This is a genomic window from Adlercreutzia shanghongiae, assembly GCF_035830635.1.
Taxonomy (GTDB): domain Bacteria; phylum Actinomycetota; class Coriobacteriia; order Coriobacteriales; family Eggerthellaceae; genus Adlercreutzia; species Adlercreutzia shanghongiae.
Genome location: NZ_JAYMFI010000009.1, coordinates 57,672 through 172,596, shown reverse-complemented (window position 1 = coordinate 172,596; position 114,925 = coordinate 57,672). Strand labels below are relative to the sequence as shown.

The window sequence follows — 114,925 nt, the reverse complement described above, 5'->3', positions numbered from 1 at the left end:
CCCCGCTCATCTCTGGAAAGAGGCCTCTCCCCTGCCAGCGGCTCGTCGGAATCGGCATGGCTGCCCGAGATGGACGAGTAGGAGAACAAGCCCGCACGGGCGAAATTGCGCGGCACGGCCACGGGAGCCGGCAGCGCCTCGTAGCGGGTGACGGCGAACGGGGGCACCGTCACGGAAAGATCGGACTCGCTCGAGTCCGCCTCCCTCGACGTCTCGCCGGCCGCCGCCGATACAGCATCGACGGCACCGCCATCGCAAGCGCCTTCTTCATCAGGGACAGCGGCCCCGGCGAAAACCTCGTCCTCCTCGGCCGCAAGGAAGCGGAACCGCACCTCGGCCGAGGCGGAGCCGCCGTAATCGATGCGGTCAATGCTGAAGCCTCCGTTTGCCTCCCAGGGCACGGCCCGGTAGATATCCTCGAACACGCCCGTGCCCTCGTAGCCCTTGTCGAGGTTGCGGCGCAGCTGCAGGGCCACGAAGAGCGACCGACTGGCTCGGGTGAGCGCGACATAGAGAAGACGCCGCGCCTCGGCGAGCGCCTGGTCCTCGGCATACCCGGAAAGAACCGCATAGCGCTCCCCCGGCTCCAAGGCGGCAAAATCGGCAGCGCCCGCCAAAGCGCCAGACCCGCCGTCCAGGTCATCCGCGAGCTTCGCCGCCGTGCGGTCGTAGGTGCCCTTGACCTTCTCGAACTCGTCGCCAAGAAAGCTCGCCGCCGCATAGGTGGCACGTCCGATGTTCTCTACCACCAAACGGCCCGTATCCTCCCGCCCGTCTTTCAGGTCGGCCACGGCCACGTGGGGAAACTCCAGGCCCTTGGAGGCGTGCACCGTCATGATGCGCACGAAATCGCCCTCGGCGGTGGCAAGGGCCCCCGGTGCCTCTTTGGCTGTGGCGAGATGGGCGTCAAAGGCGGATGACAACGAGGCGATGCCCTGGCAACGGCGCTGCATCTCCCGCACCAAGTGCAACGATTTGGCGAGGTTGCCGCCTGCCGCCAGGCCCTCGACGCCCTCGGCCTCCAAACGGTCGAGCAGGCCCGACGCGACGAAGAGCTCCTCCAGGGCCGCGCCGGCAAAGCCCGCCCGCGCCCGCCGGGCGAAGACCGCCAAAGCCGAGCGCGCCTCGAGCAGCAGGCGCGTATCCAGCTCGCCCAGACCAAGGCGTGCGACGTCCTCGCCCAGCGTCGGGCTCGCGAAGCCGCTACTCAAAGCCTGCGTCGCCATGGTCCCGTCGTCGGCACGACGCGAGGCCAATGCAAGCAGCACGTCATCGGAAAGAGCGAACAGCGGGCTTGCCAGCACCTGGAAGAGCGCCTTATCGTCCCGTCCGTTCACCGCAAAGCGCAGCAGTGCCGAGACGAGCGCCGGCTCGGGCATCTGCGAGAACACCGAGCCTCCCGTGATCATGGACGCGAGCCCCCGCTCGCGCAGCGCGGCCGCGTACAAATGGGCATTGGCCATGCGGCCCAGCAGCAGCACCATGTCGGCCGCCCGCGCGCCGGCCTCGGCCAGCTCGGCGAAATGCTCGGCCACGGCCTGGGCCGACACGTCCAGGGCATCGCCCGCGTCCACGCCCTTCCAGGGGCGCTGCACCACGTTCACGCGAATGCGGGGACGCGCCGCGAACAAGGGGTCGGCCAGATCGTTCACGGCACCGTGGGCCTCAAGCCTCAGAAAGTCGTCGCCAAAGACCTCCCCATCGGAGAAGATGCGCTCGACGAAGGCCAGGATGTCGCCGTGGCTGCGGAAATTCCAATCGAGGGACTCGCAGGCTTTTTCGCCGCAGTGCGCTATCAGGTCACGCCGGTACTCCTCGAACACGTTCACATCGGCTCCGCGGAACCGATAAATGCTCTGCTGGGCATCGCCCACGGTGCAGACGTTGGAGAACCCGGGCTGGGCGATGGCGCCGATGATATCCACCTGCATGCGGTCGGTATCCTGGAACTCGTCCACCATGATGATCTTGAATGTGCGCCGCAGCCGCTCGGCAATGGCCGGATGCTCGCGCAGGGCTCGGGCGCACACGGCGAGCAGGTCGTTGTTGTCCAGGCGGCTCGCGCCCTTGATGGCGGAAAACGCCGCATCCACCTTCTTCGCCAGCGACACCACGGCCAAAAGCCATGAGGTCGCAGCGCCGGCGCGCACCTCACGCTCCACCTCGATCATGGCCTTTTGCCACTCGTCGAAGTCCGGCTTGTCCTTGCCCGTCGCAGCGCCCGTGGTCAAAGGAAAGCCGTAGAACACCCGGCAGAAGGCCTCCGTGTCGAAATCGACATCGGCAAACGAACCGCCGCCTTCCGCCGCGAGCCATTCGTCGGCGCAAGCGCAGGCCTCCTTGAGCTTCTCGATGAAGGCAAGCTTCGTCTTCCCGGGTTTGGCCCAGGCCTCGCTCGCGACGAGCATGGCATCGGCGGCGGCGCAGGCGCGGCGCAGCAGCGCGCCGGGGTCAAAGCCCGCACAGGCAGCGTCGAGCCCCTCGAACCGATCGGGCATGGCGTACACGCGGGCGAGGATGGCCTGGGCCTGCTCCATCAATCCGCCCGACTGCCCGTCGCCGCCCAGACGCTCGTTCAGTAGAATTTTTCCGAGCAAAGGATCGCCCGCCACCTCGGCCTCGGCGATGACCTGCTCGATGGCCTGGGCGAGCAGCTCGTCGCGCTCGGCTCCCTCGACCACCTCGAAGGCGGGGTCGATGCCTATTTCCAGCGCGTGCTCGCGCAGGATGCGCGAGGCCATGCCGTGGATGGTGGACACCCAGGCACCATCGACCTTCAGGGCCTCGTCGTAGAGGCCCTCGGCCAGAAGCAGGGATTTGATGCGTCCCTTCAGCTCGCCGGCGGCCTTCTTGGTGAACGTGATGGCCAGCACCTCGTCCACCGAGCGCAGGTGGGGCTTAGAGCCATCGCCGGGAGCGAGGGCGTAGGCGACGCGCTGGGTGAGCGTGAAGGTTTTACCAGAGCCGGCACCGGCCGACACCATGAGCGGGGCATCGAGGGTGGTGACGACCGAGCGCTGGGATTTCGTGCAGCGTTCAAGGTTCACGAGAGCCTCCTTTCGCAATCGAGAGCCGGGCAGAAGCGGCAAGCCGCGCTCGATCGCGGGCTCGGAGCAATCTCTCCGCGCAAAAGCCCGGCAAGCCGCGCCGCTGCCAGCTCCTCGACCGCGTCCAAATAGGCCTCGAAGTTCAAGGGGACCCTCGATGACGCACCGAGCAGCCCTCCGTCGTCGTAGGTGGCATCGGCCGCTCCGACCAGGGACCCTGCGCGGCGCTTGGCCGAGTAGCTGAGATAGAGCGCTCCGGCGCAGTGCAGGTCGGTAAGCCGTCGGCGCAAAGCCTGGGCGTAGACATCGGCCTGAATGCGCCCGGGCAGAGGCACCTCCTCGTCGCCCTCCCTCATGGCGGCGGCGTAATCGCTACCCACCGAGCCTTTGTAGTCGATGATGGCGAAGCGCCCGTCTTCCGCATCCACATCTACGCGGTCGGCCCGCCCGTTCAGGCGGAACCCGGCGTAATCGATGCCGTCTTCCGGCGCAACGGCCACCTCGTGACCGTGCACCCGGTAGGCCGGCGCCATCGTCGCCAAGCGCCGAAGCGTCGTGTGCAGCTGGCCGCGCAGGCGCTCGACTTCCACCTTCTCGCTCTTCGAGCGCGCCACGAGGCGCCCCGAGCCCGGCCGCTCCCGGCGCTGCTCGGCCAAACACTCGTCGAACACGGCATCGAGGCGGCCCTCGCACGCGGCGAGATTGCCCTCATCGACGCGCGCTACGCCCTCGGCGGCCAGCCCGTCGTAGAGCCGCGCCAGCACACGGTGGACGAAACCGCCCTTCTCTGCCGGCCCGAACTGTTCGTCGGGGGCCTCGGGGCGCAATCGGTTCTTCAAGAACCAGCCGTAGGGGCAGCTGAGATAGCTCTCGATGGCCGAGGCGGACAGCACCGCGACGGGTCCGTCGGGCCCTGGCGCCTTTTTCAGGAAGTCGGCAAGATTGAGCTGGCGCAGGCATCCGCGCGCAACGCCGGGCACCTCCTCTTTTCCGCACAGTGCAGCGAAGCTCTGGCCGATTCCGCCCACGAGCGCCTCTTCCCCGCCCCGCCGGGCGCAGCGCGAGAGGGCAACGGGCAGCCCGAACGCAGCATCGTCGAACTCGCTGTATCCCGCATCCGCGCCCTTGCCGGCAAGGGCGCTTTGCGGCGGATGGCTTTGGGTGAGCGCGTCGGAGAACTCGCTGAGGAGAAAGGCCGGGTAAGTCTCCTCCCCCTTCTCATCGCGCTGGGAAATCCCGAGGGTGAAGCGCGCCTTGGCCGCCCCCATGGCCGCCGCGAACCGGCGGCGCTCCCGCTCGAACTCGTCGGCCGGCCGCGCGTACCCCAGCTTCTCCGTCAGGCCGTCGAGCGCCGTCCTGTCCGCCTTGGCGGGGAAGGCATCCTGGGAGCAATCGGCAACGATGACCTCGTCATAGCTTCGAGGCACGAGCGAATCGAGGCGGTCGAGTGAGGCGAATTCCACCGTGGCGCTGCCTTCAGCGGCGGCGAGCACCTGCACGGGCACCGACGCGCTCGCGAGCAGCGAGGCGATATCGCACCCCCCGGCGCCGGTGCGGACACAGGCCGCAAGGAGGCCCTGCGCCTTTGCCAAGGCCGCCGCCTCGCGGGCCTTCTCGGCGAAGGTGAGGGCATCGGCGCCCTTCACCCACTTCGCGAGAACGTCCAGGGCGCGCAGGGCATCCTCTGCCGCCCGTATATCTTCGGCGCCCGCGCAGGCCTCGGCGATGCGCTGAAACTCGCTGAACGTCGGCGAGAGGAAGCGCAGCTTCTCGGCGATGGCCGCCCCCTCGAAGGTTCGGTCCTCGCGAATCTCGCGGTTGAGCCGTTGGGCGTCGCGCCCCGGCACTCCGGAGAGGCGGTTGTAGGCGAAGTCGGTCGCAGCGGCGACGCCGTGGGGCCCGTCAATATCCGCGACGGCGGCCAGAGCGCAACCGGTAAGGGTCTCTTCGAAGGGACGCGAGCAGCGAAGGGCGGACGAGACCCCCGCGGCGGACAAGGGCCCGGCCAGAGATTCGAAGAGCCGATCGGGCGCAGGGGACACGACGAGCAGAGTGGTCTCGCCAGCGCTCACCGCCTCTGTTATCTCGTCAAGCAGCAAGCCTGCCAAGGCCGTGGGGCCCGCCGGCATCACCAGCGCCGGCTCCACTCCTTCCGCCAGAGTCGGCAGCACGAACGCATCCGGCTTCGGCGAGCAGCCCAGGGCCCGCAGAAGCCGATCGAGTCCCGCCCCCGCCTCGATGGCGTCAACGACGCTCACGCACGGCGAGGGAACCTCGCCCGACGCGACGGCATCCGACAGAAGGGCCGCGGCCTGCTCCGGCTCCACCAGCCCCGCGCCGCGCAAGCGTTCGCAGTACTGTGCGGCCAAGGCGAGCACGCCCCGCTCGCGGGCCGTGAACGACGTCTCGTCGAGAGCCTGCCCCTCAAGCAGGCAGCCGACGTTCGAGACAAAACGGGCGATCAGCGCCACCGTGCCCGGCGAGTCGGAAAGGCGCGCTTCTGCGGCGAATTCGCGCAAGAGCGCGGCAACGAGCACCTTGCGCTCGTCGGCCGACACCAAAGCGCGCCCATCGCCCCAAAGCTCCCAGAGCTCGGCCACGAAATCGGCGGGCGAGAGACGGCGCACGCCGAAGGACGCGGCCGGGGCCGCCTCAAGGGCGGCGGCCTTGGCGCACGCGTTGGCGCGCTCGATGGTTCGGTACAGCTCGACGGGAACCGCAGACGACAAGGCATCCTCCTAGAATTCGAAAATCGCTTCCGCCTATTTTAGCGCGAAACATTTCTGCCGCTGTCCTTATCGTGTCCCACAGGGACGTTTTTGCCGCAGCTTTGCCACGGGATGCACCCTAGTAATTCCCCGCAATCTCCTGGGCCATGCGGACGATGCCGCGGCGGGCCTCGATGCGCTCGCGTTTGAAGTGCCACTGCCCGGCGTCGAAGGCGGCGCCCAGGCCGATGGCGGCCAGTCGGTACCACGTGCGGGCACGGCGGAAATCCTGCTCGCAGCCGCGTCCGAGCTCGAAGGCGCGGGCCAGGCGCAGCGCCGCATTGCCCGTGGAGGCGCGGTCCTCGTCGAGGGAGGCGCCCTCCAGCTCGTAGCCTCGACGGTACAACCCGAAAGCGCGGCCGAGCGACGACTCGCACCCGCGCCCGGCGGCCACCATATCGCCCAAACGCCAGCAGCACTCGCCGTGGCCATGGTAGGCGCCGTAGGAGAAGTGCAGGTAGGCGCGCGCATCGCAGGGCGTCTGGGCCGTGTGCAGGGCGCGTCCCCCCAAAAGCCCGTCCCAGTACTCCCCTTCGCACAGATCGCCCTCGTATATGACGCCGAGGCGGCAATGGGCGGCCACGTTGCCCCGGGCCGCCGCGTGGAGAAGGAGGATCTCCGCCGCCCGGTAGCAGTCGATGCGCCGGCGGTGCGCTTCCTCACCGGGGGCGCCCAGCGCCTCGCTGAAGTAGATGTCCGCAAGCTCCAGAGCGCGCCAGCCGCCGCAATCGGCACCTGTGGGATACGAGGCGACGAAGATGCGGCCCGCGCCGTCTGCGGCCGGCTCGCTCACCCAGATGCGCGGCAAGCGCTCTTCGGCGGCGGCCCCCTTGCGATCCACCGCGAACACGGCACTCGCCTCGCAGCGGCGCCTCCAGCCATCGCCGCGCAGCACCCGGGGCGTGAAGCTCGTCTCGGCGCCCCCGTGGGCGCGCCGCGCGCTGGGGGCGCCAAACAGGAAGTTGGCCGTGCGCTGGGCCAGGCTCACGGCCTCGGTGCGGCAAGGGGCGACCGGCACGTCGGTGACCAAGGCGACAGCGGTGCTAGTCATTGAGATACACCCCCATGACCAGACGCGTCCAGGAGCCGATCTGCTCGCGGGAGCTGAGGCGGCCCTCGACGGACTTGCCGCCATCGATGAGGCGGGCGACGAACTCGTTGCACTCGCACGAGACGTAGCCGATGCGGCGGTCGGCCCCGTCGCGCACCTCCACCGCCCAGGCGTCGTGGGGATTGCGCGCGTCGCGCACAAGCGACAGGCGCTCCCCCTTCCCATAGCCCTCCGAGATGGCCGCCATATCGGGCACGTGGCGCGTTCCCGCCACCGTGCTATCCTCCACGACGCAGATTGATTTTGCTGCAGTTGCCATGACTTCCTCCGTTCCTGTTTCGATGGTCGACCATGATACGGGGGAAGCGACGCGTTCGTGTACCGAATAAGGGACACTTAGGCATGCTGTCCGAAACTCGGAATTATGAGTAAGTTAGCCATGGTTGCCATTTTCGTGCAACACTGTTAGACTGCGCTAACTCAATGCCCACGCTTCCCCGAGAGACGAGGAAACGCCATGAAGGACAAAAAGTCGAAGAAAATCGCTGCCGATCGCAAGTCCGCCGAGGCCAAGCGCAAGAGCAAGCGCAGTGGCTGCAAGGGCGTCAAGCACGCGAAGGACTGCAAGGGCTGCAAGAAATCGAAGGCCGCCCTTCAGTTGAACTGCTGCACCTGCTGCAAGAAGCACTGCCCGCTATCGACGCCCAAGTGCGGCAAGGGCCGCCGCCTCGCCGCCGCCCTCAGGATGCGGGAGGAAAAGCCTCGCGGAAATCGCTCCTGAAATCCCACCGCGTCCGTTGCCCAGAAGCGGCTGCAATCATCCTCCAGGAAATAGCGTAAAGCAAGTTTACCGCCTGCTTAAGAGATAAGAGCAATCGTTTGTTGATACCCCTCAACAATGAGGTTCCTCAATGTCTCTCGCTGAAGGGGTCGTTCAATGGTATCCGCCATTACAGAAGGCGGCAGGAAGCGCCGCATCTGGGCGATATAGGCCTCGGAGACAGCGTATTCGGCCGCTCTCTCAGCACCATCGGCCAGCAATTCCACAGGCGCTCTCCCAACAGCGTAATCCTCTACCTTTTTCAGAACGAGATCAGCCGCAAGGGCAATGTCGACTCCGGGACGCTGCATGATCCAAGGAATATCCCAGAGATCGCGATAACGCGGTGCCTTCACCTGCTGGGCGAACGAAACGAGCTTGTCCGCAAGAATTTCGTTAAGAGACTGGCAGCCCACGAGCAAGCTCCCATACACTCCCTGGATTTCAGAATAGTTCTCAACGACAACTCTGTTCTCACGGGTATAAGAAGGCACTTGGGCAATTTCGATCTTGATTTTCTGCGAGGGCAAATCGGGCCGCTCAGGAGCCGTATCCACGACCACCTGCCACCTCTTCATAGTGCCACCGCCGTCAAATTGCTTGACCTTTTTCGGGTCCTTGACGCGCACATCGACGCCAAACCTCTTCGCGAGATTGCGGCCTACGATATCCTTGAAGCCGCTCAGATCGGTTGCTGTGAGGTCGAGCCGCGTGTTGAAATCAAGGTCTTCGCTATAACGCACGCCGCCATAGCAGAGGCGCAGGCACGTGCCGCCCTGAAAATTGAGCTTGCAGAGCCAATCTGATTGCGCGAGCGCCCGGAGGATGTCGTAGTGAATAAGCTCCTTCTCCACGACAGGAAGAAGGCCCTCCACCTTGTTACGCGCAGCCATCTTACGAGAAAATTCGAGAAAATCACTCATCGTCTTCCACCTCTTCCCAATCTATGAGATCTAAAGACCTCCCAGAGCGAAGAAGCCCACGCACGGTATGGTCTTTCGTCGCCAGACGTAATCCATGGCCCGGATAGTCGACCGTATGATCAAGCAGATATGCCCAGTCCCGGGATGTGTGCACGAATTCGATCACGCCAAATGGCGTATTGAACTCACCCTCCTTGCCCGTCGTGACGACCGTCAGCCGACCGACGGGAATCTGAGAAATTACGCTCCACAGGGAGGCCGCGCTCTCCATGCCGATGAAGTTCATCTCGCCGGGGCGAAGCGCTACGGCGAGCTCCTCGATGGCGGGGATATCAGAGGCCCCCGCAGAGGCGTACCAGTACAGGTCGCGCGCGATATGCCACAATGACCCGGCCTTCACCAGACGGGAAATCGTGCTGCGTAGCTTCGTGCCGCCTTCAGCAAACACAAGAGCTAGATCAGTCGTGCGAAAAGCCCTCTTCCCGTTCGCATGCATACTTAGCGCTTTGTCGGCCTCGTAAAGTTTCATTGCTTCCTTACTCTACTATTATGATGCTATTTTACATCATAACAGTAGAGTTATAAGAGAAGAACTACTCATCATAGTCACTCAGAACATCCACTTCTGTGACCCCATCGACAACCTCTTGACGTCCCGCCTCCTGCTTCTCCTTCGCTTCCCGAGCCTCGTCGAAGAGCGCCTTCATGGTGGGGTTCTTGCGGGTGAGCTTCTTCACGGTAAGGTCCTCGGCCTTGTCGTTGGCCAGTCTCAGCTGGTTCTCGCTGCCGATGAGGTTGTCCTTGATCTTCTGCAGGTGATCGATGGATTTGTCGATCTCCTCGATGGCCTTGCGGAACTTGTCGGATGCAATGCGGTAGTTGCGGCCGAACTTGTCCTTGAAGTCGGCCAGCTGGTCCTCGAAATTGGTCACGTCGATGTTCTGCTGGCGCACGAGGGCGAGCTCGCGACGGGCCTCCATGGAAGAGAGCGCCGCGTTGCGCAGAAGGGTGATAAGCGGGATGAAGAACTGCGGGCGAATGACGTACATCTTCTCGTAGCGGTAGGACACGTCGGTGATGCCGGCACTGTACAGTTCGTTCTCGGGCTCGAGCAGCGACACGAGCACGGCGTACTCGCAGCCCTTCTTCGTGCGGTCGGCATCGAGCTTCTTGAAGTGGGACTCGTTGGTCTTCTTGTGGGTGGAGTCGTCCGCTTCGTTCTTCATCTCGAACATGATGGAGACGATCTCGTTGCCCTCATCGTCGAAGTCGCGGAAGACGAAGTCGCCCTTGGTGCCCTCCACTACCTCATTGTCCTTCTCGAAGTAGGCGCGCGGGAAGGCCGTGGGGCGCAGGCGGTTGAACTCGATCTCGCAGTGCTGCTCCAGCGACTCGCCGAGCATCTTCGTGGAGAGGCGCGCCTTCATGTCCTGGATGCGCTCGATCTCGCGCTCGCGGTCGGCGATGAGCTCGTCTTTCATCTTCAGCCTCTCGGCGAGCTCCACCTTATGCTCCGCCTCGGCCCGGGAGAGCGCCTCGCGCTCACGGGCTACCTGCGCACGCAGATCGTCGCGTTCGCGCTCCACCGCCACCTGGGCATCTTTAGCCGCGGCGTTGGCCTGCTGCACCGCCAGCTGGGTCTCCATCGACGCCTGGGCGCGCTGGCTCTCCAGCTTCTGGGCCAGCTCGTCGCGCTCGCGCTCTACGGCGCGCAAACGCTCGGCCTCGGCGGCCACGGCATCGCTCACGGCCAGCTTGCGAGCCGCCTCCGCCTCGCCGTCCTTGGAGGCCAGCTGGGCGCGCAACCCCTCCACCTGCTTCTCCAGCTCCGCCTTCTCGTTCTGCGCCGCAAGCTGGAAGTCCTTTGCCTGGGCCTTGAAGCGCTCAGTCTGGGCGGCCAGCCGCCCGTCGCGCTCGGCGATCTGCGCGCGCAGGGTCTCTTCGGCCTTCGACACGGCCAAGGCCACGTCCTGCTCGCGGGACTTCTCGGCCAGGGAGACGCGGGCGTCCACCTCGCGCTGGAACTCCTGGTCGCGCACTTGGCTCAGAATGGCGGCGTAGCCGCTCTCGTCCACCGTGAAGGCCTCGCCGCAATGGGGGCACCGAATCTCGCTCATATGCGCGTCCTCTCTCTTCTTAAAGCCATCTTACACCTTCGACGGCGCCTAGCGCTCCGTTTGCTCGAGGACGGCCAAGGCCCCCATGATGTTGCTGCGCGAGAGGGTGCCGACAAAGCGGCCGTCACGCACCACGGGCATCTTCTTGATGCGCCGCTCCGAGAGCATGCGGAAGGCCACCTCGGCGCTCTCGTCGGCATCCACGCTGACCACGCGCTTGGTGGCCAAATCCAGCGCGAGCGTATCCAGCATGGCGGACAGGCGCTGCTTTACGCTCTCGGTCTGCAGAAGCACCAGGTAGGAATCGCCCTCAAGACGGCTCAGGTCGTTGCGAGAGAGCCGCTTCAATATGTCACCGTCGGACAAAAAGCCGAGCACGGCGCCTTCCACATCCACAATGGGAAGGCCGCTCGTCTCGCGGCGCTGCATGAGGTCGATGGCCTCGCGCACCGTAGACGCGGGCGCGAGCGTATCGGGCTCGGCGTTCATCACGTCGGTCACATACCACGGGCGGTCGATGCCGGGAATCTCGTCGGAGGGCTCAAGGGCCGCAGAGCGCGGCTCCGGCTTGCGGTCGCGCACGAAGACGATGATGCCCACGGCGATGACGGCGATGAGCCCCAGCACTCCGAAAAACGCCGCATGGCAGCCGGCCGCGGCCTGCTCGGCCCCACTGACACCGCCCGCCCCCAGAAGCGCCGGCACCGCCGTGAGACTGACCACGAAGGCCGTGCCCAAAGAGGCGCCGATCTGCTCGAAGGCGGAGACGATGGCGTTGCCGTGGGGAATCTCGTCGTTGGGCAGCGCGTTGAAGCCCCAAGTGTTCAAGGGCGTAATGAGGCATTGCACGCCCAGACAGGCGATGGTATACACCAGGCAGATGACGAGCACCGGCGTAGAGGGCGAGAACGTCGCATAACCCGCGCCGCCCACGAGCAGCACGATGGCACCCGTAACGGCTACGCCCCGCACGCCGCGGGCGTCGAAGATCCGCCCCGCGAGCAGGCCGCAAAAGGCGCCCAGAGCCGCGCCGGGGAACATGATGAGGCCCGACATGGTGGCCGTATCCCCCAAAGCGTTCTGCAGGTACATGGGCACGATGACACCCGAGCCGATGAGCACCGCCTCCAACACGATAATGATGAGCGACGCGATGCGGAACTGGCGGTTCTTGAGCACGCTCACCTTCAGAACCGGCACCTTAAGGCGCATCTGGCGCCGGGCGAACAGCGCGAGCACCGCGGCGCCGGCAACCATAAGCGCCACCGATAGCGCCGGCAGCGCCGAGGAGGTGAAGGTGGAGAGGCCGTAGAGCATGGCCACCATACCGAGAGCGAGCAGCACCACCGAAAGCCCATCGAAAGAGGTGCGGGCGAAGCCCTCGAAGTTGCGCATCATGAAAAAGCCCATGACGAGAATGGCCGCGGCCAGAATCACCACCGTCACGAAAAGCGCGCGCCAGCCGATGGAGTCGACGAGCATGCCGGAAAGCGAGGGGCCCACGGCCGGGGCAAAGGACACGATCAGTCCGATGATGCCCATGGCGGACCCGCGGCGCTCCTTGGGAAACACAAGCAGAACCAGCGCGAACACCGAGGGCATGACCACGCCGGTGGCGCAGGCCTGGCAGATGCGCCCGGCCATGAGGAAGGCGAAGCTGGGCGCTGCGGCGCACAAAGTCGAGCCCACGGCGAACAGGCCCATGCCGCCGAGGAAGATGCGCCGGGTGGCGAAGCGGCCGAGGAAGTAGGCGTTCAGGGGAATGATGACCGCCTCTACCAGCGAATAGCCGCTCGTGAGCCACTGCACTGTGGTAGCGCCCACGTTCAGGTGGTCCATGATAGTGGGCAGCGCCGGCGTGAGCAGCGTCTGGTTCAGCACCACCAGAAACGCGCCGATCACCAGCACCGTCACCATCTGCATCTGCTGTTTCGTCAGGCCCATGAGACCTATTCCTCCTTGAAGCACTTCCTCGATTCGTACGGTTCTCTGGTTATAGGCGAAAGCGCCGAGCCCGTCAACCGGCGGGATAGAGCACATCCACAGAGCGGATGCGGGAGAAGGGAACGCGCTCGCGCACGATCCACAGGTCGCGGTAGATGAGGTCGACCTGGCCCACGGCGCCCACGAGGGTGCGGTAGCCGTCTCTCTCGTAGAAGACGCAGCGCACCACGTCTCCGCGGACAAGGCCGGCGATGGCCTCGTCCAGCGCCCGGGCCTCGTCGTCGGCCAGGGGCACCCGCGGCTCGGCCACCCGCTCCGCATCGCGCACGAGCTCGTAGTAGCCCCGCAGGGCCGCGAAGGGCATGAACTGCCGCGCTCGGTCGGGATGCGGGCGGCCGACGTGCTCGGGAACGGGTCGGTCTGTCCCCCGGGTCGTCCCTGAGAGAGACCCAGGGACGCTCCCGCCCACTTCCTCCCAGACAAGGCCCTCGAAGGCATCTCCCCTAGCCATGATGCCCCCCGACCATCTCGTTGCGCTCGCGCCCGAGGGCGTGCTCCTTCAGGCTCACGCCCTTGATGAGCGCGTTTTTCCCGAACTTCTCCTTCACGGCGAGCACGGCCTCCTGGCGGCGGCGCTCCCGCTCGGCGGCGGCCACATCGGTGAACAGGTCCACCGAGGCCAGATCCTCGTCCACGAGGTTTCCGAAGCCGATGCTTATCTTGCGCATGGTGCGCGCCGGATCCACGGTCTCGCGGTACAGGGCCTCCAAGTACCCGTAGAGCTTCGCGAAGGAATTCGTGCGCTCGGGAATCTTGCGTGATCCGCCGCCGTGGGGGTGCGAGCCGCCGATGCGCCGCGTGCCGTGGCCCCCTTCGAAGGCCTCCCCCGCCTCTTCGCGCTCGTCTTGGCTGCGCGCGTAGCTCACGTGCAGTGAGATATGGTCGGTCACCAGGCGCTTTCCCACTAAATCGAGCACCAAGTCGTCGGTCATCTCGCGCATGACCATGAGGGTGTCGTCGAAGTTGTAGCCGCACGGCAAGATCTGCCCGTTCATGAGCGAGGTGGTCTCCGGCTCGTAGGCCTTGATCTCGGCGATGGTGCAGGGTTCCACGCCCCAGGCGTGGTCGATGAGGTACTCCGCGTTCACGCCGAACTCGTCGTAGAGCACATCCGGGTCCATCTCGGTCACGCCGGCCAAATCGAACACGCGGTACTTCGCCAAACGCCGCGCGATGCCCGGGCCGATGTTCCAAATATCGGTGATGGGCCGATGACGCCAGATCTGCTCGCGGAAGGAGCGCTCGCTAAGCTCCCCCACGCCATCAGGCGCGTGCTTGGCCGAGATGTCCAGCGCCACCTTGGCAAGGAACAGGTTCGGGCCGATGCCCACCGTGGCCGGAATGCCCGTCTCGGCCTTCACGGCGGCCCGCAGGGTGTCGGCGAACTCGCGGGCCGTCAGGTCGTAGAGCTCCAGATAGGGCGTCGCGTCGATGAAGCACTCGTCGATGGAGTACGGGTGAATATCCTCCGGCGACACATAGCGCAGGTAGGTGGCGTAGATCTCCGCCGAAGCCTCCATGTACTTCTTCATGCGCGGCTTGGCGGTGATGAACTCCATCCCGGAGGGAATCTCGTAAAGCCGACAGCGGTTGCGCACGCCGGCCGCCTTCATGGCCGGGCTCACCGCCAAGCAGATGGTCATCTCCGAGCGCGTGGGATCGGCCACCACGAGCATAGCCTCCATAGGATCGAGCCCGCGCGCCACGCACTCCACCGAGGCATAGAAGCTCTTCAGATCAATGCAGACATATGTGCGCTCACATTCCATGCCCCAAAGTATAACATGGAACAAAAGTTCGCGTCATTATGGACGGTTGGCGGACGGCGGCGCCCTTGCGGCGATCCCTGAGGCGACGGGCGATTTAAACCGAGAACAGCTCGGGCTCTTTGGGCTTCTCGGCTTCTTTCTTGATGGCCAAAGATGCCGCCTTCACCATGAGACTGCTCACCTTGCGGGAGCCGTCGGGGCACTCGGCAGCACAGCGCATGCAGGCGATGCAGTGCTCTCTGTCCGCCTTGAGCGTTTCGCCGTCGATAGCAGCGGTCGGACAATCCGCAGCGCAGCGGCCGCAGCGCGAGCAGGAGCCCGCGTAGGCCGGCACAAGCGGAATCGCCTTAGCCTTCAGATAAGGTCGATTGCCCGGGATAGCCGGCGCCTCCACAACGCGCCCCTCATCGAGAGCCCGGCGAATAACCGCAGCCAATTCGGCAAGGCGCTCGTCATCGGCTTTGTTGGGGCGCCCCGCTGCGAACTGGTGCATGATGGAATGCTCGGCTATTGCGGCAATACCCGCCACCACGTTGAAGCCCGCCTCGCGCGCGCCATCGGCCATCTCGAGCAGAGCGTCATCGAAAGCGCGATTGCCGTAGACGTTCATAACCACGCAGGGTACGCCATTGCCCGCAACGGCAGCGAGACGCTCCATAGCTACCGCCGGCACACGACCGGCAAAGCAAGGCGCCGCAATCAACGCGACATCACCCTCGCCCATCACCACATCGGAATAATCACGGGTCGAATCCGTCAAATCGACGAGGGACTTCGAATCGCCGAGTACATCGGCAACCATCTCGGCGGCCTTTGCCGTTCCCCCGGTCGGACTGAACGCGATTACCTGACAACGCATGGGCATTCCCTTCTCTCTTCAGCTTGGCCCCAGCAAGCCGCAACCTCGCTTTTCCTTCATCCTAAAACATCGATAACGGCAAAGCGGCGATGAGGTATTGCGCAATCTGCACTCGGCATTCCCGCGATACGCAACCGAGGCAAGAGGCCGTTTCGGCCTCAATCGCTTTTGCTCTTCTATAATAGCGAAAGCGTGTATGAGAGGGGAAATCATCTATGCTTGACTATTCCAGAGAGTTCATCGTGCTGGCCGAGAGGCTCAACTACGCATCGGCGGCCGAGCATCTTCATATGTCGACCTCGGCGCTCAGTCGCCATATCGCCGACCTCGAGCAAGAGCTCGGGTTTCCCCTCTTCAATCGCGCGCCCCTTTCCCTCACCCCCGCGGGCCAGTACTATCTAGAATCCATCGACGACCTTATTGGCAATCTGGACAGAATCATCGCGCGAGGCAAGGAAATCGCCTCGCAGGACGGGCGCCCCTTCACGATCTACATGCTTCCCTGCCGCACAGCGTTCTCGGACATCGTGTACAAGGCAGCTGCGGAGCTGCGGCGCCGCAATCCGGAGCTCGCCACCGCGATCTGCGTCGACGACAGGTTCCTGACCACCGAAGAAGCGCTCCTGCAGCACAAAGCGGATATCGGCATCGTTTACGACGGCTCAATCACCAGCAACGAAGCCATTGCCACCGTTCAGTACACCCAAGCTCCGCTCAGCGCCTGGGTATGCCGGGCAAATCCCCTCGCCCAACTTGAGAGCCTCTCCCTTGAGGACCTTGCGCCCTACGCGCATCCCCGTTCGACGAATCGCCAATCGCAAACGGCCACGGACTCCATTGCGAAGCTGTTCCAGAGCCATGGCATCGATTTGCAGATGCACTTCAGAAATATCGTGACGCGGGCCGACTTTTTCCTTGCCCTGAGGCCCGACGAGTTCGTTGTCGAGTTCGAGGAAGACGCCGACCCCTTGAGGCTCAACCCCGATCTGGTGCAGCTCCACTTCGATCCTCCGCTCATGCGACCCATTTTCCTCGCCTACTTAAAGGGGAACAGCGACCCGGCCATTCGGCAGTTCGTCGATTGCTGCCTCGCGTTTGCGCAAGAGGGCGACCAGCGATAGAGCCCTCAGAAAACCGAAAGCCGCCGTTGCATTTCCCGCAACGGCGGGTGCGCGATTTCCGTACCCAGCCCGTCGCAAACCGGCGAGTCGCTGGCACCTCCTCGCTCCTATAGTGTTTCCTGCAGGCACCCATGTCCTGCGAAAGGAGAATCGAAGGAGGACACCCTAATGAAGATTATCAACCGTCGCGCATTCGTCGGAACCATGGGCGTTGCCGGAGCATCGGCGCTCGTGGGCTGCTCTCCGAAGGCAGAGCCGTCCGACCTGTCCGCCACCGGAGAGCAGGCCGCCGAGGCTGAAGCCGCTGCCGAATGGGCCGAGACCGCCAAGAACCCCGAGGTCGCGCCCCTCGTCTCAGAGGCGCCGATCATCTATTCCGACGCCGAGGTTGAGGAGATTCTGAACAATCCCGCCGTAGTCACCACCGAGTGGGTGAACGAGGATGGCTCCACCGTCTCCGCGGCCCATCAGATGGTGCGCAACGTCATCAATCGCAACGGCGTCGGCACCGGCTCCCTCATCAACAAGGACCATCAGCTCGACCTGTGGCCCTTCCTGTTCTCAGAGGAAGAGGCTCTGCTCTACAGCCAGTTCCCCTACTTCCGCTACTTCTCGGCCGACGAGCTCACCGACGTCTCCGGCAAGTCCGCCGACGAGTGCCTGGCGCTTTGCAACGCCATGGCCGACCGCGGCCTGCTGCGCCGCGTGTACGAAGACGGCAAGCCCACGTTCCTCTCCCTCGGCAGCGAGTACGGCTACTACGAGGCTTATGTACAGAACTTCACTCCCGAGTACATAGAGCTGAAAGACCTGAACAAATCCGACGACATGATTTTTGGCTTCGTCGACTCCGAGACCTCCATGTACCGCACGCTTCCCGTCGATCTGGACGTGTGCATCGACGGCGAGTACACGCAGTGGGACGACTGGCGCGACATCTTCAAGCGCCACGACACCTTCTCCGTCTCCCCCTGCATGTGCCGTGTGAGCACCCTCATCCGCGAGGGCAAGGCGAAGACCACCCAGGAGGCCATGGAGCTGTTCAACGCCGAGATGCGCGACTGCGGGCATCCCATGGAGACCTGCATCTGCACCGGCAAGAACGCCGAGTGGCAGATCGAGATCGGCGCGGGACGCGAAATCACGGCCGAGGAGGCCATCGCCATCTTGGAGAACTCCGTGAAGGAGGGCATGATCATCGAGACCGTCTACACCAAAGACGCCGAGAACATCTGCTCCTGCCATGCCGACTGCTGCCTGAACGTCGGCGGCATCCGCGCCCTCAACGGCGGCCCGGCCGTGACGAAGAACTACTCGAACTTCACCCTCATGCACAAGAAGGACGAGTGCATCAAGTGCGGCATGTGCGAGAAGCAGTGCCCCATGTACGCCATCACCATGGACGACGAGGGCTACCCCATCGTCGACAGCGCCTGCGTGCGCTGCGGCCAGTGCGCCACCGTGTGCCCCCAGGGCGTGCGCGGCCTGAAGCTGAAGCCCGAAGAGGATCTGCCCTACATCCCGCAGACCCTGGAAGAGGATTACGAGCTGAAGGCGCGCGTCCGCATCTCCAAGGGATACCTGTACGACATCACCAGCCAGGACGAGATGAAGGAAATCGCCGACGCCGTCGCCCAGGCCTAAGCAACCGACCCCTTATGCGCCCCGCCTCCCCTCCCAGCGGGGCGCCCTTTTTACCGAATGGAGGTATTCCATGCACGAGATGGCCCTTTGCACCGAGGTCGTGAAATCGGTACTCGCCACGGCCGAGGAGGCCGACGCCGTTGCCGTCAACGAGGTCAGCATGGTCATCGGCGAGATGCGGGACATCATCACTGACATGTTCGACAGCTTCTTCCACTACCTGGCCCGCGGCACCATCGCCGAGAACGCGCGCGTGTCGTTCATCACGAAGCCACTTCTGGTGCAATGCAACGACTGCGGACGCATCTGGCCCGTCGATGTGGCCAACGGCCAGAAGACGAGTTGCCCGGAGTGCGCCGCCATGAACTACGAGGTGGTATCCGGCATGGAGTTTCTCATCGAATCCATCGACGTGACCACCCGCGCAGAATCCGAAGATGCCGAGGTGGCCGCCTAGGCAGCGGATTGAGAGGAGGGCGCAATCGTCGCCGGCGGCATCACCGTCAAGCGCCTCTAGCCCCTCCATCCCTCTCCTTATTGAGCGAGGCCCTCCTCTAGCTTGAGGAGGGCCTCGCAGGCTTTACCGATAGGTTCGCTGCGCCGGGCTTACACGATGCCCTGGGCCATCATGGCGGTGGCGACCTTCTCGAAGCCGGCGATGTTGGCGCCCATGACGTAGTTGCCCGCGTGTCCGTAGCGCTTGGCGGCGTCGTCGATGGCGTGGTAGATGCTCACCATGATGCCGTTGAGCTTCGCGTCAACCTCTTCGAAGGTCCAGGAGAGGCGCTCGGAGTTCTGGGACATCTCGAGACCGGAGGTGGCCACGCCGCCGGCATTGGCGGCCTTGCCGGGGAAGAACACGACCCCGTTGTTCTGCAGGTACTCGGTGGCCTCCAGCGTGGTGGGCATATTGGCGCCCTCGGCGAGGATCTGGCAGCCGTTAGCGACGAGGTTCTGGACGTCCTCCAGGTGCACCTCGTTTTGGGTGGCGCAGGGCAGCGCGATGTCACAGGGGATCTGCCACACGCCGCGGCCCTCGTGGTACTCGACGCCCTCGCGGCGGGCGGCGTATTCGGTGAGGCGGGCGCGCTCCACTTCCTTGACCTGCTTGAGCAGCTCCACATCGATGCCGGCAGGATCGTGCACCCAACCGGTGGAGTCGGACACGGTAACCACCTTGGCACCGAGCTGCTGGGCCTTCTGCGTGGCGTAGATGGCCACGTTGCCGGAGCCGGAGATGCACACCGTCTTGCCCTCGAAGCTGCCGCCGGTGCACTTCAGGTGCTCCTCGACCAGGTAGACCAGGCCGTAGCCGGTGGCCTCGGTACGGGCGAGCGAGCCGCCGAAAGTGAGGCCCTTGCCGGTGAGCACGCCCTCGAAGACGTTCTTGATCTTCTTGTACTGGCCGAACATGTAGCCGATCTCGCGGGCGCCGGTGCCGATGTCGCCGGCCGGCACGTCGGTGTCAGCGCCGATGTGGCGGAACAGCTCGGTCATGAAGGACTGGCAGAAGCGCATGACCTCCATGTCGGACTTGCCCTTCGGGTCGAAGTCGCAGCCGCCCTTGCCGCCGCCCATGGGCAGCGTGGTGAGGCTGTTCTTGAAGATCTGCTCGAAGCCGAGGAACTTGATGATGCCGAGGTTCACCGACGGATGCAGGCGCAGGCCGCCCTTGTAGGGCCCGATGGCGCTGTTGAACTGCACGCGGAAGCCGCGGTTGACCTGAACCTTGCCGCTATCATCGACCCACGGCACGCGGAACATGATGACGCGCTCGGGCTCGACGATGCGCTCGAGAAGCGCCGCCTGCTCGTACTCGGGATGGGCCTCGATGACCGGCTCCAGGGACTGGAGCACCTCGGTGACGGCCTGGATGAACTCGGGCTGCTCGGCGTTCTTCGCCTTCACCTCTTCGATGACGTTGGCAACGTAGCTCATGGGAACCTCCTGTATGCGGTAAGGGTTCGCGACGGCGCAGCGCGCCTCCGCCTTTAGGGCGCATTATAGGACGGAGATTTTTCAAACGATGACTAATTAACTGAGCCGAAACAAAGCCCGAAACACAGGGCGCTCGCCGGCGGCCAACGGCAGCTAGAGCGAGGCGTACACCTTGGAGGAGGGAACGTTCAGGGCGGTGAGCAGCACCACGCCCACCTGCTCGCGCTCCGGCGCGTACATGATATGGGCGGCACCCTCCCCTTCTCCCTTGCCGGGCTCGGACTGGTCGTCGTCGGTGACGATGACCACGTTGAAGCCCTCCACCGAGGCGAGGCACGACAGGCGCGGAACCAGGCAGACAAGCGACTCGGCGCCGGCATCCTCCATCTCCTCGCGCAGGGCCAGAAGCTGGCGGGTCGAAGCGTAGTAGTCCACAGCCACCACCCCGATGCGGCGATTGCCCGCCATGAGGATGCGCGGCTTCTCGTAGCGAGAGAGGTCGTCGAGGTTCAGCGTGAGCACGCCGGCGCCCTTCTCCTCGTAGAACGAGCGCACATCCGATGCGTACACGGGCCGCTCGCGCATGGAGAGCGGCAGCTTCGAGAGCTCACCGGCGACCATCTCGCCGAGGCTCTCGGGGCGCGCGGACTCGCCGCCGTCCACCGAGGGGAGCTTGGTGGGCCGCAGGGCGTCCAGCACATCGTAGGTGCCGTCGAAGACGATGGCCGAGTAGCCGGACATCTGCCCGAAGGCGTCGTCCACGACCGTGGCGGCCATGTTGAAGGAGCGGCCGGTTTCGAAATAGCGCAAAAGGACGCTGCCGCCGAGAACGACGAGCAGGGCGAATACGAGCAGGGCAACTTTTTCGCGAGTGCGCTTCTTCATACCCCAGATTATACCGAAGCCCTGCCGCAGCTTATGCGGCAGGGCTTCGGTTCCATATCTGTGACGATTGCTTAAAGGGAGCTACGATTGGCGCGCCGCGAGCTTGCGGTCGAGCTCCAGCATGCGCTTGACGAAGTGGCCGGTATAGGAGCCCTCCGCCTCTGCCACTTGCTCGGGGGTTCCCTGGGCGATGATGGTGCCGCCGCGCTCGCCGCCCTCGGGGCCGAGGTCGATGATGTGGTCGGCGCACTTGATGACATCCAGGTTGTGCTCGATGACGAGCACGGTGTTGCCCGCATCCACCAGGCGCTGCAGCACCTCGAGCAGCTGGCGCACGTCCTCGAAGTGCAGGCCCGTGGTGGGCTCGTCCAGGATGTAGAAGGTCTTGCCGGACTGCCGCTTCTGCAGCTCGCTGGCGAGCTTCACGCGCTGGGCCTCGCCGCCCGAGAGCGTTGTGGCGGGCTGCCCCAGGCGGATGTAGCCGAGGCCCACGTCGAAGAGCGTCTGCAGCTTGCGACGGATGCCCGGGATGTTCTCGAAAAACGCCAGCGCGTCCTCCACGGTCATGTCGAGCACTTCCGAGATGTTCTTGCCGCGATAGGTCACCTGCAGCGTCTCGCGGTTGTAGCGCTCGCCGTTGCACACCTCACAGGGCACGTACACGTCGGGCAAAAAGTGCATCTCAATCTTGATCTGGCCGTCGCCCTTGCAGGCCTCGCAGCGGCCGCCGCTCACGTTGAACGAGAAGCGCCCCGGCGCGTAGCCGCGGGCCTTGGCCTCCTGCGTGCTGGCGAACAGCGCGCGGATGTCGTCCCACAGGCCGATGTAGGTGGCCGGGTTGGAGCGGGGCGTGCGGCCGATGGGGCTCTGGTCGATGTTGATGACCTTGTCCAGTTTCTCCAGGCCCGTGATCTTGCGGTAGGGCCCGGTGCGGCGGTGCGCGTGGTTCAGGCGGTTGGCCAGAGCCGGGGCCAGCGTGTCGGTGATAAGCGAGCTCTTGCCCGAGCCGGACACGCCCGTGATAACCGTGAGCGTGCCGATGGGCACCTCCAGCGTGACGTTCTGCAGGTTGTTCTCGGTGGCACCGGTCATCTTCAGGCTGCCGCGCTTGGGGTGGCGACGCTCCGCGGGCACCGCGATGCGGCGACGACCCGAAAGGTAGTCGGCCGTGATAGAGCCTTCCGTGGCCATGACCTCGGCCGGCGTGCCCGCGGCGATAACCTGGCCGCCGTGCTCGCCGGCGCCCGGACCCATGTCCACCACGAAGTCGGCGGCGCGAATGGTGTCCTCGTCGTGCTCGACCACGACCACCGTGTTCCCCAGATCGCGCAGGCGCTCCAACGTGGCGATGAGGCGCTCGTTGTCGCGCTGGTGCAGGCCGATGGAGGGCTCGTCCAGAATGTAGAGCACGCCCATGAGGCCGGCGCCGATCTGGGTGGCCAGGCGGATGCGCTGGGCCTCGCCGCCCGAGAGCGTCGCCGTGGCGCGCTCCAGCGTGAGGTAGTCCAGGCCCACATCCACCAGAAAGCGCAGGCGCTCGCGAATCTCCTTCACGATGGGGATGGCGATGACGGCGGCCTGGCCCTTGAAGTCGAGAGATTCGAAGAACGCGAGGGACTCGGATGCCGCCATCTCCGTCACGTCGTGGATGGACTTGCCGTTCACCGTGACGGCGAGGATCTCCGGCTTCAGGCGCTTGCCGCCGCAGGTCTCGCAGGGCACCGTGGCAAAATAGGCCGCCAGCTTCTCGCGCTGGGCATCGGACTGGGCCTCCTGGTAGCGGCGCTTCACCGCGGCCAGCACGCCCTCCCACTCGATGTACCAGTAGGTATCGCGCCCGTCCACGGTGCGGTAGTCCACGCGCACCTTCTCTTTGCCCAGGCCGCCCATGATGGCCTTCTGGGCCTTCTTCGGCATATCCTCCCAAGGGGTGTCGGCGTCGGTGCCCACATGGGCGGCCACGGCGCGCAGCACCTGGGGATAGTAGTTTCCGCTCTTGAACGGCGCGATGACGCCCTCGTTCAAGGTGAGCGAGGGGTCGGGCACCACGAGCGAGGGGTCCACCTCGTCGCGGCTGCCGATGCCCAGGCAATCGGGGCAGGCGCCGTAGGGGGCGTTGAAGGAGAAGTCGCGCGGCTGAAGCTCGTCCATGGAGTGGCCGTGCTCGGGGCAGGCCAAGGCCAGCGAGAAGAGGTGCTCCCCCTCCCCCAAACCGCCCGTGGCCCCCGATGAGGTGCCGCCGGCTTGCCCAAGCGGCAAGCCACCAGGCCCGAGCACCTGCACGAGCACGCGTCCGCTCGCCAGCTTGCAGGCAAGCTCCACGGCCTCGGCGATGCGGCTCGTGGCCGAATCCTTCAGCGCGACGCGGTCCACCACCACGTCGATGAAGTGCTTGATCTTCTTGTTCAGCGTGATGGGCTCGCCGGTCAGCTTCACGATCTCGCCGTCGATGCGCACGCGGGAGAAGCCCTCTTTCTGCAGATCGGCGAACAGCTTCGTGAACTCGCCCTTGCGGCCCGCCACCACCGGCGCCATCATGATGGCCTTCGTGTCCTCACCCCGGACCCCGTCGCCCAGGCGCAGAATCTCGTCGGTCACCTGGTCGGTGGTCTGCTTCTTGATCTCGCGGCCGCACTCCGGGCAGTGCGGGATGCCCACGCGGGCGAATAGAAGACGCAGGTAGTCGTAAATCTCAGTGGTGGTGCCCACCGTGGAGCGCGGGTTCTTCGACGTGGTCTTCTGGTCGATGGACACCGCCGGCGACAGGCCGTCGATGGAGTCCACGTCGGGCTTGGACATCTGACCCAAGAACATGCGCGCGTAGCTGGAGAGGCTCTCCACATAGCGGCGCTGGCCCTCGGCGTACATGGTGTCGAAGGCGAGGCTGGACTTGCCCGAGCCGGACAGGCCCGTGATCACGACCAGCTCGTCGCGGGGAATGGTCAGGTCGACGTCCTTGAGGTTGTGCTCGCGGGCGCCCTTGATGACAATCTCGTTGGCCATAGGGTGTGAATCCTTCGCAGACGTGAAGCAACGGGCGCCTTTGCGGCTGCCCGTCGCTGGTTTCTTGTTTCGCCTGGGTATTCTACCGATTCGCCGACCGGGGCGCTAGACTTTTAGGGAACTTCTGTTCGCGTTCACGGAGTCCCCATAGATGAGCGCTGAGGTAATGTGAGCACGCCCTTAGGAGAGCAGGGGCGCAGGGGCCTCTTCCAGCGCCGTCTCCGGCGCCGGTGCGCTCGCGCCCTGACGGGCTGCGGCACTTCCCGCCTTCGTCGCCTTCACGGGCGCCTCCTTCTTCATCTTGTGGAAGCGGGACAGCGTGAGGCGCGCGTCTTTCTTCTTCTCGCTGGGCGCCCGCAGGCAGGTCGCCACGAACGCGCTCGCGGCCATGAGCACCGCGGCCATGACCAAAAAGACCACGACATAGGAGAAGGTCCTCAGCAGCCAGCCGCTCAGGACGCCCGTCAGCGCCGAGCCGGCGTAGGCCACGAGGTTCACCGAGGCGAGGATGGCCGAAACGCGCAGGACGCTCACGCGCAGAAGCAGCAGGCGCAGCGACACCGATACGGCCACGCCCATGGCGAGGCTGAAAAGGGCGCAGTCGGCCATGAACAAAAGCTCGTTGCCTGCGAGGATGGAAAGCGCCATGAGGGCCGTGGCAACCGTTACGGCAACCATGGACACGGCCAGCGTGGCCTTGGGCTCGAAGCGCTGGACGAGCGGACCGCCGAGCATCGAGGGGGCCATGATGGCCGCCAAGATGAGGGAGCCGGCCATAGGCGAGGTCTCGCCGAAGCACTGGTAGGCGATAGGGGCGGCGAAGGACTGGTAGAAGTTGCTCACGAGCCACGTTCCCAGATAGCACACGCACACCACCGCGAACAGGCGGCGATTGTCGGAGGGGATGTAGATGCGCACGCGCATGACGGCGCGCAGCGACAGCGTCTGGTCGAGGGGCTCGTGCACCACGGGCATGAGAAACAGGCACACGGCGAGGATGGCGATCATGACGCCGTAGATGACGGTGAGGTTGGGCACGATGTCGTAGAGCACGCCCACGCCCACCGAGCCGACCATGATGCCCACCATAGAGCCGCAGCTGGCCACCGTGGAGCCCCAGCTCAAGTGCCGATCTCCCACGCAGTCGATGACAAGGGCCGAAACAGCGCTCATGCCGAACCCGGCGGAGAGGCCCTGGACGAAGCGGGCGGCGAGCACGGATGCGCCGCTGTCGGCCATCATGAACATGATGCAGCCGAGGATGGCGAGCATGAGCGTGAGGCTCGTTACGGGAGTGCGCCCGAAGGCATCGGAGACGCGTCCGGCAAAAAGGAGCGTGAGCGCCACGCCGGTGAGATAGGTGAACATCGTGTTCGAGATATCCGCCGTAGTGAGCCCGATGGCGACCTGGTAGTCCGCATACAGCGGAATCGGTACCGCCGTTGCAGCGAAAATGGCCATGAACGCGATGGTGGCCAGAGCGAAACCGCGCAGTGACTGCCCGTTGGTGAGCTCCTCTTTGTGCATCCTTTCCTCCGCTTGAACGAGAGTTGCCAGCCGCGTCTTCCGGAAACGGAAATCCCGAAAGAGTGCGAGCAGTATGAACCCCGCTCAAAGGGAATTCAAGAGGTTACGGGAAGTTTTCCATTCGGCGACAAAACGGCTCCGCAAGCCGCTCGGGCCGCAGGCAGAGATCGCCACCCGCCGGCCCGAAGCTGCCGCCGGTGCCGCAACGAGAAAGGAACCCTCTCTCTCTCTCTCACGAGGGCTCCTGAAGGGGATTCCGCTTCAAGCCGGAACAGCTACATGATGACGTGGCTGGCGGACTGCATGAGGTAGGGAATGTAGGCGAGCACGACGAGCGCCGCCCAAAACAGCATCTTCGCTTTCTTGCGGCTCATGACTCCTCCCTTCCGCGCGGCCCGTCTCTTCGACGTCCCCTCTGAATCTTCATGATGATTCTTTCACAGAAAAGAGCGAGAAGTCCCCGCAAGTGGCATTGGTTGAAGCCGCGAAATCATCTCGATTCCCGAGCGCAACGCCCCCGTTCACCACCTGTAACACACCAGCGCCCGGCGCCCTTTCCGCCCCACTCCCGCCTCTCGCTAGGGGCTGACGTCATCCGCCCTTCTCAAGCGCGGGGGTGGGCCAGCCCGTGAATCTTCTTCAAGCGGTCCGGGGAGACATGGGTGTAGATCTGCGTGGTGGAGAGACTCGCGTGCCCCAGCATGTCCTGGACGCTGCGCAGGTCGGCGCCGCCCTCCAGAAGGTCGGTGGCAAACGAATGGCGCAGGGCATGGGGCGAGAGCGACTCGTCGAGGCCGGCGGCGGCCAGCGCCCGCTTGAACATCTTGCGGATGCCGTCGGGCTTCATCTGGTTGCCCCGGTTGCTCACGAAGAAGTAGTCGCTCTGCTTGTCGCCGAGCAGCTCCGGGCGCGCCTCGTCCAAATAGCGGCGCATGGCGAGAGCCCCCTGGCGGCTCAGGGGAACGATGCGCTCCTTGGCGCGCTTGCCGAACACCTTCACCTCGCGCTCGGGAAAGTTCACCCACGCGACGAGCAGGCCCGAGGCCTCGGACACGCGGGCGCCGCAGGAGAACAGAAACTCCAGCAGGGCCGCATCGCGCATCTCGGCCGGCGTCTGCTCGCGCGGGTTTCCCTCGGCGTCGGTCGGCCCGTAGACCGCCAAAAGCCGCCTCGTGTCGTCCACCGCCACCGTCTTGGGAAGGCGCCGGTCGGCTTTGGGGGCCTGCAGGACGCTGGCCGGGTCGTTGCTCGTGAGCCCCGTCTTGTTAGCCCAGCGGAAAAACGAGCGCAGCGACGACATGTGGCGCTTGATGGTGGTGCGGGCGTAGCGGGCCCGGTCGAGCTCCGCCAGGTAGCGGCGCAGCTGGCGATAGGTTGCCTTAAGCGGGCTCACCCCGGCCCGCTTGGCCCAGCGCAGGTAGGCCGCAAGGTCGTCCCGGTAGGCACGCACGGTATGGGCCGACGCGCCGCGCTCTACGACAAGGTGCCCGCAGAACCGCTCGACGGCCTCGCCGCCGGGCAGCTCCCGCAGTTCGTCCTCGGCGCCCGCGCGCCCCTCGCCCGTCATGGGAGAAGGCCCGCCTCGGCGAGGGCCGCGCGGTATTCCGCCAGCGCCGCGTTAGCACGGTCGGCGTAGGCCTGGTAGCGGGCGCGCTTGTTGCGCACCGGCGGGTCGAGCGGCGCCATGAGTCCGAAGTTCACGTGCATGGGCTGGTAGTCCTCGGTGGCCGGGTCCGTGGCATAGGCCAGAAGGGCCCCGTAGACCGTCTCCGTCGGAAGGGGCGGCAGCGCGATGCCCTTAAGGTCGGCCGCAACGGCCAAAGCCCCGTGAAGGCCGCTGCGAATGGCCTCGCAGTAGCCCTCGGTGCCGGCCAGCTGGCCCACCACGTAAACGGGCACGCCGACCTCCTCAGCCTGGGGCGTGGCAAGTCGGTTGCCGGCGTCGAGCAGCTGCGGGGCGTCGATGAACGTGTTGCGGTGCATGACGCCGTAGCGGGCGAACTCGGCCTCTTCGAGACCGGGGATCATGCGGAACACGCGGCGCTGCTCGGGGAAGGTGAGGTTTGTCTGGAACCCCACGAGGTTGTAGCTGGCGCCATGGGCGTCTTCGGCGCGCAGCTGCAGCGCCGCCCAGGGGCGACGGCCCGTGCGCGGGTCGGTGAGGCCCACCGGCTTCAACGTGCCGAAGCGCGGCGCGTCGCGGCCGGCCCGGGCGATCTCCTCGATGGGCTGGCAGGCCTGGAACAGCTCGCGGGTCTCGAAGTCCTTGGCGATGACGCGCTCGGCTCCCAGCAGCGCCTCGATAAAGGCCTCGTACTCTTCCTTGGCAAACGGGGCGTTCAGATAGTCGCCGCCGGACGCGGCATCCTCGTAGCGGCTCTGGCGGAACACTTTCTCGTAGTCGATGGAGTCCGCCATCACCACGGGTGCCGCTGCGTCGTAGAAGGCCAGGGCATCGCGCCCCGTCAGGGCCATAAGCGATGACGAGAGCGCGTCGGAGGTGAGCGGGCCGCTCGCCAGCACGATGGCGTCGGACCCGTCGGCCAGGCTCGCAACGTCCGTCGCTTCGCGGCGCTCCAGCGCGATCAGGGGATGGGCCTGGATCTGGGCCGTCACATCCCGGGCGAACCGCACCCGGTCCACCGCCAGCGCCCCGCCGGCGGCCACCGAATGGCGCTTCGCCGCCTCGATGAGCGGAGAGCCCAGCACCGAGAGCTCCTCCTTCAGAAGTCCCGCCGCGCTGTCCGGCTTGGTGCTCTTGAGCGAGTTGGAGCAGACGAGTTCGGCCGCGTCCCCGGTATGGTGCACGGCGGTCGGATGGTCCGGTCGCATCTCTATCAGGCGCACGGCGATGCCCCGCGCCGCGAGGTCCAGCGCCGCCTCGCTGCCCGCAAGTCCTGCGCCCACTATGGTTACGGTATTGTTCATAGCTCAAAAGAATACCAAACAACGGCAGCGACACGCCCGTCAATTCCGCCTTGGAGCCCCAAGCCGCGCCCGCGGCGCCCATTACGGCACCCACGGCCTACACCGCCATCCTCAGCGTTGGGCACGGGCCATAGCGTCCATCGGGGTACTGGGCAATGAGCCCGTCGCGCTGAGCTTGGGCAAGCCACACCATGAGCCAGGTGAAAGCATCGCGCTGCGGACCGTGAACCTCGGCCAGCTGGCGCAGCGCCTCCATCCCCAAAGGCTCGGCCCGAAGCGCCGCGAGCATCGCCTCCTCGCCCCGGCAGGGCTCGTCCGTCTCGCCGTCCGCAGAATCAGGGGCGACCTCTTCTGTCTTCAGGCACCCGAAGGCGGAGAAGAGAGCATCGGCGAAGGCGTCGTCGTCCACGATGGGAACGGCGCCCTGGTACAGCAGGCGGTTGGCGCCACGGGAAGCGGCCGATGTGATAGCCCCGGGCACCACCCATACCTCGCGCCCGGCCAACAGCGCCTCGTCCGCCGTCGAGAACGTGCCCGAAGGGAGCCCGGCCTCGGCGATCAGAATCGCGCGGGCCAGTCCGGCGATGAGCCGATTTCGGGCGCGGAACGTGTAGGGCTTGGGCGGGAAGTCCCAGTCGTGCTCGGACACCACGGCCCCGCCGGCGTTCACGATGCGCTGGAACAGCCCCGCATTCTCCGCCGGGTACACCTGGTTGCAGCCTCCCCCGAGAAAGGCAACCGTGGGCGCACCGACGGCCAGCGCGGCCTCGTGGGCCACCGCGTCGCACCCGCGCGCCCCGCCGGAGATGATGGTCACGCCCCGCTCGGCGGCCAAGGTGGCGAAGCGCTTGGCGCAGCCCCTCCCGTAGGGCGTCGCGCGGCGCGCCCCCACCACGGCCAGCCCCTCTTTCAAGGCCCCCACGTTCCCCACGCCGTACAGACGCTCGGGCGGCTGGGGAATGCTCGCCAACGCCTCGGGAAACACATCGTCTACGGACTCGATCACGAAGCGCTCCCCTTCAAGTACCATCTCTCTCACGGGCATCGTCTACCTTCCTCCTATTCCATCGCGCACGCGGAAGTTGACCGCTTCCGCAAGATGCGCGCTCGATATGCTTTCAGATTCCGCCAAATCGGCCACGGTGCGCGCCACGGACACCGTGCGCGAGATGGCCCTGCCGCTCATGGCGTGCAGCTCGGCCTGGGCCACCATGAACCCGCGCGCCTCGTCGGAGAGCGCGGCGGCCCAGTCCTGCTGCTCCTGCTCGCTTTGGCGCGCCCGCCGCCAGTCCGCGAAGGCGCGGGCGGCCAGCACTCCCTCGCGCAGCTTCGCCGAGCCCGTGCCGCAACGGTTCCCCAGCACTTCCGAGGGCTTGATGCGCCGTACGTCCAGATGCAGGTCGATGCGGTCGATGAGCGGGCCGCCGATGCGGTTCTGGTAGGTGCGAATCTGCGGCACGGTGCAGGTGCACTCGTGCTCCTCGTCGCCGTAATAGCCGCAAGGGCAAGGGTTGGTGGCCGCCACGAGCATGAACCGCGCCGGGAAGCTCACGTTGCCGTCGGCGCGCGTAAGCGTCACTGCCCCGCTCTCAAGCGGCTGGCGGATGCCCTGCAGCACCGAGCTTTTGAACTCGGCCAGCTCGTCCAAGAACAAAACGCCCCGATGGGCCAAGGAAATCTCTCCCGGCCTAATAGGGCTTCCTCCCCCGACGAGCCCCGCGAGCGTCGCGCTGTGGTGCGGATGGCGGAAGGGGCGCCGCCCGGCAATGAGGGGCTCTATGGGCTCGGCCGCCACCGAGTGCACCACCGCCGCCTCCAGCATCTCGTCGGGCCCGAGGGACGGCATGATGGTGGGCATGCGCGAGGCGAGCATGGTCTTGCCCGACCCCGGCGGCCCCATCATGAGCAGCCCATGTCCGCCCGCAGCGGCAATCTGGAACGCGCGCTTGGCTATCTCATGGCCCGACACCTCCGCGAAATCCAGCCCATCTTCCGGAAGGCTCAAAGCCGAGCGCCCGGCATGGGCCGGCAGCACCGCCGCCGCGCCGCCCTCGACGCCCGCACGCTCAAGAGAGTCCATGGCAAGAAGGCGCACGTCGTCTAAGGGTACCGGGTCGCTGTCCGCAGCGCAGACGAAGTCGAGCCCGAGCCGGCGCGCGCAGATGGCGCAGGCGAGCGCTCCGGTCACCGGGCGCACTCGCCCGTCCAGGGACAGCTCCCCCACATAGAGCGTATCGCGCACCCAGGCCGGGTCAATCTGCCCCGTTGCCGCCAGGATGCCGAGCGCGATGGGAAGATCGAAGCCCGAGCCCGTCTTGCGCAGATGGCTCGGCGCCAAGTTCACGACGATCTTCTCCCCGGGCATGGAAAACCCCGCCGCCCTCACCGCGGCGCGCACCCGTTCCTTGGCCTCTTGGATGGCCGCGTCCGGCATGCCGACGATGGCCATGCCGGGAAGACCGCCGGACACGACCACCTCAACCCGCACGGGCACCACGTCCACCCCGCGAACCGCCGCGCCCATGACGGCGCACTGTCCCCGTCCCATGGCCTAGCAGCCTGCCGAGTAGGCGCCCAGATGGTGGCGGAGAAAGGCTCGGTCGCCGCTGAGCACGGTAATCGCGATGACATCGAAGCGCACAACGGCCTCGCCGAAGAAATGGTCCTGGATATAAGCCAGGGCAATGCGCTCGTACTTCTCGCGTTTGGCGCGGGTCACCGCCTCGCTGGGCAGTCCCTTGTCGGTGTTGCGCCGCGTCTTCACTTCCACGAATATAAGCGCCTCGTCGTCGACGGCGATGATATCCGCCTCCCCGGCGAAGCACGTCCAATTGCGCTCGAGAATCGTGTAGCCGTTGCGCTTGAGAAAACGCGCGGCGGCATCCTCGCCGCGGGCGCCCAGCGCGCGGTTGCGCACGCCCTTGGCGTTTGCATCGGGCGTCTTTCGCTTGGCAGGGGCCTTGCGCCTCACCTTGCGCGTCGTCTTCGGCTTCTTCTCTGATTTAACCGGGCGTTCAAGCACGCCCGCCTCGGCAGTTGCGGCCATCGAAGGGTCTCCTTCCTCTCGGACAAGAAGACTCTACGAGCGCAAAACCGCAGAAATGACGGCGGGGCTTCCCGTATCGCACCGCCCGCACCTCGCGCAAGCGTCGCGGGAAACGCCCAAAAAAGCCTCCCGCAAGCCGCACCCGCGTCCTCGCGAGGCGCCGGAGCGGCCCTCCCCCGCGAAAGCCCTGACCGGATTGGAATACGTTAGAACAAGCTCTCCTGAACGGCAAAGGAGCAGAAGCTGCGACGGTGGATGGGCGTGAGCCCCCGCTCGCGGATGGCCGCCATGTGCCCCTCGGAGCCGTAGCCCTTGTTCGACTCGAACCCGTAGCCGGGGAACTGCTCGGCGTACTGCTCCATCACATGGTCGCGGGCCACCTTGGCCACCAGCGACGCCGCCGCGATGGAGGCGCACTTCCCGTCGCCTTTCACCACGTTCGCCTCGCGCGGATCCAAATGCAGCGGATTGCCGTCCAAAAGCACCACGTCGGGCACGATTCCCCCGGCCTCCACCGCGGCGATGGCGGCTGCGAAAGCGCCGCGCAGGGCCGCCGTCATGCCCACGCGATCGATTTCCGCCGGCTCCACGTACTGCACCGTCCACGCCCGCGCCCGACGGCGAATCTCGTCGGCGATGGCCTCGCGGTCCTCCGGCTTCACCTGCTTGGAATCGTTCAGGCCCGAAATGGGATCGTCGGCATCCAGCACCACGCCGCCCACGGCCAGAGGTCCCGCCAAGGGACCGCGCCCCACCTCGTCGAGCCCGATGACCACCGACCCGCCCCGCTCGGCAGCAAGCTCGCGCTCGAAGGCGTACATGCCCGCGAGGCGAGCGGCCTCGGCCTGCTCGGCCTCGATGCGCCGGCGCGCCACTTCCACCGCCGAGCGCACGCCCTTGCGCGTGTCGGCCACCAGCGAGCGCTCCAACACGGCGAACGCGGTCGCATCGGCCTCTTGCAGCTTGCGCCGAATCTCGGGGACAGTGAGATCGATCACCCAAAGCTCCTCTCACCTCAGCGCCCGCTGCGCGGCGCCTCGCCATGCAGCGGACATGAAAAAGGGCCCCCGAAGGAGCCCTTGCACGTACGAAACGTAAGGCCTAGCGGAAAGCCTTCTCCTTGATCTTGGCGGCCTTGCCCACCTTGTTGCGCAGGTAGTACAGCTTGGCGCGGCGCACATCACCCTTGCGGGTGACCTCGATCTTCTCGATCTTCGGGGAATGCACCGGGAAGGTACGCTCCACGCCCACGGAGAAGCTGATCTTGCGCACGGTGAAGGTCTCGCGGACCGACTCGCCCTGACGGCGAATGACGTCGCCCTGGAACACCTGGATACGCTCGCGGTTGCCCTCGGTGATGCGGTAGTGGACCTTCACGTTGTCGCCCACGTGGAACTCGGGGAGGTCCTGCTTGATCTGCTGCTGCTCAATAGCGCGAATGATATCCATTGCCTTTTCCTACTCTATACTTCTAAATGGTCTTGCATCATTTCTAGTTTGGACGCGATTTGACAGTATATCGCCCCCCTATCCCCTGCGCAAGGGGAATTTTCGCGCCATTTCGGGAAAGTCCACGAACGGCACACGTGCGCGGCAGGGTGCTGCGGCCGGCTGCTCGGAAGGCGGGCGCTACTTCGCGGTGTCCTCCACCACCACGAACTCTTCTTCGCCCTCGCTCTCCTGGGCCACGAGCATCTGCTCGAACATGGAGGCCGTGGCGGTGAAATCGCTCGGAAGCACCACGGTGGACTGGCGGCCGTTGCGGGCGAACTCGCTCATCATGTCGGTCCACTGGGTGAAGATGAACAGCTGGTTGGCCTCGGCCGCCGACACGCCGGAGCTCTTGATGACCGCGAGCGACTCGGAGATGCCATCGGCGATGGCCTTGCGCTGGGCGGCGATGCCGCGGCCGGCCTGCTCCATGGCCTCGGCGCGGGCGCGGGCCTCGGTGACCACCTTGATGCGCTCGGCCTCCGCGAGCGACTGGGCCGCCTCCTTCTCGCGCTGGGCGGAGTTGATGCGGTTCATGGACATCTCCACGTCGGCCGGCAAGTCAATCGAGGTGATCAGCGTGCTCACCACGTCGTAGCCGTAGGCCACCATGAGCCCGGACACCGTCTGGTTCACATCCGACGCGATGGCGTCCTTCTTGTCGAACACCTCGTCGAGCGTGTACTGAGGCACCGAGGAGCGCAGCGCGTCGATGAGGTAGGAGCGCATCTGGGCCGTGGGGTTGGCCAGCATATAATAGCTGCGCCACACTCCCGAGGGCTGGCCCTGGGCGGCGGGCTGGGCGCTCACGCGGTACTGCGCGGCGATGGCCATGGTGACGGTCACGTTGTCGCGGGTCTTCGCGTCAATGCCGAACTGCTCCTGGCGCGTGCGCATGTCCACCTTGGCGGCCACGGTCTCGAAGAACGGGATCTTCACATTCAGGCCCGCACCCACCGTGCGGTTGAACTTCCCGAGTCGCTCGATGATGTAGACGTTCTGCTGCGGCACGATGAACAGCGCCTGGGGCAGGCAAAGCACCAGCAGCACCACGATGATGGCAAATCCGATCATGGGGTTCCTTTCGTCGAAGGTGACAGGGCGCCGTCCTGCAGCGCCCCCGATCGCTTATGGCTCCCATAGTACTACAATGGAGCGAGCACACACCGAAGTCCAAGGAGCACCCATGATAGAACCCGCGCGCGCCGCCCTCATCCTCATCGACATGCAGAACGGCTTCATCGACGCCGCTTCGCCTTTGTGCATCGCCGGGGCCGCGGCCAGCGTGCCCGCCTGCGCCTGCGCCCTTGGGGCGGCCCGCGCCCACGGCATGGCCGTCTTCCACGTGCGCCGCCAGTACGCTGCCGACGGAAGCGACGTAGAAGCAGTGCGCTGGGAGGCGTGGGCCGAAGGCGGCCGCCCGCTTTCTGCCGTTGACCCCAAAAGTTTGGAATGTCCGTCCGAGCTGGCCCCGCTCACTGGAGAGCCCATCGTGATGAAGCCGAGCTGGTCGGCATTCTTCGGAACCGAGCTTGCGATGATGCTGCGCGCCAAGGGCATCGACACCCTGGTGCTCGCCGGCACCACCACACCCAACTGCGTGCGCTCGACGGCCTACGACGGGCTTGCCCGCGGCTTCAACGTCGCCGTGCTGCGCGACGCCACCTCATCGCGCACGCCGGAGGCCCAGCAAGCGAACCTCGCCGACATGGCCTGCGCCGGTATCCAGCTGCTGAACGCCGCCGATCTGGCCGCCGACGGCCTTCTGCATATCCGCGACACCGAGGCCGAGGTGGCCCGCGCCGTAAAGCTGGAGCGCCGGGCGGCGAGGCGGCAGGCGCCCCAGGGCGCCCTCTCCCCCACGGCCCACTGCGACGCCCTCGCCACCCCGCGGCTCGACGCCATCGAGACCGTCTCCACTGGCTGGATCAACAAGTACATCCTGCACTACACCACGCCCGACGGCCGTCCCTACGAATACGAGGGAACCTCCCGCAAGGAGCCCGAGGCCTACGAGGCCCAGCTGCGCCGGCTCGGCGCCGGACAGCGTCCCGTCACCGACGCCGTGGGCATGGTGCCCGTGCTGCCCGACGGCTCGGTGCTGCTCATCCGCGAGTTCCGCTACCCGCTGAACTCCTGGTGCATCTCGTTTCCCGCGGGGCTCATCGATGCCGGCGAGACCATCCGCGAGGCCGTGGCCCGCGAGCTTGAGGAAGAGACCGGCTACCGCCTGCGCGAGGATCTGGGAGACACCGCCGTGCGCGTGCTGCCCCAGACCGGTTTCTCATCCACGGGCATGTCAGAAGAAAGCGTGCAGGTGGTCTACGCCTTTGTGGAGCCTGGCGGTGCGGCCCGCCCCGAAGACGCCGAGCACATCTGCCCCTTCGTCCTGCGCCGCAGCGAGATTCGCCATTTCCTCGACACCAACGAGACCCCCATCGGCACCCGCTGCCAACTCATCCTCGAGGCCATGGCCCTGTAGCGAATCCCAGAGGTTTGTATCATATTTTTTACATCGCACTGCAAGAAAACCGAGGTCGACAACGTCGACCTTGCTGAAATGTATCAAATTTTTGACAAACAGCGCGAAAGCTACCCGAACAGCGCCGTGGAGAAGTAGCGCTCGCCGGTGTCGGGGGCGAGGGTTACGACCGTCTTGCCTGGGCCCAGCTTGCGAGCGAGGCGCAGGGCGCACGCCACGTTGGTGCCCGAGGAGATGCCGGCGAACAGCCCCTCCTCGCGCGCGAGGCGGCGGGCGCACTCCAGCGCCTCGTCGTCGGTCACCACGACGATCTCGTCGATGAGCGAGGTGTCCATGATGGCGGGCAGAATGCCGTCGCCGATGCCCATCTGCACATGGGTGCCGATGGCGCCGCCCGAAAGCAGCGCCGCGTGCTCGGGCTCGGCAGCCCAAACCTGCACATCGGGAAAGACCCGTCGCAGCTCGCCGCCGATGCCGGTGATGGTACCGCCCGTGCCGAAGCCGGAGCAGAAACCGTCCACGGAAAGACCGGCCGCCTCCACATCTGCGAGAATCTCGGACGCCGTCCCCTCGCGATGGGCCGCCAAGTTGTCGCGGTTCACGAACTGCTGGGGCACGAACACGCGCGAATCCTCGGCAGCCATCTGCTGAGCGAGCGCGATGCATTCCTCGATGCAGGCGCCGATGTCCCCCTCGTCGTGCACGAGCAGCACTTCGGCCCCGTAGTGCTCCATGATGCGTCGACGCTCCACCGAGCACGAATCCGGCATGATGATGCGTGCCGCATAGCCCTTTACGGCCGCCACGAGCGCGAGTCCCACGCCCTGATTGCCGCTCGTAGGCTCGACGATAATGGAATCAGGCGCAAGCTCGCCGCGCTTTTCGGCACCCTCTATCATGCGCAGCGCCGTGCGCGTCTTCACCGAGCCGCCCACGTTCACGCCCTCGAACTTTACGAGCACCTGGGCATCGTCGGGCCCGGTCATATGCCGCAAGCGAATAAGCGGCGTTGAGCCCACCGCCTCAAGAATGTTCTCGCAGATCATCGCATCCCCTCACCTTTGGGGTCATCATTTCTCGAAGCGCATTCTAACAAAGAAAAATCGCCGCCCCACTGGGACGGCGACTTCGGTTCAAAATGGCGGGATGTACGAGACTCGAACTCGCGACCTCCGACGTGACAGGCCGGCGCTCTAACCAACTGAGCTAACACCCCGAATGGTGTGCTTCTGAAAAATGGCGGGATGTACGAGACTCGAACTCGCGACCTCCGACGTGACAGGCCGGCGCTCTAACCAACTGAGCTAACACCCCGAATGGTGTGCTTCTGAAAAATGGCGGGATGTACGAGACTCGAACTCGCGACCTCCGACGTGACAGGCCGGCGCTCTAACCAACTGAGCTAACACCCCGTGTTTCAGCAGCCCGTATAGTTTAGCAGAATCGCCCTCGCGCACAAGCCCTTTTTTCGAGAATTTCCCCGACGGGCGCTCGACGGCGAACCGAGCGCCCGAAAGGCCTCTTCCCAACAGGGCCATCGGCGCCGCGGGACGACTCCGCCCAAGGCTCAAGCTCCCCTACTGCGCCTCGCGAGCGGAGCCCTCGAAGGTAAAGCGGCCCATCTTGGTGCCGCCGAGCAGATGCACATGCAGGTGATTCACCGTGGCGGCAGAATCGGGACCCGTGTTTACGACCGTGCGGTAGCCGGACTCGGCAACGCCCTTCAGACGAGCCACCTCGGGCACCACCGACATGATATGGCCGATAACCTCGGCGGGCACGCCCGCGGCCAGGTTGTCGTAGTGGGTCTTCGGCACAATGAGGGTGTGCACCGGCGCCTCGGGCTCGATATCGTCGAAGGCGTAGCAGATGTCGTCTTCGTACACCTTGGCGGAGGGGATGTCGCCCTCGATGATCTTGCAGAACAAACAATCGCTCATACAGAGTCCTTTCGCTCGCTTACGGTCGCTATGATAGCGCTTTTAAGCCTCCCTCTGTTCCACGCGCATGAAACTTGTCGGACGCAAGGTGGCGAGGGCGCAACCGGCTGCCACGGTGGCGGCGACAAGCTCGCGGGCGAAAGCGTCGGCGCGCAGGCTGCCCGTGGGCTTGGCCTCCAGGGTGAAGCGCACGGTGGCGCCATCGTGCTCCACAGGGCCGACAAGGAAGTCGGCGACGGCAAGCGTCTTCTCCTTCTTCTTGCGCACCACGGTGATCTCCTCGGGCACAACCACCGAGGCGGGCGCCTCGGAAAGCACCACCTCATAGGTGCTCACCGGACAAGCTACGGAAGCTGCCGGGTCTTTGTGCTCGATGTAGCGAGCCTCCACCGGAAACAGGTCGGCGGGACTCGCCTCCTGCAGGGCCGCAAGGGCCTTGGGCGCGGCCACGTAGTCAGTGAGGAACAGGTCGAAGAACTCGGCCGTGCCACCGACGCCTACGGGAAGCGCCGCCCCGAAGGCGATGCGCATATGGGGCGAGAAGCCCTGGCTCACGGCATAGGGAAGCCCGGCGCGGCGCACCGCGCGCTCGAGGGCGCGGGCGAGCTCCAGATGCGAGAGCATGGCAAGACGCCCGGTCTCGCGGAAGGTGACGCGCAGACGGAACAGTCGCGGATCGGCCATTAGAGCATCGCCTCCTCTTCGACGTTTGCCTCTGACCCTAAAATCACACGGTATGGGTTCTTCGCAGGCTCGCCGCCCTCTTTGGCCTCGCGCAGCTTTTGCAGCCCGATATCCATGCCCAGGGTAGGACACGCTCCGCAGGCCGAGCAGTTCTCGAAGGTGCAGTCGGGCGTGGTGATACCGGAGGCGGCGCGCTCGCGCTCGCGGGCGAGGAACTTCGGCGACACCGCGGCGGTGATGTGGGCCCAGGGCAGCACGTAATCGGTGCCGTACTCGGCCCGGGCGATTTCCGCAGGCGAGATGCCCAGCGCCTCGGCAGCTCCCGCCCAGGCCCCCTCGTCGAACAGCTCCGTCCAGGCATCGAAGCGCGCACCACGGCGCCAGGCCTCTTCCACCCAGTCGGCCACCTCGCGCCCGCCGCGGCTCATAACCGCCTCAACGAACGACGTCTTCGGGTCGTGGTAGTGCACATCCACTGCCTTGTACTTCACCGAGCGACGCAGAAGTCCCACGCGGCGCAGGGTTTCCTCGGGCGAGATCTGCCCGTCCCACTGGAAGGGCGTCTGAGCCTTGGGCACGAACACCGCACACGATACCGACATGCGGATAGACCCGCGCTGATCGGCCGGCACGGCGGCTTTGGCGCGGTCGTAGGCGCGCTGGGCCAAGCTCGCGATGCCTTTGATGTCGTCGTCGGTCTCAGTGGGAAGGCCCACCATGAAGTACAGCTTGCAGCGTCGCCAACCGGCCGCGAAGGCCGCGTCGATGGCAGAGAACAAATCGTCTTCCGTGACGTTCTTGTTGATGACGTCGCGCAGACGCTGGGTGCCGGCCTCGGGCGCGAACGTGAGGCCGCCCTTCTTCTGGCCCGCCACCAGCTCGGCCATCTCCACACCGAAGGAGTCCAGGCGCTGGGAGGGCACCGAGATGCGCACGCCCAAGCCCGCGCAGTCGGCGTTCACGCGCGTGAGAATCTCGGCAATCTGCGAGTGGTCCGTGGACGAAAGAGAAGTGAGGCTCACCTCGTCGTAGCCGGTAGCAGCCAGTCCCTCGCGCACCGCGGCGACAATGTTGTCGGCCGACCGCTCGCGCACGGGGCGGTACATCATGCCCGCCTGGCAGAAGCGGCACCCCCGGGCGCAGCCGCGCAGAATCTCGACGTTCAGGCGGTCGTGCACCACTTCGGTGTAGGGCACGATCATGGGCTCGAGGGCGTCGCTCTCGGCAAACCCCTCGAACACGCGCTTGTGCACCATGGCGGGCACGTCTTCGAACAAAGGCTCCGCCCAGCTGCCGGCCTTCTGGGCCTCGGACTCGTCGCGCCAGCGGTACAGACTCGGCACGTAGGCGCCGCCCACCTCCCGCGCAATCTCGCGCAGAATCTCGGCGCGCGAGGCGCCCGACGCCCGCAGATCGCCGACGAGCGCCACGGTCTCGGGCAGCTGCTCCTCCCCTTCTCCGACCAAGATCACGTCGAAGAAGGGCGCGTAGGGCTCGGGGTTGTAGGCGCAGGGGCCGCCGCCGAGCACGATGGGGTCGTCCTCGGCGCGGTCGGCCGTGCGCAACGGAATGCCGGCCAGATCCAGCGTCTCCAGCACGTTGGTGGCCGCCAGCTCGTGGGGCAGCGTGATGCCCACCACGTCGAAGTCGGCCACGGGACGGCAGCTTTCCAGCGAGAACAGCGGCACGCCCTCCTCGCGCATGAGGTCGGCCATGTCCACGGCGGGCAGAAAAGCGCGCTCGGCGCCCATGCCCTCAGCGGCGTTCACCGCGTTCACGAGGATGCGCACGGCCTGGTTGGCCTGGCCGAGCTCGTAGGTGTCGGGGTAAATCATGCAGAAGGCGGTATCGCCCTCGGCCACCGGCGCCGCGCAGCCCCACTCGTGGTTCAGGTAGCGGGCCGGGCGCTCCACGCGCGCAAGCAGGGGCTCGACGCGCGGCCACAAATCGCGCCTAGCCACGAGCGCCCCCGCTCTTGCCCTTGCCGCGCACGGCCCTGAAGGCGGAAAGCCCCGCGCCCTTGGCCGCCTCGAGCACCTTCTGCCCTGCCGGGGTGGACGCCGCCTTGGAGGTGGCCTCCACAGCCTCGTCGCGGGCCTTCTGCACCACGCTTGCCACGCCGACGATGTCGCCGCCGGCCTCGAAGTACTCGATGGCCGCCCGGCCCATGGCCTCGGTGCCGACAAAGCCCACAGCGCCCTTGATGGCCCAGCCGAGCACCGGCACCACGCCGGCGGCCGAGCGGGCGATGTTACGGAACAGGAACGCCCCGCCCACCACGGCGGCTAGCTCCTTGATGCGCTCGGCCGACAGCGGCTGGCCGTAGGCGGCGGCGATCTGCAGGAGCATCTTCGCCTGGTTGAGCGTCATGATGGGCATGTCGGCGCCGGGGATGAACACCACCACGCCGATGCCTGCGTTCTGGATGGAGGTGGCGCGCACCGCGTCCAGCGACAGCGGACGGCGCACGAAAGGAAACGCCAGCGCGAAGGCGAGGCGCTTGTCCTTGCAGGCGGCGATGATCCACTCCCCCATGCGACGGTCCATGGTGGCCGCAGCGTCCCCGTCAAGCGCGATGGGCTCGGCCGAGGCGGGCTCGGTCTCCATCGGCAGCGCGCACTCGATGCCCTCGATGGCCTCCGCGGCATTTTCGGCAGCCTCCGCAGCCGCCTCGCTCGGCGCGTCGTTGGCCGTGGTGCCGGCGGTGATGCGGCGCGCGAGGGCGCGGGCGGCATCGCCCAAAGGCGCAGGGTCGGTCATGTCCGGCGCCACGATATCGCCCTCGGGAATGGCGCAACCGGCTTTCTCGGCGGCCTCGGCCACGGCATGGGGCAACGTGGTGGCCACCATGACGGGAATGCCGGCGTTGCGGAAGTGCGCCGCCTGCTCGCCGATGCGGGGCGAATCCCCCGCCACGATGACGGCCATATCGTCGGCACCGTAGGGATCGGCGAGCAGGTTCTCGTCCAGATACCCGATAGTCACCCGGGTTTTGGCGCCGGCGCTCGCAAAGGCGCTGCGCACGTGGCCCACCACGTCCCCGGGGGCCGTCTCGTCGATGTAGACCGATACGGCCAACGGCGTGTTGCGCGCCTCGTCGATATCGGTGGCCGCTTTCAAAAGGGCCGGGATGTCGATGGGGAGATTCATGATGCCTTCCTTCCGTGAGAGGGGGTGCGAGCAAAGCTCGACTGCGTGGAAGCATGGGAGTACACCGAGCCGATAAGCCCGATGAGCGCGAAGTTCACGACCATGAACGACGAGCCGTAGCTGACGAAGGGCAAGGGAATGCCCGTGATGGGCATCAGCCCGCAGTCCATGCCGATGTTCTCGAGAATCTGGAACAGCCACATGCCGACGACGCCCATGACGATGAGCATGCCGAAGAGGTTGTCGGCCCGCCGGGCAATACCGAGGCACACGACGATGAGCGCCGCGTACAGCCCGATGAGCGCCATGACGCCCACAAATCCGAACTCCTCGGCCAGCACGCAGAAGATGAAGTCGGTGGGAGCCTCGGGCAGAAAGCCGTGGGTCGACTGGGTGGCGTTCAAAAGCCCCTTGCCGAACAGGCCGCCGCTGCCGATGGCGATCTTGGCCTGGGCGAGGTTGTAGCCGTCGCCGGAAAGATCGGCCTCAGGGTTCAAAAACACGAGCAAGCGGCTGCGCTGGTAGTTCTTCAGAAGGCGGTACTCCCAGGTGCCGTCGGCCAGCTGGTACTTCAAAAGCTCGTCCACGGCGAACACGGCCGCAATGGCCGCGATGCCGGCGATGAGCGTGATGAGCAGGTAGCGCGCCTTGGCGCCGCCCATGATGAGCACCACCGCCGAGATGGCCAGATACACCAGGCCCGTGCCCAAGTCGGGCTGGGTCATAATGGCCGCGAAGGGCACGAGCAGAAGCCCGAGTACCTTGCAGTACTCGCGCCAGTCGTCCAGTGTTCCCTGGTAGCGGGCTACCAGACTCGCCGCGTACAGAATGACCGTCACCTTCGCGAACTCGCCGGGCTGCACCTGCATGCCGATCTTGATCCAGGATTTCGCGCCCATGCCGGCATCGGTTCCGAGGCCGGGGACGTGGGGCAGCAAGATAAGCACCACGTTGATGATGAGCAGCGCCGTGGACAAGTTCGCGAAGCGGCGGTAGTCGAAGGCCCACAGCGCCACCATGGCCACCAGTCCCACGGCCACGCCCTGGAGCTGGCGGGTGAAGTTGTAGTCGGCGTCGCCCTGCACCGCCGACCAGCACACGAGAAGCCCGTAGCTGACGAGCAGCGCGATGACGAGCAGAAACGCCCAGGGGATGCGCGAGAGCACCGAGGGGGCGCTCGGGCGCGCCGAGGCATGGGAGGGACGTCCCTGGCTGCGATGGACCGACTGTATCTGAGGAAGCTGCTGGGCCATGCTAGTCCTCGCGCCCGCCGGAGTCGTTGGCGATGGGAACGGACTCGCCGGGGGAGCCAGCCACGCGCTCGATCTTCACGTTGGAGACGCCGGCCGCGGAATCCATGAGCGCGCCCATGACCTCGGCCACCACAGGGGCCGCCACGTCCGAGCCGCCGCCGCCCTGCTCGATGACGCAGGCCACAACGTACTTCGGGTCGTTGTAGGGGGCATAGGCCACAAACCAGGCCGTATCGTTTTGGTCCTGCTTCTCGCCGGTGCCCGATTTGCCCGCCGCATCGATGTGCAGCTCCTCGAACAGCGGCGCCACGGAATGGGACTCCTGCACCATGCCGTGCAGGGCGTCGCGCACGTAGCTGAGGTGGCTCTCGCTCACCTCAGGGGTACGCTCCACCTCGGGCTGGTAAGTGACCACCGTCTCCCCCTCGCCGTTGCGCACCTCTTTCAGCACATGGGGGCGCATGATGCGGCCCGTGGCCACGCCGGCATAGGCGCAGGCGATCTGCAGGGGCGTGACGAGCACGTCGCCCTGGCCGATGATCATGTTGGTGTAGTCGCCGCCGCGAAAGGACGCCTCGGCGGGGCGGTTGCGGAACACTTCCTGCTTCCAGGCCGGCGTGGGGATGACGCCCACGGCCTCGCCGCCCAAATCGATGCCAGTCTTCTCGCCGAAGCCGAACTGTCCGATGTACTCCTGCAGGGCCGTCTCGGAAATCTCGCCGGTGCCGTTGGGGCCGTGGTCGTAGAAGGCCTTGCCGATCTCATAGAAGACGGTGTCGCAGGAATTCACGATGCCGCCGTGCAGATCGAGCGTGCCGTGGCCGTCGCGCTTCCAGCAGCGCTGCACGTCTCCGGTGCCGAAGCCGTCCCACCTGCCCGTGCAGTCCCACTTGCTCCCCTCGGTGGCAAAGCCGTATTCCAGGCCCGCCAGCGACGTGAACGCCTTGAAGGTGGAGGCCGCCATGAACTGGCCGGAGACCACGTTGTTGTTAAGCGGCGCATAGGCTTCATCTTCGCCGTACTTCTTCCACAGCGCGTCGGGAATGGCGCCGGTGAAGTTCGCCAGATCGAAGGTGGGAAAGCTCGCCATGACGAGCACTGCGCCGTCGGTCACATCGAGCGCCACCACGGCGCCCTTCGACCCCTTGCCCGTGCCGATGACGCCGCCCGAGGGCGCGATGAGCTTCGCGAGCGCCTTATCGGCCACATACTGGGCCTTGGCGTCTATAGTGAGGTACAGATCGTTGCCCTTGGAGTCTTTGATGTCGCTCATGACCGAGATGCGGCGGCCGCTGGCGTCCACCATCACCTGGCTCTCGCCGTGCTCGCCGGAAAGGTACGCGTCGTAGGTGGCCTCGACGCCGGCGCTGCCGATCATGTCGATGCCGAGCACCTCGCGCCCCTCGGGCTGGTTTTCCAGAGCCTCCGGAGTGGCCGCGCTCGTGTAGCCGAGCACGTGGGCCGCAAGGGCGCCGTAGGGATACTCGCGCTGGGAGCGCTCCTCCACGGTGACGCCGGGGAAGGCGTCGGCGTGCTCGGCGATGAAGGCGACGTCGCGCAGGCGCACGTCCTCCCCCACCACGCGCAGGCTCTGGGCGCCGGCCGAGGAATCCTTGATGCGCTGAAGCACCACGTTCACGGGCAGGCCCAGCACCGTGGACAAGCGACGCACCACATCGCGGTTGTCGGCCACCTCCGCATCGGCCACGACGGTTTGGCTCGGGCGGTTCACCACCAGAGCCTCGCCGTTGGTGTCGTAGATGCACCCGCGAGGGGCCGGGGTCTTCACGGTGGTATAGAGGTTCTTCTCGGCGGCCGCGGCGTATTCGGCCGAGCCCATGATCTGCATGGACCACAGCTTCGCCGACAGGGCACCGAAGATGGCCACGGCCGCCGCGCCCAAGGCGGCAAAGCGCACGCCCAGCTCGTCGGAGGGCTTTTTCGAGGCCGCCCCGCTCTCCGAGTTCGAAACGGTGACCTCGCCCTCGCGGGCGGACTTGGCGCGAGAGCGGCGCTCGAAGGGCGAGGTGCCCACGCCGACGGTGGAGAGCTCGGAGACGCCCTTGGCCTTGCCGACCGAAGGCGAGGACTTCTGGGCGCGCACGGCGAGGGCCGCGGCCACGGCCACAATAACGATGACCGCCGCCAAAACGGCGACGATAACGGCTACGAGCACGGCTCCTCCTTCCTAGCGGAGCTGCGGCGTCCCCGGTTGGACGCGCGGCCGATCGACCATCACATGGACGGCGAGCGGGTACATCAGAAGGCCGATGACGCAATCGTAGAGCATGCAGGGCAAGGTGCGGTAGAGAAAGGCGTCCCCCATAGGCACATCCGCGCCGCACACCATGACGATGAGCAGGTACATCACTTCCACGAGCACGATGCACAACAGCATGATGGCCACCGGCATGAACAGGGTATCGTTGTTGAGCGCCATGAACAGGCGCGAGGCCAGAAACGTTACCAGCACGAGCACAAAGGCCATAGCTCCCACCGGGCCGCCGCCCATAAGGTCGAACAGAAGGCCCAGGATAAGCGGCATCGCCGAGCCGGAGGAGGCCGGCGTCGCCACGGCCCGCACGATGCAGAAGGCGACGATGAAGTTGGGCACCGCCTCGAAAAGCGTGATGGCCGGAGCCACGGCAATCTGCAGCAGCACAGCAATGATGGCGCCGATGACGCCCGCGACGGTCTCGCGCGTAATCTCCATTACGCCTCACCGCCTTCCTCGTCGCCGCCTCCGGCAGCGCCCCCGTCGCCCGAGGTGGCGCCCTGGTCGTCGCCGGAATCGCCTTCGCCCTGGCTAGCGCCCTCAGACCCGCTCTCGGAAGCGCCCTCAGAGCCATCGCCCTCGCCGGCGCTCGTGGCGGGCACCGCGCGGTCGGCGGCGTCCTCGGCCGCGGAGAAGATCACCAGGGCCTCCTCCATGAGCGTCACCGTATCGTTGGGCGCCACGACGATCTTGCGAGTGTCGTTGCCCGCCGAGCCTTCGACGCGCACCACGGTGCCGATGAGAAGACCGCGGGTATAGCTGCCGCCCAAACCGCTCGTCAGCACCACGTCTCCCACCTGGATGTTCACATCGGCGCCGATGTTCTCAAGATAGAGCAGACCGTCCATGGAGCCGCGCACGATGCCCTCGGCCCGGCTCGACTGCACCATGGCCGCCGCGCCAGACTGCGGGTCGGTGAGCAGGCGCACGCGGCAGGAGCCGCCGGACACGGAAACGACCTGGCCCACCACGCCGGTGGGACCAAGCACCGTAAGGCCCGTCTCCACGCCGGAATTCGAACCCACGTCCAGCGTGACCGTTTGGTTCCACGCATCGGTCGTGCGCCCGATGACACGTCCGGAGACGCCGGTGATCTCGTAGATGTCCCGCAGGTTCAGCAGTCCGCGCAAGCGCTCGTTTTCCAGACGCTGCTCCTCGGCGGCGGCGAGCTGCTGGACGAGCTGCTCGTTTTGGGCGCGCAGGGTGGCGTAGGTCTCCTCGGTCACGCCGCCCTCGGCCGCCGCCGCACCGGCGTCGTCCACCGCCTCGGTCAAAGGCGCGCTCGCCCGCTGCAGGGGCGCCATGGCCCCCTCCACCGCGGATTGCAGCCCATGCAGCGGCCCGCCGGCGCCCTCGGCCTGGTACAGGCCGATGCACACGAGCGATAGCGCCAAAGCGACAATAAGAGACACCCGGCCTGTGGAGGCCGGGCTGTGTTGCTGGAAGTTAAGTGCCATGAGAAGCGCGATGCCTACTTCGAGCGCATGAGCGTCTGCTTGAGGGCCGTCGGCGTCTCGAGCACCTTCAGGCAGCCGGAGACCACGTTGGTGAGCGCCGTCTCGGACACCCACACGGGAATCTCAAGCTTGTCGGTGAGATAGCGATCAAGCCCGGAAAGCAGACCGCCGCCGCCCGTGAGCAGGATGCCGTTTTGGATGATGTCGCTGGCCAGGTCGGGGTTGGTCTTCTTGAAGGTATCCTTGATGTGGAGCACCATTTCCTCGATGGGAGCCTGAAGGGCCGCGCGCACATCCTCGGACTGAATGGTGACTTCCTTGGGCTGCTCGGTGTACACGTCCTGGCCGGAGATGATCATATCGCGCTCGCGACCGTCCTCGAACGGCAGGATGGAGCCGATCTTGATCTTGATGACCTCGGCCGTGCGCTCGCCGATCTTGATGCCGAGCAGGTCGCGCAGGTGCATGGCGATGGCCTCGTCCAAGCGATTGCCCGCAAGGCGCAGGCTGGAGGAGGTCACGATGCCGCCGAGCGAGATGACGGCCACCTCCGTCGTGCCGCCGCCGATATCGACCACCATGGAGCCGGTGGGCTCGGTGACGGGCAAATCGGCACCCATGGCGGCGGCCATGGGCTCCTCGATGAGGTAGGCCTGGCGGGCACCGGCTTGAATGGTAGCCTCGAACACGGCGCGCTTCTCGACGGAAGTGGCGCCGCAGGGGATGCACACCACGATACGGGGCTTCGGCTGCCAAGGGTACTTGCGCTCAGCCGCCTTGTTGATGAAGGCGCTGATCATCGCCTCGGTCACGTCGTAGTCGGCGATGACGCCGTCCTTCAGCGGATGCTCGGCGGAAAACGCGTCGGGCGTGTGGTTGATCATGTTCTTGGCCTCATGGCCGACAGCCAGCACGCGCTGCGTGGATTTCTCTATAGCGACAACGGAAGGCTCGTTGATGACGATGCCCTCCCCGGTAATGGCAACGAGGGTATTGGCAGTGCCCAAATCGATGGCCATGTCCGCGGACATCTGACCGGTCAGGCCCGAAAACCAATCAAGGAATGACATACAGGCAAACCCTTCGGATACGTATAGGTTACAGTCAGCCTTAGATTTTATCACAGGCCCCGTTCAGATGTAGAAACTCCATAGGTGTAAGGGATTTCGTCCGGGCGAAGCGGCGGCGAATCGTTGCCGCGCAACGGCGGCGGGGTGACCCGCGCGCAGGTTGCGCAGCGAACGGAACAGTCCAGTGGACTGTTCCGCCGAGCGAGCCACTGCTTGAGCACGGGTCACCCCGCCGCCGTTGCGCGGCACCCCGTGCGTTCTAATGGACGCTGCAGGAGAGGCAGGGGTCGTAGGCGCGGACGAGTTTTTCTACTTCGAGGCGGATGAGGTCGGCGTCGTAGGCGCCGGCGACCATCTTCTCGGCGAGCTGGCGCATGTCCGCCTCCAAATTCGCGATGTTCTGGGCCGTGGGCGTCATGATGGAGGCGCGCTGCACGCGACCGCCCTCGTCGATATCGAGGATGTGGAACAGGGCGCCGCGCGGAGCCTCGGTAAATCCCACGCCGCGGCCAGCGCGCACGTCGAACTTCACGGGCTCGCTTCCGCCCTCGAACTCGTCGGCCGCGAGGCGGCGGCAGAGCGCGGCGCAGCGGTCGAGCACGTCCACCAGCTCCACCGCCTGGGCGATGTTGTTGGCAAACGGGTTGTACTCCGGCGGGCGCAGGCCGGCCTTGGCGGCGGCGTAGCGGGCATCCTTGGAAAGCGCGTCCCAACTCGCGTTCACGCGGGCAAGGGCGGCGGTCAGGTAAGGACGGCCCGTGCGGCGGGCCCGGGCGAGGAAGGCGGCGGAATGCCCCACCGGGTACTCCTCGATCTCGTCTTCCACATCCTGGGCGTTGAACTCGTAGCCCTCCCGCACGAAGCGCAGGGTGTCGGAGGTGCACACCGGGTAGGCGCCGGGCTCTACCATGGCGAGCAGGTCGCCTTCGGTCCGCACGTCCACGGTATCGAAATCGCGGAACAAATCGACGCTCGCCAAGGCGAACTCGCGCGTGTCGTCCATGGCCTCGGCCAGACGCAGGTACTCATCGGCGGAAATCTCGTGGGTGAAGCCGCCCACCACCGCCGTGATGGGGTGGATGGAGCGCCCGCCCACCAACGTGCAGAGCTCGTTGCCCAGCGCCTTCAGCCCGAGGGCCTTCTCGAACAGCTCCGGATTGGCCTCGGCCAAGGGGAACACCGACTTGTGGCCGAGGAAGTCGGGAGCGGCGAACACGAACAGATGCGTGCCGTGGTTCTGCAGGTAGGAACCGTAAATGAGCAGCTCGCGCAAGGCCTCGGTGCGGTCGGTCACTTCCACGCCGAACACCTGCTCGATAGCGCGCAGGTCGGTGACCACATGGCTTGACGAGCAGATGCCGCAGACGCGGGAGGCGATGTAGGGCACCTCCTCGAAAGAACGGTGCCGCACCATGGACTCGAACAGGCGCGCCGGCTCCACCACGACCATCTCGCAGGTGGTGACCTGGCCGTCCTCGATGGTCAGGCGAATGTCGCCATGGCCCTCGACGCGGGCGATGTGGTCGACGGAAATCTCGGTGGCAGCCATGGCTACTCCTCCCCTTCCGCAGCCGCAAGGGCCACGGCGTTGAACATCTCCAAAGCGTCATTGAAGCGCTCGACCTCAAGGCCGTTCTTGCGCACGGCGTAGCGGGCGGCCTCCACGTTGGAATCGGGCGAAAGCCCCGCGCACCCGTTGCAGGGGCGGCCCAGCGCCGGACACTTTGCCCCGCAACCGGAGCGGGTCACGAGCCCCAGGCACATGGTGCCCTGCTTGTAAAAGCAGCCCTTCTCGTTGCGAGAGCACTCGCCGCACAAAGCGGAGGTGGCCGGCAGGCTGTTCGACCCGTAGAGCGCCGCATCCAGCACGCGCACGAAGTCGAAGGGGTCAATAGGGCAGCAGCGCACCTCGAAGTCGACGGCGATGACATCGGAGACAGGGCGCGGGGCGACCAGATCGCCGCAGGCGTCGGGGGCCGCATCGCCGTAAATCTCCTCCACGCGCTCCTCGAAGTTATCGGAGGCAATGCCGGGAATGCCGCCGGTCACGGCGCAGGCGCCAAGGGCGATGACCGCGTGCGCGCGCTCGCGGGCGGCACGCACCGTCTCTTCGGCCTCCTTGGTGGTGACGGCCCCCTCGATGACGGCGACATCGAACGCATCGGGCATGGGATCGGACGAGGTGAGCTGCCAGTAGCCCAAATCGATCTGGCCGAGCACGTCCATGAGATGGCGCTCGATGTTGGTGATGTTGATCTGGCAGCCGAAGCAGCTGGCCAGGCCGATGACCACGACGCGCGGGGCGCGCTGCGAATCGGCGGGCATGGTGTTCTCGCTCATTTACATCGACCCCTGAATGTTCTTGGCTTCCCAGTAGTTGAAGACAGGCCCATCGATACAGCAGTACTGATGGCCCACCTGGCAGTGGCCGCACTTGCCCACGCCGCACTTCATGTGGCGCTCGAAGCTCATATAGATGCGATCGTAGGGAATGTTCTTCTTGCGCATCTCTTGCACGACGAACCGGTACATGATCGGCGGACCGCACAGCGCCCCGAAGGTATTCGACGGATCGATTTCCAAATGCTCGAAGGGTTTAGTGACCAGACCCACCTCCCCGTCCCACGTCTCGTCGGCGGAATCCACGGTGAGGTGCAGCTCGAAGTCCTTGCGGTGCTTCCACATCTCGAACTGATTGCGGAACATCACCTCGCTGGGGTTCTTCGAACCGTAGATAATAGTGACCTTGCCGAACTCGCTGCGCTCGTCGTGGATGTTGTTAATCAGCGAGCGCAGAGGCGCGATGCCGAGGCCGCCGGCGACGAGCAGCACGTCGTGGCCGCGCATCTCATCGATGGGAAAGCCGCGGCCGAAGGGCCCGCGGATGCCGACGATGTCGCCGCACTGCATCTGGTGCAGCCGCTCGGTGAAGCGGCCCGCGCGGCGCACGCACAGCTCGATGAAGCCGCGCTTGGTGGGCGAGCTGGAGATGGAAATGGGGGCCTCTCCCACGCCGAAGATGGACAGCTCCACGAACTGGCCCGGCTCTTGGCTGAAGGCCTCGCGGATGCGCTCGTCCACGAAGCGGAACTCGAAGAGCTTCTCGGTGGGCGTGAGCTCGGTGATCGACGTGATGCGCGCCGGCCACGGACGGTAGGGATTTGCGTGCATCATCTCGGCGCCGGTGGCCTCCCGGCCCATATCGTGGAAGGGATGGACGGCTACCGTGGTGCTATTCGGCATCATTTAAGCCCCCTTTCGATCGAAGAACTTCAGCACCTCGATGGGGCTGATGTCCACCTTGCAGGCGGAGACGCAGCGGCCGCAGCCCACGCACAGGCTCCGGTCGTGCTTGGCCAGAAAGCCGTTGAGCTTGTGGTACATGCGGTGGCGCACGCGGGTGGCTGGCGTCGGGCGGAAGTTGTGCCCGCCGGCCACCATGGCGAACTGCGGCGAGGTGCAGGCGTCCCACACCCGCTCGCGGCGGCCCGTTTCCGCGCCCGGGTCCAGCGTGTCGCGGATATCGAAGCAGTAGCAGGTGGGGCACACGTTGGCACAGGCGTTGCAGGACAGGCAGCGGCCGCCCAGCTCCTCCCAGAACTCGTCGTCGTGGAAGGCGTCCATGAGCATGGGGATTTCCTGGATGTCGGGAATGTCCTCGTTGAAGGCGCGCTGGCGGGCGCGGGTGGCCGCGCGAAACGCGATGCGGTCCTCGTCGGTGGCCTCGCGTACGTTGCAGGCCGCCTCCAGGATGTTCGCCGCCACCACGCTGCCGATGGACACGAGGTAGCGGGCGCCGATGTTCGTGAGAAACAGATCGTAGGCCGGGCGCGCCTCCTCCGAATCCATGAGGTTGCAGAAGCAGTTCTCAGAGGGCATGCAGTTCACGCCCACGATGAGCGTGGCCGCGTTGTGGGCCGCATAGTAAGGGTCGGGGTAGCGCGAATCGGTGAAGACGCTGTTCAGGTTCAGGATGCCGTTGATGTCGCAGGCATGCACGCCGAAGAGCACCCGGGGGCGCACCTCTTCTATGTGGTCGGTCACCTCGTTGGTGGTGGCATCGAACTCGAAGAGGGTCTCCTTAGGCGGCAGGAAGTACTTCTTCGGCGAGGCGATGGTCGTGGGGTAGTCCAGCACGATGTCCTCGAAGGAGTCGACGGCGGAGAACACGTACGTGCTTCCCCGCTTGACCGGCGCCACCACTTCGTAGCGCTCCATGAAAGCGGCGACGAGGGCAGGCATCTCCGCCTCGTCGATGACGCGATACAGCATAGGCGATCTTGTTCCTTTAATCGTGAGCGCGCGCAAGCCCCGCGCAGCTGATCCGTTGGTCCCATGGTAACGGGTCGCGCCCTCCCCCGTCACCTCCCTTCGACTGACGGCCCCGAAAATCCAGATAGACATACCAAAAAAGCGCTTACGCGCTTTTAGATAAGACTTGCATTGTTGCCAAAGTCAGCGAGAAGCCCCGGGATGCCGATAGTTGGCGCGTCTCGCGGCTGAGCGTACTTAAGGTACGCGAAGGAAAACGAGAAAGCGCCAAATATCGGTGCATCCGGGGCTTCGCAGTGTCGGCTTAATCTTTTTTAATTAAAAAAGATATTGATCTCGCGCTCGGCGGACTCGGGGGAATCGGAGCCGTGGATCACGTTCTCGTCCATGTTGAGGCCGAAGTCACCGCGGATGGTGCCCGGAGCCGCCTCAGCCGGGTTGGTGGCGCCCATGAGCGAGCGGCACTTGGCCACGGCGCCCTCGCCGGAGATGACCATCTTCACCACGGGGCCCGAGGTGATATAGGCGATGAGGCCGTCGTAGAAGGGCTTGCCCTCGTGCTCGGCGTAGTTGGCACGGGCCTGCTCGGGAGTGACCATGCCCAGCTCCATGCGCTCGACGGTGAGGCCGGCGCGCTCGAAGCGGTTGATAATCTCGCCGATGTGGCCGTTGCGCACGCCGTCGGGCTTGATCATGGAGTAGGTCTTCTGAATTGCCATGGGAATCCTTTCCTCAAATGCTGATCTTGCATGCAGACGGCCCGCAGGGGCGCGGGCCGCGTTTGCCTTGGAAAGCCGAGCGAGTCGCGCTCGGCGCAGCGCCGAAGCCCATGAGCCCGGCGCGGGAGCGGGCGTCTAGGCCTGGCTCGGGAAGTACAGCTCGACGTTGCTCACCTTCCACGTGATGCCGTCGCGCACCATGGAGACGCGGTACTGCACCGAACCGCCCTCCTCGGTGGTGGCCGTGGCGTAGACCGTGGATTCGGTCATGGAGCGGCTCACGCCATCGACGGCGACGTCGGGGTCGGTCACGACCGGATCGAGCATGGCCGGAATGGCGTCTTTGTCCACATCGGCGGAAAACACCGTATCGGCGGCCGCAGACGGGTCGCTGAACAGCTCGGTAGTCACCATCTGCACCGTGGGATAGCCGTAGCCCTGGGTGTAGGCGAACACGCCGGCCGCTGCGGCCAACACGATGACGATGACGAAGAGCAGCAGGATCTTCAGGCCCACGTTGCGGCGCTTACGGTCCTGCTTGGCCAGACCGCGCGACCACTGCTCCAGCTCGGCGTCGGTGGCGGTGAAGAAGCGGTCGTTGTCGACGTTCTCGTAGGCGCCCACATAGCCGGGGAAGCTCTCCGGGTCGGCCTCGTAGGTGCCCTCGTCGTAGTAGAAGGCCTCGGAGGCGTCGCCGTCGTAGACCACGTCGTCGTAGACGCTCGTGCCATCGGCGGCCACGTCAAGCCCGGACATGTCGGCCAGCTGCAGCACCTGGGTGGCCTGGTTCTGCTCGCTGGTGCCCTGGGCCACCGCGCCCACGGCGCGCTGGTAATCGACGCTCGCGGAATCGGACAGGAAGTAGGTCTTGTCGGCGATGGCCTCCTCGAAGGCGTGCACGGCCTTCTCCATCTGGCCGCAGGCCACATAGGCCTGACCGAGGCTCGCCTGCAGCTTGTTGCGCGTGGCCGGCTGCATATCGAACTGCAGCGCGCTCTCGTAGGAAGCCACGGCGTCAGCCGGGCGGTTCAGGGCCATGAAGCACACGCCGAGGTTCAGAAGCGCCTTGGTGGGGTCGGGGTTCGACTCGTCGAGGGCGGCCTCTCGGAAGGCCACGCCGGCCTCGGCGGACTTGCCGAGCTTCATAAGCGCGTTGCCCATGCCCATGTAGGACTTATAGGGCGTGGGGTTGGCCGCGTCGGTGACCGAGCGCTCGAAGCAGCGGATGGCGTTCTCGTAGTCGCGCAGCGAGGCGTAGGCCATGCCGAGGTTGCACTCGACCGTGCCCATGGCGCCGTAGGCCGTATCGGCCGTGGCCTGGCTGTAGGCCTGGATGGCCTCGCGAGGGTTTTTCAGCTTCACCAGGCAGTTGCCGATTTGGTGGTAGAGAAGACCCATCTCCCCGGGGGCCAGCGGGAAGTTCGTGTCCTGCAAGCATTCCGTGAAAGCCATCAGCGCGCCGCGGTAGTCGCGCAGGCGGTAGCGCTCATTTGCTTGGTCGAATAACTCGTTGTTCATAGACTTCCTTCGCTAGACATTCGGGGTGAAGCGCCCAAGGCGCGGGAAGCGCGGCGGGAGGCACGGGCCCGCGGCCGCGCGGCGAGATTTACTCAGCGGCGTTCTCGATGACGACGGACTCGATAACATCGCCGGCGCGCAGCTCCTTGATGACGTCGAGGCCCTCGAGGGTCTGGCCGAACACCGTGTAGCCGGAATCGAGCATCGGCTGAGCGCCCAGGCAGAAGTAGAACTGGGAGCCGGCGGAATCGGGCATGGCCGAGCGCGCCATGGCCAGCGTGCCGTCAAGGTGCTTGTTGTTGGGATTGGTGGTGTACTCTTCCTTAATCATGTAGCCGGGGCCACCGGTGCCGAAGCGGCCGCCGCGGGCCACCTGCTCGGGGGTGGCGTCGCGCGTAAGCGGATCGCCGCCCTGGATGACGAAGTTCGGAACATAGCGGTGGAACTTCAGGCCGTCATAGAAGCCCTTCTGCGCCAGCTCCACGAAGTTGCCCACGTGAATGGGGGCGTCGGCGCCCGCCAGCTGCACGCGGATGGGGCCCTTGGAGGTGCTGATAACGGCGATTTCCTTGCCGGTGGGCTGGTACTCGGGAGTGTAAAGAGCCATGGGGCTCCTCCTTCTTATCTCGGCGACGGCACCGCGACGCTTCGGGCATCGCAACAGGAGCACGTCTCATTGCATACGGGGAATGATTCTAGCAGGTTAGGAGCCGCAGCGCTCAAAAATGCTAACCACTTCCACATGGTAGGTCTGCGGAAAGAGGTCGACGGGGGTCGCATCCGCAAGTCGGTAGCCCTCCCTCTCGAAGCGGGCGACGTCGCGGGCCCAGGTAGCCGGGTCGCAGCTGACGTAGGCCACGCGCCGCGGCGCGGCGGCGGCGATGGAGGCGACGACCCCGTCAGCCAGGCCCGCCCGGGGCGGATCGACTACGAGCGCGTCCAAATCGCCCAGCTCGGGAAGCTCGCGAGCGGCATCGCCGCCGACGACATCGATTTCGACCCCGGCGCGCTCGGCGTTGCGGCGCAAATCGCGCACCGAGCTGCCGGCCGATTCCACGGCCACCACCTCGGCGCCGGCAGCGGCGAGCGGGAGGGAGAACGTGCCCGCCCCGGAGTAGAGGTCGGCCACATAATCACCTTTCCGCACCTGAAGACCCGCAAGCACCAGCTCCACGAGTTTTTCGGCTTGGGCGGTATTCACCTGGAAAAACGAGGGGGCGCTGACGAGAAAGCGCGCGCCGGCGAGCTCCTCTTCCCAGCAGCCCTTGCCCGACAGGGCCTCCACCTTCTTCACTTTCCGGGCGCGCCCCGGTTCGGCCACCACGCGCACCACCGAGGTGTTCTTGAGCGCGCTCGCGAGGGTCTTGGCCGCAGCGGCCCGCGGGAAGGCACCCGGCGTGGTCCACAGGGCGATTTCCACATCGCGGGTGCGCAGGCTGCCGCGCACGCCCACCCGGAACAGGCCCAAGTCCTCGCTGCCGGACAGGTAGCGCAAGGCGCCGCGCAGGGCCTTCGGCGCGCCCTCGATGGTGCGATGGGCCAAGGGGCACGTATCCAGCGAGACGACATCGGCGCCGGACTCGGGACGCATGCCGAGGATGAGCCGGCCGGCGGCGTCGGTGCCGCAGGACAGCTCCAGCTTGTTGCGGTAGCCCCACTGGCGCTTGGAGGGCGCACACGGCGCCACGAGGGCCTCGGCGCGGGCGGCGTCCATGTGCGCCGTGCGCGTGAGGGCATCGACCACCGAGGCGCGCTTGGCAGCCAGCTGGGCGTCATAGGAAAGGATCGCCCAGGGACAGCCCCCGCAGGCCAGCGCGCAGGGCGGCGCCACGCGCTCGGGCGAGGGGGCCACAAGCTCGGCCACCCGTCCGCGGGCGAACCGGGGCTTCTCCTCATCGATGGCCACGCGCACCTCATCTCCCGGCACCGCGCCTTCCACGAACACGGTCTTGCCGCTCGCGAGCCGCCCCACCGCCGCCGGGCCATAGCTCATGCGCTCGATGCGCACCAGCTCGGATGCGGCGGCAGACGCCCCCGACTCCTGGCGGGCACCACCGCAGGCTGCATCCTTCCCCTTGAGGTGCGGGGTATCCGTCGGAGCCGTTGTCGACGGCTGATTCGCGGGACGCTTTTCTTCCACGAGGCGCTCCTGTTCCATCCATGAGGTATTTTGCCGATTTGCCGCCCGCGGCGGCGCAGTTGCCCTATAATAGCGCAGCACCCCGTCTGACGGGGACCTGACTTACGTGCCCTCGTAGCTCAGGGGATAGAGCACTTGCCTCCGGAGCAAGGTGCCGCAGGTTCGAATCCTGTCGAGGGCACCATCTTTCTTTTCCCTTACCCCCCCAGCAAAAAAAAACGCGCAACGGCAGACCGAAGTCCGTCCCTACGGAGAGAATGCAGAAGGCACGGTACTTGCCCATACTTTTCTACAGTTTTCTTCCTTGAATCCATGCAAAAGTGGCCACAAGTCCGCTTTCCCGAGAAGCAAACCGTACAAAAGTGCAGGCATCTTCGCGTTGTTGGCGCTGGGCGAAGACGGTGTCGACCGAGGTGAGCGTTGGTCGAGGTGAGCGTTGGTCGAGGTGGGCGTTGGTCGAGGTTAGCGCTGGCCGACGACGACTGTTAGGGCATCGGGCACGCAGTCGATGACGAAGTGGGTGCCGGAGACCTTCTCGCCGTCCATCTGAGCCGGCGGCTCTTCTTCGAAATCGAGCACGAGGCGTTGAGCCCGGCGGAAATGGATATGGGAGCTACCGGTGTGCTTGCCGCCGCGCGCACGCAGCAAGAGCGCCAGCGCGCGCATGGGGGCAAGCTCCGGCGTGGCCCAGCAGATGTCGAAAAGCCCATCGTCGAAGCGCGCCTTGGGCGTGATGCGGAAGTGGCCGCCGTAGGTAGGGCCCACCTGCACGGCCACCAGATAGGCCTCGTCCTGCTCGGAATGGGGCGCGCACCCCGGCTCCGCGGCCAAGACGTTCATCTTGAAATCATAGAGACGCAAGTGCTTGAACAGCTGGTCCACGGCGCTTTCCAGATACAGCATGGTGCCCGCCCGGCCCGACTTCTGGCGGCGGTCCACGGTATCCAGGGCAATGGCGGCGTCCAGCCCGAAGGAGAGCGTCTCGGCAAAATAGCGGCCGTTCACGCGACCCACATCGGCGCGCTTGGTCTGAAAGCGCAGAATCTCGGTGACCGCCGTGGGCACCGCATAGGCCATGCCCAGGGTCTCGGCGTAGTCGTTGCCCGAGCCCACGGGAATGACGGCAAGCGCCGGGCGGTCCTCGCGCTTGCGGGCCATAAGGCCGTTCACCACCTCGTTTACCAGACCGTCGCCACCAAGCGCGATGACGCAGCCCACGTCGTCGGGCAAGTCGCGCGCCAGCTCTTCTCCGTGCAGGGGCCGGGCCGTGGTGAGCAGCTCGAAGCGCTCCTCCCCCACCCGCTCGCGAAAAAGACGCGCCGCCTCGGAGGCCGCCACCGCCCCGCGCCCGCTCTTCGACACGGGATTCGCAATGAGGACGATTCTTCCTTCTTCAATTGACGGGACCACGATTGCCTCCTAATCAGGGCGCTTGCTTGCCGCCATTGTAGCAAAGCGGCGAGCAAGCGCCCCGCGTCCCCTCCGCGCCGTTCGCAACTCGTTTCCGCCCTCGGGCGTCTTTATGGCGAAAAATGGCGTTTCGGGGCGCAATTATGCTGCGAAGCGAACGGCTTCGGGCCGCATGAGCACTTTCACACTCGCGTTTTCCCAGGTCGGAGACATCCGTTGAATCTCGCGGCAAAGTTGTTGCGCCTCGAAACGCCATTTTTCGCCAATTCGGTTAAGTTTTGCTGCAGCGCTTTCACTTGGGGGCGCTGTTCGGTTACGATGACGAGTCGAGTAAGAATTGGACAGGAGGCCTCTCCCGTGACCGATATCGCAACTATTTCGAATGCTACGGCCACCCGCGCCGCCGTCGACGCTGCCTGCCGCGGGGAGGGCGTGGCCGTGCTCGTGCCCTGCTACAACGAGGCCGTCACCATCGCCAAGGTGGTGGACGACTTCCGCGCCGCGCTGCCTAAGGCGACGATCTACGTCTACGACAACAACTCCACCGACGACACGGCGGAGCTCGCCGCGGCCCACGGCGCGGTGGTGCGCCGGGAGACCCGCCAGGGCAAGGGCAACGTGGTGCGCTCCATGTTCCGCGACATCGACGCCGAGTACTACCTCATGGTGGACGGCGACGACACCTACCCGGCCGAGGCGGCGACCTTACTTTTGGCGCCGCTGGCGGCCGACGAGGCGGACATGACCGTGGGCGACCGCATCTCCAACGGCGCCTACGGCAAGGAGAACGAGCGGCCCTTCCACAACTTCGGCAACAACCTCGTGCGCCGGCTCATCCGGCTGATCTACGGCTACGCCTTCGAGGACGTCATGACCGGCTACCGCGCCTTCTCGCGGGCCTTCGTGAAGACCATGCCCGTCATGAGCGGCGGCTTCCAGATCGAGACCGAGATCTCCATCTGGGCGGTGGACCGCCGCTGGCGGGTGGCCGACGTGCCCATCGACTACCGCGACCGGCCCGCCGGCTCGGAGAGCAAGCTGTCCACCTTCACCGACGGGGCGCTCGTGCTCGCGGCCATCGCGAGCCTGTTCCGCGACTACAAGCCCATGGCCTTCTTCGGCTGGATGGGCGTGCTCTTGGCGCTCGTGGGCCTCGCCTTCGGCGTGCCGGTCATCGGCGAGTACTTCGACACCGGCTTCGTGTCGAAGCTGCCGAGCGCGGTGCTGGCCGTGGCGCTCATGCTCATCGCAGCGCTCTCGTGGACGGCGGGCCTGATCCTGGACACGGTGGCGAAGTCCCACCGCCGCCAATGGGAGATGAGCGTGTACCGGGTTATGGAGGCTGACGCGAACCGCTAGACCCGTCGCCGAGAAAATGCACGCAATCTCCTTGCAAAGCGCGGTGCACTCTGCCATACTATGCAAGCTGTTTTAAGCGGTCCCCATAGTCTAACGGTTAGGACGCGGCCCTTTCAAGGCTGAAATACGGGTTCGATTCCCGTTGGGGGCACCACTTTAGAATCGCTGAACCCCGCCTGCGAGCGGGGTTTCTTTATGGAAGGCCACGGGGGAAACGATGAAGAAGCTCGTCCAGCAGTTCATGAAGTTCGGCGTAGTGGGCGTCATCGCCTTCGTTATCGACTACGGCCTTTTGGTGGCCCTCACCGAGCTAGCCGGCGTCAACTACCTTGTGAGCGCCACTATCTCGTTCACGGTGTCGGTCGTCTTCAACTACCTGGCCTCGATGCGCTATGTGTTCACGCACAAAGAGGGGCTCTCCCGCCGCCGCGAGTTCGTCATCTTCGTGGTGCTGTCGGTCGTCGGCCTAGGCATCAACGATCTGCTCATGTGGCTCGGCACCTCGCTGCTCGGCGTAAGCTACCTCATCGTGAAGATCGTCGCCACGGCCATCGTCATGGCTTACAACTTCGTGACCCGCAAGATCTTCCTCGACGGCGACACCGGCGCCGTACTCGAGTAGGGTGTTTCTCGTCCTTGCTTTCGAAGCGTGCCATTACGAAGGAGAAGCGGCATTTCGCTGCCGTTTTCTGGCATATTAGCGCGGAAGCGCGCGGCGCATCGGGAGCCGAGGCAAAATAAGCTATGATGAATTCCATGGAAGCACAGCACACAGAACCTGCGACGTCGCAGCAGGGCGCCAAGAATCCCGCGCCCGCCACGGCCGCACCCGTTCCCACCAACACCGATACCGCCCTCGCTCTGGCTGGAGCCGAAGCCCTCTCCCCTGCCCAGCAGGCCATCGCTGAGGCCCTGTCCGCACCGGAGCGCACGGCCGAGGAGGCCCGCGAGCACCCGCTCATTTTAGTGGTGCACGCCTCGGTGGGCTCGGGCCACCGCTCGGCTGCCAACGCCATCGCCGAGGCTTTGGAAGAGGCAAGGGACGAAGCGCGCGCTGCCGGCGAGGCCGCCTCCCTCGAGGCGCGCTCCACTGCGCGCGTGCTCGACATCCTCGATTTCGGCCGCATCGTCTTCGACGGCGACAAGACCGCCTCCATGTTCACGGGCTGGACGCGCCCCTTCTACGACCTCACCTGGCGCTACACCCTCACAGGACGGCTCTTGTGGGGCGGCGGCACCATTTGGGCGCGCCTCATGTACCCGAAATTCACCGAGTACGTGCGCCGGCTGCGTCCGGCGGCCATCGTGTGCACCCACATCACCGCCGCCAATGTGGCCGTGTCGGCGCGCATGATCACGGGCCTGAGCTTCCCTATCCTGTGCGTGCCCACCGACTACGAGGCCGAGGGGCTGTGGCCGCATTTGCACACCGACCTGTTCTGCGTGGCCAACGAGTCCATGGCCGAAACGCTGCGCCCCCGTCGCGTGCCCGAGGACCGCATCCACATCACCGGCATCCCGGCAAGTCCCGCCTTCTCGAAGACCTACGACCGCAAGGAGGCGCGCCGCACTTTCGGCTTGCCCGAGGACAAGCAGGTGGTGCTGGCCCTGGCCGGGGCGAAGCTGCCCCAGCCCTATGTGCACTTCCGCTCGGCTATCAGCGAAATTCTGCCGTTTATGCACTCGCTGCCCTCGATGCAGCTCGTGATCGTGGCCGGCGACGACGAGAAGTACGAGCGCGAGCTGCGACGACAAATGGCCGAATACGGGCTTTCCAACGTGACGGTGCTCGGCTACGTCAACGCCATGGCCGAGCTGATGGAAGCCGCCGACCTGGTCATCTGCAAGCCTGGCGGCCTTACCGTGACCGAGTGCCTGTGCGCCCATGCGCCCATGATCCTGCTCGGGCGCGCCTACGGGCAGGAAAAGGCCAACGTGCGCATGCTCACCGCCGCCGGCGCCGCCATGGCCGCCACCACCCCCCGCGAGCTGCTCGACACGCTGCGCCACATCAGCGACCACAGCGCGAGCGCGAACGCCATGCTCATGAACGCGGCGCTGCTGCGGCGCCCCCACGCTGCCGAGGCCATCGCCCGGGCCACCTTCGCCCTCATCCGTCGCGAGCCCCCGCGCGATCCAAAGCTTCGGGCCAGGCACTTCCTTCACTTCTACTGGGGCAACAAGCCCGCCCATGTCCGCTAACCCATCGCGGGGCGCCTCCGCTCGCGCCGCGCATGACACCACGAAAGAGAGATTCATGACCACCTTTGCCGAACTCGGTCTTTCCGAGGCCGCCCTCACCGCCGTAGACAACCTCGGCTACACCGAGCCCACGCCCGTGCAGGCCCAGGCCATTCCGCTCGTGCTCGAGGGCCGCGACATCATTGCCGCCGCCAAGACCGGCACGGGCAAGACGGCCGCCTTCTCGCTGCCCACCCTCGACGGGCTGGCCCGCGCCGAGCGCAAGAAGGCGCCGGCCATGCTCGTCATCACCCCCACCCGCGAGCTTGCCATGCAGATACAGGAAGTCTGCCAAATCATCGCGAAAACCCGCGGGCTGCGCGTGGCCAACGTCGTGGGCGGCGTGAAGATCGATCCGCAGATCGACCGTCTCGCCCGGGGCGTGGACGTGCTCATCGCCACGCCGGGGCGCCTCATCGACCTTATGAACCAGAAGGCCGTCGACCTCTCCCAGGTGCAGGTGCTCGTGCTGGACGAGGCCGACCGCATGCTGGACATGGGCTTTCTCCCCTCGGTGCGCCGCATCGTAGAGGCAACGCCCAAAACGCGCCAGACCCTTCTGTTCTCGGCCACCATCGACAAGGGCGTGCTCGACCAGGTAGACGCCATGCTCGACGACCCGGCCATCGTGCAGATCGCCGCCAAGGGCGAGACCGCCGACACCGTGGTGCAGTACATCGCCCGCGTGCCCCACGCCCTCAAGCCCGACCTTTTGGCGGCGCTGCTCAAAGAGCACGGAAGCCGCCGCGTCATCGTGTTCGCCCGCACGCGCCATCGCGCGGATGCCGCCTGCCGCAAGCTCAAGCGCGCGGGCTACCACGCCGAGGCCATCCACTCCGACCGCTCCCAGAACCAGCGCAAGCGCGCCCTGGACAACTTCGCCTCGGGCACCACCGATATCCTCGTGGCCACCGACGTGCTCGCCCGCGGCATCGACGTGGACGAGGTCTCCTACGTGGTGAACTACGACGTGCCCACCCAGGCCGAGGACTATGTGCACCGCATCGGCCGGACGGGCCGCGCCGGAGCCGAGGGCTTCGCCGTCACTTTCGTGAGTCCGGAGAACAAAGACGAGCTCGCCGCCATCCAAAAGCTCATCAAGCGCGACATTCCCGAGATAGAGGTGGCGGGATTCAATCTGGAAGAGGCCGCGGAGGCCGCCGCCGAGCGCGCCACCCGAGCCCATGCCCGCCGCGATCCGGAACTGGCCGAGGCGGCCCGCGAGCAAGCCAAGAAGGAGAAGCGCAAAGCGAAGGCCAAAGAGCGCGCCGAGGCCGAGGCTGCCGAGGCCCGTCAGCGCAACACGCGCAAGAAGCAGGGCGGCAAGAGCGCCGGCGCAAGCCAGAATGCGCGCAAAGGCTCCTCCCGCCCCAAGAGCGCCCTTTCGAAGACGACCGCCTCCAAAGGCGGCGCAGCCCGCGCGGGCAAGAGCGCCGGTGCGGCGCGCACCTCGGGGGACTTCCGTCCGGGCCGCGCCCATCGCGCCGCCGTGGCGGCCAAGCGCGGCGGCAAGCGTCGCGGCTAGCCGCCTCTAGCCCTCCACTTGCCGTACTCCACAATTGACGAGGCGTAATTCAGGTATCGTAACGTCAGTATTTCTGGGGAAGGGAATATTGCATGAAGATCGCTGTCGCTTGCGACGGACTCGTCATCGCCTCTCAGGCAGCCACCTGCTCGAGCTTCACCTGCTACGGTGTCGAGAACGGCGTTATCACTAGTTGCAGCAACGTGCCCAACATGGGCCTTACACCGCACGAGCGCGCCTCCATCCTGAAGCAGATGGGAGTGGATGCGCTCATCGCCCACCAGTTCACGCCCGAGGGCCTGGCCGCCTTGGACGAAATCGGCATCGAACCGGTTCTCTTCGGCGACTCCACCCCGCGCGAGGCCGCCGACGCCTACCTGAACCGCACCCTCATGGGCGACGAGGGCCTGTCCGAGAAAAGCATCAAGGAAGAGCCCTTCGGCGAGATCGACGACGCCTTCGCCCGTATCGAGCTGAGGCTCGTCGCCCAAGCCGTCTAGCAAGCCCCTCAACAAACTTCACCCAGCACGAAAAAGGACCCCGAAGGGTCCTTTTTCGTGTGAGCTCTCTGGGAACGTCAAGCGCTTACGCGACAGCCTTCTTGGCGACTTCCACCAAAGCGGCGAAGGCGGCGGGGTCATTGACGGCCATGTCGGCGAGCACCTTGCGGTCGAGCACGACGCCGGCCTTCTTCAGGCCGTTCATGAACACCGAGTAGCTCATGCCGTTGATACGGGCCGCAGCGTTGATGCGGGTAATCCACAGGCGACGAATCTCGCGCTTCTTGTTGCGGCGATCGCGGTACATGTACTGAAGCGAATGCTGCACCTGCTCCTTCGCGGCACGATAGGAACGGGATTTCGCGCCATAGTAGCCCTTCGCACGATTAAGGACGGTACGACGCTTCTTGCGGGCATGAACGGAACGCTTTACACGAGGCATATCTTAATCACTCCTTGGAAACGATAACTAGCGAAGGCCGAGCTGACGCTTGACGACCTTGCTGTCGGCCTCAGCGATCTCAGTCTCGTGGCGGAAGTTGCGCTTGCGCTTCTGAGTCTTCTTGGTAAGAATGTGGCTCTTGAAGGCCTTGGCGCGCATGAGCTTGCCAGTGCCGGTCTTGCGGACGCGCTTGGCCATACCGCGATGGGTCTTCATCTTGGGCATTAGTTGTCCTTTCCTTCTTCGTTCTTGGAGTCCTTCTTCTTTTTCGCCTGAGCGGGCAGAGGGGCGATGAGCATATGCATGTTGCGCCCTTCCATCTTCGGCTGGTTCTCGATGACGGCGATGTCCTTCAAATCGTCGGCCAACCGCTCCAGAATGGAGAGGCCCTGCTCGGGGTGGGCCATCTCACGGCCGCGGAACATGATGGTGATCTTCACCTTGTTGCCGGCCTCGAGGAAGCGAAGCACGTGCTTCTTCTTGGTGGTGTAGTCCCCCACGTCGATTTTCGGGCGGAACTTCATCTCCTTGACTTCGATCTTGTTCTGGTTCTTACGAGCCTGCTTGGCCTTGATAGCCTGGTCGTACTTGAACTTCCCGTAGTCCATGATGCGGCATACGGGCGGATCGGCGTTCGGAGCGATCTCCACCAAATCGAGATTCATGTCGTCGGCGATTTGCTGGGCCTGGTGCGTGGGGTACACGCCCATTTGGTTCCCGTCGAAATCGATGAGACGGCACTCGCGCGTGGTGATCTCGTCGTTGAGCCGGGGCTCTTGAGCAGCTATCGCGCTCACCTCCTTTTCGTGTTCTCACACATAAAAACCCGCCGGGCCCTGAAGGCACGCGGCGGGTTTACACGCAAAGATGTATCTGCGCTACCCATCAGCTACCTTGAAAGGCGCCGAACCAGGTGGAGAGCTCATCGCCCTCGCTTGATTGACAGCTTGCCTAGTATAGCGTCAGGCCGTCCCCCGCGCAAGGAGCTTTTTATGAATTTACATATATGAAGATGGTGCGGACGGTGTCGGCGAGATTGTCGGAGGCGTTGGCCATGGAGTAGTCGTAGGAAAGCACCGCCGACCAGGCATGGGGCGCACCGTCGACGTCCACCTCCCCGTTGAAGGAGCAGTACTCCTTGGTGATGGTGGTTCCATCGGTGTCGTAGGAGGTGTACTCCTCGGCATCATCGGGCAGCACGACCGCATCTTCGTGAACGGGCACGCCGGCTTCTGCGAGCGTCTTCTCGATGATGTGCTCTTTCAGCACGGCGTCCTTGAAGCTGAGCGAGCCGTAGCCCAGAGAGCTGGTAGAGGTGGAGTAGCCGGCTTGGACGATCTTGCCGTCGGCATCGAGGCCCAGATACACCGTGGGCGTGCCCGTGCGGCTGTCGGCGGGCTCGGCCGTGAGCGCTACGCGCACCTCGGTCTTGATGGGATTGCCCTCCTCGTTCACCGCGCGGGGCTCGGCCGGCGTGGCACCGTGTTGCAGCTTGTCCACCGCCTGCTCCTGGGTAAGCCCGAGCAGCGTGACCAGATCGGGCACCGTGGTGACCTTGGCCGTATCGGCGGAATCGCTCGCGTCCTCGGGAGCGATGGCCTCGGTCTCCTGCTCGGTGGAGAGCACCTGCTGCACGGCGCTGGAGGAGGCCTCCTTGTACAGCTGCACGCCGAAATAGGCCATGGCGGCCAAGATGAGTACGAGCAGCACGATGACCACGATGAGGATGCGGCGCATGCGACGCGACTTGCGCATGTACTCGGGCACCTCGCCTTTCTTCTTCGCGCCGTCGTTCATGGCGCTCGCGTGCTTGGCGTGGCGGCCGCGCGGGGCGCCCTCGCCTCGCTTCGGGCTGTGGACGGCCTTGCTCGCCGGCTTGGTGGCGGCGGTATCGGCGCTCACCACGCCCAGGGGCACGGCCTCGGGCAGCGGGGCCTCGTCGGGAGAGGCGCATTCGCCATCGAAGAGAGCGCGCTCGGCATCGGGCCCGTCATCCAGAGGGCGGCCGGCATAGAAGTCCCGATAGGCCTCCTCGTCGGGGAACGACTCCCCCTCGGGCAGCCCCTCCTCGTCAAGCCGCTCGCCGTCGTTGAGGTCTATGGCCTCGAAAACGCCGTCGGGGCCTGCGGCCACCTCCTCGCCGCTGATGGACGCGCCGCCCGCATCCAGCGGCGCCATGGCCGTGGTGAAGCCATCGTCGGAGATGGGGTGGAAGGCCTCGGTGAGGCCCATGGCGTTGCCGTCGGTCTCCTGGGGGGTGCGCCCGTGCTTGCTCTTTCTCACCATGTGCTCGTCAATCCTCTCGTATCTCGGGAAGGCGGACGCCTAGTGCGCCAGCACGTACCATGCCACAAAAGCGATTATGCCCAGCACGGCCACGATGATAACGGCCTTTTGGGTGGTGGACATTGCGCCGGCCTCCAGATCTTCGAGCGTTGTTTCGCGATAGCCGTCGGTCTTGGCCGGCGCGGCGGAAGATGCCTCGGGAGATGCAGCCTTGTCGGCCGCATCAGCGGGCCCGGCGACCTCTTCGACGACTTCTTCGACGCCCTCGAAGGCCTCCGGCTCTACGGGCAGCGCAGCCTCTTCGACGACGCCGGCCTGGATGACCACATCGTCGTCATCGCCGGGCGTGACCGTGATGTGGGAGAACTCCTTGGAATTCGCCATGGGGCAATGGGTCCTTTCTGTTCGAGGAACACCTTATTATAGCTGATGCGGCCGATTCGCCCGAAGGCCTGCACCAGTTCTGCACGGCCGCCTTCGCCTCAAGGGCGGCAGAGCGCAACGCTCCCCCTTCGACGCGGCGGCCGAAGGGGGGCGCTAGGCCAGAAGGTCGACGACCGCGAAATTCTCGCGCGAGGCGCGGATGATGTCCCCGTTGCCGAAGGCGCACACCAGCCCCTCGCCGGCGATGGCGTCCACCGCCGCACCCAGAGCGCGCACCGCCTCCTCGCTCGCCTCGCGCACTTCCTCGCGCACCCGGGCACGGTCGGCCAGCCCGTACCCGGCGAAGTACATGCCGTCCTGGCGGCGCACAAGCTCGCGGGCCTTGGCCGGGGCGTCGAGAGAGGCCACCGTGGACACCACGTACCCGTCCATCTCCGCCTCGGTGGGCGCAAACTGGGCGGCCAGCCAGCCGCCGGCGCTGCGGAAGCGCTCGACAGTCTCGTCGATGCGCGGGTCGCGGTAGGAATAGAAGCGGCTCGAGCCGCAGCGGGTCGTCTGGAAGCCAGCCCCGTAGGCGCCGCCTTTCACGCGCACCTCGCTCCACAGATAATCGTAGGAGAGAATGCGCGAGGCCAAAAGCCACAGCCCGCTGTAAGGCGCGCCGAGCAGGCGGCGATCCCAGCCCGCGGCCGTGTAGGTGACGTCGCTGGCCACGACGAAGGCCTCGTGGCGGTTTACGGGCGCGGGCGCCGTAAGCGCCGCGTCGGCAGGCGCGCCCCCGAAGGGCGCAGAGGCAGCCGCGAAGCCCGCCAGATCCTCGTCGGCGCCGGCGAAGGAGAGCGTGCAGCCCCCGTCGGTGACGATGCGACTCGCCAGCTCGGCCAGCTTGGCGGAAAGGGCCTCGGCGCGCTCATCGAAGTGCGCCAGCAGCTCTTTCAGGAAACGGTAGAAGTCCACGCCACCCAACTGCTCGCGCACCACCGCGGCGGGCAGATAGTAGGAGGCCGCGCGGGCCATGGCGGCGCTGTGGCCCGAGGAGGCGAAGGCCTGCTCCATGGCGATGCGGCGCTGGGCCAGAATGTCGCGGATGCGGGCCGTGTCGGAGAAGTCGGTCTCGGTGAGCACCTCCTCGGAGAGGCGCGCGGCCCACGCAACCTCCTCGGAGAGCGCCGAGGCGCCGCAGACGAGCACCGGGCGCAGCGCGTCGCGGTCGTCGGCCTTCTCGTGGACCTCGGTCGCAAAGCCCAAGTTGCCCAGATGGGCCTGGACGAGAGTGTCCAGCTCGGCGGCCGTGTGGCTGGCGGTGTCAAGCTTGCCCAGCACGCAGGCGAGCACCGTGGCGTAGGGCAGCTCGTCGAAGGCGAGGCCCGCAAGGTCGAAGTAGCGGTAGGCGTAGGCGATGCCGCGGCAGGGCACGTGATGGCGAACGAGGGTCACGGGGCCCTCCTTTCGCACCTCCCAGGGCTCCTCGGCCGGCGCCGGCCCGATTTCAGCGCGCGTGAGCTGGGGCAGCTTCGCCACATTCTCCGGCGCGTCGGGCGCCTCCTGGGCGGCGCGCAGGGCAGCCACCGCATCGCGGATGGCCCGAGCCTCGTCGGGCGTAAGCGCCGCGGCCCGGGCGCGCTCGGCGGCCTCCTCGACCGCTTCCTCGTCGGCGGCGGTGGGAACCACCTCGACGCAGGCGCGGTGGTCGTTTTCCAAGAACAGCTCGGCAAGAAGCGTCTCGAAGTAGCCCTCCTCCACCTTTTCGCGCAGGTCTGCGAAGGCATCCTCGTAGCGCAGGTAGGCCGCCGGGTCGTCGTCGGCGTACAGCCAGCCGGCCATGGCCGACATGGCGAGCACCACGCCATCGGCATAGCCGAAGTTGCGCTCGCGCATGACGAACTCGGCGTGGGAGAGCGCGGCGCGCACCAGCTCGCGGTCGAGCCCGCCTGAGGCCAAGCGCCGCGCCTCCCCTTCCACAATGCGGCGCAGGCGCTCGGCCGCCCCGGGGCGGGCGCCGCGCAGGGACACCACGGCGAAGGGCTGGGCCACGGAATCGGCCACGTACCCGAAGGCGTCGTCGGCAATGCCCGCATCTAGAAGGGCTCGCTTCATGGGAGACTCGTTGGCCCCCATGATGGCGTCCAGCAAAATGTCGGCCGCAATGACCCGCTCGCGCTCGCAAGCGCGTCCGACGACGAAGCCCACGGCAGCGCAGGCGTTCTCGGGGGCGGTGTCCATGGGCACCGACACCGGCGCGGGGGCCACGGGCGCCTGCAGCTGAAGGGGGTTTGCAGCGAGCGGCCCGCGCGCTTGCTCGGCCAACGGCGCCAGGTAGGCCTTGTCCAAGAAGGCGAGGAACGTCTCGGCATCCAGGTTGCCGTACAAAATAATGTAGGCGTTGTCCGGCCGATAATGGCGACGGTGGTTGTCGAGGAAGCCCTCGTAGGTAAGCGTCGGGATGGCCTGCGGCGTGCCGCCCGATTCGAAGCGGTAGGTGGTATCGGGGAACAGCGCCGCCGACAGCCCGTCGTAGAGCACCGAGTCGGGCTCGGACAGCGCGCCTTTCATTTCGTTGTACACCACGCCGTTGGTGACCAGACGCTCTTCTGCGCCCTCCCCCTCCAGCTCGAGGTGCCAGCCCTCCTGCTCGAAGATGGTGGCGCGGCGGTAGATGTCGGGGTGAAACACCGCGTCCAGGTACACGTCCATGAGGTTCAGCAGGTCGCGCTCGTTGGTGGAGGCCACCGGGTACATGGTCTTGTCCGGGAACGTCATGGCATTCAGAAACGTCTGCATCGAGCTCTTCAGCAGGTTGACGAAGGGCTCCTTCACCGGAAACTTCTCGGAGCCGCACAGCACCGAGTGCTCCAGGATGTGGAAGACGCCGGTGTCATCGGCGGCCGGGGTCTTGAAGGTGATGGAAAAGGCCTTGTTGGCGTCGTCGTTTTGAATGAACATGAGGCGCGCGCCCGAGGCGCCGTGATGCATGAGGTGCACCTGGCCCTCCACCTCGGCGAGAGCCTCCGTGCTCTCCCAAACAAACCCGCAGGCGGCGGCAGTGGCTTTCATATCGGTCATAGGGCTTCCTTCCCGCATTGGCTTCTCCGTATTCTACCCGTCCTGCGCCCGGCTTCCTGCATCCTTCATGGTGTCGTTATTATTTCTCCTCGAAGGAGGTTAATTTCGCTATAATCAGCCCCGAACCAACAAGACGAGACGAGATACGGAGTATTCCATGCTCGAACTGAAGAACCTGGTGTTCGAGGTGCCGGCCGACGACGGCGGCACCAAGCGCATCATCGACGATTTGTCGCTTTCCATCCCCGACGACCGCTTCACGGTCATCACCGGCCCCAACGGCGGCGGCAAATCCACCTTGGCCAAGCTCATCATGGGCATCGAGGAGCCCACAAGCGGCACCATCCTGTTCAACGGCGAGGACATCACGAGCAAGTCCATCACCGAGCGCGCCCGCCTGGGCATCGGCTACGGCTTCCAGCAGCCGGCGCGCTTCCGCGGCATGAAGGTGAAGAAGCTGCTCGATATCGCCGCCGGCAAGAAACTGCCCATGCTCGCCTGCAACGAGTACCTCTCGAAGGTGGGCCTGTGCTCGGCCAGCTACCTCACCCGCGAGGTGGACAAGTCGCTGTCGGGCGGCGAGGTGAAGCGCATCGAAATCGCCACCATCTTGGCCCGCGACCCGAAGCTCGCCATCTACGACGAGCCCGAGGCAGGCATCGACCTGTGGAGCTTCGATCGCCTCACCGAGACGTTCCGCGACATCCACGAGGCCCGCGACGGCCGCTCCATCGTCATCATCTCCCACCAGGAGCGCATCATCTCGCTCGCCGACGAGATCGTGCTTTTGCAGGCCGGCCGCGTCGCCGAGGTGGGCACGCCCGCCGAGCTCATGCCGCGCCTGGGCTTCGCCGCCCGCTCGCTGGACGACCACGGCTGCCCGCTTTCCACCCCCACCGAGCTTCACCTCACCGAGATCCCCACCACCTGCTAGACCGCCGAACCCTGCCAGCGACCGAGTACCTGCGTAGAGGGAGCGGCGGGTGTTCCGACCGAGCGAGTTCCGCAGCGACTGGAGCAGGACCAAACGTCCTGTTCCACCAAGCGAGGACTGTCTGAGCGAATCGGAATACCCGGCGATCCCGACCCCGGGGAGTCGCTACCATGAGCTAAGGAGACCACCATGGCTGTAGACCTTTCCCCCATCGACGAGAACCTGCTCGCCGAGATCGCCAACATGCACGGCATGCCGAAGGGCGCCTTCAACGTGCGCAAGGACGGCGAGCTCGTCGAGCGCCACTCGTCGGCCTATATCGACATCGAGACCAAGACCGACAATCCCGGCATCGACATCCGCATCGCCCCGGGCACCAAGGGCGAGACGGTGTACATCCCCGTCATCGTCACGAAGAGCGGCCTGAAGGACGTGGTGTACAACACCTTCTACGTCGGCGAGGACTGCGACGTGACCATCATCGCCGGCTGCGGCATCCACAACGATTCCCACGACGCCTCCGAGCACGACGGCATCCACAGCTTCTATTTGGGCAAGAACAGCCGCGTGCGCTACGTGGAGAAACACTATGGTGAGGGCGAGGGCTCAGGCGAGCGCATCCTGAACCCCACCACCAACGTGTACATGGAGGAAGGCGCGGTCTGCGAGATGGAGATGGTGCAGCTGCGCGGCGTAACGAGCACCGTGCGCGACACCAACGCCGAGCTGGGCGCGAACGCGAAGCTCGTGCTCACCGAGAAGCTGCTCACCCACGGCACCCAGACCGCCGTCTCCAACATGAAGGTGGAGCTCAAGGGCGAGGGCTCCTCGGTGCAGGTGATCTCGCGCTCGGTGGCCCAGGACGATTCCGTGCAGGTGTTCAACCCGCTCGTCATCGGCGAGTGCGCCTGCCGCGGGCACGTGCAGTGCGACGCCATCATCATGGGCAACGCCAAGGTGAAGGCCATCCCCGGCATCGAGGCCGCCAGCGAGGACGCCATGCTCGTGCACGAGGCGGCTATCGGCAAGATCGCCGGCGACCAGATCGTGAAGCTCATGACGCTGGGACTTACCGAGGAAGAGGCCGAGGCCGAGATTCTCGACGACTTCTTGAGCTAAACGTATACGCTCCTCATGGGCGGGTCGTCATCGTGGCGGCCCGCTCTTTTTTTGGCAAATTATCGCGATATGGACACGTTCTGCGAAGAGAACAAAAACGTGCCGGCCTCTGACCTGGGATTATCGCCCCCATGTTACTCGTGCAGCCTTCAAAGCAGCTAAAAAAGCGTCCATATCGCCGTTATTTGGCAAGAAAAAAAATTCGCTAGGCCAAATAGTCGCGATATGGACGCGCAAAACGACAAGGCCCCGCGAGCAGACAAGCTCGCGGGGCCTTTTCTTACACGATGAAGCGGCGTCAGACGCTGTTTGGCAGACTCCTCGTCGCCCGCAGTATCGACGCTACCCGACAGACTTCTCGTCGCCCGCGGCGTCGGACGCTCTTTGGCAGACTCCTCGTCGCCCGCGATGTCGGCGCTACTCGGCGGACTCCTCGTCGCCGGAGGTATCCTCGCTCGAAGTGTCGCCCTCGTCGCCCGAAGCGTCGTCACCGGTCTCGTCGCCGGACGCATCGGTGTCGGTCGCATCGTCGCTGGAGTCCTCGTCCTCGCCCGAAGCGTCGTCGGCTCCGCCATCCTCGGTACCCACCGCGGACACCGCCTGGTCGCTGACGACGGTAAGACCGTCCAAAACCACCGTGGTACCGAGCCACTTGCGCTCGATGACGCCGATGGTGCCGTCGCCCACCAGGCGCGCCAGCACGTCGCCGGCGGCCGTCTGCAAATCGACGTTCTCGTTCGAGGCGCCCATGCAGTAGCCGTTCGGCGTCATGAGCATGGCCACGATGGAAGCGTCGAGCCCCTGGCCGTGGGCCGCGTACAGGCCGATGACGGCGTCGGCGGCCACATACTGCACGCTTCCGGCCTGCAGGGCCTCGAAGGCCTCTTTCAGGCTGTCAGTGGGCGTGAGGGAGTTCTCGCCGAACACGTTGGAGACGGCCCAGGCGCTTTTCGAGGACACCTGCGCCGCGAACGTGGCGCCGGAGTCGGCCGCGGGGATGCCCGCATCGGGGCTTAAGGCGAACACCGCGATGCCCGTGGGCAGATACGATGCCGAGCGCCAGAAATCGCCCTCGCTGCTGGAATCGTCGATGCCCATGACGATGTCCACATCCCCATTGGCGATGGCCGCGGCCGGGTCGCTTCCCACGTCCACGATGGACAGCTTCAGCCCCAGCTCGTCAGCGACGGCCGCGGCGATATCGACGTCGATGCCGATGATCTTGCCGCTGCCCATCCCGGCCAAAGGCGGGTTTTCAGTGTTGACGCCCACGCGCAGGGTGCCCTCCTCGCCGATAACCGGCGGAGCCACCTCGGCGGACTTCAATTCGGGCTGATAGGCGCCCGAGCCGGAGCACCCGGCCAGGCCAAGGGTGGCCGCCGCGAGCAGTGCCACGAGGACGGTCGCAAGGATCGAACGTTTTCTCACAGTATCCTCCGTCTTGATTCCGATATCGGCGCCTCTTCCGACTGACCTAGTCTTTGACCCCACACTCGCGCACCGGGGCTTTCGCTTGCGCTACCGACCCTCTCGCCCGTCGCGACGTCCGTGCCGCGAAATATCAGCGGGCGGTGCGGCTTACCTCTAGGATACGCCATGCTCACATCGGGACGCGCCCTCCGCTTACGTGGATCCTTTCGACCGCATCTGCCATGGACTTGGAAGGCCGCAAGCGCGCCCCTCCGCAACTACAGACCCGAAAGAAGCTCCGCTAAGTGTAGCAGATGCAAGGCCCCAGATGGAAAAGCCCCCAAGAACTCACGAAGTGCGACGGGTGCGCGGTTTGCGGGAGGTGCGCAGCGGGACTTCCCGCCGTCATGTTTGCGGTTTTGCGGAAGTACGCTCAGCCCCATGAAACCGATGGCAGGACAGATGAGGCTCTTCGAAGAGGAGGCGGACCGAAAGCGGGGCCGCTGGCTCGCCGTGCGCGATTTCGCCAAGGAGATGGTGGCCGAGACCCTCTACCCCACCCGCTGCGCCGTCTGCGACGCGCCGGGCAGCTCGCTGTGCGCGCGCTGCGCTGCAACGCTCCCCTTCATTGACGCGCTTTTGGCCTGCCCGCGCTGCGGGGCGCCCTTTGGCGCGGTGCAGTGCTCGGAATGCACGCCGGTGCTGCTGAGCTCCTTCGGCTACGACGAGCCGCCCTACGACGAGGCCGTGAGCGCCCTTTTGCTTTCCGATGAGGTGCGACGCATCGTGACGGTGTACAAAGACCAGAACGAGCGGTCCCTCGCCCGCCCCATGGCCGAGATCATCGCCCGCTATCTGCCGCCGCGCTGGCTCGCCCGCAGCCCCGCTATCACCTACGTGCCCGCCACCGTGGCCGCCCGGCGCCGCCGGGGGTTCGATCACGGGGAGCGCATCGCCCGGGAGGTGTCCTTTACGGTAGAAGCCGAACTCGCTCCCCTGCTCGTCCCGCCCCGCCGCCTCGATCAGCGCAAACTCGGGCGCGTCGGCCGCATCGGCAACATGCGAGCATCGCTCACGGTGCTTTCCGGCGCGAGCATTCCCGAGACCCTCATCCTCGTCGACGATGTGTGCACCACCGGCGCCACGCTCTTCGCCGCCACCGACGCCCTTAAGGCAGCGGGCGCAAAGACCGTTTTTTGCGCCACCTTTGCCCGCGCCTGACGGACCTACTTCGAGGAGAGGCGGACGCCCTCGGCTTCGGAGAACTCGGCAACGTCGACAGAGATGGAGTGGCGGATGGGCTTCCACGCCGCCTTCTTCACGAGCGCGATGAGGGCGATGGGGATGTAGGTGAGCATGAACACGGGGAACGTGAACATGTAGCGCACCTTCTTCGCCGTGGTCGTGCGGATGGACTCCCACTCGACAAAGGTGGTGAGCACGCCGAACACGAACATGAACACGATGTAGTTGCACAGGCAGAACACGATGGAGGTAAGCGAGCTGGCGATGGCCACGCCCGTGGACATGACGCCGGTTACGGCCAGCGCGATGATAATGGAGTTGAACAGAATGGAGATGATGGACAAGAGCATGCCCGGCGCGATGGTCATGAGCATGTCGTAGCAAGCGAAGCGATAGCCCTTGGGGTTCACGACCGCGCCCTTCACCAAGCGGCCGGCATAATGGGCGAACACCTGGTAGAAGCCCTTGGCCCAGCGGAAGCGCTGGTTCCACGAGTCGCGGAAGGTGATGGGCTGCTCGTCGTAGAGCACGGCGGTGGGACAGTAGGAGATGCGCACGCCGTCGATAATGGACGAGGCGGAGAACTCGATGTCCTCGGTGAGCAGATGCCACTTCCAGCCGCCAGCGGCCTTCAAGATGTCGGCAGCGATGAAGAAGCCCGTGCCCGACACCGCACACGAGGTGTTCAGCGTCAGGCGCGCCTGGTTCAGGAACTTCGCCTCGCGCAAGAACCACACGCCATAGCCGGCCGAGATCCAGTTGCTGCCGAAGTTCTTGGAGTTGCGGTAGGAGGTGGAGGCCTTGGCGCCGTTATCGAAGGTGGCGTTCATCTCGCGGAAATAGTTCACGTCCAGCACGTTGTCGGCATCGAAGACGAAATAAGCCTCGTAGTCTTTGTCGGCGTACTGCTCCCAGATGGCCTTCAGGCCCCAGTCGAGCGCGTAGCCCTTCCCCACCTGCTTGTCGTTGTGGCGGGGAAACACGATGGCGCCGGCCTCACGAGCCACAGTCGCCGTGTTGTCGGTGCAGTTGTCGGCGATGACGAAGATATCGATGAGCTCGGCCGGATAGTTCTGCACCTTGATGGAGTGAACGAGGTCGGCGATGACCGCCTCCTCGTTGCGGGCCGCCACCATGACGGCATAGCGATGGTTGCGGCGAGCGACCTTCTTCGGCGCCCGGCGCGTGAGCACCACGAGCACGTAGTAGAGCTGGTAGGTATAGCAAATGGTGAAGGTAAGGAACACGCAGAAGTTGAAGATATCGACGAAGGACAACGCCGACACTTGCGATGCTACGGTATCGAACACCTTGAGGCTCCTCGGTCTGGCGCCCCGCTAAGGGCGCAATCACGCACCCAGAATGGGGCCGGGCGCTTGGGCTTGGCTGGGTTGCCCAGACACGCGACCTTACAGGCGCGGCTGCGCAAACGGTTGAAGTATAGCCGTTTCGCTCCCTTGCGCCAGAGCCTAAGCGTCCACTTCGGCCAAATTGGCGCCTTTCGGAACCAAAGTGTTCCTTTTCACCGCATTTGCCCCACACCCCCTCCATATATGTAAGGGAAGCGTAAGGTTTTTCCGACAACCGGGACGGCCCGCCCCTCCCCTGCCGGCCTGTGCTACCCTGTTCCCCATGCAATAAACCTTGGCGGAACCGTGGCGCCGATACCTGCGCCGGCGCCGCAGCCGCCTACAAGAAAGGAAGCAATCCGTGAGCCAAGCCTGCGACATTTTGGACATCAACCTGGCCGACGAGGGGCAGGCCCGCATCCTGTGGGCCGACCGCGACATGCCGGTGCTCGCCCGCATCCGCGAGCGCTTCGCCGAGGAGCGCCCGCTTGAGGGCGTGCGCATCGGCGCGTGCATGCACGTGACCACCGAGACCGCGAACCTCATGCGCACGCTGGTGGCCTCGGGCGCCGAGGTGGCCCTGTGCGCCTCGAACCCTCTGTCCACCCAGGACGACACCGCCGCCTCCCTCGTGCGCGACTACGGCGTGAAGGTGTACGCCATCGCCGGCGAGGACGCCGAGACCTACGAGCGCCATATCGCCGAGGTGGTGGCCACCAACCCCCAGATCATCATGGACGACGGCGCGGATCTGGACACCGCCCTGCACACCAAGTTCGCCGACAAGCTCGAATACGTCATCGGCGGCACCGAGGAGACCACCACGGGCGTGGTGCGCCTCATGGCCATGGCGGCCGACGGCGCCCTGCGCTACCCCGTTTTCAACATCAACGATGCCAACACCAAGCATTGCTTCGACAACCACTACGGCACCGGTCAGTCCACCCTCGACGGCATCGTGCGCGCCACCAACCGCCTGTTGTGCGGGCGCACCATGGTGGTGTCGGGCTTCGGCTACTGCGGGTCCGGCCTGGCCCAGCGCGCCCGTGGCATGGGCATGGACGTCATCGTGTGCGAGGTGGATCCGCTGAAGGCGCTCGAGGCCCACATGGAGGGCTACCGCGTCATGAAGGCGGAGGACGCGGCCCGCTTCGCCGACGTGTGGGTGACCGTCACCGGCGACTGCAACGTCATCGACGAGCCGGCGTTCGCGAACATGAAGGACGGCGCCATCATCTGCAACTCCGGCCACTTCGACTCCGAGATCAACATGAAGTGGCTCAAGGCCAACGCCGTGAAGGTGGAGGAGCTGAAGCCGCTCGTGGAGGAGTACACGCTGTCCGACGGTCGCACCGTCACCGTGCTCGCCGAGGGACGCCTCGTGAACCTCGCCTGCGCCGAGGGGCACCCCGCGAGCGTCATGGACATGAGCTTCGCCAACCAGGCACTCGCCGCCGAGTACCTGTACAAGCACGCCTCCGAACTGGAAGACAAGGTATACGACGTGCCAGCCGCCATCGACGACGACGTGGCCCGCGTGAAGCTTGAGACGCTCGGCATTGAGATCGACACCCTCACCGAGGAGCAGATCGCCTACATGAACTCCTGGAACTTCTAGGGTTTCGAACGTTCCCGCAGCGGCCTGCAAGGGCCGCTGCGCTCCAAGGCGAAGGCCACCCCGGCGCGGGCCTCGTCGATGAACAAGGCGTTCCAATCGATGCCCGTCACGCGGCCGCAAGGCCCCGCAAGCCCGCCAGCCCGATGCCGCTCCGCATCGGGCGAAACATTCACAGCGAGACGAACTGCCCCTGAATCGAGCGGGCCTGCGCCTCGGGAAGTCCGGCCTCGTCCGCGAAGGCGCCCCAGCGAGACACCGCATCCGCCACTTCCCCCAAAATCTCCCGCGCACGCGAGGCCTTGATGCTCATGGCCTCGGCGGCGGCCAGGCAATCACCGCGTTCGATACCGTCGCGCTTTCCGTTGACGGTCATCTGGTGGGACCCCGTCCAGATGCCGTCGGGGTTGTAGGCGTAGGTGACGTCGTAGGCGGGAGCCAGATGCCACGCTCCATCACGACCCATGAGGAAGGACACGTTCTTCACGTGATCGTCCTGGTTCCGGGTCATCACGTTGAACACCATGCGACGGAAGATCTCCTCTGCCTCCTCCTGGCCGAGCCCCACACGGCGTGCCACCTCCACCGCTTGCTCGTAGCTGTGGGCACCGGAAACGTTGAAATCGAAATGGGCGAGGGCGCCGAGCGACTGCATGTGAATCTTATCCCCGTCGGCGGTTCGGTCGAAGCGGCGCGTCATGAAATGGCGACGCCCCCCTTCCTCAAACAAGCGGCACTCCTCCATGGAGATACCCGACATCCGGGCCATGAGATAATACGCGTACTCGATAACGGTGTAGCGGGGGCCGTCGAGCGCCTCCTTATCGCGGTTGCCCGACACGCCGTCGAACTTGATGAGCCAATGCCCGAACCCCCGGCTTGCGGAAGTTTGGCCAGATCGCATCTCCCCCGTCTGCTCGTTCCACGACACTACGGCTTTCGCGCGCGCACCGCCGGCCGACGTTCCCACTCGGATGATCTGCTCCATGGCGTGGTCGGCAGCTGAGGCCTCGAGCATCTCCCGCTGCGTGAGGATGCGCGAGGCCAGATCGACAAGCGCCTCGACCTCAAGCTCGTCGCCGGGGCTCGCTTCGGGGCCGATGACAGGAGCGTACTCCAACGCGCCCATGCCCCTCACACCCGTATAGCAAAGCCGCTCCACGGGATTCAACGAGCCGCGCGGACAGCCTTGGGCCTCCAACCAGCTATCGATGACCGCATTGCCAAACTTATCGGGAAGCGAGTCAGCGAGAAGGCCCGGCAGCCCGTGGAAAGACTCGACAGCGAGCTGCGGAAACGAGTACACCTGCCCGGAAAGCGGCATGACGAGCGGCGCCAGCTCGATACCGCTGGCCACGAAGCTGGGGTCGTACTGGAAGCGGGCCGCCCGCGACCCGTCCTCCCAGGCCACGGCTCCAATCGCAGTCCCCCACAGGCGCACTTCCGCTACAGTCGTCATTGCTCATCGCCCCACTTCCAAGCCGTCCCCGTGCCGGTTTTCCGGGAAGCGCGGACACGCTGGCGGCGAGGCTCTTCGGAAAGAAGCTCCAGAGGGCCGGGCTCCTGCGCCGGCACGAGCATTTCCATACGGGAAAGCAGTCCCAGCGCTCTGAGAACGCTCACAAGACTTCCAGTGGTCACATCGGCGCCGCGCTCCAGGTTCGCCACGGTTCGCTGCGAGACGCCGGCTCGTCGGGCGAGCTGGGCCTGGGTGAGGGGGTAGCCGATGCGGGCCTGCCGCAAGCGATCACCCAGCTCCTTGGCCACCGCCTCGTTGGACGCAAAATCATCGATCGTCATTTCGACCCCATTGAATTAATAGGCAACATATTGCCTTTTATATACCATTATTCTATCTAATATGCAATATGTTACCGTTTATTCAACAGGCATTCGAGCATCGGCTAGCCGGCGTAGAGGGTGAGACGCGAGGAGGTCACGTAGCCCGCCAGCGCGATGCCGCGCGCACGCGCCTCCCGCACGGCCGCATCGGTGGGGCCCGAAAGCGACGCCACCGTGCCCACGCCGAGACGGGCCGCCTTGCGCAGCATCTCGCTGCTGACGCGACCGGTGGTGGCGAGCAGAAACCCCGCAGCGTCGATACCGGCCAGCAAGCAGTGGCCGGCCAGCTTGTCGAAGGTGTTGTGCCGGCCGATGTCCTCGTACAGGGCGATCATCTCGCCACGGCGGAACAGGGCCGAGCAATGGGTGCCGCGCGTGGCCGCGTACTCGCGGGCGCCCACGCGCATGACCGTGACCGCGTCGCAGATGCGGTCGGCATCCCCCGGGGCCAGAGCCGGAAGCGTTTCGGGGAGGGAGGGAACGCCGGCCCCGGCCGCAAGGGAGGGGAAAATACGGCCCGAGGGGGCGGCGAGCGCCGTCCCCCCGAACCCGGAGGTGATCACGCGCGCGGCGGGGCGCCGCACGGGATGGGAGAGCGTAAGATGCGCGGTGCTTCGCGCGGCATCCAGGTCCAGGGCCAGCACCTCGCGCGCATCGCCGATGACGCCCTCGCTGAACAGGAAGCCGTACACGAGCTCGAAGAGGTTCGCATCGGAGCACATGAGCGTGGCGAGCTCGCACCCGTTCGCGATGATGGAGAGCTCATGCTCGCAGATGACCTCTATGGCCTCGGCGGCAACGTCGCCCTCGTCGCAGCAGACGACGGAAAAGGAGCTCCGCGGGAAGGCCTCGCGCTCCCCCGCCGCCCGCATCGTGCAGGCCTGCACCATGTTTTCCACGACTCCCCCCTCTCGCAGGGGCGGCCCTGCAGGGCCGCCCTCTCTCGGCTTCAAGCGGGGCGACCCCAGAAAGAGCCGCCCCTATACGCCCGGCCTCGCTAGGCGGGCAGCTGCACGCCGTACTCGTTCACCAGACGGTCGGCGATCTCGGGCACGCCGGCGGCCTCGAAGGTGGAGATCTTCGGCATGCCGCTGGCCACATCGAAGCCCATGACCTCGTACCAGGCGTCGAGCATCTTCTCGTAGTGCTCCTTGGTAAGGCCCGTCTCGGTCTGGTAGAAGCTGTTCTCCAGATTCTCGGCGGAGTACTCCTCATACACCTCGTCGAACAGCTCGTCGTCGGAGCGGTCGCAGCCCTGGCGCGTCAGAATGGCGCGCTCGAGCAGGAACATGCGGTCGCCGAAGGCAGCCTCGTCCTCATCGGTGAACTCCTTGCCGGTGACCACCGCGTACAGCTTCTTCGTGATGTCGAAGTCGCCGGCGTGGTCCTCGGTGTAGTTGGAGTAGATGCCCATGGCGCTCATGGCGATGTAGCAGAAGATCAGCGAGTCGTCCAAGGACTTGAACTGGTGGTTCCACTTGCAGAACGGGGCGATGTACTCGCTCTCCCAATCCCAGTTGCGGATGTCCTCGTACACCTGGGGCGTACCGAACAGCTTCGTGGAGTTGCCGTCCACCAGCGCCTGCCACTGGTCGGACCCCGGCGGGAGCAGCTCGCCGTTGGAGCCGAACAGCAGGTAGGTCTCGGCGCCCGTGCAGCGGATGTCGGTGGCGTTCAGGTTGGAGGTGGCGAAGCGCAAAAGGCCGGGGGCCAGGTAGGCGCCGGGGATGTACCAGCCGCACACGCCGCCGCCGTTGTGCTTGGGGCTGTTGCGAATGCCGCGAATAGCGCGGTAGAAGTACTTGGCCTCGGGCGTGCCGACGAACTCCTCCAGGAAGTAGCGCCAACCCTTGGCGATGGCCTTGCCCACCTCGGTGGTCTGGTAGGCCACCGAGTACATGAGCTCGCGGGTGAAGTCCTCGGTGCCGAAGTCGGTCCAGTCGATGCCCGTGTTCTCCTCGGTGAGGATATTGCCGGCCTGAAAGATAGGGTCGAGGCCCTGGAACCAGGTGTTGCAGTCGGACAGGCCCAGACGCTCGTTCAGCGTGAGGCGGCGCATATGGGCGCGGCCCACGTACTCGCCGCAGGCGGCGGACTCGGCGGACACGGGAATGGCCTCGGTGCAGCGCAGCTGGCCCAGGCTCATGCCGGAGCCGTCCTTGAAGCGCACGCCGTAGCCGCAGCCGCCCCAGGGGCAGGAGTAGCAGCCGGTGTAGGCGATCTCCAGCTTGCCCTCCGGGTCGCGCGCCTCCTTGTACAGGTCGGTGTCGGTCAGGGGCAGCGACGCCTGCCAGGAGCCCACGTAGGAGTTGGCCGGCGCTTCGGGCGTGGTCTCGTAGAGCTTGCGGCAGCACAGGTTCTGCACGTACTCCACCAGATCGAGCAGGCCCTGGGGGTCGGCCACCTTCACCGAGCCGGAGCCCTGGATGGAAATGGCCTTCAGGTTCTTCGAGCCCATGACGGCACCGAAGGAGCCCATGCCCGTGGCCGAGGACTCGTCGGAGAGGATGGTGGAGAACATGGACATGTGCTCGCCGGCAGGTCCGATGGAGGCGATCTTCGCTTTGTTGCCGGAGCGGCGGTACAGCTCGTTCTGCACGGCGAAGTTGTCCATACCCCACAGATCGCGGGCATCGCGGATCTCGGCAATGTCGTCGTTGATGTAGAAGTACACCGGATAGGGCGCCTTGCCCTTGAAGATGATGCCGTCGTAGCCGGCGAACTTCATCTCCGGGGCGAAGGAGCTGCCGAAGCTGGAGCGGGCGAAGGAGCCGGTGTCGGGATAGCCGGCCGGCGATACGGCCTGCACGAAGGTGCGGCCTCCGTCGAGCATGGTGCCGGTAACCGGGCCGGTGAGGAACGTGAGCACGTTCTCGGGATCCAGCGCGCCGGCGGAGGGATCGCACTCGGTCCACTGGATGATGGAGCCGAGACCGCGGCCGCCGATCCACTTGTCAAGATCGTAGGTGTCGGTCGGGATCTTCTCGACGGTCATGTTGGTCAAATCGACCTTCAGCAGGGTACCGACGTACCCGTAGTATTCATCTGCCATGGAAATCTCCTCGGATAGAATCGATGCGAACGATGCGGTGCGGGCGGCCTAGTACTCCTCGTCGACGCCCTTGACCCAATAGCTGATGTCGCCCACGAGCACGACCTCCGCGATCTGGGAGGGGTCGTCGATGGCGAAGCTGAACTCGAGCGGCAGATGCTCGTGGATGGACATGCACCACATGTGCTCCTCGCTGGAGCCGAGCACGTTGCCCGACGCGTCCTTGAAATCGCAGTGCATCTTCACGCGGAGGTCGGCACCGTCGGAAGACGTGACCTGGCCCTTCACCTGCACGCCGCCGTCGGCGGCCACAAGCGCCCAGTCCTGCTCGTCCATGGCCTTGCCGGCATGGGGGCCGGTGTACTCCTTGGTGAAGGTAACGCCCTCGAGCGCGCCCTCGGTGGCCTTCTCCACGTAGTCGTCGATGCCAGGGCGCACCACGGTGTACTCCTCCCAGGACAGCTGGGACGCGCCGAGCGGGCAACGCTTGACGCACATGGGATCGCCGCCGCACAAATCGCACTTGAAGCAGGTGTTCGTCTCGGGGTTGTACTTGATGCGCGAGGCGGCCGGCGCGAACACACAGGCGTTCAGGCAGGTCTGACAGCCCACGCACACGTCCTGGTCGATGACGCGGGCGCCGGTGCTCTCGTCCACGTGCAGGGCACCTGTGGGACAGGCGGCCAGGCAGCGGGCATCATCGCACTGCTGGCAGTACAGCACGTCGGTGAGATAGGCCTGCTGCACATCGGTCAGCACCGTGTTGCGCGCCAGACGCGGGTTGATCAGCTGCTCGTGGGACAGCACGCAGGTCAGCTCGCAGGTACGGCAGCCGCTGCAGATGTACTGCTGATGCACCACGTGTCCCTTGGCCTTGGCGACCTCGCCCGTCTCGGCGAGCTCTCCTTTGCCGGACGGCGCGCAGCCGGCCAGCATGCCGCCCATGACAGCGGCGCCGGCGAGAATGCCGCCGCCGGTGAGGAACCCTCGGCGCGAGACGCCGGCGGCCTGCTCCTCGCAGGCAGCGGTCTCTTCGATGGTCTTGCTCATGTAACCTCCCCCTTCTCCTGGGATCGACTCAACGGACAGGGGGGCGCTCACCGGTTGCCCTTCGATCGCTCTTCCCCTGCATCGATGATTTTAGAGAGGACCGACCAGGCAAAAGGTGCCCTGGCTACCAAGTTGAGCCGATGTTTTGTGGCGTAGGTCACAATTGAAGGGGCATGAATTGTGTAGAGTGCACAGCAGGGGAAGTTACCCCTTTTGGGGAACACCGTCGGCGCTGAGGAAGGCTATGCTTTTCCGAGCGAGCAGAGGGGCAAGGAGGGGCCATGAGGCTGAGGGATTTCCAGCGAGCGGAGGAATACGGGGTCATGCACTGCCCCGTGCGCGACATCTGCCCCGTGGGCATGGTGTGCGGGGCCGGCAGCAGCGACTGGATGGAGAGCGGCAAGCTCATGCCCGCCGTCATCGATTTCGACCGGGGCGACCTTCTGTGGACCGACCACCGTTTCGAGCACCATGTGTTCGTCGTCCGCGAGGGCGTACTGTCCTGCATGGCCCATCACGATGCCGATAGCGAGGCGCCCTTCACGCTGTACGGAGCGGGCATCGGCGTGGGCCTGGCCGACCTGTACGTCCCCCGGGACCGCACCAGCACCTACCATTTGCACGCCATCGTGCCGGGCAAGATATGCTCTCTGCCCTCGAAGGTGCTCAAAAGAAAGCTGGAGGCGCTGACCGGAGATACCCAGCAGCGCATTCTCGCCGTCTCGCTCTACAACCAATCCACCGGCGCGCTTCTGCAGTCGATTATCGCGTCGCGGCCGCTTCTCGGCCAGCGCATCGGCATGCTGCTCACCTGCCTGCAGGCTCTGGCGGCCCGCGGCGCGGTGCAGCTTAAAGCCCTGTGCATCACCCACGACGAGATAGCATCCCTCGTCCTGTCGGACCGGGCCTCGGTGACCCGAGCCCTGCACCAGATGGAAGAAGACGGCCTCGTCGAGCTGGGCTACCGCTCCGTTACCGTGAGGGAGCCGCTTTACGTCCGCTACGCCGAGTGGATCGAGACTTGCAACGCCTTCAGCTCCCCCGCCGATTAGCCAATGTTCTCAGCTGCGGAGACTATGCCTTAGCGCTCTTCTCCGCCTCGGCCTTGCGGGCGGATTCCAGCATGGTGGTGAGCGCATAGGGGCTGCCGTGGCGCACGGCGGTGATCTCGGCCATGACCGACAGGGCGATCTCGGCGGGTTCGCGGCCGCGCAGATCGAGCCCGATGGGGCCGAAGATACGGTCGATCTCGTCGTCGCTGTGCCCCGCTTCCACGAGCGCCCGGTAGCGCGAGAGCTGCGTCGTGGTGCGGCCGAGCGAGCCGATGTAGAAGGCCGGCGATTTCAGGGCCGCCGACAGAGCTGGCACATCGATCTTCGGATCGTAGGTCAAGGCGCACACCGCCGTGGAGGACGTGAGCGGGATGCTCTTGAAGGCCTCCTGGGGCCAGGCGTGAACGAGCTCGTCCACGCCGGGGAAGCGCTCGCCGGTGGCGAACACGCGGCGCGGGTCGATGACGACGGTGCGGAATCCCAGCACATGGGCGATCTCGCACAGGCGCATGGCGATGTGCACGCCGCCGATGCAGATGATCTGGGGCTTCGACGAGACGCGGGCGAAGAACCAATCCACCGGCCCTTCGATAACGTGGCCCGCAGACTCGGTCAGGGGCCGATCCCAGGCCGCGGCGGCAGCGCGGGCGATGTGCTCGGCCGCCCCTGCGTTCCGGGCCGCCTCAAGGGGCACGATGGCGAGCACCGAGCCGTCGGAGGCCGCCTCGATAACCGCAAGACGCTCCCGGCAGCCGGGCGCGAGGGCCTCAAGCGCCGCTTGGGCCGTGGCGGCATCGGCCACGATAAGGCTCATGCCGCTAAGGGGTGTCGCGCCTTCGAGGGCATCTGCATCGGGGAGGGAGTCGGCGCAGATGCCCTCGAAGACCGGTTCGACGGCCTCCACAGCGGTCAGGCGCAGGTAGGCGCCATCGGCGGTAAGCAGCGCGTCTTCGAAGGCGAAGAGCGCTTCATCGAGGGCATTCACGAAGACCTCGATGTTGCCGCCGCAGGACAGGCCCACCTCCTGAGCCCTGCGCGTGGAGGCGTGGAATTTCTCGAGGGAGGAGAGGCGCCCGGTCGCGCATTCCATGGCCACCTGGGCCACGGCGCCTTCGATGCATCCGCCGGAAACCGAGCCGGACAGCCGGCCGTCGCCGGCGATGGCCATAACCGACCCGGGCACGCGGGGCGAAGAGCCCCAGGTCTTGGTCACCTGGGCCAGGGCCACGCACGCGCCCTCGGAAAACCACCGGCGCACATCATCACGAACCTCGCGCATACTCTCCTCCTCCTTACGCGTTGCGTCAGCAACGACGAAGCATTACTGCATCTCGTGGCAGGTCAGGCACTCCTCGTCGGTCAAGTTCTGATCGACGTGGCTCGCCGGAACCTGGGTTCCCGTACCCGAGCCGTCGGCCGTGTGGCAGCTCGTGCAAGCCGTGCCGTTGGCCTCGCCGTGAACCACTTCGGGGATATCGCAGGCGATGCCGTAAGTGGGCACGTACTCGCCCTCGCTGTAGTCGGTGATGCCCTCGAGCGGCTCGAGGTTGGCCGACTGCACGGCGCCCACGGCACCGCCGGCGATGCGCTCCTGCTGGAGCTGCTCCTCCTCGGAGCCCTCGATGGCCGTGCCGCTGGCGGCCTCGGCCTCCACGCTCGGGTCGTAGGGCGTGTACTGGCCGCGCACCACCATGTCGTTGGAAGCCAGGCCATCGCTGGGGGCGACCTCTTGAGTCTCGGGCGCACAGCCCGCAAGGCCTAAAGTCAGCGCCGAGGCGCACAGTATCGCCGCGAGGCCCTTCCTTGTCATTCCCTTCATGTCTTATCTCCTTTTCAACTAGTGAGAAATGGGGTTGAAAGCAACGTTGCGAATCGGTTCGGATTGAAGTTCGCGAGCTATCGCGCCAAGCGCTTCCTCGTCGAGTCCCACCTGGCGGCAGCAAACTGCGGGGGCCGCAGGGTCGTCGGCCATCTCAAGAGGAAAGCCCTTGGCCGCTCCGTAGGTGACGACTTGCAGCGGACGCTTGATGCGCAGCTTCTGGGCTCGCTGAATGAAGACGCCCAAATAGGAGCGGTTCTCCATTTCGCGGGGAGCAAGAACGCTCACAGCCAAATCGCAGTGCACCTGACGCTTCTCCTTGCGGTTGACCACGGGCGCCACCGACCCCTCGTCGGCAAGACGGTAGAGCAAAAGCACGCGATGGCCCAAAAGCTCGAAGGTGTTCCCGCCGGCCGAGGTATCCCGCGCCAGCGGTACCATGGCGTCGTAGTAGTCGATCTCGCGGGCGCACTCCATCTTCAGCGCGTAGGTTTCGCCCTCGCGGGTGCGAAACACCGCCTCGGGAACGCGAAGCTCGCGCGAGGGCACCTGCCATCCGGCGCGTACCTCGTCGGTCTCGACCGCTACGAGCGAATCGGGCCCCTCGGCGGCAACGACCCAGAAGCGCACCGGCCCAAGAGCGCTCACCACGCTCAAATAGACCCAGGCCTCGTAGGCCGCGCGAAGAAGCACCTCGAAGGGAGCCCGCGCTGCCTCGCGCGCCGCACCGTCCACCTCGGCCAAAGGGACCAGGCCGCTTGCCGCGTCCAGCACGAGCGCCTGCAGGGGCCGCGCGGCGGCCTCCCGCGGATCCTCGACGAACTGCTCGAGACGCGGCGCCAAGGCGTAGCGGGAAAGCCCCGCGGCCCGGCAGAGGCCCTCTCTTGCCGAGGAAAACCGGCGCGCAAGCACCTCGGCGGCAGCCATCTCATCGGCGAGCACCGATGCGGCAAGCAGCTTCTGCACCTGGCTCGCGCGACGGTAGAACTCATCGCGCGCGGGCTTCGGCACCGAGATCTTACCGGGGGCGAGCTTAACGCCCTCTTGGGCAGACGCCCATCGGCGCAGCTCCCCCAAAGCGCTTCCCCAGCTTACCGCCACGTTCTCCGCCATCGCCTTCTCCTTCATCCGAGCGTTCGGTTACGCGATGTCGGTCAGCGTGCGCTTCACAAGCGTCCGCGCGATGTCGATCTTGTAGGCGTTCTTACCGAGCGGCTTGGCTACCGATACGGCGGCCTCGCCGGCCTTGGCGGCGGACTGCTCGTCCACGCCGCCGGACAGTTCGGCCTCGGCCTCCTTCGAGCGCCAAGGCGCCGGGTACACGCCGCCGAGCACCACGCGGGTGGCACCGTCGGGGCCTTGAGCCACGGCGCAGTTCACCACAGGGAAGTCGATGGACTTGCGCAAGGCGAACTTCTGGAAGGCGCTCTTGGCCGCCTTGGGCACGCGGAACTCCTTCACCACCTCGCCGTCTTCCAGCACGTTGGAGCGGTGCCCGTGAGCGCCGAAGAACTCCTCAGCGGGAATCTCGCGCTTGGTGGTGACCACCGTGGCACCCAGGGCCACAAGCGCCGGGGCCGTGTCATGGGAGCTCACGGCAAAGCAGCCGCCATCGTCGCCGAAGATGGAGTGGTAACGGTTGTCGCCAATGCGAGCCGGGCAGGTCGCTCCGCCCTTGCGCTTGCAGTGGAATCGGTCGTCGGGCACGCGGAAGTACCAGCAGCGGTGCATCTGGCAGACGTTGCCGCCAAGCGTGCCCATGTGGCGGATGGTGGGCGACGCCACGCGGGCGGCCGCCTGGGCCAGGGCCGCGCAATGGGTCTTCACCGTATCGCTCTCGGCGACATCGGAAAGCTTAGCCAGCGCGCCGATGCGCAGCTCGTCGCCGTCCTCGGAGATGCCGTCCATGTCGGGAATGGTCTTCAGATCGATGACCGTCTCGGGGTACTCGGGGAATATCTCGTCCTTGAGCGTTCCCAGAAGGTCGGTGCCGCCGGCCATGACCCAGGCGGTGCCGTTCGCTGCCTCGCTGGCGGCCTGGTCGGCCGAGGAGGCCTGCATGTGCTTGAAGTGCTTCATCGTTTCTCCTCCTTCTCTACGCCTGCTTGGAAGCGATGGCGGCCAGCACCTTGTCGGGCGTGAAGGGCTGCTGGTTCACCCAGGCGCCGATGGCGTTCTGGATGGCCAGGCCCACGAGTCCCGCGTTGGTGTGCGCATGGGCCACGCCGGTAGAGCCGTAGGCGCCGCCGCCCATGCGCGTCTCCACCGGAACCGCCTCGATGGCGGGCTGGTCGAGGGCCGTGGGCACCTTGTAGTCGTACATGTTGCCGTTCAGAAGCACGCCGGTGTTCTCGTCCCAGATGAGCTCCTCGCGCAGCGCGCGGCCCTCGGCCATGGTGAGCGCCATCTCGAGCTGGCCTAAGGCCGAGGCCGGGCGGATGACCTTGCCGAAATCGTGGGCCGACACGTAATCGGTGATCTCCACGAGGCCGGTCTCGGGATCGACCGCCACCTCGCAGAAGTCCACGTTCATGGTGCGCACCACATCGGACTGGAAGGGAACCTCCGGCTTGCCGCAGTACCCCACGGCCAGCTGGCCGATGCCCACGATGGGCATCTGCTGGGAGGGGTCGGCCTTCAGCGTGAGCATGGAGTCGACCAGATCGACCTCGTCGGGAGTCACGCCAAACAGCGCCGCGCCCGTGCCGAGAATCTGCTGCTTCAGCTGCACGGCCGCCTCCTTGGCCGCCCAGGTGCAGGTGCTGCCGCGGTCGGCCGCGTCGCCCTGCTGCCAGTTGTTGTAGTTGGGCGCGTAGTAGACGATGACGTCCTCCAGCTTCATGCCCATCTCCTCGGCGATGACGAGCTGCACCGCGTCGGGCCAGTAGGTGCCGATGAGGGCCTCGGCGTAGGGCATGTAGATCTTGCCGTCCACGCCCATGCGCAGATTGATGTTGTAGGAGATCATGCCCCAGGTCATCGACCAGCAGGCGCGGGCCGCCACACCGTGAAGCCGTCCGTCCTCCAACGTCTTCTCGCCGGCCTTGTGCCATTTCCCGTCCCAATCAAACGCCTTCTTGCCAGCGTCCATGCAGGCAGAGAGCGAGGGGTCGGTCACCGAGACGTTCTTCATGATGACGTCGGTGATGGGCATATCCAGAGCGTCGGCGATATGGGCAAAAGCCAGATTCACCGGTTCCCACATGTCCTTGCCCGGGTCGGCCGTGGTGCAGGCGCCATTGGTGACGTAGTAGGCCATCTCGGAATAGATGTTGGGACACGTAGTGGACTTGAAGGCCTGGGCATTGGGCGGCAGCACCAAGTGCCCGTGAGTCTTGTCGCCGTAGCCGCCGCGGGCACCGGACTGGTGCACGTTCTTCGACTGTACCGCATGCAGGATGCCATCGTTGTTGTAGCCGATGCGGGCGGTGATGTAGGTCTGGGGCACCGCGGCGTCGAAGGACTGGCGGCGGGTGCTCACGAAACGCACGGGGGTGCCGCCGAGGCGCTTGGAGAGCACCGGGGCCAGAAGCGCGCCGCGCTTCTCCACGAAGTCGCAGTAGCGCGAGGCCATGTACGGCGACAGAGCACGCACCTTGTCCGCATAGGTGCCCATGCCCATGAACGCGGACACGGCCGGCCCGTTGTTCGGGAAGTGGGCGTGGTTGGTCACGTAGCACATCTTCTCGCCGTCGGGGTTGCCCCAGGGGTCGTTGTCCCAGTAGCTGAAGTAGGCCGGCGGCATGGAGCGGAACTGGCTCCACATGGGGCGCCCGTACTCGATGACCTCCACGTGGTCGGATTCGGCCAGGCCCTTCTCCACATTGCCGATCTCCCATTCGACCGGCGCGCCGAAGGTGTTGCCGGTCATGTTGGAGTCGGGGTTCATCTCGGGGCGCAGGATGGGCGCACCGGGCTTGGCGGCCTCGCGGCAATCGGTGATGAAGGGCAAAGCCTCCCATTCCACAGCCACGGCATCGAGCGCCCGCTTGCAGGCCTCCTCGTTGTCGGCCACCACGACCACGCCCACCTCGTCGCCCTCGAACTCGGCCTCATCGCCCAGAAGGGGGCTCTCTCCAAAGGCGAAGTAGGCAGGCTTGTACTTGGGCATGGAGGCGATTTCCTCGTCCTCGTAGGTGAGCACGAGATGGACGCCCTCCACCTTCTCCGCCTCGGAGATGTCGAGGCTCTTGATCTTCGCGTGCCCGTAGGGAGAATGCAGGGCCATGGCCGTGAGCGTGCCCGGCATCCAGATATCGGTGGGATACATCGCCGCGCCCGAGATCATGTCCCAGGACTGACGGCCGGGATGGTCCCAGGTGCCGACGTATTTGAAGTCGGTGCGGTCGTCGTTGACGCCCGAGAGGATGGATTCGCAGCTGGCTCCCATTAGTTGCCTCCCTTCATGGCAGCGGCGGCCTCGGTGATGGCCTTCACGTGGCGGGAATAGGTACCGCAGCGGCAGATGTTGCCGGCGAGCTCTTCGCGAATCTGCTCCTCGGTGGGCTCGCCGTACTTCTCGATAATGTACTTGGCCACAGTGAACTGGCCCGGCGTGCAGTAGCCGCACTGGGCCGCGTCGGCCTTGGCGTAGGCCTCCACGAGCGGGCGGAAGCGCTCGTCGGCCGCAATGCCCTCGGAGGTCTCGATGGCACGGCCCTCGCACTGGACGGCCAACATGGTGCAGGCCAGCGCCGGCACGCCGTCCACAAGCACGGTGCAGCTGCCGCAGCCGCCGCGGTCGCACATCTCCTTGGTGCCGCCGTGCAAGTCGGTGGCGCGAAGCAGCGTCTCGCGCAGCGTCCACTGGGGCTCCACCTGCACCTTGACCTCGTTGCCGTTGATAGTGAGGGTGGCGCACTGGGGAATGCCGCAGGTGGCATCGGGGTGCGATTCCTCGAAGTGCTTGACCAGCGCATCGTAGTCCGTGGTTTTCTGGCCGCACACCGGGCAGGTGTAGACGAAGTCCGTGACGGTCACGGTCTCGGCCACGGCCTCCTCCGGCACACCGAGCACGCTGCCGATGCCCAGACCCGCCACACCAGCGGCAAGACCGGCCATGCCGCCGACCTTGAAGAAGTCTCGACGGGACACAGTGCTTGTCGTCATGCTTCTCCTCCTTCTCTTCTGTGTCGTTATTGACACGTATAGGGTAAGGAGAAACGGGGTGGCCCGCATTACTCGAAGGGGGTATGCCCAGGGGTATTTTGGGGGAGGCGCTTCGGCGTTTCGCCTGGTTGGCTACAACACGCCCTCGTCGCGCAGCAGCGCCACGGCCTGCATCTTGGAATGGACGCCCAGCTTCGAGTAGATGTTGCCGAGGTGCTTTTTCACCGTCTCGCGCGACACTACGAGCTGCGCGGCCGCCTCGGCCACCGTGGCGCCGTCGGCCATGACGGCCATGATTTCGAGCTCGCGCTCGGTCAGAGCGCTCGCAGGGCCCGCGAGAGACGCTGTCGCCTCTTCTATCAAGCGCACCAGCGCGCTGTCGGCAGATTTGCGAGCCGCGTCACCCTCGGCTTGGCGCAGTACGGGCACGAGCGGGACAAGCTCTGCGGCGTTTTCCGCCACAAGCACCGTCGCTCCCCTATCCACCGCCATGTCGTAGGCCTCGCGCATGAGGTCGGCGGCGGCCCGCGCGCGGCCCTTCTGGACAGAAAGCAGGGCTGCGAGCATGCGGGCGACAACGCAGAGCGCGACGTCCTCCCGCGGCGTGTCGCACACAAGCTTCGCAACCGCGTCAAGTGCCCCATCGTCTCCCGCACAGAAGGAGAGCACGGCAGCGAGCAGGGCCCGTCTCGGCTCGGGTGCCGACACATCCCGTGGGCCGCCGCCTCGGTGGCTGGCAAGCCACTGCCTTACCAGGGGAATCGAGGGAAGCACCATCGAGGCAGCAAGCACGTCTTCGGTCATGGCATCGGCAAACAGCGCGCGAGCTCCCTCCCCGTCTCCGACGGCGAGGGACCGCTTCGCCTCAACGACTCCCATGCTCGTGGCCAGCGAGGGAACCCGAGAGACGGCCGCGAGCCTTCGGTAGGCGCGCACCTCATCGGAGAAGCGCCTGTCATCGTTATCCAGATAGGCAACGACCGCGCAGGCCCAGTGGGCATGGGCGAGCATCGGCTTGCGCTCGCGATCGTGCTCATCGTACAAGGCAAGCGCCTGGCACGCGTAGGCTTCCGCCTCGGCCTTGCGACCCAGCACCGCCGAGAGCACGGCGAGGTTTCCCAAAGCGGAGCAAATGAGGTTGGCATTGCCTGTCAGCCGCTGCGCCTCCAGCGCCTCGGCGAAGCGACGCCTCGCGGCGAGCGGATCGACATACTGCAGCGACGACGCGGTCAGCTGCAACATCATCCCGCGCAGATAGTGCTCGTCTTCGGGAAGGAAGCGCAGGGCCTTCTCGGCAAACTCGCGGCACTCGCTCCAGCGGCACTCGAACACCGCGAGAAAAGCTTTCTGCACCATGCAGAGGGCAAAGAGGAAGTCGTCGTTTTCCCCAAGGCGCAGCATCGCCTTGTGCACAAGGCCGTTGGCCTCAACGGGACCCTTCACGAGCGCCATCGGCATAGCCGCGGCGGCGCACACGAAAGGATGCTCGTCCAACACGGCGGCAGGCAGAGTCATCGCCCAGCGCAGCACTGTCTCGTTGTCGTCGTTCATGTAAAGCGACCGCCAGCGCGATTCGATGATGCCGCAGATAGCGCCCCAGTCTCGCATCCAGTAGGACAACGTGACCGCCGCATCGTCGTAGCCCTCGGTAAGGTACCAATCGCGAGCTCTTCGCGCCGCCGAGGAGCGCTCGGCGTCGGGCAGGCGCTTGAAGCGCTCTTGCAGAACCTCGAGCAGCATGGCGTGGTATCGGAACCAATCCGAGCGGCCCTCGCGGGAAAGACGCTGAATGAACAGGCCGCTCGTCGCCATCTCATCGATGCGGCGACGCACCTGATCGTCGGCCTCTTCGGTAATGGTCGCCGCAAGATCCACATCGAAGCTGTCCACAACGCTTGTGGACACCATGAAATCGAGAAGGTCGTCATCGATGGAGGACACGACCTCCTCCAGAAGGTACTCCCCCACGTTCTCCCGCGCCCGCTCGATGGCCCGCTCCGCCTCGGCAAGACCCGCCCCCTCGCAGCGCAGGGCCAAAAGGCGGCTGGCAGCCGGCCAGCCTCCCGTGGCCTCGCGCATGCGGGCCAGCGCCGCCTCGTCAAGCTCAACGCCGCCCAAGGCGAACAGCCTCGCCTCCTCCTCGGCGGTAAAACGCAAGAGCGACTCCCCCACTTCGAGGAGCCGTCCCTGCATGCGCAGCTTCGCCAAAGGAATGCGCAAGGGCGTGCGGGAGGTGACGACCACGTGAACGCTCGACGGGAGATTGCGGATGAAATAGGACAGGGCATCCCCGCTGGTCAGGGAGTCCTGCACCGTATGGACATCCTCGAGCACGATAGCGAGATCCCCCTCGTGGGCCGCAAGGGCGATAATAAGCTCGGTCAGAGCGGCATGGGAAGCCGCCTGGTCGGCCCAAGACGTATCGAGGACGTCTTCGGAGATGTTCAAGCCTCCATCAGCCGAAAGCACGGCCGCGCGCACCACGGCCCAGAACCGAGCGGGATCGGCATCGTCCTCGTCCAGAGCGCACCACGCCACGGCCATGGGCGTCTCGAAGGCCCACTGCGCCACGGCCGTCGTCTTGCCGAAGCCCGCCGGGGCGATCACCGTCGTGAGCGTTGAGGCACCCACGCCGCAAAGCGCGTCCGCCACAGCACCCCGGCGAAGGGCGCCTGCACCCAGCTCGGGGCAGGTGATCTTCGAGGGCAGCATAACAAAGCGCGCCGGCCCAGCCAAAACCGCGCCGCCCGTATCGTAGCTCATAGGTCTCCCCCTCCGACTTCGGCCTTAAGGACGCCCCTTGCCTGAAAGGCTAGTGTACCCTCTGGGCAAGGGCGCGGGCAAGCACGTTCAAAGGAAGCTCCACGCATCCTTTGCGCGTCCGTCCCACGGTAAGGCCACCGAGCCAGCGGCAGAGGTCCTCGAAACCCAGCGACGCGGCCTGGGCCGCCGTCATGCCCTCGACGCGCTCCATGAGCACATCGGCCGAGGCGAGGCACAAATTGCAGGCATAGCCGTCGAAACGCGCCTGCTCGATGAGCATATCGCCCTTCTCGTCGGCAGCGCAGGTGATGCGCACCTCAATCTCGTCGCCGCAAAAGGGATTGTCGCCCTTGGCCTCTAACACGCGGCGGCCCGCCCGGGCGAAGGCCCCTTCGCTGAGACCACGGTGGGCCGTGCTGCGGCTCCGCTCTTCGATGAGCGCGCTGTCAATCGTGGTGGGCATCAGGCCGCCCTCCCTTTCTCGCTCAGTTCTTCCATAACTTGTATGAGCGCCTCAACATCCCGAGCGCTGTTGTAGCCCGCGAAGCTCGCGCGCAGCGAGGCGCGGGCGCCCAGGGCGCGGTGCAAAGGCTTGGTGCAGTGGTGTCCCGCGCGCACCATGATGCCGGCATCGCTCAAGCGCTGGGACGCATCATGGGGGTGCACGCCGTCTACCGTAAACGAGACGAGCGCTTCGAAGGGCGCGCCGGCGCCTCCGCCGAGCACGTGCGCCCCGGGCAGTGTCATCAGGCGCTGGCGAGCCGTTTCGGCCAGGTCACTCGAATGAGACGCGAGGGCATCGAGCCCTGCCGCCTCCAAGCTGTCGAGGGCCACCGGCCACACCGCCGCCGCGGCGATGGCCGGCGTGCCCGCCTCGAAACCGGCCGGCCCTTCCAAGGTTTCAAAGCCCGCGCGGTCGACCCGGGCGACCATGCCTCCCCCGCCCATAAGCGGAGCCAGCTCGTCGGCGGCGCGCTCGGAGCACACCAGGGCGCCGACACCCGTAAGACCGCCCATCTTATGCGCCGAGCAGCTGTAGAAGTCAAAGGGAAGGCGGGAAAGGTCCACGGGGATATGGCCCGCCGCCTGGGCGCCGTCGAGCACGATGAGAGCGCTGCACGAGCGCGCCTCGTCCAGAATCTCGGTCAGCGCGGGCTGGGCGAATCCCAGCACGTTTGAGCGATGGCACAGCGCCACCGCCTTCGGTCCGCGCTCGGCGATACGGTGCCACGCATCAAGGTCGAGCAAACCGTTCTCATCAACGGGAATCCAGGCCACTTCCACGCCCTGCTCTTCGGCGAGCATCTGCCAGGGCACGATATTGGAATGATGGTTGTCCTCGGCCACGGCCACGAGGTCGCCCGCGCGCAAGCGCGCTCGCCCCCAGCCCAGGGCCGCCAGATTGAGGGACTCGGTGGCGCCGTGAGTGAACAGCACCGCCTCGGGCGAGGATGCGCCCAAGAAGGCTGCCAAACGCTCGCGGGCGCACTCGTAGGCGTCAGTGGCCTCTTCGGCCAAAAGGTGCGCGCCCCGATGGATGTTGGCGCAGCTCGCATGCACGAACGCCGCGAAGGCGTCGGTTACCGCCTCGGACACAAGGGCCGTGGCGGCACTGTCCAGATACACCAGACGACGCGACTGGTCTGGGCCGACGAGACGGTCGAAGATGGGATAGCAACCCGTATCGAACAGAGGGCTTTCAGGCATAAAGCTAACCATGGAGCACCTCGCTTTCAAGGCGGGCGAACTCCTCGGGCGTGTCGGCATCGCACAGCAGGCGTGGGCCAACCGCCACGGTCTTGATCATCTCCGGGGAAAGCGCGCGAATCACGGCTCGGGCACCTTCATCGCCCTGCAGGGCCTCAAGGTGCTCGAAAAGGGGTGCATCGAAGGCGGCCGGATTACCCCGCTGCGCGCCGTCGGAGCACATGACGACGGGCGCCCCGCTTTCGCGCTGGATGGCCACAAGCTCATTGAGAACTTCTGTGCTGACGAAGGGCTGGTCGGCCACCACCATAACAAGGGCATCGCAGCCTTGCTCGTGCCCGTAGCACGCCGCCGCAGCTACCGAGCTTCCCTGGCCCTCGGCCCAGCGCTCGTTGCGCACGATGTCCAAAGGCTTCTCCGCCGAAGCGGCGATGCGTTCCAAAATCGGAGCCATGGCCTCATGAGAGGCCCCCGTCACCACGCATACCCGCTCGGCAACGCTTGCCAGCGCCGCGCCCACAGCGCGCTCCAGAAGCGTCGATTTGGCAAAGGGCGCTACGAGCTTGGGAAACCCCATACGGCGCGACTCCCCTGCCGCCAGCACGGCCACGCACACGCCAGACCCTTCCACGACCTGACCTCCTCCGAGAACGTCGTCTTTCCAAGACAGCCGCAAAAGCCATCTCTCTCATTCTGAAAGGAAGTCTAAAACCCAATCCAAAGCCGCGCATACCCCAAAAGGGGTATGCTCACTTTCAAAAAGCCGAGAATGCGCCCTCAGACCGGGGCAGAATTCGTCCCGCCACCGCAGTGTACGTTAGCGCAGGCGCTTGCCGAGCTCGATATCCTCGAGCTCGATGACCAGCGTGAGAAGAGGCGTGGCGTCTCGGCCGTCGATGTCGGAGACGAAATGGGCGATGGCGTCGTAATAGCGCCGTGCGCTCTCCCGGTCGGCCTTGAAGGCGATGGGCGGATACCCCGCCTCCATCAGCAAGAGGTTCAAAAGGGCCCGGCCCGTGCGACCGTTGCCGTCGCCGAAGGGGTGGATGTCCTCGAACACGAGATGGAAGAGCGCGGCGTTAGCCAGCGAGGGCTGGGCCAGCGGTGACGAGAGAAGAGCGGCCATGAGCTCCGGCACCTGCTTGGCCGGCGGCGGATAGATGGACGAGGTGCTCACATAGCGCATATCCCAGCGGTACTCGCCCGGATCGGCCTCTTCCAAATTCGCGGCAATGAGGCGGTGCACCTCGAACACGACCTCTTTCGAAAGCGCTGCGGCGTCGTTGGCCAGGGTGCGCACCTTCGCGAAGGCCTTATCCGCATCGACCACTTCCAAGTGATCGCGCAGCGGCTTGCCGGGGATGGACAGGTCCTGTTCAAGCACCATAGCGGTTTCGGCGAGCGTGAGGCCGTTGCCCTCAAGGGCCGTTGTGGTATGGGCGAACTCGATGCGGAAGGCCTCGGAGGCGCTGTTCCGCTCAAGTGTAGGGTCGTAGCCCTCGGCCGCCAGCGCGGCGCGCTTGAGTTCCAAGCGCTCGAGGTCGGCGGTAATCGCGTCATCGAAGGCGGGTGCGACGGCGAATCGGCGGAGGCTCTCCTGGTGATGGACAAGAAACGCCATCTGCTCGTCGCTCACGCCGTACATCTTCTCGTAGCCCGAGGCGTACACGAGGTCTTCGATGTCGTAGCTGCAACCCACGGCTTACCCCTATTCCGCGTGCTTCAAGGCTTGATCGAGCTTCTGGCTGATGACCTTGGTGACGCCGTCGCCTTGCATGGACACGCCGAACAGCGTGTCGGCCATTTCCATAGTGCGGCGCTGGTGGGTGATCATGATGAGCTGGGTATCGTCGCGCAGGCTGTCGATGTAGGCGGCCAAACGACGCAGGTTCGAGTCGTCGAGGGCGGCCTCCACCTCGTCGAGGATGTAGAACGGCGTGGAGCGGATGCGATAGACCGCGAACAGGAGCGCGAGGGCCGTAAGCGACTTCTCGCCGCCGGAGAGAAGCATCATCTTCGCGATGCGCTTGCCCTTGGGCTGGGCGTTCACCTCCACGCCGGTGTTCTCCAGATCCTCCGGGTCCACCAGCGACAGGTTCGCGCTGCCGCCGGGGAACAGGACGGCGAAAATCTCCTGGAAGTTCTTGTCCACGGTCTCGTAGGTGCGGACGAAATCCTCCTTCATGCGCGCGTCGATGACGCGGTTGATCTTCGCAAGGGAGCGGCGGGCGCGATCCAAATCGTCCAGCTGGGCGGCCAAATAGTCGTAGCGCACTTTCAGAGCGTCGTACTCTTCGGCGGCATCGGGGTTGATGGTGCCCAGATTGGCAATGCGGCGGTTGATTTTGAACAGGGCATCTTCCACCTCGGGGCGGTTCTCGAGAGGAGGGGTGGCCAACGCCGTTTCCAAAGGCACGCGCAAATCGCCCGAGATGTGGTTCACGGCGGCCTCTACCTGCAGCTCCAGGCGACCCTTCTGCACCCGGGCCTCCGAGAGGCGCTCGGTGGTACCGTCGAACAGGGCGTGGGCCTCATGGGCCTTCTGGCGCGCCTCGGTGACCGAGGCGTGCAGGCCCGTAGAGGAATCCTGGGCCGCCGTGGCCTGCTCCTCCAGAGAGCGAGTCCATCTTTGAGCCGAGGCGGTGAGCTCGTCGATAAGGGCGAGCATGGGCTCGATGCGAGCCGCGGAGACGGTCTTGACGCGCAGGGCGGCGCGGGCCTCTTCCGAGGCGGCGGCGAGCGTCTCCAAATCGCGGGCGCGGGCATCGCGGACGCGCTCGGCGTAGGTGGTGCGCTCGGAAAGCGTGGCTGCGGCGAGCTTGGCCTCGGACAGGCTGTCGGATATGCGGTGGGCCTCGCGGCGCAAGGGCGCGAGCTCCTCTTGGATGGCCTCCTGCTTGGCCTTGCCGGCCGCAAGCGCCTCGTCCAGCTCCGCCATGCGGGCCTCGAAGGACTCCACGTTGGGCCGCGCAGTGGCCACGGCCGCCTCGGCCTCGGCGCGCTGGCGCTCGATGGCCTCCAGCTCGCGACGGCACGCGGCGAGCTTCTCGGCAGCGGCGTTGGCGGTATTGCGAGACGCCTCGGCACGGCCGCGCAGGTTCGCTAAAGACTGGGAGAGCTCCAGCGAGGTGGCCTGCGCCTGGCGCAGGGCCTCTTCGGACAGGACGTGGGCCTCGCTCGCCTTGGCCACGGCCTCCTCGGCCCCGACCAGCTGCGCGCGCAGCTCCTCCAGATGGCGCACGCGGGCGAGCACACCGGCCCCCTCGTCCACCACCGCAGTGCCCACCGTCACCTTGCCCGAGGGCCACACGAGGGCCCCCTCGGGCGTGGCGAAGCGCACGCCGAAGCTATCGCTGCTGTGAGCGGTGAGGGCGCAGGCGAGCGTCGGGCACACGACCACCTCGCCGAGCAGGGCCTCCACCGCGCAGCGAGCCGCCGCGGGGAAGGTGAGCTCGTCCACAAGCGGCGTGCCCTCGCGTCCCGCCGCGCGCTCCTGCCACAGCAGCGCCGCGGCGCGACCGCGCGCAGGGCTCGCATCGTCGCGAATGAGGAAGGACACCTCACCTGCGGCCTCGGCGGCAGCCAGCTGCTCTGCCACCGCCGCCACGGCGCGGTCGTCCTCGACAAGCAGGGTGGCCACATCCCGGCCGAGCAGCGACTCGACCAAAGGCTCGAAGCCGGCGGAGGCCTGAACGATGTGGGAGAGCGGCTCGCAGATGCCGAGCAGCTCGTCGATGTGCTCCACAAGCCACGCCCGGGCCTCGCCGTCGGTAAGGGCGCTCGCGCGCTCCATCTCTTCCAGCGTGGCAATCTCCACGGAAAGGGCGCGATGGGCGTCGCGCGCCTCGTCCAGGGCCGCCCGTGCCGCATCGCGGGACTGCACGGCGGTGCCCACGGCCGCGCGGGCCGCAGCCTCGTCGGCGCCAAGAGAGGCCAACGCGCCCTGGGATTCCTCGGCAGCGGCGGCGGCGTCGGCGGCCTCGCCCTGCACGCGGGCGAGCTCGAGGGCCAGCTCGGCGGCGCGCCCCTCCACCACCTGCACGTGGGCCAGACCGTGGGAGAGCGCCTCTGTGTTCTCGGCATGGCGGCGCCGGGCGGTCTCGCGCTCGGCGTTCATCTTCTCGGCATCCTTGGAAAGAGCCGAGAGCTCGCGCTCCAGGCCCCCGCGCTTGACTCCCAAATCGCGATAGACCGCGTCCAGGTCGGACACCTTCTTCTTGGCGGCCTCAAGCTCGCTGGCCGCTTCCTCGTACATCGTCGTGGCCCGGGCCAGCTCGGCAGCGGCCTCCTCGGCCTTCACGGCGTTGGCCTCGATGGCAAGTTCCAGCTCGCCGGCGCGGGTCGTGGCCGCGCGACGGCGCTCCCGCAGCATCATGGAGGTGGAATCGAAGCGCTCCACGGCCGAGGCCGCCTCGCGATGACGCCGGGACAAGTCTCCCGCATCGAGCGTTTCCTGGCGAATGCGCTCCTGCAGGGCCTCCACGGCAGCCTCGGCGGCCTCGATGGCGCCCCGTCGCTCCTCCAGCTCGGCGGCGAGCGCGGCCTCGCGCTCCTTGGCCGCGTCCCACTGGGTCTGCAGCCCGCGCAAATCGTCCACGGCGATCTGCAGGCTCATCTCGGCCTGCTGGGCCGCGAGCTCCTGGTAGGTGCGGGCCTTCTTCGCCTTGCGCTCCAGCGGCCCCAGCTGGCGGGCCACCTCGCCCACGACATCGCGGGCGCGCAGCAGATGCTGGTCCATGTTGGCCAGCTTCCGCTCGCTTTTCGCCTTGCGCTGCTTGTGCTTGAGCACGCCGGCGGCCTCCTCGATGAGCGCGCGGCGGTCCTCGGGCTTGCTCTGCAGGATGGAATCGAGCGAGCCCTGGGAGATAATGGAGTGGGTGCCCGTGCCCAAACCCGAGTCGTGCAAGATGTCCAGCACGTCCATGCGGCGCGCCACGGTGCCGTTGATGAGATACTCGCTCTCGCCGTTGCGGTACATGCGGCGGGTGACGGCCACCTCGTCGTAGTCGATCGGCAGCGTGCCGTCCGAGTTGTCGAGCACCAGCTCCACCTCGGCCAAGCCCGACGCCTTTCGGGCCGACGATCCGGCGAAGATAACGTCTTCCATGGCCTGGCCGCGCAGATTCTTGGCATTGCGCTCGCCAAGCACCCACAGCACGGCATCGGAGATGTTGGACTTGCCCGAGCCGTTGGGGCCCACCACGGCGGTGATGCCCGGCTCAAGGGTGAGGGCGCTTCGATCGGCAAAGGACTTGAAGCCCTTGAGCACGAGGGATTTCAGATACATGGGCGCCTAGTCCTGCTTCCTCTTGGCGGCGGCGCGCTCGGCCTTGGCGGCGGCCTTGGCCTGGGCAGCGGCCTCGCGCTCGGCGGCCTTGGCAGCCTTGGCAGCGGCCTTCTCCTCGACGCGCGCGGCCTTCTCGGCGGCCTTCTCGGCCTGCTGCTCGTCGGTGAGTCCTATGCCGAAGAACTCGGACAGGCGAGCCAGGGTGGACTTCGCCGCCTGGCTCTCGGCCTCCTTCTTCGTGCGGCCCACACCCTGGGCAAGCCCCTTGTCGCCGGCGTACACCTGGGCGACAAACGTGCGGTCGTGGGGCGGGCCTTGGGTCTCTACCAGCTTGTAGGTAGGCGTGATGCCCCCCTCCTGCAGCTTTTCCTGCAGCGCGCTTTTGGGGTTTTCCGGCTCGCGCGCCAGATCGAGCGACATCTTGGGCATGAGGGTGCGGTCGACAAAGGCCTGGGCGGCCTCGGTGCCCCCGTCGAGGAACAGCGCCGCCACCACGGCCTCGTACACGTTCTCGAGCGCCGAGTGCAGGCCGCGCCGGCCCGTGCCGGTCTCCGAGGAGCCGAACACGATGACGTCGGCGAACCCCAGCTTCTCGGCCACTTCTGACAGGCTCGCGCCCGAGACGAGAGCCACCTTGATGCGCGTGAGCCCGCCCTCGTCCAGGTCGGGAAACTGGTGGAAAGCGGCGTTGGCCACCAGCGCGCCCAAGATAGAGTCGCCGAGGAACTCCAAGCGCTCGTAGGAGAACTTCACCGAACGGCCCTCGGTGGCCGAGGGATGGGTGATGGCGGAAAGAAGGTACTGGGTATTCTTGAACTCGCGGCCCACGATCTCCTGGGCGCGGGCGAGCTTGGTCTCCTGCTCGGGGGTAAGACTCATTAAATCTCCTCTCCTTCCCCGTTTGCGGCGGATACGGCGGTGGCGGCCACGCGCTCGGCGATGACATCGGCCACGCGGGCGCGCACGGTGGCAGCGGCCACGGCGATGCCGTTTTTGACCGCCGTCTCGTTAGACGACCCGTGGCCCACGATGACGGCCCCCTTCACGCCGAGCAGCGGAGTGCCGCCGTAGGTGTCCGGCGACATCTTCTCCTTCAGCGTGCCGAGCGGGCCTTTCACCAGAAGAGCGCCCACCTTCGAGAGCACCGTGGCCATAAGCGCGTCCTTCACATTTCTCATCAGCGTTTTTGCCGTGCCCTCGATGGTCTTCAGGCACACGTTTCCGGTGAAGCCGTCGGTGACCACCACGTCGAAGTCGCCGGCCATGAGGTTGCCCCCCTCGCAGTTGCCGGCAAAGGCGGGCACCTGCGCCGCGAGCAGCTGATGGGCCTCCTGGGCGAACAGATCGCCTTTCGCCTCTTCCTCGCCGATGTTGAGCAGACCCACCTTGGGAGAGGAGACTCCCATAATGGCGTTCATGTACACCTCGCCCATCTGGGCGAACTGCACGAGGTACTCCGGCTTGCAATCGGCGTTGGCGCCCACGTCAATGAGCAGCGTCGGGCGGGCATAGGCCGGAATGACCTGCCCCAAGGCCGGGCGCTTCACGCCCTTGATGCGACCGACCACCAGCGTGGCGGCCGCCAAGCAGGCCCCGGTGGAGCCCGCAGAGAAGAAGCCGTCGGCGGCGCCTTCCTTCACAAGGCGGCAGCCGACAACGATGGACGAGTCCTTCTTGGCGCGCACGGCACCGGCAGGATGCTCCCCCATCTCGATGACCTCAGTGGCCACGTGCGCTGTGGCCCGCTCGTGGGCGGCGGCGAAAGGCTCTACCTCTTCAGCGGGGCCGACGAGCACAAGGTGCAGATCGGGATCGGCCTCAAGCGCCTCAAGGGCGCCACGCAGGACCACCGCAGGACCGCGGTCGCCCCCCATGACGTCGACGGCGATGGTTGTTGGTGTTGGCACGGGAAAGACTCCTCAAATTGGGATGCTTGCTTTCTGGTTCCCGCTGCAGCGGGCGACACGTCACGACGGTCTATAGCCAAAAAGCCCCCTGGCAGACCAGGCTCATAAAGCTTGGCATGCGAGGAGGCTTTGCCGACATCGCGGAGGCTACCTGGCGCCCCCGCGACCGTCACGCACGAAAAGCTACTCGGTCTCGATGACCTCGCGGTCGCGATAGTAGCCGCAATTGCCGCACACGCGGTGAGGGAGCTTTACCTCGCCGCACTGGGGGCAAATGGAGCGGGCGGGAGCCGCGATCTTGTCGTTGGTGCTGCGACGGGCATGGGTGCGGGCACGGCCCATTTTGCGCTTAGGTACTGCCATCTCGATTACTCCTTCTATAGCTGGAACAGCGGGTGCCGTTCACAACTTCTTCTGTAAACGCACGATTTGATATCATACCCAACCGCTTCACAGCTCGCAAGGGGCTTTTGTCACGAATTCGCCAGCGGTCACGGCTTCTTCACGGAGTCTGCGGAAGCCGGCGGCGCGCTCGGCGCCCCAGCCGCCCCCTCGGCTGCAGCGGCCGCCGCATCGGCGTGGCGCTGCAGGGCATCCTCCAGTTTCACCAGATTGCTCTGGCTCGACTCGATGACGTCTTCCAAAAGCGACTTGCCCTCCACCTCGCCGGGACGCGAAGGACGACCGTGGCGGCGGATGTGCGCGGCTTCGCGCAGGACGCTCGTGGCGCCGCGGCCGTAATACCCCACATCGCGGCCCAGCGAGAACGAGACGGCCACCGCCAGGGCGAACAGCGGCGCGCCGGCCCAGCCGAAAATCTCGCACCCCATGAAGAAGGCGGCCAGAGGGCAGCGACTCATGGCCGCAAAGAAGGCCACGAGCCCCACGGCCGCCGACCAGCCGGCCTCTCCCCCGGTCATCACCGTGCAGCTCGCGCCTAAAAGCGCGCCGATAGTGAAGGTGGGCATGATTTCGCCGCCGCGGAACCACAGGCCCAGGCACACGACGGTGAGCAGCGTCTTTACGGCGAAGGCCCAGGGCTCTTGCTCGCCTGAGAGCGCCAAGGCCAGCTGATTGCCGCCGGTGCCCTCGAAGCCCTGCCAGCCGAACAGGCTCACGAGCGCAATCATGACGATGCCGCCGAGGGCGACCCACAGATAGTAGTTCTTCGAGGCGCGCTTGGTGACCCGCTGCAGGCCCTCGATGGCCTTGATATAGAGAGTGCCCACAAGCGCACATGCCACGGCGATGACGATGCACTGGCCGACGATGGGCCAGGAAAGCCCAGGCAGGGGCACCTTCGGAATGATGTCTCCGATGCCGACGAGGCTCGCCAGAGCGAACGCGACAAAGCAGGCGAGCAGCATGGTGGGCAGATGGCGCACCACCGAGCGCTCGTAGCGGGCAAGCTCGATGACGAAGGCCGTAGAGCCCAAAGGCGCGAAGAACAAAGCCGCGAAGCAGGCGGCCATGCCCGTGGCGGCGGCGTACGCGCGCATGCCCACGTGCCCATCGCCCACGGCCTGCTCTTTGCGCGTGACGGGGCGCAGCCTCATGGGTCGCGCGATCAGGTCGCCCAGCGAGGCTCCCATGTGCAGGGCACCGGCCTCCTTGCCCACCGAGGCGCCGCCGAGAATGGACAGCGCCGTGCCGAGCAAGATGCCCGGGGCAAGCCACGGAGATATCTCGCGATCGGCGCGTATGTCGTTTACAACCGTGTGAGTGGTGGTGTCCAAGGGCAGCTTCATCGCCCGGTACATGAGCAGGCTCGCCACGCCGAGGACGGGCAAAAGATAGAGCAGCCAGGGATGATCGCAGACGAGCGTGTAAGCAAAGCTCACAAGCAGGCAGAGCACCACCGAGGCGGCGGCGCCGGCTACGCCGACGAGTACGGCGAACAGACCGTGGCGCAGCACCTGCCCGCCATCAATTCCGCCCACGATGCACCTCCCTGGTCGCGCTTCCAAAAAACCTCGCGGGACCACTGTAGTAGCTTGCCGGGCTCATAACCCGAAGGTCGGCGAAGCGTTTCCGCCTCGCCGACCTTCGTTGAAAAGCTGTTATCTGCCAGCGACTACTCGCCGAAATCGAAATCCTTCAGAGCAGCGAAGGGGCTCTTCTCCACATCGGGCCCTTGCTTGGCGCAGCCGCAGTCGCCCTCGTTCAGATTCGCGCCGCACTGGGGGCACAGGCCCTTGCAGTCGTCGGCGCACAGCGGCACGAGGGGCACTTCCAGAAGCAAGGCCGCCACCACAAGCGGCACCAGATCGATCTTGCGGTTCTCAGGCAAGAAATCGAACTCGTCGCCCTCCAAATCCTCGGGCGCCTCGGCTTCCTCTTCAGCGCCGATGACGAAGTAGCCCTCGATGTCGCCTTCCAAATCGTAGGACACGTCTTCCAGACAGCGGGCGCACTGGGTGGCAGCCTCGGCCTTGGCCGTGCCCTGGACGAGAATGGCGTCGCCGGTGTTGGTGGCCTCCACCGACCACGAGATGGGGGCCGCAAACATGTAGGCATCGGGGCCGGCGGCCAGCTCGGCCATCTCCAGCGTCCCCTCGAAGTGCCGCGTCTCGGCCGTCTCCAGCAGCGCCTCGGGAATTTGAATGATTGCCGTATTCTCGGAAGCCATAATCCGTTCCTTTCTAACAAAAAGACGCGCCCAGCGAGGCGCGCCCTTCTCAGTTGCGTGTGTCCCGCGTGAACTAGCGGGTGGCGTTCAGGCGGTCGCGGCAGCGGCGCGTGTTGTTCAGCAGCGTGTCAAGGCTCTGCTCGATGTGGCCGAACACCTCGTCGGCGTAGTCCTCGGCGCCGGCGCGGGTCTGGCGCTCCAGCTCGCGGGCGTCGGCCAGGATGGTATCGGCCTGCTGCTGGGAGATACGCACGATCTCCTGCTCGGAGGCGATGGTGATGGCCTGGCTGCGGGCATCCTCGATCATGCGGTTGGCCTCGACCTCGGCATCGTCCAGCAGGCTCTGGCGCTCGCGCACGATCTGACGGGCCTGGGAGAACTCGGCCGGGAACAAATCGCGGATCTCGTCCATGATGTCGAACGCGGCGGCGATGTCCACCTGGCGCAGGTTGCTCTTGCCGAAGACGGGCTTCGAGTCCTCGAGAAGAATCGAGAGCTCTTCGAGCAGCCCCAACACTCCGGTTTCGTCCATTGCTGTTCCTTCCTGACTATCGCACCGCGCGGCCCAGCGGCGCTTCAGGCCGCGGGCATCAGCACGCAATCCATCCATGATGAGTTTTTTCATTCTATCATGATGGAGAAGCTATGTAATACAACGGTTATCCCATGCACAAACGCTCCATGATGTGCGGGTACCTCCCGCACCCCCGCGCCTCAAACGGGACGGGTTACCGGGTAAGGTGTCGACGGAGCGATCGCGCCAGTCGTGCAGGTCGGCCCGCATGGCGGGATTCTGCCTCTCCACGGCCCCTACGGCATCTGCACCCACGGGAAGATGAAGCGGCGGCGCCTCCGAGCATGCCGCATCGCAAACGAGCCGCGCGAGCTTGGCCGGATATGCCCGGGTTGCTGCAACTTCATATACGGAAGCACCGCGCGCGTCACGTGCATGAGACCGAAGAAATTCAGCTCGAAAAGCTCACGGATGCCCTCCTCGCCCGTCTCTTCGAATTTGGTGATTCGGCCGTTGCCCGCATTGCTCGCAAGCACATCGATGCGACCGAACCGAGCGATTGCCGCCGCGGCAACAGCATCGTGCGCCTGCTGGCCTTCAGCGGCCACATCGAGCTTCAAGCGGAGGGGCCTGCTGGGACACTGAGCAGATAGGTCGAATCCCCTTCCTTTCTCGTAACCGCAACTACGCAGTCGCCTCGAAAGAGAGACTCTTGCGCCACAGCGCGACCAACCCCCTGGCTGCCCCCATGATAAGCCACGCCTTCTCTACGTTCTTCTCTTTTTCTCCGGCTTCGCCCGCTCCCAATCAAACGCGCCTGCCGCCGAGAAGGGAACGGCGACAGGCGCAAAAGGAAGATGGCAGCTTGTTATAAGCCATCCGAGAGGAGATCTCGCAATGCGAGGGCGTCTCCGGCCAAAAAGGCCGTGAGCACCTCGAGAATGCGGCCGTAGAACGATCCGATGCCGCTCTCGGAGAGGCGCCGCTCGTAGAACGGCACCCATTTCAGCAGATGCTCGTTGAGGAAGGATTTCTGGCGTTTGAGTTCTTCTTCAAAACCGGCCTCATCATCGTCGGCGTACAGCCCCTGTGCTTTCTGGGCAAGTCTCGACATAAAGTCAAGCTCTAAGGCTATATGATCGTCGGCCACCCGCGGATGCATGACGGGCAGAAAACCGGCCTTGAGATACGCTTCACGAACCGCCAAGGTACTGGCCTGGAAAATAAGGTTGTCGTTCGAGAGATAGGTGGACTCCCAAGGGGGTGCGGCAAGGTCGCCGGGCCCCAGAAAAACCCGCGTGTACTCATCCCCCACGGCCCCCAGATCGGAGACAGAGGAAAGAGTACGCCCAAAAGCGTTGGCCGCCTCATTCCCCGCCAGCAGCTCCAAGGACATGCGGAGCGCATCCGAACCGAGCGCTTCCAAAAGCGCGCCATCCGGCTCGCTTGCGAAAATACGCTGGAATGCCCGGTAGGCGAGCGCTCGCGCCGCGAGCACGTCCATTGTCTCGGTTTTGCCCAAAGCAACCATAAGCGCATCCCTTCAAAATCGGCGGTGGATTCCGAGGAATCCACCGCGACAATGTCCTAGTAAAGTTCTTCCTCGGGGCTGACGATCTCGCCCTCGCGGTCCTCAGGGTTCATGTGGTGATAGCTGAAAACCACCGACGGAGCCGTTTCCTCGGGAGACGGGAAGGGATGGATGGCGGCAACGTCACCGTACTCCGCGCGCAGCTCCTTGATATCTCCCCACTTGATGCATCGAGCGAGACATGAGGCCACACAGGCCGGCTGCTCCCCCTGGGCAACCAGGTCGCGACACATATCGCATTTCCCGGAGATGTTTGTCTCCTCGCGAACCTTGGGCACATCGTAAGGGCATGCCTCGGCACACGTGCCGCATCCGATGCAGACATCCTTCTGCACATAGACGATTCCGTTTTCGGGATCTTTGGTCATGGCGCCGGTGGGACACTGGTCCACACAGGCGGGATTGGCGCAGTGGTTGCAGGTGGCCGCGATGTGGTAAGCGAAGAAATTGCTCACCGAGCACACACCGTCCTGCTCCTGCCAATCTCCGCCGGCATACTCGATAAGGCGGCGGTACTTCGTGCCCACGGGGAGGTCGTTTTTATCCTTGCAGGCGATGACGCACGTGCGACATCCGATGCAGTCGTCGATGTTGTAGTAGAAACCGTACTGAGTCATTACTCCCCCTTATTCGAAATCGTAGATGCGAGCAGGCTTCACGCAGTCGGGCTGCAGCGGATCGCCGTCCCACTTCTCAATCTTCACCATAACCGTGTTCCAAGGCTGATGACCAGCCGCGATGAGGTGACCGCCGGCGAGGGCGTTGGCATTCCCGCCTCGATCGATGCCCTCCTCGTCCACATCGAAATGGTTGCCCTCGCCCATCAGCACAACGCCGGGCATGATACGCGGTGTCACGTTCACGCGACGGAGCATCTTGCCATGCTGGCTGGAGATGAGAACTGTCTCATCCTGGGACACGCCGAGCTTCTGGGCGTCGAGCACATTCAGGAACAGGTTGTTGGCGAAAGCCTCGCAAATCCACTTCACGTTGTTGTAGAAGGAATGCATCGAACGCATGTGGTGCGTGGACACCATCTGGAAGGGATACTCGCCCTTCTCTTTCGCATCCCAATTGGCGAAGGTGTCCTCGTAGCCCTCCTTCGCCGGACGGTACTTGGGCGTCGCCTCCACAAGAGGTTCGGTGCCATAAAGCTTCATGTAGTCCACGAGCGAAGGGCAGTAGATCTCGAGCTTGCCCGAAGGCGTTCCCAACGGATTGCCCACGGGGTCGGCACGGAAACCGGAGCGAGGCGTGAACACAAAGGGGTCGTTCTGGCTCCTCTCGCAACGGTAGTAGCCGGTCTTCACGAACTCCTTGTAAGGAATCTTGCCATCCTGGGGCTGGCCTTCGACGCCCAGCTCGTCGATATCGTCCTGGGTAATGGAAACGAGCGGCTCGTAATCGGAATAATCCTCTTTCATGACCTGGGTGCCGGCCACGCGATTGAAACATGCCTGTTTCCACTCGACGTTCACCACTTCTTTGGGATCGAGTCCCAGACGCTTGGCAAGCTCAGCTTCAACCCACAGGTCGTCTTTCGCCTCGTAGATGGGGTCCATGACCTTGTTGCCGTAATAGATGAGCAAACCATCGCCAATAGCCTGGGCCGCGCTGCCACCCTCGGCCTCCCACAGCGATGCGCAGGGAAGCACGATATCAGAGTAGAGGCAGTCGGAGGACATGAGCAGATCGGACGAGACGACGAACTCCACCTTACGGAACGCCTCGATGCCCTTCATGCCGCCGGAGATTTGGTTGAGGGGAGCAAAGGTGCCCACCTTCCAAATGCAGCGGATATCGATATCACGCTCACCGTGAACAAAGTCGATAACCTTGCCGTTGATGATGGCATCCCATGCATGGCCGTAGGGTAGTCCATAGAATTTGCTGGGGTCGTAGCCGCCAAAGGGCAGCGCGGCCGATTCGGCCGGATCTTCACAAATGGGGTTCTTCGGAACGACGATACCGTTTTGGCCCGACTGAGCCATGGCCTTGGAGCCCATCATGGCGGGATGAGACATGCTTACCTCTCCACCGGGAATTCCCACGTTGCCCGTCATCCAGCCCACTGCAAGGAAGATTTGCGCATAGTTTTGCCCATTGTCGGTACGGGCCGGTCCAAGCGTAGAGCGCATGACAAGGGGGCTTACGGACGTGGCCTGCTCGGCAAGCCACATGATATCCGCCTCAGGAACGCCGCAGATCTCGCTAGCCCACGCCGGGGTCTTGGGCTGGCCGTCATAAGTGCCCAGCACGTAGTCCTTGAAGTTGTCCTTGGGGTCGGAACCCTCGGGCATATGATCGGCATCGAAGCCGGACACGTACGTGTCGAGGAATTCCTGATCGTGCAGGTTATTCTCGATCATGTGGTAGGCCATGCCCAGCAGCAGGGCACCGTCGGTACCGGGGCGTACGGGAATCCAACGATCGGCCAGAGCCTGCGCTGCCGGCGAGCAGATAGGGTCGACAACAATAATCTCGACACCAGCATGCTTCACGTACATCCAATTGTTCCAGGTCACATTACCCATGCCAAAGCAAATGACGCGCTTGGCCTTGGCCATGCTGAACTCATCCTGCGTATCTGTTGCACCGAAGAACCACGGTTCGCCCTGCATGGTGTTTCCCACGATGGGCATTCCGCCGTAAGACTGGGTCCCCCACACGTACACGCAGCCACCGAAGGCGTTCAACAGGCGCGTCACACCGCCGCCGGTGCCCATGCCGCCGCCGCGTCCATCGCCGGAAATGCCGCAGAAAAAGGCCTCGGGGCCATAGTTCTCCTTGATGCGCTTGAGCTCGGACGCAATAAGGTCGAGCGCCTCGTCCCAGCTGATGCGCTCCCACTCGTCGATGCCGCGCAGCTCGCCATGGAAATCCTTGCCACCCGGCTGCCAATGCTTGCGCTTCATGGGATAACGCAAGCGATCGGCGCCCATGTACAGCTGGCGCGAACCACGACCGCGGGGGCAGCAGCGATATTGCGGGTTCTCAGCAGTGTCCTCGATAAAGTCGTCAGTCTTCTGGCGCACGATGACGCCGTCCACAAGATACCCGCGCGTCACGCAGCGACCGCCACACGAGGGGGCGCAGGGCAGCGGCACCCACTCGCCTCCCTCCAGAATCTCAGGAGCCTCCCCTGTCTCGGCAAGGGTATTCTCCTGAGCGGCCGGTGAGCAGCCGGCGAGGGCCAGCGAGCCCATGCTAGCGGTAGCCGCAGCCAAAAACCCGCGACGGCTTAGACCGCTACCCTTCGCTCTTTGCAGAATATTCTGATTTGTCATGACTCCTCCTTCTCTTTCTGCAGTTAAGAACTACAGATAAAATTGTGAGAAGTCATAATTTATATGTCAATATCTGAAATTCTAATACTTTTTTGTCCTATTATCAGCTTTTGACACTTATAAAAGTAGGATATTATTAGTTCTTACTGAGAGTGTCATGCAAAATCGTTTATATTATTGCCAATTCGTTGTCATAGATACGCGCAGAACAGTTTGTTCGTATTCGCAAAGGGCCAAGGAGGCGATCGTGAGAGACCTCGAATCAATTATTGGCGACGAGCAGTTCGGCGAACTTGTCCGGCGGTCTTCGCGCGAATATCTCCCCTGGGATGAGTTCCTGGATATGCGCATGCCCGCTCGCCTCAGCGCAACCAGAACCTGGGCGGAACTGAGCCTTCTGCGCTACGAGAGCGGCATCCGGCTCCCTTTCGTGCGACGCTCTGATCACGAGGCATGGTACAGCGCCACCATGGCCCTTACGAAGGCATGCTATGATCTGGAACGGGTATGCCGTCCCGACTCCCCTCTCGCTCGTCTGCTGTCCAGCGGCAAAGGCAGTCACTTTGTTACCAAATGCCAGGTAAAGGAAGTGATTGGAGCGGCCCGTCAGGACGGCATCATCTTGAGCGAGGAGCGAGCGGGCGCCGTAGTAAAAATGGGCCTGAAGCCCTACACGGCCGAGGAGAGGCTTCTCAGCAACATGACCGCCCTCATGAACAGTCTGGACGCCTATCGGAACCAGCCCTTCTCAAGCGACCTCATGGAGCATTTTCTGGATGCTATAGCCAGTGGCGTATCCATGGGCGATCTGCGCTCCCAGCCGCGCGATTTCTCGCGTCTTGCCGAACCGCATCGCCGTGAGAGCATCAGCAGATCCATCGAGGTCGACGCCGAAGGACTGTGGCGCTATGCCAACGGAGTAGACGTCGATCCTTATGAGCACCCGATCATGAGGGCTCTCCTCGTGCGTACGTGGGTGTCGCACCTGTACTTCGAGTCTCCCCTGAGCAGTCTCCTCACCCAGCTTGCCTTCAGTCTCTTCGCCCGCAAGAACGACCTTCCCGTGCTGTCCGTGGCGCCCATCTCGGCCCAAATGGTCGCATGGATTGAGACCCATACCGACATATTGGATTATTTCTTCGACGGAGGCGAGGGACGAGGCCAAGCTGGGGATCGATCCCCCGCTGTAGCCGACCTCACCTTCCATGCCATGCTCTCAGTCAGACTCACCGAAGAATGCGTGAGCAGTCTCGACAAGGAGGTAAGGGAAAGCGAGCAGGAAGCTTCAGAGCTTGTATCGCAGCTCAGAAGCGACGCGCACCTGAATCATCGCCAATACTCGCTCATCAACTTCGCCCTGCGAAACCCCGAGGCCGAGATGACCATCCGCTACCATCAGATGAATCACAAGGTATCCTATGCGACGGCGCGGGCCGATTACATGAAGCTCGTCGAAGAGGGCTACTTCGTTCAACGACAACGGGGGAAAGCCTTCGTGTTCGCGGCGCATCCCAACCTGCCCCGCATCATCGGAAGGGGCTAGAATCGCTCCAAAAGATCGAGGGAGGTGTCGCCGAAGCGGCGGTGGGAGGCGATTCCGAAGCCCGCGGCGGCAGCGCGGTCGGCCACAGCATCGTCGTCGGCCGCGTCGTGCTCGTAGCTCACGATAACGTCGCCGGCGAGCGCGCCCGCATCGCAAAGCCGGGCAATGAGTCCGAAGACCTCGGCCGGGTCGGTGGCATAGGGCGGGTCGAAGAAGACGAGATCGAAGGGGCGCCCCGGGGCCACAGCCCCGCGCTTGAGCACATCTGTGCGCATAAGGCGCGCCCTATCGCGCGCAAGGCGCAGCGTGGCGATATTGCGCTCGACGACCGCGGCGGCGTCCCGATCGCGCTCGCAGAAGACGGCCACATCAGCCCCGCGGGAAAGCGCCTCGAGGCCCAAAGCCCCCGATCCGGCGAACGCATCCAGCACCACGGCGCCGTCCAGGCCGCCGCGCAGGGACACGAGCGCGCTCATGAGCGACTCGCGCACGCGGTCGATCGTGGGGCGGGTTCCGTCGCCCTTAGGGGCATCGAGCTTCCGTCCGCGAAACTCTCCAGCAATGATGCGCATGCTTAACCTCCTACAACGGCTGATTCACGGGCGAACATGAGGCGGACTTCGCGGGCGAGGGCCTTGTGATCGGGCTCTTCCAGCATCGGGTCTGTCTCCAGCAGCGCCTGGGCATCGGCGCGGGCGGCCTCGATGACGGCGCCGTCGCGCATGATATTCACGAGCTTCAGCCCGCTTGCGCCGTGCTGGCGATTCCCCAGGATATCGCCCTCCCGGCGCAGGGACAAGTCGAAGGCGGCCAGCTCGAAGCCGTCATCGGTGCTCTCCATGGCCGCCAGGCGCGCGAGAGACTCCTCCCGGGTGGAGGCAGAGACGAGGAACACCTCGGCTGTCTTCTCGCCACGGCCCACGCGCCCGCGCAGCTGGTGCAGCTGGGCTAAGCCGAAGCGGTCGGCATCCTGCACGATCATGACCGTGGCGTTGGGAACATCCACGCCCACCTCGATGACCGTCGTGGCCACGAGCACCTGGATGTCGCCGGCGCGGAAGGCCTCCATGACCTCGCGCTTGGCCTCGGTGCCCATGCCGCCGTGAAGCAGCCCCACCGACCAATCGGCGAAGGTGGTGCGCTGCAGCATCTCCGCCTCGCGGGTGGCCGCCGTCACATCGTCGGCGCCGTAGTCGGCCTCGTCCTCGATGGCCACGGCCGGATGGTACTCCTCCCCCGCCGCATCGGCGTCCGGCGCTTTCCCCGCGGCCTTCGCATCGCGCGCCTCGGAGTCCTTGCCCACCAGCGGGCAGACGACAAAGACCTGCTCCCCGCGCGAGAGCGCCTCTCGCGCGGCGTCGAAGGCAACGCCCTGCTGCTCGCGGGCGAGCACCTTGGTGGCGCGCCGGGCGCTGTCGTGGGGGCGGTGCTTGATGTAGGACAGCGTGAGATTGCCGTAGAGCGCGAGCGCCAGCGTGCGGGGAATGGGCGTGGCCGTCAGGTACAGCGCATCGGGCGCCTCGCCCTTCTCGAGCAGACGGGCCCGCTGGTCCACGCCGAAGCGCTGCTGCTCGTCGATGACGGCGAGCGTGAGGTTTCTCGGGGCCACGTCGTCGGACAGCAGGGCATGGGTGCCGATGAGCACGTCGATGGCACCCGAGGCGAACCCCTCGACGAGCTCGGTGCGCTCGGCGGCGGGCGTGGCGCCGGTGAGCAGAGCGCAGCGCACCCCGACTGCCCCCAAGCGCTCCCCCAGTCCCGCCATGTGCTGGCGGGCGAGCACCTCGGTGGGGGCCAGAAGCATCGCCTGGCCTCCCGTATCGGCCGCTGCCGCCAGGGCATGGCCCGCCACAACGGTCTTGCCCGTGCCCACATCTCCCAAAAGCATGTGATTGGCCACCGAAGGCGCGGCCATGGCGGCGAGAATCTCATCCCGCGCCTGCTGCTGCTCGCCGGTAAGCTCGAAGGGAAGCCCCGCGGCGAAAGCGGCCAGGCGCGGCCCGTCAGTCACATGAGCGTGGGGATTGTGGCCCGCCGCGCGAGCGGCCCCTTCCTGCATGAGGAACAGCTCCAGATACAGCAGCTCCTCGTAGACGAGGCGCCGGCGAGCCTCGTCGGCCTCGGCCATGGTGTGCGGGAAATGGATGGCATGCAGAGCCCTGTCGCGCCCCATGAGGCGATAGCGCAAGCGCAGCCCCAAGGGCAACGGGTCGAAGCAGCCCTCGGAGGCGGCCAGCCCGTTGGCCACGATGCGGCGCACCCAGGCGGCCGAGAGCTTCTCGGTGGCCGGGTGCACCGGCACCACCGATCCTGTAGCCTCCTGCCCGTCCCCAAGCACCTCGATGAACGGGTTGGTCATGCGCTTGTAGCCGTAATCGAAGGTCACCTTCCCCGAAACGGCCACGGAGTCGCCGGCCGCAATCTGGTCCATGAGCCAGGGCTGGCGAAAGCACGTGACCATGAGAACGCCCGTGGCGTCTACCAGCGCGATCTCCACGAGCGACAGGTTGCGCTTGGGCTTCTTCAGCTTGATCTCGTGTACGGCGCCGCGAATGGTGCAAGCCTCGCCGATGCGCGCGCCGGCGCAGGTTTCCACCCGCGACAAGTCAATGTAGGACCGCGGGAAATGAGTCACCAAATCGCGCAGCGTGCGCACGCCGAGCTTCTCCAGCGCACGAGAACGAGCCGGACTCACGAGCTTAACCCGCGAGACCGGCTCGTCAAGCGCCAGCGTTGCCTTTACGCGATCGATCACTTATCTTTCCTCAAATTAATACATCGTTTTGTCAGAGGGACGCGCCCAAGGAAGTCAGCGAGGGTCCGACAGGTGCCTGATATGGCCCCGCCTTCGCACCAAGTTGGCTAAGGCCAACGCCGTGTGCGAAACAAGGGGTCAGATCAGGTGCCTGTCGGAGCCGCAGCATCGCTCCGTGGAATAAGGAAACTATTCCACGGAGAATACGATGGGATAAAGGGGCTGCTCACCGCGT

Annotated in this window: 95 protein-coding genes, 5 tRNA genes and 1 pseudogene (2 of these 101 only partly in view); 18 read left to right on the top strand and 83 right to left on the bottom strand. The window is 65.4% G+C overall.

Annotation, left to right across the window (positions count from 1 at the left end):
- From VJ923_RS05535 to VJ923_RS05520, 4 genes are all read right to left on the bottom strand, one after another.
- Nucleotides 1–3,047, bottom strand: the 5' portion of a protein-coding gene (locus VJ923_RS05535; protein ID WP_326439377.1) for a UvrD-helicase domain-containing protein. 682 nt of this gene lie to the left of the window's left edge; only the first 3,047 of its 3,729 coding nucleotides appear in the window; the start codon lies at nt 3,045–3,047; its stop codon lies beyond the left edge, outside the window.
- Nucleotides 3,044–5,776: a PD-(D/E)XK nuclease family protein gene (locus tag VJ923_RS05530; RefSeq protein WP_326439375.1), complete on the bottom strand. Its 2,733-nt coding sequence runs from the start codon at nt 5,774–5,776 to the stop codon at nt 3,044–3,046. The genes VJ923_RS05535 and VJ923_RS05530 overlap by 4 nt, the downstream gene beginning before the upstream one ends.
- Before the next feature lie 118 nt (nt 5,777–5,894).
- A complete protein-coding gene (locus VJ923_RS05525) occupies nt 5,895–6,866 on the bottom strand; it encodes a tetratricopeptide repeat protein (protein WP_326439373.1) in 972 nt (323 codons plus the stop codon).
- Complete coding sequence (locus VJ923_RS05520) at nt 6,859–7,185, bottom strand: HIRAN domain-containing protein (RefSeq protein ID WP_326439371.1); 327 nt, start codon at nt 7,183–7,185, stop codon at nt 6,859–6,861. The genes VJ923_RS05525 and VJ923_RS05520 overlap by 8 nt, the downstream gene beginning before the upstream one ends.
- Before the next feature lie 198 nt (nt 7,186–7,383).
- Here VJ923_RS05520 and VJ923_RS05515 point away from each other — a divergent pair, with 198 nt between their 5' ends.
- A complete protein-coding gene (locus VJ923_RS05515; RefSeq protein WP_326439369.1) occupies nt 7,384–7,647 on the top strand; it encodes a hypothetical protein in 264 nt (87 codons plus the stop codon).
- A gap of 77 nt (nt 7,648–7,724) precedes the next feature.
- On the opposite strand, the gene VJ923_RS05510 is transcribed toward VJ923_RS05515, so the two are convergent.
- The 7 genes from VJ923_RS05510 to VJ923_RS05480 form a co-directional block, all read right to left on the bottom strand.
- The gene (locus VJ923_RS05510; RefSeq protein ID WP_326439367.1) at nt 7,725–8,609 is read right to left on the bottom strand and encodes a nucleotidyl transferase AbiEii/AbiGii toxin family protein; all 885 of its coding nucleotides are present in this window, start codon (nt 8,607–8,609) and stop codon (nt 7,725–7,727) included.
- Nucleotides 8,602–9,138, bottom strand: a complete 537-nt coding sequence (gene abiEi, locus VJ923_RS05505) for a type IV toxin-antitoxin system AbiEi family antitoxin (protein WP_326439365.1) — start codon at nt 9,136–9,138, stop codon at nt 8,602–8,604. The genes VJ923_RS05510 and abiEi overlap by 8 nt, the downstream gene beginning before the upstream one ends.
- Before the next feature lie 64 nt (nt 9,139–9,202).
- The gene (locus tag VJ923_RS05500; protein ID WP_326439363.1) at nt 9,203–10,726 is read right to left on the bottom strand and encodes a DUF2130 domain-containing protein; all 1,524 of its coding nucleotides are present in this window, start codon (nt 10,724–10,726) and stop codon (nt 9,203–9,205) included.
- Nucleotides 10,727–10,774: 48 nt separating this feature from the next.
- Nucleotides 10,775–12,670 carry an MDR family MFS transporter gene (locus VJ923_RS05495; RefSeq protein ID WP_326439361.1) on the bottom strand — a complete coding sequence of 632 codons (1,896 nt, stop codon included), beginning with the start codon at nt 12,668–12,670 and terminating at the stop codon, nt 10,775–10,777.
- Between the two features lie 73 nt (nt 12,671–12,743).
- Nucleotides 12,744–13,181 carry a hypothetical protein gene (locus VJ923_RS05490; RefSeq protein WP_326439359.1) on the bottom strand — a complete coding sequence of 146 codons (438 nt, stop codon included), beginning with the start codon at nt 13,179–13,181 and terminating at the stop codon, nt 12,744–12,746.
- Nucleotides 13,174–14,523, bottom strand: coding sequence for a Y-family DNA polymerase (locus VJ923_RS05485; protein WP_326439357.1), 1,350 nt, complete (start codon nt 14,521–14,523; stop codon nt 13,174–13,176). Before VJ923_RS05485 ends, VJ923_RS05490 begins: the two co-directional genes overlap by 8 nt.
- A gap of 70 nt (nt 14,524–14,593) precedes the next feature.
- The gene (locus VJ923_RS05480) at nt 14,594–15,358 is read right to left on the bottom strand and encodes a 4Fe-4S dicluster domain-containing protein (RefSeq protein ID WP_326439355.1); all 765 of its coding nucleotides are present in this window, start codon (nt 15,356–15,358) and stop codon (nt 14,594–14,596) included.
- Between the two features lie 215 nt (nt 15,359–15,573).
- On the opposite strand from VJ923_RS05480, the gene VJ923_RS05475 reads away from it, so the two are divergent.
- The 3 genes from VJ923_RS05475 (at nt 15,574) to VJ923_RS05465 (ending at nt 18,580) form a co-directional block, all read left to right on the top strand.
- Nucleotides 15,574–16,479, top strand: coding sequence for a LysR family transcriptional regulator (locus tag VJ923_RS05475; protein ID WP_326439353.1), 906 nt, complete (start codon nt 15,574–15,576; stop codon nt 16,477–16,479).
- 168 nt (nt 16,480–16,647) lie between these two features.
- Nucleotides 16,648–18,123: a 4Fe-4S binding protein gene (locus VJ923_RS05470; RefSeq protein WP_326439351.1), complete on the top strand. Its 1,476-nt coding sequence runs from the start codon at nt 16,648–16,650 to the stop codon at nt 18,121–18,123.
- Nucleotides 18,124–18,193: 70 nt separating this feature from the next.
- Nucleotides 18,194–18,580, top strand: coding sequence for a hydrogenase maturation nickel metallochaperone HypA/HybF (locus tag VJ923_RS05465; protein ID WP_326439349.1), 387 nt, complete (start codon nt 18,194–18,196; stop codon nt 18,578–18,580).
- A gap of 149 nt (nt 18,581–18,729) precedes the next feature.
- Here VJ923_RS05465 and gdhA read toward each other — a convergent pair whose 3' ends face one another.
- The 12 genes from gdhA to VJ923_RS05405 all read right to left on the bottom strand — a co-directional run bounded on the left by gdhA (nt 18,730) and on the right by VJ923_RS05405 (nt 34,015).
- Nucleotides 18,730–20,061 (bottom strand): NADP-specific glutamate dehydrogenase, encoded by a 1,332-nt coding sequence (gene gdhA, locus VJ923_RS05460; protein ID WP_326439347.1) that lies wholly within the window; start codon nt 20,059–20,061, stop codon nt 18,730–18,732.
- A 153-nt stretch (nt 20,062–20,214) separates the two neighbouring features.
- Nucleotides 20,215–20,946: a hypothetical protein gene (locus tag VJ923_RS05455; protein ID WP_326439345.1), complete on the bottom strand. Its 732-nt coding sequence runs from the start codon at nt 20,944–20,946 to the stop codon at nt 20,215–20,217.
- 81 nt (nt 20,947–21,027) lie between these two features.
- A complete protein-coding gene (uvrA, locus tag VJ923_RS05450; protein ID WP_326439342.1) occupies nt 21,028–23,949 on the bottom strand; it encodes an excinuclease ABC subunit UvrA in 2,922 nt (973 codons plus the stop codon).
- Nucleotides 23,950–24,129: 180 nt separating this feature from the next.
- Complete coding sequence (locus VJ923_RS05445; protein ID WP_326439340.1) at nt 24,130–25,476, bottom strand: MFS transporter; 1,347 nt, start codon at nt 25,474–25,476, stop codon at nt 24,130–24,132.
- Between the two features lie 604 nt (nt 25,477–26,080).
- On the bottom strand, nt 26,081–27,043 hold the full coding sequence (locus tag VJ923_RS05440) for a tyrosine recombinase XerC (protein ID WP_326439338.1): 963 nt from the start codon (nt 27,041–27,043) through the stop codon (nt 26,081–26,083).
- Nucleotides 27,040–28,404: a methylenetetrahydrofolate--tRNA-(uracil(54)-C(5))-methyltransferase (FADH(2)-oxidizing) TrmFO gene (gene trmFO, locus VJ923_RS05435; RefSeq protein ID WP_326439336.1), complete on the bottom strand. Its 1,365-nt coding sequence runs from the start codon at nt 28,402–28,404 to the stop codon at nt 27,040–27,042. The genes VJ923_RS05440 and trmFO overlap by 4 nt, the downstream gene beginning before the upstream one ends.
- 97 nt (nt 28,405–28,501) lie before the next feature.
- Nucleotides 28,502–29,449 carry a DNA-processing protein DprA gene (dprA, locus tag VJ923_RS05430; protein WP_326439334.1) on the bottom strand — a complete coding sequence of 316 codons (948 nt, stop codon included), beginning with the start codon at nt 29,447–29,449 and terminating at the stop codon, nt 28,502–28,504.
- 3 nt (nt 29,450–29,452) lie between these two features.
- Entirely contained in the window at nt 29,453–30,952 is a 1,500-nt protein-coding gene (locus tag VJ923_RS05425) for a YifB family Mg chelatase-like AAA ATPase (protein ID WP_326439332.1), read from the bottom strand.
- Nucleotides 30,953–30,955: 3 nt separating this feature from the next.
- Nucleotides 30,956–31,450: a YraN family protein gene (locus VJ923_RS05420; RefSeq protein ID WP_326439330.1), complete on the bottom strand. Its 495-nt coding sequence runs from the start codon at nt 31,448–31,450 to the stop codon at nt 30,956–30,958.
- Nucleotides 31,451–31,656: 206 nt separating this feature from the next.
- Nucleotides 31,657–32,445, bottom strand: coding sequence for a ribonuclease HII (locus VJ923_RS05415; RefSeq protein WP_326439652.1), 789 nt, complete (start codon nt 32,443–32,445; stop codon nt 31,657–31,659).
- Between the two features lie 106 nt (nt 32,446–32,551).
- Nucleotides 32,552–32,899, bottom strand: a complete 348-nt coding sequence (gene rplS, locus VJ923_RS05410) for a 50S ribosomal protein L19 (RefSeq protein ID WP_326439328.1) — start codon at nt 32,897–32,899, stop codon at nt 32,552–32,554.
- 180 nt (nt 32,900–33,079) lie between these two features.
- Nucleotides 33,080–34,015, bottom strand: coding sequence for an SPFH domain-containing protein (locus VJ923_RS05405; RefSeq protein WP_326439327.1), 936 nt, complete (start codon nt 34,013–34,015; stop codon nt 33,080–33,082).
- Between the two features lie 112 nt (nt 34,016–34,127).
- Here VJ923_RS05405 and VJ923_RS05400 point away from each other — a divergent pair, with 112 nt between their 5' ends.
- On the top strand, nt 34,128–35,423 hold the full coding sequence (locus tag VJ923_RS05400) for an isochorismatase family protein (RefSeq protein WP_326439325.1): 1,296 nt from the start codon (nt 34,128–34,130) through the stop codon (nt 35,421–35,423).
- A 110-nt stretch (nt 35,424–35,533) separates the two neighbouring features.
- On the opposite strand, the gene VJ923_RS05395 is transcribed toward VJ923_RS05400, so the two are convergent.
- The 21 genes from VJ923_RS05395 to rlmD all read right to left on the bottom strand — a co-directional run bounded on the left by VJ923_RS05395 (nt 35,534) and on the right by rlmD (nt 55,901).
- The gene (locus tag VJ923_RS05395) at nt 35,534–36,469 is read right to left on the bottom strand and encodes a PLP-dependent cysteine synthase family protein (protein ID WP_326439323.1); all 936 of its coding nucleotides are present in this window, start codon (nt 36,467–36,469) and stop codon (nt 35,534–35,536) included.
- Between the two features lie 93 nt (nt 36,470–36,562).
- A tRNA-Asp gene (locus tag VJ923_RS05390) sits at nt 36,563–36,639 on the bottom strand.
- A gap of 21 nt (nt 36,640–36,660) precedes the next feature.
- Nucleotides 36,661–36,737 (bottom strand) — tRNA-Asp (locus tag VJ923_RS05385).
- Between the two features lie 21 nt (nt 36,738–36,758).
- A tRNA-Asp gene (locus tag VJ923_RS05380) sits at nt 36,759–36,835 on the bottom strand.
- A 165-nt stretch (nt 36,836–37,000) separates the two neighbouring features.
- Nucleotides 37,001–37,363, bottom strand: coding sequence for a histidine triad nucleotide-binding protein (locus VJ923_RS05375; RefSeq protein ID WP_326439321.1), 363 nt, complete (start codon nt 37,361–37,363; stop codon nt 37,001–37,003).
- A gap of 42 nt (nt 37,364–37,405) precedes the next feature.
- Complete coding sequence (locus VJ923_RS05370) at nt 37,406–38,047, bottom strand: TIGR03936 family radical SAM-associated protein (RefSeq protein ID WP_326439319.1); 642 nt, start codon at nt 38,045–38,047, stop codon at nt 37,406–37,408.
- Entirely contained in the window at nt 38,047–40,008 is a 1,962-nt protein-coding gene (locus VJ923_RS05365; protein WP_326439317.1) for a TIGR03960 family B12-binding radical SAM protein, read from the bottom strand. Before VJ923_RS05365 ends, VJ923_RS05370 begins: the two co-directional genes overlap by 1 nt.
- Nucleotides 40,001–41,197 (bottom strand): YcjF family protein, encoded by a 1,197-nt coding sequence (locus tag VJ923_RS05360; RefSeq protein WP_326439315.1) that lies wholly within the window; start codon nt 41,195–41,197, stop codon nt 40,001–40,003. Before VJ923_RS05360 ends, VJ923_RS05365 begins: the two co-directional genes overlap by 8 nt.
- Nucleotides 41,194–42,450 (bottom strand): rod shape-determining protein RodA, encoded by a 1,257-nt coding sequence (rodA, locus tag VJ923_RS05355; RefSeq protein ID WP_326439313.1) that lies wholly within the window; start codon nt 42,448–42,450, stop codon nt 41,194–41,196. The genes VJ923_RS05360 and rodA overlap by 4 nt, the downstream gene beginning before the upstream one ends.
- Nucleotide 42,451: 1 nt before the next feature.
- Complete coding sequence (gene mrdA, locus VJ923_RS05350; protein ID WP_326439311.1) at nt 42,452–44,626, bottom strand: penicillin-binding protein 2; 2,175 nt, start codon at nt 44,624–44,626, stop codon at nt 42,452–42,454.
- Nucleotides 44,627–44,638: 12 nt separating this feature from the next.
- Nucleotides 44,639–45,163 carry a rod shape-determining protein MreD gene (gene mreD, locus VJ923_RS05345; protein ID WP_326439309.1) on the bottom strand — a complete coding sequence of 175 codons (525 nt, stop codon included), beginning with the start codon at nt 45,161–45,163 and terminating at the stop codon, nt 44,639–44,641.
- Complete coding sequence (gene mreC / locus VJ923_RS05340) at nt 45,163–46,182, bottom strand: rod shape-determining protein MreC (protein WP_326439307.1); 1,020 nt, start codon at nt 46,180–46,182, stop codon at nt 45,163–45,165. The genes mreD and mreC overlap by 1 nt, the downstream gene beginning before the upstream one ends.
- A 14-nt stretch (nt 46,183–46,196) precedes the next feature.
- Nucleotides 46,197–47,252: a rod shape-determining protein gene (gene mreB / locus VJ923_RS05335; RefSeq protein WP_022739738.1), complete on the bottom strand. Its 1,056-nt coding sequence runs from the start codon at nt 47,250–47,252 to the stop codon at nt 46,197–46,199.
- A 259-nt stretch (nt 47,253–47,511) separates the two neighbouring features.
- Entirely contained in the window at nt 47,512–48,801 is a 1,290-nt protein-coding gene (locus VJ923_RS05330; protein ID WP_326439304.1) for a Ni/Fe hydrogenase subunit alpha, read from the bottom strand.
- A 2-nt stretch (nt 48,802–48,803) separates the two neighbouring features.
- Nucleotides 48,804–49,592: an NADH-quinone oxidoreductase subunit B family protein gene (locus tag VJ923_RS05325; RefSeq protein WP_326439302.1), complete on the bottom strand. Its 789-nt coding sequence runs from the start codon at nt 49,590–49,592 to the stop codon at nt 48,804–48,806.
- The gene (locus VJ923_RS05320) at nt 49,593–50,498 is read right to left on the bottom strand and encodes an FAD/NAD(P)-binding protein (protein ID WP_326439300.1); all 906 of its coding nucleotides are present in this window, start codon (nt 50,496–50,498) and stop codon (nt 49,593–49,595) included.
- Nucleotides 50,499–51,524 (bottom strand): 4Fe-4S dicluster domain-containing protein, encoded by a 1,026-nt coding sequence (locus tag VJ923_RS05315; protein WP_326439298.1) that lies wholly within the window; start codon nt 51,522–51,524, stop codon nt 50,499–50,501. It lies immediately after the preceding gene.
- A gap of 314 nt (nt 51,525–51,838) precedes the next feature.
- Nucleotides 51,839–52,243, bottom strand: a complete 405-nt coding sequence (gene ndk, locus VJ923_RS05310) for a nucleoside-diphosphate kinase (protein WP_326439296.1) — start codon at nt 52,241–52,243, stop codon at nt 51,839–51,841.
- Nucleotides 52,244–52,378: 135 nt separating this feature from the next.
- Entirely contained in the window at nt 52,379–53,761 is a 1,383-nt protein-coding gene (locus VJ923_RS05305) for a tetratricopeptide repeat protein (RefSeq protein ID WP_326439294.1), read from the bottom strand.
- Nucleotides 53,762–53,849: 88 nt separating this feature from the next.
- Entirely contained in the window at nt 53,850–54,368 is a 519-nt protein-coding gene (locus tag VJ923_RS05300) for a peptidylprolyl isomerase (protein ID WP_326439292.1), read from the bottom strand.
- Nucleotides 54,369–54,464: 96 nt separating this feature from the next.
- Nucleotides 54,465–55,901: a 23S rRNA (uracil(1939)-C(5))-methyltransferase RlmD gene (rlmD, locus tag VJ923_RS05295; protein ID WP_326439290.1), complete on the bottom strand. Its 1,437-nt coding sequence runs from the start codon at nt 55,899–55,901 to the stop codon at nt 54,465–54,467.
- Nucleotides 55,902–56,009: 108 nt separating this feature from the next.
- On the opposite strand from rlmD, the gene VJ923_RS05290 reads away from it, so the two are divergent.
- Nucleotides 56,010–56,085 (top strand) — tRNA-Arg (locus tag VJ923_RS05290).
- Nucleotides 56,086–56,363: 278 nt separating this feature from the next.
- Here the strand turns inward: VJ923_RS05290 and VJ923_RS05285 are convergent.
- Nucleotides 56,364–57,311, bottom strand: a complete 948-nt coding sequence (locus VJ923_RS05285) for a diacylglycerol/lipid kinase family protein (protein ID WP_326439289.1) — start codon at nt 57,309–57,311, stop codon at nt 56,364–56,366.
- Nucleotides 57,312–57,668: 357 nt separating this feature from the next.
- On the opposite strand from VJ923_RS05285, the gene VJ923_RS05280 reads away from it, so the two are divergent.
- The 6 genes from VJ923_RS05280 (at nt 57,669) to VJ923_RS05255 (ending at nt 62,936) form a co-directional block, all read left to right on the top strand.
- Complete coding sequence (locus VJ923_RS05280; RefSeq protein ID WP_326439288.1) at nt 57,669–58,670, top strand: glycosyltransferase family 2 protein; 1,002 nt, start codon at nt 57,669–57,671, stop codon at nt 58,668–58,670.
- A gap of 79 nt (nt 58,671–58,749) precedes the next feature.
- Nucleotides 58,750–58,824, top strand: a tRNA-Glu gene (locus tag VJ923_RS05275).
- A gap of 63 nt (nt 58,825–58,887) precedes the next feature.
- Nucleotides 58,888–59,292, top strand: a complete 405-nt coding sequence (locus tag VJ923_RS05270) for a GtrA family protein (RefSeq protein ID WP_326439286.1) — start codon at nt 58,888–58,890, stop codon at nt 59,290–59,292.
- Nucleotides 59,293–59,426: 134 nt separating this feature from the next.
- Nucleotides 59,427–60,872, top strand: coding sequence for a glycosyltransferase (locus VJ923_RS05265; protein WP_326439284.1), 1,446 nt, complete (start codon nt 59,427–59,429; stop codon nt 60,870–60,872).
- 55 nt (nt 60,873–60,927) lie between these two features.
- Complete coding sequence (locus tag VJ923_RS05260) at nt 60,928–62,436, top strand: DEAD/DEAH box helicase (RefSeq protein ID WP_326439282.1); 1,509 nt, start codon at nt 60,928–60,930, stop codon at nt 62,434–62,436.
- Nucleotides 62,437–62,528: 92 nt separating this feature from the next.
- Nucleotides 62,529–62,936: a NifB/NifX family molybdenum-iron cluster-binding protein gene (locus VJ923_RS05255; RefSeq protein ID WP_326439280.1), complete on the top strand. Its 408-nt coding sequence runs from the start codon at nt 62,529–62,531 to the stop codon at nt 62,934–62,936.
- An 85-nt stretch (nt 62,937–63,021) separates the two neighbouring features.
- On the opposite strand, the gene rplT is transcribed toward VJ923_RS05255, so the two are convergent.
- From rplT to VJ923_RS05225, 6 genes are all read right to left on the bottom strand, one after another.
- A complete protein-coding gene (rplT, locus tag VJ923_RS05250; protein WP_326439278.1) occupies nt 63,022–63,378 on the bottom strand; it encodes a 50S ribosomal protein L20 in 357 nt (118 codons plus the stop codon).
- A 27-nt stretch (nt 63,379–63,405) separates the two neighbouring features.
- Nucleotides 63,406–63,603 carry a 50S ribosomal protein L35 gene (gene rpmI / locus VJ923_RS05245; protein WP_326439276.1) on the bottom strand — a complete coding sequence of 66 codons (198 nt, stop codon included), beginning with the start codon at nt 63,601–63,603 and terminating at the stop codon, nt 63,406–63,408.
- Nucleotides 63,603–64,175 (bottom strand): translation initiation factor IF-3, encoded by a 573-nt coding sequence (gene infC / locus VJ923_RS05240; protein ID WP_326439274.1) that lies wholly within the window; start codon nt 64,173–64,175, stop codon nt 63,603–63,605. The genes rpmI and infC overlap by 1 nt, the downstream gene beginning before the upstream one ends.
- Nucleotides 64,176–64,368: 193 nt before the next feature.
- Nucleotides 64,369–65,664: a histone-lysine N-methyltransferase gene (locus VJ923_RS05235; protein WP_326439272.1), complete on the bottom strand. Its 1,296-nt coding sequence runs from the start codon at nt 65,662–65,664 to the stop codon at nt 64,369–64,371.
- Between the two features lie 39 nt (nt 65,665–65,703).
- Nucleotides 65,704–66,048 carry an SURF2 Surfeit locus protein 2 gene (locus tag VJ923_RS05230; protein ID WP_326439270.1) on the bottom strand — a complete coding sequence of 115 codons (345 nt, stop codon included), beginning with the start codon at nt 66,046–66,048 and terminating at the stop codon, nt 65,704–65,706.
- A 153-nt stretch (nt 66,049–66,201) separates the two neighbouring features.
- Nucleotides 66,202–69,111 carry an insulinase family protein gene (locus VJ923_RS05225; protein WP_326439268.1) on the bottom strand — a complete coding sequence of 970 codons (2,910 nt, stop codon included), beginning with the start codon at nt 69,109–69,111 and terminating at the stop codon, nt 66,202–66,204.
- A gap of 157 nt (nt 69,112–69,268) precedes the next feature.
- Here VJ923_RS05225 and VJ923_RS05220 point away from each other — a divergent pair, with 157 nt between their 5' ends.
- Together VJ923_RS05220 and VJ923_RS05215 are read left to right on the top strand one after the other, a co-directional pair.
- Entirely contained in the window at nt 69,269–70,045 is a 777-nt protein-coding gene (locus tag VJ923_RS05220) for an ABC transporter ATP-binding protein (RefSeq protein ID WP_326439266.1), read from the top strand.
- A gap of 189 nt (nt 70,046–70,234) precedes the next feature.
- Nucleotides 70,235–71,164 carry a SufB/SufD family protein gene (locus VJ923_RS05215; protein ID WP_326439264.1) on the top strand — a complete coding sequence of 310 codons (930 nt, stop codon included), beginning with the start codon at nt 70,235–70,237 and terminating at the stop codon, nt 71,162–71,164.
- 417 nt (nt 71,165–71,581) lie between these two features.
- Here VJ923_RS05215 and VJ923_RS05210 read toward each other — a convergent pair whose 3' ends face one another.
- Nucleotides 71,582–72,592 carry a substrate-binding periplasmic protein gene (locus VJ923_RS05210; protein WP_326439262.1) on the bottom strand — a complete coding sequence of 337 codons (1,011 nt, stop codon included), beginning with the start codon at nt 72,590–72,592 and terminating at the stop codon, nt 71,582–71,584.
- 444 nt (nt 72,593–73,036) lie between these two features.
- Between VJ923_RS05210 and VJ923_RS05205 the strand changes: the two genes are divergently transcribed.
- The gene (locus tag VJ923_RS05205) at nt 73,037–73,795 is read left to right on the top strand and encodes a ComF family protein (RefSeq protein ID WP_326439260.1); all 759 of its coding nucleotides are present in this window, start codon (nt 73,037–73,039) and stop codon (nt 73,793–73,795) included.
- A 5-nt stretch (nt 73,796–73,800) separates the two neighbouring features.
- Here the strand turns inward: VJ923_RS05205 and VJ923_RS05200 are convergent, their stop codons facing one another.
- Nucleotides 73,801–75,129: a glycosyltransferase family 2 protein gene (locus VJ923_RS05200; protein ID WP_326439258.1), complete on the bottom strand. Its 1,329-nt coding sequence runs from the start codon at nt 75,127–75,129 to the stop codon at nt 73,801–73,803.
- A gap of 400 nt (nt 75,130–75,529) precedes the next feature.
- On the opposite strand from VJ923_RS05200, the gene ahcY reads away from it, so the two are divergent.
- Nucleotides 75,530–76,786, top strand: coding sequence for an adenosylhomocysteinase (ahcY, locus tag VJ923_RS05195; RefSeq protein ID WP_326439256.1), 1,257 nt, complete (start codon nt 75,530–75,532; stop codon nt 76,784–76,786).
- A gap of 169 nt (nt 76,787–76,955) precedes the next feature.
- Here ahcY and VJ923_RS05190 read toward each other — a convergent pair whose 3' ends face one another.
- From VJ923_RS05190 to VJ923_RS05170, 5 genes are all read right to left on the bottom strand, one after another.
- Nucleotides 76,956–78,242: a type II toxin-antitoxin system HipA family toxin gene (locus VJ923_RS05190; RefSeq protein ID WP_326439254.1), complete on the bottom strand. Its 1,287-nt coding sequence runs from the start codon at nt 78,240–78,242 to the stop codon at nt 76,956–76,958.
- Complete coding sequence (locus tag VJ923_RS05185; RefSeq protein ID WP_326439252.1) at nt 78,239–78,583, bottom strand: helix-turn-helix domain-containing protein; 345 nt, start codon at nt 78,581–78,583, stop codon at nt 78,239–78,241. The genes VJ923_RS05190 and VJ923_RS05185 overlap by 4 nt, the downstream gene beginning before the upstream one ends.
- Nucleotides 78,584–78,687: 104 nt before the next feature.
- Nucleotides 78,688–79,515 carry a formate dehydrogenase accessory sulfurtransferase FdhD gene (locus tag VJ923_RS05180; RefSeq protein WP_326439650.1) on the bottom strand — a complete coding sequence of 276 codons (828 nt, stop codon included), beginning with the start codon at nt 79,513–79,515 and terminating at the stop codon, nt 78,688–78,690.
- A gap of 107 nt (nt 79,516–79,622) precedes the next feature.
- Nucleotides 79,623–81,677, bottom strand: a complete 2,055-nt coding sequence (locus VJ923_RS05175; protein WP_326439250.1) for an aldehyde ferredoxin oxidoreductase N-terminal domain-containing protein — start codon at nt 81,675–81,677, stop codon at nt 79,623–79,625.
- Between the two features lie 48 nt (nt 81,678–81,725).
- On the bottom strand, nt 81,726–82,727 hold the full coding sequence (locus tag VJ923_RS05170) for a 4Fe-4S dicluster domain-containing protein (RefSeq protein WP_326439248.1): 1,002 nt from the start codon (nt 82,725–82,727) through the stop codon (nt 81,726–81,728).
- 281 nt (nt 82,728–83,008) lie between these two features.
- On the opposite strand from VJ923_RS05170, the gene VJ923_RS05165 reads away from it, so the two are divergent.
- Nucleotides 83,009–83,779, top strand: coding sequence for a Crp/Fnr family transcriptional regulator (locus VJ923_RS05165; protein ID WP_326439246.1), 771 nt, complete (start codon nt 83,009–83,011; stop codon nt 83,777–83,779).
- Nucleotides 83,780–83,801: 22 nt separating this feature from the next.
- Here VJ923_RS05165 and VJ923_RS05160 read toward each other — a convergent pair whose 3' ends face one another.
- The 22 genes and pseudogenes from VJ923_RS05160 to VJ923_RS05055 all read right to left on the bottom strand — a co-directional run bounded on the left by VJ923_RS05160 (nt 83,802) and on the right by VJ923_RS05055 (nt 110,392).
- Nucleotides 83,802–85,058, bottom strand: a complete 1,257-nt coding sequence (locus VJ923_RS05160; RefSeq protein ID WP_326439244.1) for an XdhC family protein — start codon at nt 85,056–85,058, stop codon at nt 83,802–83,804.
- Between the two features lie 42 nt (nt 85,059–85,100).
- Nucleotides 85,101–85,598: a hypothetical protein gene (locus VJ923_RS05155; protein WP_326439242.1), complete on the bottom strand. Its 498-nt coding sequence runs from the start codon at nt 85,596–85,598 to the stop codon at nt 85,101–85,103.
- An 18-nt stretch (nt 85,599–85,616) separates the two neighbouring features.
- Complete coding sequence (locus VJ923_RS05150; RefSeq protein ID WP_326439240.1) at nt 85,617–86,711, bottom strand: hypothetical protein; 1,095 nt, start codon at nt 86,709–86,711, stop codon at nt 85,617–85,619.
- A 27-nt stretch (nt 86,712–86,738) separates the two neighbouring features.
- Nucleotides 86,739–87,677, bottom strand: a complete 939-nt coding sequence (locus VJ923_RS05145; protein ID WP_326439238.1) for an FAD binding domain-containing protein — start codon at nt 87,675–87,677, stop codon at nt 86,739–86,741.
- Nucleotides 87,678–87,693: 16 nt separating this feature from the next.
- Entirely contained in the window at nt 87,694–89,988 is a 2,295-nt protein-coding gene (locus VJ923_RS05140; RefSeq protein ID WP_326439236.1) for a xanthine dehydrogenase family protein molybdopterin-binding subunit, read from the bottom strand.
- A complete protein-coding gene (locus tag VJ923_RS05135) occupies nt 89,988–90,707 on the bottom strand; it encodes a (2Fe-2S)-binding protein (RefSeq protein WP_326439234.1) in 720 nt (239 codons plus the stop codon). Before VJ923_RS05135 ends, VJ923_RS05140 begins: the two co-directional genes overlap by 1 nt.
- A 132-nt stretch (nt 90,708–90,839) precedes the next feature.
- On the bottom strand, nt 90,840–93,470 hold the full coding sequence (locus VJ923_RS05130) for a LuxR C-terminal-related transcriptional regulator (protein WP_326439232.1): 2,631 nt from the start codon (nt 93,468–93,470) through the stop codon (nt 90,840–90,842).
- A gap of 49 nt (nt 93,471–93,519) precedes the next feature.
- Nucleotides 93,520–93,933, bottom strand: a complete 414-nt coding sequence (locus VJ923_RS05125) for an iron-sulfur cluster assembly scaffold protein (protein WP_326439230.1) — start codon at nt 93,931–93,933, stop codon at nt 93,520–93,522.
- A complete protein-coding gene (locus tag VJ923_RS05120) occupies nt 93,933–95,189 on the bottom strand; it encodes an aminotransferase class V-fold PLP-dependent enzyme (RefSeq protein ID WP_326439228.1) in 1,257 nt (418 codons plus the stop codon). The genes VJ923_RS05125 and VJ923_RS05120 overlap by 1 nt, the downstream gene beginning before the upstream one ends.
- Complete coding sequence (locus VJ923_RS05115; protein ID WP_326439226.1) at nt 95,182–95,808, bottom strand: nucleotidyltransferase family protein; 627 nt, start codon at nt 95,806–95,808, stop codon at nt 95,182–95,184. The genes VJ923_RS05120 and VJ923_RS05115 overlap by 8 nt, the downstream gene beginning before the upstream one ends.
- A 186-nt stretch (nt 95,809–95,994) precedes the next feature.
- On the bottom strand, nt 95,995–96,876 hold the full coding sequence (locus VJ923_RS05110; protein ID WP_326439224.1) for a Fic family protein: 882 nt from the start codon (nt 96,874–96,876) through the stop codon (nt 95,995–95,997).
- Between the two features lie 9 nt (nt 96,877–96,885).
- Nucleotides 96,886–100,464, bottom strand: coding sequence for a chromosome segregation protein SMC (smc, locus tag VJ923_RS05105; RefSeq protein ID WP_326439222.1), 3,579 nt, complete (start codon nt 100,462–100,464; stop codon nt 96,886–96,888).
- Between the two features lie 6 nt (nt 100,465–100,470).
- A complete protein-coding gene (rnc, locus tag VJ923_RS05100; RefSeq protein ID WP_326439220.1) occupies nt 100,471–101,343 on the bottom strand; it encodes a ribonuclease III in 873 nt (290 codons plus the stop codon).
- Nucleotides 101,343–102,371: a phosphate acyltransferase PlsX gene (plsX, locus tag VJ923_RS05095; protein WP_326439218.1), complete on the bottom strand. Its 1,029-nt coding sequence runs from the start codon at nt 102,369–102,371 to the stop codon at nt 101,343–101,345. The genes rnc and plsX overlap by 1 nt, the downstream gene beginning before the upstream one ends.
- 183 nt (nt 102,372–102,554) lie before the next feature.
- Entirely contained in the window at nt 102,555–102,734 is a 180-nt protein-coding gene (rpmF, locus tag VJ923_RS05090) for a 50S ribosomal protein L32 (protein ID WP_022739698.1), read from the bottom strand.
- A gap of 128 nt (nt 102,735–102,862) precedes the next feature.
- Nucleotides 102,863–104,311 (bottom strand): chloride channel protein, encoded by a 1,449-nt coding sequence (locus VJ923_RS05085; RefSeq protein WP_326439212.1) that lies wholly within the window; start codon nt 104,309–104,311, stop codon nt 102,863–102,865.
- A gap of 134 nt (nt 104,312–104,445) precedes the next feature.
- Nucleotides 104,446–105,000, bottom strand: a complete 555-nt coding sequence (locus VJ923_RS05080; RefSeq protein WP_326439210.1) for a YceD family protein — start codon at nt 104,998–105,000, stop codon at nt 104,446–104,448.
- A gap of 73 nt (nt 105,001–105,073) precedes the next feature.
- Nucleotides 105,074–105,532, bottom strand: coding sequence for an ATP synthase subunit B family protein (locus VJ923_RS05075; RefSeq protein ID WP_326439208.1), 459 nt, complete (start codon nt 105,530–105,532; stop codon nt 105,074–105,076).
- 278 nt (nt 105,533–105,810) lie between these two features.
- A pseudogene (locus VJ923_RS05070) lies at nt 105,811–106,230 on the bottom strand (SDR family NAD(P)-dependent oxidoreductase); the annotation flags it as partial.
- A gap of 152 nt (nt 106,231–106,382) precedes the next feature.
- Nucleotides 106,383–107,045, bottom strand: a complete 663-nt coding sequence (locus tag VJ923_RS05065; RefSeq protein ID WP_326439206.1) for a TorD/DmsD family molecular chaperone — start codon at nt 107,043–107,045, stop codon at nt 106,383–106,385.
- Nucleotides 107,046–107,101: 56 nt separating this feature from the next.
- Nucleotides 107,102–107,722, bottom strand: a complete 621-nt coding sequence (locus tag VJ923_RS05060) for a DMSO/selenate family reductase complex B subunit (protein ID WP_326439204.1) — start codon at nt 107,720–107,722, stop codon at nt 107,102–107,104.
- 9 nt (nt 107,723–107,731) lie between these two features.
- A complete protein-coding gene (locus VJ923_RS05055) occupies nt 107,732–110,392 on the bottom strand; it encodes a molybdopterin-dependent oxidoreductase (RefSeq protein ID WP_326439202.1) in 2,661 nt (886 codons plus the stop codon).
- A gap of 247 nt (nt 110,393–110,639) precedes the next feature.
- Between VJ923_RS05055 and VJ923_RS05050 the strand changes: the two genes are divergently transcribed.
- On the top strand, nt 110,640–111,935 hold the full coding sequence (locus VJ923_RS05050; protein WP_326439200.1) for a Fic family protein: 1,296 nt from the start codon (nt 110,640–110,642) through the stop codon (nt 111,933–111,935).
- On the opposite strand, the gene rsmD is transcribed toward VJ923_RS05050, so the two are convergent.
- From rsmD to VJ923_RS05035, 3 genes are all read right to left on the bottom strand, one after another.
- Nucleotides 111,932–112,507: a 16S rRNA (guanine(966)-N(2))-methyltransferase RsmD gene (gene rsmD, locus VJ923_RS05045; protein ID WP_326439198.1), complete on the bottom strand. Its 576-nt coding sequence runs from the start codon at nt 112,505–112,507 to the stop codon at nt 111,932–111,934. The two genes, VJ923_RS05050 and rsmD, sit on opposite strands and share 4 nt — an antisense overlap.
- A 2-nt stretch (nt 112,508–112,509) precedes the next feature.
- Nucleotides 112,510–114,690 (bottom strand): ATP-dependent DNA helicase RecG, encoded by a 2,181-nt coding sequence (locus tag VJ923_RS05040; RefSeq protein WP_326439196.1) that lies wholly within the window; start codon nt 114,688–114,690, stop codon nt 112,510–112,512.
- 189 nt (nt 114,691–114,879) lie between these two features.
- Nucleotides 114,880–114,925: the 3' end of a DAK2 domain-containing protein gene (locus tag VJ923_RS05035; protein WP_326439194.1), read on the bottom strand. 1,589 nt of this gene lie beyond the right edge of the window; only the last 46 of its 1,635 coding nucleotides appear in the window; its start codon lies beyond the right edge, outside the window — the gene reads right to left on this strand; it ends in the stop codon at nt 114,880–114,882.

What these genes read in the sequence shown, in the direction of transcription:
- VJ923_RS05440 (WP_326439338.1), bottom strand. Translation starts at nt 27,043, where the DNA reads ATGACGGGCGAGGGGCGCGCGGGCGCCGAGGACGAACTGCGGGAGCTG.
- mreD (WP_326439309.1), bottom strand. Translation starts at nt 45,163, where the DNA reads ATGGAGATTACGCGCGAGACCGTCGCGGGCGTCATCGGCGCCATCATT.
- VJ923_RS05175 (WP_326439250.1), bottom strand. Translation starts at nt 81,677, where the DNA reads ATGGCAGATGAATACTACGGGTACGTCGGTACCCTGCTGAAGGTCGAT.
- VJ923_RS05490 (WP_326439359.1), bottom strand. Translation starts at nt 13,181, where the DNA reads ATGGCTAGGGGAGATGCCTTCGAGGGCCTTGTCTGGGAGGAAGTGGGC.
- VJ923_RS05060 (WP_326439204.1), bottom strand. Translation starts at nt 107,722, where the DNA reads ATGACTCAGTACGGTTTCTACTACAACATCGACGACTGCATCGGATGT.
- VJ923_RS05165 (WP_326439246.1), top strand. Translation starts at nt 83,009, where the DNA reads ATGAGGCTGAGGGATTTCCAGCGAGCGGAGGAATACGGGGTCATGCAC.
- VJ923_RS05315 (WP_326439298.1), bottom strand. Translation starts at nt 51,524, where the DNA reads ATGCTGTATCGCGTCATCGACGAGGCGGAGATGCCTGCCCTCGTCGCC.
- VJ923_RS05055 (WP_326439202.1), bottom strand. Translation starts at nt 110,392, where the DNA reads ATGACAAATCAGAATATTCTGCAAAGAGCGAAGGGTAGCGGTCTAAGC.
- VJ923_RS05300 (WP_326439292.1), bottom strand. Translation starts at nt 54,368, where the DNA reads ATGGCTCTTTACACTCCCGAGTACCAGCCCACCGGCAAGGAAATCGCC.
- VJ923_RS05360 (WP_326439315.1), bottom strand. Translation starts at nt 41,197, where the DNA reads ATGAATCTCCCCATCGACATCCCGGCCCTTTTGAAAGCGGCCACCGAT.
- VJ923_RS05500 (WP_326439363.1), bottom strand. Translation starts at nt 10,726, where the DNA reads ATGAGCGAGATTCGGTGCCCCCATTGCGGCGAGGCCTTCACGGTGGAC.
- VJ923_RS05480 (WP_326439355.1), bottom strand. Translation starts at nt 15,358, where the DNA reads ATGCGTTGTCAGGTAATCGCGTTCAGTCCGACCGGGGGAACGGCAAAG.
- VJ923_RS05470 (WP_326439351.1), top strand. Translation starts at nt 16,648, where the DNA reads ATGAAGATTATCAACCGTCGCGCATTCGTCGGAACCATGGGCGTTGCC.
- VJ923_RS05235 (WP_326439272.1), bottom strand. Translation starts at nt 65,664, where the DNA reads ATGGTGAGAAAGAGCAAGCACGGGCGCACCCCCCAGGAGACCGACGGC.
- VJ923_RS05120 (WP_326439228.1), bottom strand. Translation starts at nt 95,189, where the DNA reads ATGGTTAGCTTTATGCCTGAAAGCCCTCTGTTCGATACGGGTTGCTAT.
- VJ923_RS05155 (WP_326439242.1), bottom strand. Translation starts at nt 85,598, where the DNA reads ATGAAGGGAATGACAAGGAAGGGCCTCGCGGCGATACTGTGCGCCTCG.
- ndk (WP_326439296.1), bottom strand. Translation starts at nt 52,243, where the DNA reads ATGGCAATTCAGAAGACCTACTCCATGATCAAGCCCGACGGCGTGCGC.
- VJ923_RS05495 (WP_326439361.1), bottom strand. Translation starts at nt 12,670, where the DNA reads ATGGGCCTGACGAAACAGCAGATGCAGATGGTGACGGTGCTGGTGATC.
- VJ923_RS05265 (WP_326439284.1), top strand. Translation starts at nt 59,427, where the DNA reads ATGGAAGCACAGCACACAGAACCTGCGACGTCGCAGCAGGGCGCCAAG.
- VJ923_RS05475 (WP_326439353.1), top strand. Translation starts at nt 15,574, where the DNA reads ATGCTTGACTATTCCAGAGAGTTCATCGTGCTGGCCGAGAGGCTCAAC.
- VJ923_RS05065 (WP_326439206.1), bottom strand. Translation starts at nt 107,045, where the DNA reads ATGGTTGCTTTGGGCAAAACCGAGACAATGGACGTGCTCGCGGCGCGA.
- rplT (WP_326439278.1), bottom strand. Translation starts at nt 63,378, where the DNA reads ATGCCTCGTGTAAAGCGTTCCGTTCATGCCCGCAAGAAGCGTCGTACC.
- VJ923_RS05255 (WP_326439280.1), top strand. Translation starts at nt 62,529, where the DNA reads ATGAAGATCGCTGTCGCTTGCGACGGACTCGTCATCGCCTCTCAGGCA.
- VJ923_RS05515 (WP_326439369.1), top strand. Translation starts at nt 7,384, where the DNA reads ATGAAGGACAAAAAGTCGAAGAAAATCGCTGCCGATCGCAAGTCCGCC.
- VJ923_RS05225 (WP_326439268.1), bottom strand. Translation starts at nt 69,111, where the DNA reads ATGACCGATATGAAAGCCACTGCCGCCGCCTGCGGGTTTGTTTGGGAG.
- VJ923_RS05190 (WP_326439254.1), bottom strand. Translation starts at nt 78,242, where the DNA reads ATGACGACTGTAGCGGAAGTGCGCCTGTGGGGGACTGCGATTGGAGCC.
- VJ923_RS05395 (WP_326439323.1), bottom strand. Translation starts at nt 36,469, where the DNA reads ATGATCTGCGAGAACATTCTTGAGGCGGTGGGCTCAACGCCGCTTATT.
- VJ923_RS05145 (WP_326439238.1), bottom strand. Translation starts at nt 87,677, where the DNA reads ATGAAGCACTTCAAGCACATGCAGGCCTCCTCGGCCGACCAGGCCGCC.
- rpmF (WP_022739698.1), bottom strand. Translation starts at nt 102,734, where the DNA reads ATGGCAGTACCTAAGCGCAAAATGGGCCGTGCCCGCACCCATGCCCGT.
- rplS (WP_326439328.1), bottom strand. Translation starts at nt 32,899, where the DNA reads ATGGATATCATTCGCGCTATTGAGCAGCAGCAGATCAAGCAGGACCTC.
- VJ923_RS05270 (WP_326439286.1), top strand. Translation starts at nt 58,888, where the DNA reads ATGAAGAAGCTCGTCCAGCAGTTCATGAAGTTCGGCGTAGTGGGCGTC.
- VJ923_RS05305 (WP_326439294.1), bottom strand. Translation starts at nt 53,761, where the DNA reads ATGAACAACGAGTTATTCGACCAAGCAAATGAGCGCTACCGCCTGCGC.
- VJ923_RS05370 (WP_326439319.1), bottom strand. Translation starts at nt 38,047, where the DNA reads ATGGCCGATCCGCGACTGTTCCGTCTGCGCGTCACCTTCCGCGAGACC.
- VJ923_RS05510 (WP_326439367.1), bottom strand. Translation starts at nt 8,609, where the DNA reads ATGAGTGATTTTCTCGAATTTTCTCGTAAGATGGCTGCGCGTAACAAG.
- VJ923_RS05320 (WP_326439300.1), bottom strand. Translation starts at nt 50,498, where the DNA reads ATGATGCCGAATAGCACCACGGTAGCCGTCCATCCCTTCCACGATATG.
- VJ923_RS05135 (WP_326439234.1), bottom strand. Translation starts at nt 90,707, where the DNA reads ATGACGACAAGCACTGTGTCCCGTCGAGACTTCTTCAAGGTCGGCGGC.
- VJ923_RS05220 (WP_326439266.1), top strand. Translation starts at nt 69,269, where the DNA reads ATGCTCGAACTGAAGAACCTGGTGTTCGAGGTGCCGGCCGACGACGGC.
- VJ923_RS05125 (WP_326439230.1), bottom strand. Translation starts at nt 93,933, where the DNA reads ATGCCCACCACGATTGACAGCGCGCTCATCGAAGAGCGGAGCCGCAGC.
- VJ923_RS05130 (WP_326439232.1), bottom strand. Translation starts at nt 93,470, where the DNA reads ATGAGCTACGATACGGGCGGCGCGGTTTTGGCTGGGCCGGCGCGCTTT.
- mreC (WP_326439307.1), bottom strand. Translation starts at nt 46,182, where the DNA reads ATGGCACTTAACTTCCAGCAACACAGCCCGGCCTCCACAGGCCGGGTG.
- rodA (WP_326439313.1), bottom strand. Translation starts at nt 42,450, where the DNA reads ATGGCCCAGCAGCTTCCTCAGATACAGTCGGTCCATCGCAGCCAGGGA.
- rsmD (WP_326439198.1), bottom strand. Translation starts at nt 112,507, where the DNA reads ATGCGCATCATTGCTGGAGAGTTTCGCGGACGGAAGCTCGATGCCCCT.
- VJ923_RS05185 (WP_326439252.1), bottom strand. Translation starts at nt 78,583, where the DNA reads ATGACGATCGATGATTTTGCGTCCAACGAGGCGGTGGCCAAGGAGCTG.
- VJ923_RS05160 (WP_326439244.1), bottom strand. Translation starts at nt 85,058, where the DNA reads ATGCGCGAGGTTCGTGATGATGTGCGCCGGTGGTTTTCCGAGGGCGCG.
- VJ923_RS05330 (WP_326439304.1), bottom strand. Translation starts at nt 48,801, where the DNA reads ATGGCTGCCACCGAGATTTCCGTCGACCACATCGCCCGCGTCGAGGGC.
- VJ923_RS05170 (WP_326439248.1), bottom strand. Translation starts at nt 82,727, where the DNA reads ATGAGCAAGACCATCGAAGAGACCGCTGCCTGCGAGGAGCAGGCCGCC.
- VJ923_RS05205 (WP_326439260.1), top strand. Translation starts at nt 73,037, where the DNA reads ATGAGGCTCTTCGAAGAGGAGGCGGACCGAAAGCGGGGCCGCTGGCTC.
- VJ923_RS05465 (WP_326439349.1), top strand. Translation starts at nt 18,194, where the DNA reads ATGCACGAGATGGCCCTTTGCACCGAGGTCGTGAAATCGGTACTCGCC.
- gdhA (WP_326439347.1), bottom strand. Translation starts at nt 20,061, where the DNA reads ATGAGCTACGTTGCCAACGTCATCGAAGAGGTGAAGGCGAAGAACGCC.
- abiEi (WP_326439365.1), bottom strand. Translation starts at nt 9,138, where the DNA reads ATGAAACTTTACGAGGCCGACAAAGCGCTAAGTATGCATGCGAACGGG.
- VJ923_RS05425 (WP_326439332.1), bottom strand. Translation starts at nt 30,952, where the DNA reads ATGGGACGGGGACAGTGCGCCGTCATGGGCGCGGCGGTTCGCGGGGTG.
- VJ923_RS05325 (WP_326439302.1), bottom strand. Translation starts at nt 49,592, where the DNA reads ATGAGCGAGAACACCATGCCCGCCGATTCGCAGCGCGCCCCGCGCGTC.
- smc (WP_326439222.1), bottom strand. Translation starts at nt 100,464, where the DNA reads ATGTATCTGAAATCCCTCGTGCTCAAGGGCTTCAAGTCCTTTGCCGAT.
- VJ923_RS05180 (WP_326439650.1), bottom strand. Translation starts at nt 79,515, where the DNA reads ATGGTGCAGGCCTGCACGATGCGGGCGGCGGGGGAGCGCGAGGCCTTC.
- mreB (WP_022739738.1), bottom strand. Translation starts at nt 47,252, where the DNA reads ATGTCATTCCTTGATTGGTTTTCGGGCCTGACCGGTCAGATGTCCGCG.
- VJ923_RS05455 (WP_326439345.1), bottom strand. Translation starts at nt 20,946, where the DNA reads ATGAAGAAGCGCACTCGCGAAAAAGTTGCCCTGCTCGTATTCGCCCTG.
- VJ923_RS05215 (WP_326439264.1), top strand. Translation starts at nt 70,235, where the DNA reads ATGGCTGTAGACCTTTCCCCCATCGACGAGAACCTGCTCGCCGAGATC.
- VJ923_RS05375 (WP_326439321.1), bottom strand. Translation starts at nt 37,363, where the DNA reads ATGAGCGATTGTTTGTTCTGCAAGATCATCGAGGGCGACATCCCCTCC.
- dprA (WP_326439334.1), bottom strand. Translation starts at nt 29,449, where the DNA reads ATGCCCGTGAGAGAGATGGTACTTGAAGGGGAGCGCTTCGTGATCGAG.
- VJ923_RS05140 (WP_326439236.1), bottom strand. Translation starts at nt 89,988, where the DNA reads ATGGGAGCCAGCTGCGAATCCATCCTCTCGGGCGTCAACGACGACCGC.
- VJ923_RS05150 (WP_326439240.1), bottom strand. Translation starts at nt 86,711, where the DNA reads ATGGCGGAGAACGTGGCGGTAAGCTGGGGAAGCGCTTTGGGGGAGCTG.
- VJ923_RS05405 (WP_326439327.1), bottom strand. Translation starts at nt 34,015, where the DNA reads ATGATCGGATTTGCCATCATCGTGGTGCTGCTGGTGCTTTGCCTGCCC.
- VJ923_RS05420 (WP_326439330.1), bottom strand. Translation starts at nt 31,450, where the DNA reads ATGGCCGCAACTGCCGAGGCGGGCGTGCTTGAACGCCCGGTTAAATCA.
- trmFO (WP_326439336.1), bottom strand. Translation starts at nt 28,404, where the DNA reads ATGAACAATACCGTAACCATAGTGGGCGCAGGACTTGCGGGCAGCGAG.
- VJ923_RS05080 (WP_326439210.1), bottom strand. Translation starts at nt 105,000, where the DNA reads ATGGCTTCCGAGAATACGGCAATCATTCAAATTCCCGAGGCGCTGCTG.
- VJ923_RS05520 (WP_326439371.1), bottom strand. Translation starts at nt 7,185, where the DNA reads ATGGCAACTGCAGCAAAATCAATCTGCGTCGTGGAGGATAGCACGGTG.
- VJ923_RS05230 (WP_326439270.1), bottom strand. Translation starts at nt 66,048, where the DNA reads ATGGCGAATTCCAAGGAGTTCTCCCACATCACGGTCACGCCCGGCGAT.
- VJ923_RS05260 (WP_326439282.1), top strand. Translation starts at nt 60,928, where the DNA reads ATGACCACCTTTGCCGAACTCGGTCTTTCCGAGGCCGCCCTCACCGCC.
- VJ923_RS05445 (WP_326439340.1), bottom strand. Translation starts at nt 25,476, where the DNA reads ATGCACAAAGAGGAGCTCACCAACGGGCAGTCACTGCGCGGTTTCGCT.
- VJ923_RS05400 (WP_326439325.1), top strand. Translation starts at nt 34,128, where the DNA reads ATGATAGAACCCGCGCGCGCCGCCCTCATCCTCATCGACATGCAGAAC.
- VJ923_RS05075 (WP_326439208.1), bottom strand. Translation starts at nt 105,532, where the DNA reads ATGGACGAAACCGGAGTGTTGGGGCTGCTCGAAGAGCTCTCGATTCTT.
- rpmI (WP_326439276.1), bottom strand. Translation starts at nt 63,603, where the DNA reads ATGCCCAAGATGAAGACCCATCGCGGTATGGCCAAGCGCGTCCGCAAG.
- uvrA (WP_326439342.1), bottom strand. Translation starts at nt 23,949, where the DNA reads ATGGCCAACGAGATTGTCATCAAGGGCGCCCGCGAGCACAACCTCAAG.
- VJ923_RS05525 (WP_326439373.1), bottom strand. Translation starts at nt 6,866, where the DNA reads ATGACTAGCACCGCTGTCGCCTTGGTCACCGACGTGCCGGTCGCCCCT.
- rnc (WP_326439220.1), bottom strand. Translation starts at nt 101,343, where the DNA reads ATGAGTCTTACCCCCGAGCAGGAGACCAAGCTCGCCCGCGCCCAGGAG.